The 112,402-nt window shown below is 72.4% G+C and carries 109 protein-coding genes and 3 tRNA genes (2 of these 112 only partly in view); 69 read left to right on the forward strand and 43 right to left on the reverse strand.

The annotated features are described in order from the left end of the window. Together MICAU_RS30620 and MICAU_RS30625 are read right to left on the reverse strand one after the other, a co-directional pair. Window positions 1-178, reverse strand: partial view of a hypothetical protein gene (locus MICAU_RS30620; protein ID WP_013289231.1) — the 5' end (the start) only. The gene continues 512 nt to the left of window position 1, outside the view; the window shows 178 of its 690 coding nt (coding positions 1-178); it begins with the start codon at window positions 176-178; its stop codon lies off the left edge, out of view. Beyond that, a complete protein-coding gene (locus tag MICAU_RS30625; protein ID WP_013289232.1) occupies window positions 175-1,380 on the reverse strand; it encodes an FAD-binding oxidoreductase in 1,206 nt (401 codons plus the stop codon). The genes MICAU_RS30620 and MICAU_RS30625 overlap by 4 nt, the downstream gene beginning before the upstream one ends. Before the next feature lie 409 nt (window positions 1,381-1,789). Here MICAU_RS30625 and MICAU_RS32195 point away from each other — a divergent pair, with 409 nt between their 5' ends. Beyond that, window positions 1,790-3,097, forward strand: a complete 1,308-nt coding sequence (locus tag MICAU_RS32195) for an NsdA family TPR-like regulatory protein (protein ID WP_235437674.1) — start codon at window positions 1,790-1,792, stop codon at window positions 3,095-3,097. After that, window positions 3,094-3,801: an SDR family oxidoreductase gene (locus MICAU_RS30635; protein WP_013289234.1), complete on the forward strand. Its 708-nt coding sequence runs from the start codon at window positions 3,094-3,096 to the stop codon at window positions 3,799-3,801. The genes MICAU_RS32195 and MICAU_RS30635 overlap by 4 nt, the downstream gene beginning before the upstream one ends. Window positions 3,802-3,976: 175 nt before the next feature. On the opposite strand, the gene MICAU_RS30640 is transcribed toward MICAU_RS30635, so the two are convergent. The 3 genes from MICAU_RS30640 to MICAU_RS30650 all read right to left on the reverse strand — a co-directional run bounded on the left by MICAU_RS30640 (window position 3,977) and on the right by MICAU_RS30650 (window position 8,185). Beyond that, complete coding sequence (locus MICAU_RS30640; protein ID WP_013289235.1) at window positions 3,977-4,159, reverse strand: hypothetical protein; 183 nt, start codon at window positions 4,157-4,159, stop codon at window positions 3,977-3,979. Window positions 4,160-4,679: 520 nt separating this feature from the next. After that, entirely contained in the window at window positions 4,680-7,127 is a 2,448-nt protein-coding gene (locus tag MICAU_RS30645) for a S8 family peptidase (RefSeq protein WP_167545748.1), read from the reverse strand. A 71-nt stretch (window positions 7,128-7,198) separates the two neighbouring features. Continuing rightward, window positions 7,199-8,185 (reverse strand): AAA family ATPase, encoded by a 987-nt coding sequence (locus MICAU_RS30650; protein ID WP_013289238.1) that lies wholly within the window; start codon window positions 8,183-8,185, stop codon window positions 7,199-7,201. 250 nt (window positions 8,186-8,435) lie between these two features. Between MICAU_RS30650 and MICAU_RS33740 the strand changes: the two genes are divergently transcribed. Continuing rightward, window positions 8,436-8,618 (forward strand): helix-turn-helix domain-containing protein, encoded by a 183-nt coding sequence (locus MICAU_RS33740; RefSeq protein ID WP_368665014.1) that lies wholly within the window; start codon window positions 8,436-8,438, stop codon window positions 8,616-8,618. 1,031 nt (window positions 8,619-9,649) lie between these two features. On the opposite strand, the gene MICAU_RS30660 is transcribed toward MICAU_RS33740, so the two are convergent. Together MICAU_RS30660 and MICAU_RS30665 are read right to left on the reverse strand one after the other, a co-directional pair. Further along, window positions 9,650-9,722: transfer RNA gene (locus MICAU_RS30660), tRNA-Arg, on the reverse strand. A 36-nt stretch (window positions 9,723-9,758) separates the two neighbouring features. Continuing rightward, window positions 9,759-9,849, reverse strand: a tRNA-Ser gene (locus MICAU_RS30665). An 881-nt stretch (window positions 9,850-10,730) separates the two neighbouring features. Here MICAU_RS30665 and MICAU_RS30670 point away from each other — a divergent pair. After that, window positions 10,731-11,483 (forward strand): hypothetical protein, encoded by a 753-nt coding sequence (locus MICAU_RS30670; protein ID WP_244879699.1) that lies wholly within the window; start codon window positions 10,731-10,733, stop codon window positions 11,481-11,483. Window positions 11,484-11,568: 85 nt separating this feature from the next. On the opposite strand, the gene MICAU_RS30675 is transcribed toward MICAU_RS30670, so the two are convergent. Beyond that, window positions 11,569-12,342 carry a CPBP family intramembrane glutamic endopeptidase gene (locus MICAU_RS30675; protein WP_013477452.1) on the reverse strand — a complete coding sequence of 258 codons (774 nt, stop codon included), beginning with the start codon at window positions 12,340-12,342 and terminating at the stop codon, window positions 11,569-11,571. Window positions 12,343-12,464: 122 nt separating this feature from the next. Here MICAU_RS30675 and MICAU_RS30680 point away from each other — a divergent pair, with 122 nt between their 5' ends. Further along, entirely contained in the window at window positions 12,465-13,586 is a 1,122-nt protein-coding gene (locus MICAU_RS30680; RefSeq protein ID WP_013289241.1) for a globin domain-containing protein, read from the forward strand. Between the two features lie 68 nt (window positions 13,587-13,654). On the opposite strand, the gene MICAU_RS30685 is transcribed toward MICAU_RS30680, so the two are convergent. Continuing rightward, window positions 13,655-15,187: a peptide deformylase gene (locus MICAU_RS30685; RefSeq protein ID WP_013289242.1), complete on the reverse strand. Its 1,533-nt coding sequence runs from the start codon at window positions 15,185-15,187 to the stop codon at window positions 13,655-13,657. 321 nt (window positions 15,188-15,508) lie between these two features. Here MICAU_RS30685 and MICAU_RS30690 point away from each other — a divergent pair, with 321 nt between their 5' ends. Beyond that, window positions 15,509-16,291, forward strand: a complete 783-nt coding sequence (locus tag MICAU_RS30690) for a hypothetical protein (RefSeq protein WP_013289243.1) — start codon at window positions 15,509-15,511, stop codon at window positions 16,289-16,291. 4 nt (window positions 16,292-16,295) lie between these two features. On the opposite strand, the gene MICAU_RS30695 is transcribed toward MICAU_RS30690, so the two are convergent. After that, complete coding sequence (locus MICAU_RS30695) at window positions 16,296-18,074, reverse strand: DUF6311 domain-containing protein (protein ID WP_013289244.1); 1,779 nt, start codon at window positions 18,072-18,074, stop codon at window positions 16,296-16,298. Between the two features lie 208 nt (window positions 18,075-18,282). Here MICAU_RS30695 and MICAU_RS30700 point away from each other — a divergent pair, with 208 nt between their 5' ends. After that, window positions 18,283-18,987, forward strand: a complete 705-nt coding sequence (locus MICAU_RS30700) for a class I SAM-dependent methyltransferase (protein ID WP_013289245.1) — start codon at window positions 18,283-18,285, stop codon at window positions 18,985-18,987. A 53-nt stretch (window positions 18,988-19,040) separates the two neighbouring features. On the opposite strand, the gene MICAU_RS30705 is transcribed toward MICAU_RS30700, so the two are convergent. From MICAU_RS30705 to MICAU_RS30715, 3 genes are all read right to left on the reverse strand, one after another. Beyond that, window positions 19,041-19,574, reverse strand: a complete 534-nt coding sequence (locus MICAU_RS30705; protein WP_013289246.1) for a YbhB/YbcL family Raf kinase inhibitor-like protein — start codon at window positions 19,572-19,574, stop codon at window positions 19,041-19,043. A gap of 40 nt (window positions 19,575-19,614) precedes the next feature. Next, window positions 19,615-20,304, reverse strand: a complete 690-nt coding sequence (locus MICAU_RS30710; protein WP_013289247.1) for a DNA alkylation repair protein — start codon at window positions 20,302-20,304, stop codon at window positions 19,615-19,617. Between the two features lie 247 nt (window positions 20,305-20,551). Then, window positions 20,552-20,641: transfer RNA gene (locus MICAU_RS30715), tRNA-Ser, on the reverse strand. Between the two features lie 247 nt (window positions 20,642-20,888). Here MICAU_RS30715 and MICAU_RS32965 point away from each other — a divergent pair. Both MICAU_RS32965 and MICAU_RS30725 read left to right on the forward strand, forming a co-directional pair. Then, a complete protein-coding gene (locus tag MICAU_RS32965) occupies window positions 20,889-21,092 on the forward strand; it encodes a hypothetical protein (RefSeq protein WP_049794856.1) in 204 nt (67 codons plus the stop codon). 53 nt (window positions 21,093-21,145) lie between these two features. Next, the gene (locus tag MICAU_RS30725; protein ID WP_013289248.1) at window positions 21,146-22,120 is read left to right on the forward strand and encodes an NAD(P)H-quinone oxidoreductase; all 975 of its coding nucleotides are present in this window, start codon (window positions 21,146-21,148) and stop codon (window positions 22,118-22,120) included. Between the two features lie 3 nt (window positions 22,121-22,123). Here MICAU_RS30725 and soxR read toward each other — a convergent pair whose 3' ends face one another. Then, complete coding sequence (soxR, locus tag MICAU_RS30730) at window positions 22,124-22,576, reverse strand: redox-sensitive transcriptional activator SoxR (RefSeq protein ID WP_013289249.1); 453 nt, start codon at window positions 22,574-22,576, stop codon at window positions 22,124-22,126. A 46-nt stretch (window positions 22,577-22,622) separates the two neighbouring features. On the opposite strand from soxR, the gene MICAU_RS30735 reads away from it, so the two are divergent. Continuing rightward, on the forward strand, window positions 22,623-23,306 hold the full coding sequence (locus MICAU_RS30735) for a thiamine pyrophosphate-binding protein (RefSeq protein WP_013289250.1): 684 nt from the start codon (window positions 22,623-22,625) through the stop codon (window positions 23,304-23,306). Between the two features lie 14 nt (window positions 23,307-23,320). Next, window positions 23,321-24,196 carry a transketolase family protein gene (locus MICAU_RS30740; RefSeq protein ID WP_041799427.1) on the forward strand — a complete coding sequence of 292 codons (876 nt, stop codon included), beginning with the start codon at window positions 23,321-23,323 and terminating at the stop codon, window positions 24,194-24,196. A 70-nt stretch (window positions 24,197-24,266) separates the two neighbouring features. Here MICAU_RS30740 and MICAU_RS30745 read toward each other — a convergent pair whose 3' ends face one another. From MICAU_RS30745 to MICAU_RS30770, 6 genes are all read right to left on the reverse strand, one after another. Beyond that, entirely contained in the window at window positions 24,267-24,977 is a 711-nt protein-coding gene (locus tag MICAU_RS30745) for a glycosyltransferase family 2 protein (protein WP_013289252.1), read from the reverse strand. A 79-nt stretch (window positions 24,978-25,056) separates the two neighbouring features. Then, the gene (locus tag MICAU_RS30750) at window positions 25,057-25,644 is read right to left on the reverse strand and encodes a hypothetical protein (protein WP_013289253.1); all 588 of its coding nucleotides are present in this window, start codon (window positions 25,642-25,644) and stop codon (window positions 25,057-25,059) included. Between the two features lie 58 nt (window positions 25,645-25,702). Then, the gene (locus tag MICAU_RS30755) at window positions 25,703-27,151 is read right to left on the reverse strand and encodes a sensor histidine kinase (RefSeq protein WP_013289254.1); all 1,449 of its coding nucleotides are present in this window, start codon (window positions 27,149-27,151) and stop codon (window positions 25,703-25,705) included. Then, window positions 27,144-27,827, reverse strand: coding sequence for a response regulator transcription factor (locus tag MICAU_RS30760; RefSeq protein WP_013289255.1), 684 nt, complete (start codon window positions 27,825-27,827; stop codon window positions 27,144-27,146). Before MICAU_RS30760 ends, MICAU_RS30755 begins: the two co-directional genes overlap by 8 nt. A 68-nt stretch (window positions 27,828-27,895) precedes the next feature. Next, complete coding sequence (locus MICAU_RS30765; protein ID WP_013289256.1) at window positions 27,896-28,408, reverse strand: hypothetical protein; 513 nt, start codon at window positions 28,406-28,408, stop codon at window positions 27,896-27,898. A 108-nt stretch (window positions 28,409-28,516) separates the two neighbouring features. Then, window positions 28,517-29,689: a thiolase family protein gene (locus MICAU_RS30770; RefSeq protein WP_013289257.1), complete on the reverse strand. Its 1,173-nt coding sequence runs from the start codon at window positions 29,687-29,689 to the stop codon at window positions 28,517-28,519. Window positions 29,690-29,788: 99 nt separating this feature from the next. Between MICAU_RS30770 and MICAU_RS30775 the strand changes: the two genes are divergently transcribed. Then, window positions 29,789-30,220: a PH domain-containing protein gene (locus MICAU_RS30775; RefSeq protein WP_049794857.1), complete on the forward strand. Its 432-nt coding sequence runs from the start codon at window positions 29,789-29,791 to the stop codon at window positions 30,218-30,220. Window positions 30,221-30,223: 3 nt separating this feature from the next. Here the strand turns inward: MICAU_RS30775 and MICAU_RS30780 are convergent, their stop codons facing one another. Together MICAU_RS30780 and MICAU_RS30785 are read right to left on the reverse strand one after the other, a co-directional pair. Continuing rightward, window positions 30,224-31,165, reverse strand: a complete 942-nt coding sequence (locus MICAU_RS30780; RefSeq protein WP_049794858.1) for a rhomboid family intramembrane serine protease — start codon at window positions 31,163-31,165, stop codon at window positions 30,224-30,226. A gap of 25 nt (window positions 31,166-31,190) precedes the next feature. After that, window positions 31,191-31,721: a peptidylprolyl isomerase gene (locus tag MICAU_RS30785; RefSeq protein WP_013289260.1), complete on the reverse strand. Its 531-nt coding sequence runs from the start codon at window positions 31,719-31,721 to the stop codon at window positions 31,191-31,193. An 84-nt stretch (window positions 31,722-31,805) separates the two neighbouring features. On the opposite strand from MICAU_RS30785, the gene MICAU_RS30790 reads away from it, so the two are divergent. Further along, entirely contained in the window at window positions 31,806-32,645 is an 840-nt protein-coding gene (locus MICAU_RS30790; RefSeq protein ID WP_013289261.1) for a hypothetical protein, read from the forward strand. Window positions 32,646-32,717: 72 nt separating this feature from the next. Here the strand turns inward: MICAU_RS30790 and corA are convergent, their stop codons facing one another. Then, window positions 32,718-33,866 carry a magnesium/cobalt transporter CorA gene (gene corA, locus MICAU_RS30795; RefSeq protein ID WP_013289262.1) on the reverse strand — a complete coding sequence of 383 codons (1,149 nt, stop codon included), beginning with the start codon at window positions 33,864-33,866 and terminating at the stop codon, window positions 32,718-32,720. Window positions 33,867-34,210: 344 nt separating this feature from the next. Beyond that, window positions 34,211-35,305, reverse strand: a complete 1,095-nt coding sequence (locus MICAU_RS30800; RefSeq protein ID WP_013289263.1) for an aminotransferase-like domain-containing protein — start codon at window positions 35,303-35,305, stop codon at window positions 34,211-34,213. Between the two features lie 198 nt (window positions 35,306-35,503). Here MICAU_RS30800 and MICAU_RS30805 point away from each other — a divergent pair, with 198 nt between their 5' ends. Both MICAU_RS30805 and MICAU_RS30810 read left to right on the forward strand, forming a co-directional pair. Beyond that, window positions 35,504-36,382, forward strand: a complete 879-nt coding sequence (locus tag MICAU_RS30805; RefSeq protein ID WP_013289264.1) for a 3'(2'),5'-bisphosphate nucleotidase CysQ — start codon at window positions 35,504-35,506, stop codon at window positions 36,380-36,382. A 101-nt stretch (window positions 36,383-36,483) separates the two neighbouring features. Further along, window positions 36,484-38,139, forward strand: a complete 1,656-nt coding sequence (locus MICAU_RS30810; RefSeq protein ID WP_013289265.1) for a glycoside hydrolase family 26 protein — start codon at window positions 36,484-36,486, stop codon at window positions 38,137-38,139. Window positions 38,140-38,197: 58 nt separating this feature from the next. Here the strand turns inward: MICAU_RS30810 and MICAU_RS30815 are convergent, their stop codons facing one another. Genes MICAU_RS30815 through MICAU_RS30830 form a run of 4 tightly spaced genes read right to left on the reverse strand, consistent with a single transcriptional unit; the run spans window position 38,198 to window position 41,164 of the window. Next, the gene (locus tag MICAU_RS30815; protein ID WP_013289266.1) at window positions 38,198-39,112 is read right to left on the reverse strand and encodes a glycosyltransferase family 2 protein; all 915 of its coding nucleotides are present in this window, start codon (window positions 39,110-39,112) and stop codon (window positions 38,198-38,200) included. Further along, complete coding sequence (locus MICAU_RS30820) at window positions 39,109-40,110, reverse strand: sulfotransferase family protein (RefSeq protein ID WP_013289267.1); 1,002 nt, start codon at window positions 40,108-40,110, stop codon at window positions 39,109-39,111. The genes MICAU_RS30815 and MICAU_RS30820 overlap by 4 nt, the downstream gene beginning before the upstream one ends. Then, window positions 40,107-40,688, reverse strand: coding sequence for a glycosyltransferase (locus MICAU_RS30825; protein ID WP_013289268.1), 582 nt, complete (start codon window positions 40,686-40,688; stop codon window positions 40,107-40,109). Before MICAU_RS30825 ends, MICAU_RS30820 begins: the two co-directional genes overlap by 4 nt. Then, window positions 40,688-41,164, reverse strand: a complete 477-nt coding sequence (locus MICAU_RS30830) for a glycosyltransferase family 28 protein (RefSeq protein ID WP_013289269.1) — start codon at window positions 41,162-41,164, stop codon at window positions 40,688-40,690. Before MICAU_RS30830 ends, MICAU_RS30825 begins: the two co-directional genes overlap by 1 nt. Before the next feature lie 500 nt (window positions 41,165-41,664). Between MICAU_RS30830 and MICAU_RS30835 the strand changes: the two genes are divergently transcribed. The 9 genes from MICAU_RS30835 (at window position 41,665) to MICAU_RS30875 (ending at window position 55,089) form a co-directional block, all read left to right on the forward strand. After that, window positions 41,665-43,518, forward strand: coding sequence for a Wzz/FepE/Etk N-terminal domain-containing protein (locus MICAU_RS30835; protein ID WP_013289270.1), 1,854 nt, complete (start codon window positions 41,665-41,667; stop codon window positions 43,516-43,518). Next, window positions 43,515-44,522, forward strand: coding sequence for a DUF3048 domain-containing protein (locus MICAU_RS30840; protein ID WP_013289271.1), 1,008 nt, complete (start codon window positions 43,515-43,517; stop codon window positions 44,520-44,522). Before MICAU_RS30835 ends, MICAU_RS30840 begins: the two co-directional genes overlap by 4 nt. Further along, window positions 44,519-46,003, forward strand: a complete 1,485-nt coding sequence (locus MICAU_RS30845) for an O-antigen ligase family protein (RefSeq protein ID WP_013289272.1) — start codon at window positions 44,519-44,521, stop codon at window positions 46,001-46,003. Before MICAU_RS30840 ends, MICAU_RS30845 begins: the two co-directional genes overlap by 4 nt. Continuing rightward, window positions 46,003-47,208, forward strand: coding sequence for a hypothetical protein (locus MICAU_RS33510; RefSeq protein ID WP_013289273.1), 1,206 nt, complete (start codon window positions 46,003-46,005; stop codon window positions 47,206-47,208). The genes MICAU_RS30845 and MICAU_RS33510 overlap by 1 nt, the downstream gene beginning before the upstream one ends. A 17-nt stretch (window positions 47,209-47,225) precedes the next feature. Next, complete coding sequence (locus MICAU_RS30855) at window positions 47,226-48,089, forward strand: sulfotransferase family protein (protein ID WP_013289274.1); 864 nt, start codon at window positions 47,226-47,228, stop codon at window positions 48,087-48,089. Next, window positions 48,056-49,669 (forward strand): oligosaccharide flippase family protein, encoded by a 1,614-nt coding sequence (locus MICAU_RS30860; RefSeq protein WP_013289275.1) that lies wholly within the window; start codon window positions 48,056-48,058, stop codon window positions 49,667-49,669. Before MICAU_RS30855 ends, MICAU_RS30860 begins: the two co-directional genes overlap by 34 nt. Window positions 49,670-49,697: 28 nt before the next feature. Further along, window positions 49,698-50,627, forward strand: coding sequence for a sulfotransferase family protein (locus MICAU_RS30865; RefSeq protein WP_013289276.1), 930 nt, complete (start codon window positions 49,698-49,700; stop codon window positions 50,625-50,627). Window positions 50,628-50,771: 144 nt separating this feature from the next. Beyond that, complete coding sequence (locus tag MICAU_RS30870; protein WP_013289277.1) at window positions 50,772-51,815, forward strand: glycoside hydrolase family 26 protein; 1,044 nt, start codon at window positions 50,772-50,774, stop codon at window positions 51,813-51,815. A 217-nt stretch (window positions 51,816-52,032) separates the two neighbouring features. Continuing rightward, on the forward strand, window positions 52,033-55,089 hold the full coding sequence (locus MICAU_RS30875; RefSeq protein ID WP_244879700.1) for a malectin domain-containing carbohydrate-binding protein: 3,057 nt from the start codon (window positions 52,033-52,035) through the stop codon (window positions 55,087-55,089). Between the two features lie 98 nt (window positions 55,090-55,187). Here the strand turns inward: MICAU_RS30875 and MICAU_RS30880 are convergent, their stop codons facing one another. Next, the gene (locus MICAU_RS30880) at window positions 55,188-55,580 is read right to left on the reverse strand and encodes a CBS domain-containing protein (protein ID WP_013289279.1); all 393 of its coding nucleotides are present in this window, start codon (window positions 55,578-55,580) and stop codon (window positions 55,188-55,190) included. A 112-nt stretch (window positions 55,581-55,692) separates the two neighbouring features. Here MICAU_RS30880 and MICAU_RS30885 point away from each other — a divergent pair, with 112 nt between their 5' ends. The 4 genes from MICAU_RS30885 to MICAU_RS30900 all read left to right on the forward strand — a co-directional run bounded on the left by MICAU_RS30885 (window position 55,693) and on the right by MICAU_RS30900 (window position 58,702). Next, entirely contained in the window at window positions 55,693-56,148 is a 456-nt protein-coding gene (locus MICAU_RS30885; protein ID WP_244879701.1) for an NUDIX domain-containing protein, read from the forward strand. A gap of 70 nt (window positions 56,149-56,218) precedes the next feature. After that, window positions 56,219-56,950, forward strand: coding sequence for a phosphocholine cytidylyltransferase family protein (locus tag MICAU_RS30890; protein ID WP_013289281.1), 732 nt, complete (start codon window positions 56,219-56,221; stop codon window positions 56,948-56,950). Further along, a complete protein-coding gene (locus MICAU_RS30895) occupies window positions 56,938-58,005 on the forward strand; it encodes an iron-containing alcohol dehydrogenase family protein (protein ID WP_013289282.1) in 1,068 nt (355 codons plus the stop codon). The genes MICAU_RS30890 and MICAU_RS30895 overlap by 13 nt, the downstream gene beginning before the upstream one ends. Continuing rightward, window positions 57,980-58,702 (forward strand): CDP-alcohol phosphatidyltransferase family protein, encoded by a 723-nt coding sequence (locus MICAU_RS30900; RefSeq protein WP_013289283.1) that lies wholly within the window; start codon window positions 57,980-57,982, stop codon window positions 58,700-58,702. The genes MICAU_RS30895 and MICAU_RS30900 overlap by 26 nt, the downstream gene beginning before the upstream one ends. A gap of 57 nt (window positions 58,703-58,759) precedes the next feature. Here the strand turns inward: MICAU_RS30900 and MICAU_RS30905 are convergent, their stop codons facing one another. After that, entirely contained in the window at window positions 58,760-60,028 is a 1,269-nt protein-coding gene (locus MICAU_RS30905) for a glycosyltransferase (protein ID WP_013289284.1), read from the reverse strand. 136 nt (window positions 60,029-60,164) lie between these two features. Between MICAU_RS30905 and MICAU_RS30910 the strand changes: the two genes are divergently transcribed. The 10 genes from MICAU_RS30910 to MICAU_RS30955 all read left to right on the forward strand — a co-directional run bounded on the left by MICAU_RS30910 (window position 60,165) and on the right by MICAU_RS30955 (window position 70,873). Next, the gene (locus MICAU_RS30910; RefSeq protein WP_013289285.1) at window positions 60,165-61,025 is read left to right on the forward strand and encodes an Fpg/Nei family DNA glycosylase; all 861 of its coding nucleotides are present in this window, start codon (window positions 60,165-60,167) and stop codon (window positions 61,023-61,025) included. A 325-nt stretch (window positions 61,026-61,350) separates the two neighbouring features. After that, complete coding sequence (locus MICAU_RS30915; RefSeq protein WP_013289286.1) at window positions 61,351-62,856, forward strand: sugar transferase; 1,506 nt, start codon at window positions 61,351-61,353, stop codon at window positions 62,854-62,856. 33 nt (window positions 62,857-62,889) lie between these two features. Further along, complete coding sequence (locus tag MICAU_RS30920) at window positions 62,890-64,113, forward strand: histidine kinase (RefSeq protein ID WP_013289287.1); 1,224 nt, start codon at window positions 62,890-62,892, stop codon at window positions 64,111-64,113. After that, window positions 64,110-64,877 (forward strand): LytR/AlgR family response regulator transcription factor, encoded by a 768-nt coding sequence (locus MICAU_RS30925; protein ID WP_013289288.1) that lies wholly within the window; start codon window positions 64,110-64,112, stop codon window positions 64,875-64,877. Before MICAU_RS30920 ends, MICAU_RS30925 begins: the two co-directional genes overlap by 4 nt. Before the next feature lie 67 nt (window positions 64,878-64,944). After that, on the forward strand, window positions 64,945-65,607 hold the full coding sequence (locus MICAU_RS30930; protein WP_030272666.1) for a DUF5701 family protein: 663 nt from the start codon (window positions 64,945-64,947) through the stop codon (window positions 65,605-65,607). A gap of 262 nt (window positions 65,608-65,869) precedes the next feature. Then, window positions 65,870-66,220 (forward strand): hypothetical protein, encoded by a 351-nt coding sequence (locus MICAU_RS30935; protein WP_174361831.1) that lies wholly within the window; start codon window positions 65,870-65,872, stop codon window positions 66,218-66,220. Beyond that, complete coding sequence (locus MICAU_RS30940; protein ID WP_013289291.1) at window positions 66,220-67,860, forward strand: sodium/solute symporter; 1,641 nt, start codon at window positions 66,220-66,222, stop codon at window positions 67,858-67,860. Before MICAU_RS30935 ends, MICAU_RS30940 begins: the two co-directional genes overlap by 1 nt. A 78-nt stretch (window positions 67,861-67,938) precedes the next feature. Further along, complete coding sequence (locus MICAU_RS30945; protein WP_013289292.1) at window positions 67,939-68,703, forward strand: ABC transporter ATP-binding protein; 765 nt, start codon at window positions 67,939-67,941, stop codon at window positions 68,701-68,703. Next, window positions 68,688-70,382 carry a hypothetical protein gene (locus MICAU_RS30950; protein ID WP_013289293.1) on the forward strand — a complete coding sequence of 565 codons (1,695 nt, stop codon included), beginning with the start codon at window positions 68,688-68,690 and terminating at the stop codon, window positions 70,380-70,382. The genes MICAU_RS30945 and MICAU_RS30950 overlap by 16 nt, the downstream gene beginning before the upstream one ends. After that, complete coding sequence (locus MICAU_RS30955; RefSeq protein ID WP_013289294.1) at window positions 70,382-70,873, forward strand: SRPBCC family protein; 492 nt, start codon at window positions 70,382-70,384, stop codon at window positions 70,871-70,873. The genes MICAU_RS30950 and MICAU_RS30955 overlap by 1 nt, the downstream gene beginning before the upstream one ends. Window positions 70,874-70,894: 21 nt before the next feature. Here the strand turns inward: MICAU_RS30955 and MICAU_RS30960 are convergent, their stop codons facing one another. After that, on the reverse strand, window positions 70,895-71,152 hold the full coding sequence (locus tag MICAU_RS30960) for a hypothetical protein (RefSeq protein ID WP_013289295.1): 258 nt from the start codon (window positions 71,150-71,152) through the stop codon (window positions 70,895-70,897). Between MICAU_RS30960 and MICAU_RS30965 the strand changes: the two genes are divergently transcribed. The 12 genes from MICAU_RS30965 to MICAU_RS31020 all read left to right on the forward strand — a co-directional run bounded on the left by MICAU_RS30965 (window position 71,151) and on the right by MICAU_RS31020 (window position 83,051). Beyond that, on the forward strand, window positions 71,151-71,738 hold the full coding sequence (locus MICAU_RS30965) for a flavin reductase family protein (protein WP_338105220.1): 588 nt from the start codon (window positions 71,151-71,153) through the stop codon (window positions 71,736-71,738). The two genes, MICAU_RS30960 and MICAU_RS30965, sit on opposite strands and share 2 nt — an antisense overlap. Before the next feature lie 239 nt (window positions 71,739-71,977). Further along, window positions 71,978-72,346 carry a DUF485 domain-containing protein gene (locus tag MICAU_RS30970; protein WP_013289297.1) on the forward strand — a complete coding sequence of 123 codons (369 nt, stop codon included), beginning with the start codon at window positions 71,978-71,980 and terminating at the stop codon, window positions 72,344-72,346. After that, a complete protein-coding gene (locus MICAU_RS30975; protein WP_013289298.1) occupies window positions 72,324-73,997 on the forward strand; it encodes a solute symporter family protein in 1,674 nt (557 codons plus the stop codon). Before MICAU_RS30970 ends, MICAU_RS30975 begins: the two co-directional genes overlap by 23 nt. Before the next feature lie 67 nt (window positions 73,998-74,064). Beyond that, entirely contained in the window at window positions 74,065-75,042 is a 978-nt protein-coding gene (locus MICAU_RS30980; protein ID WP_013289299.1) for an NAD-dependent epimerase/dehydratase family protein, read from the forward strand. 74 nt (window positions 75,043-75,116) lie between these two features. Continuing rightward, entirely contained in the window at window positions 75,117-76,364 is a 1,248-nt protein-coding gene (locus MICAU_RS30985) for an LCP family protein (protein ID WP_013289300.1), read from the forward strand. Between the two features lie 203 nt (window positions 76,365-76,567). Beyond that, window positions 76,568-77,782 (forward strand): LCP family protein, encoded by a 1,215-nt coding sequence (locus MICAU_RS30990; protein ID WP_013289301.1) that lies wholly within the window; start codon window positions 76,568-76,570, stop codon window positions 77,780-77,782. 239 nt (window positions 77,783-78,021) lie between these two features. Then, window positions 78,022-78,897 (forward strand): LCP family protein, encoded by an 876-nt coding sequence (locus MICAU_RS30995; RefSeq protein ID WP_013289302.1) that lies wholly within the window; start codon window positions 78,022-78,024, stop codon window positions 78,895-78,897. Between the two features lie 28 nt (window positions 78,898-78,925). Continuing rightward, the gene (locus MICAU_RS31000; protein ID WP_013289303.1) at window positions 78,926-79,261 is read left to right on the forward strand and encodes a rhodanese-like domain-containing protein; all 336 of its coding nucleotides are present in this window, start codon (window positions 78,926-78,928) and stop codon (window positions 79,259-79,261) included. A gap of 15 nt (window positions 79,262-79,276) precedes the next feature. Beyond that, window positions 79,277-80,068: a glycerophosphodiester phosphodiesterase gene (locus tag MICAU_RS31005; protein ID WP_013289304.1), complete on the forward strand. Its 792-nt coding sequence runs from the start codon at window positions 79,277-79,279 to the stop codon at window positions 80,066-80,068. A 76-nt stretch (window positions 80,069-80,144) separates the two neighbouring features. Next, complete coding sequence (locus tag MICAU_RS31010) at window positions 80,145-81,599, forward strand: sensor histidine kinase (RefSeq protein ID WP_013289305.1); 1,455 nt, start codon at window positions 80,145-80,147, stop codon at window positions 81,597-81,599. A gap of 64 nt (window positions 81,600-81,663) precedes the next feature. Beyond that, window positions 81,664-82,080, forward strand: coding sequence for an ATP-binding protein (locus MICAU_RS31015; protein WP_369752334.1), 417 nt, complete (start codon window positions 81,664-81,666; stop codon window positions 82,078-82,080). Window positions 82,081-82,166: 86 nt separating this feature from the next. Next, window positions 82,167-83,051 carry a DUF5926 family protein gene (locus MICAU_RS31020; RefSeq protein WP_013289307.1) on the forward strand — a complete coding sequence of 295 codons (885 nt, stop codon included), beginning with the start codon at window positions 82,167-82,169 and terminating at the stop codon, window positions 83,049-83,051. A gap of 10 nt (window positions 83,052-83,061) precedes the next feature. Here the strand turns inward: MICAU_RS31020 and MICAU_RS31025 are convergent, their stop codons facing one another. Next, complete coding sequence (locus MICAU_RS31025) at window positions 83,062-84,276, reverse strand: arginine deiminase (protein WP_013289308.1); 1,215 nt, start codon at window positions 84,274-84,276, stop codon at window positions 83,062-83,064. A 162-nt stretch (window positions 84,277-84,438) separates the two neighbouring features. On the opposite strand from MICAU_RS31025, the gene MICAU_RS31030 reads away from it, so the two are divergent. The 4 genes from MICAU_RS31030 to pheA all read left to right on the forward strand — a co-directional run bounded on the left by MICAU_RS31030 (window position 84,439) and on the right by pheA (window position 87,361). After that, the gene (locus MICAU_RS31030; RefSeq protein WP_013289309.1) at window positions 84,439-85,176 is read left to right on the forward strand and encodes a hypothetical protein; all 738 of its coding nucleotides are present in this window, start codon (window positions 84,439-84,441) and stop codon (window positions 85,174-85,176) included. 143 nt (window positions 85,177-85,319) lie between these two features. Continuing rightward, complete coding sequence (locus MICAU_RS31035) at window positions 85,320-85,769, forward strand: hypothetical protein (RefSeq protein WP_013289310.1); 450 nt, start codon at window positions 85,320-85,322, stop codon at window positions 85,767-85,769. 85 nt (window positions 85,770-85,854) lie between these two features. Beyond that, window positions 85,855-86,394: a hypothetical protein gene (locus tag MICAU_RS31040; RefSeq protein ID WP_013289311.1), complete on the forward strand. Its 540-nt coding sequence runs from the start codon at window positions 85,855-85,857 to the stop codon at window positions 86,392-86,394. A 10-nt stretch (window positions 86,395-86,404) separates the two neighbouring features. Continuing rightward, window positions 86,405-87,361: a prephenate dehydratase gene (gene pheA / locus MICAU_RS31045; RefSeq protein WP_013289312.1), complete on the forward strand. Its 957-nt coding sequence runs from the start codon at window positions 86,405-86,407 to the stop codon at window positions 87,359-87,361. A 42-nt stretch (window positions 87,362-87,403) separates the two neighbouring features. Here the strand turns inward: pheA and MICAU_RS31050 are convergent, their stop codons facing one another. From MICAU_RS31050 to MICAU_RS31060, 3 genes are all read right to left on the reverse strand, one after another. Then, on the reverse strand, window positions 87,404-88,123 hold the full coding sequence (locus tag MICAU_RS31050; protein ID WP_013289313.1) for an AIM24 family protein: 720 nt from the start codon (window positions 88,121-88,123) through the stop codon (window positions 87,404-87,406). 95 nt (window positions 88,124-88,218) lie between these two features. Further along, complete coding sequence (locus MICAU_RS31055; protein WP_026268384.1) at window positions 88,219-88,563, reverse strand: metallopeptidase family protein; 345 nt, start codon at window positions 88,561-88,563, stop codon at window positions 88,219-88,221. Window positions 88,564-88,652: 89 nt separating this feature from the next. After that, the gene (locus MICAU_RS31060; RefSeq protein ID WP_013289315.1) at window positions 88,653-89,081 is read right to left on the reverse strand and encodes an OsmC family protein; all 429 of its coding nucleotides are present in this window, start codon (window positions 89,079-89,081) and stop codon (window positions 88,653-88,655) included. Between the two features lie 118 nt (window positions 89,082-89,199). On the opposite strand from MICAU_RS31060, the gene MICAU_RS31065 reads away from it, so the two are divergent. From MICAU_RS31065 to MICAU_RS31075, 3 genes are all read left to right on the forward strand, one after another. Beyond that, the gene (locus tag MICAU_RS31065; protein WP_013289316.1) at window positions 89,200-89,934 is read left to right on the forward strand and encodes a hypothetical protein; all 735 of its coding nucleotides are present in this window, start codon (window positions 89,200-89,202) and stop codon (window positions 89,932-89,934) included. Between the two features lie 167 nt (window positions 89,935-90,101). Then, complete coding sequence (locus tag MICAU_RS31070; RefSeq protein WP_013289317.1) at window positions 90,102-90,923, forward strand: HAD family hydrolase; 822 nt, start codon at window positions 90,102-90,104, stop codon at window positions 90,921-90,923. Further along, complete coding sequence (locus tag MICAU_RS31075; protein WP_013289318.1) at window positions 90,923-91,735, forward strand: HAD family hydrolase; 813 nt, start codon at window positions 90,923-90,925, stop codon at window positions 91,733-91,735. The genes MICAU_RS31070 and MICAU_RS31075 overlap by 1 nt, the downstream gene beginning before the upstream one ends. 35 nt (window positions 91,736-91,770) lie before the next feature. Here MICAU_RS31075 and MICAU_RS31080 read toward each other — a convergent pair whose 3' ends face one another. Then, window positions 91,771-92,361 carry a bacterial proteasome activator family protein gene (locus MICAU_RS31080; RefSeq protein ID WP_013289319.1) on the reverse strand — a complete coding sequence of 197 codons (591 nt, stop codon included), beginning with the start codon at window positions 92,359-92,361 and terminating at the stop codon, window positions 91,771-91,773. Window positions 92,362-92,418: 57 nt separating this feature from the next. Here MICAU_RS31080 and MICAU_RS31085 point away from each other — a divergent pair, with 57 nt between their 5' ends. Together MICAU_RS31085 and MICAU_RS31090 are read left to right on the forward strand one after the other, a co-directional pair. Beyond that, window positions 92,419-93,246, forward strand: coding sequence for an alpha/beta hydrolase family protein (locus MICAU_RS31085; protein WP_013289320.1), 828 nt, complete (start codon window positions 92,419-92,421; stop codon window positions 93,244-93,246). A gap of 49 nt (window positions 93,247-93,295) precedes the next feature. Continuing rightward, the gene (locus tag MICAU_RS31090) at window positions 93,296-94,516 is read left to right on the forward strand and encodes an ABC transporter substrate-binding protein (RefSeq protein WP_013289321.1); all 1,221 of its coding nucleotides are present in this window, start codon (window positions 93,296-93,298) and stop codon (window positions 94,514-94,516) included. A gap of 92 nt (window positions 94,517-94,608) precedes the next feature. Here the strand turns inward: MICAU_RS31090 and ddaH are convergent, their stop codons facing one another. Further along, the gene (gene ddaH, locus MICAU_RS31095; RefSeq protein ID WP_013289322.1) at window positions 94,609-95,442 is read right to left on the reverse strand and encodes a dimethylargininase; all 834 of its coding nucleotides are present in this window, start codon (window positions 95,440-95,442) and stop codon (window positions 94,609-94,611) included. A 59-nt stretch (window positions 95,443-95,501) separates the two neighbouring features. Between ddaH and MICAU_RS31100 the strand changes: the two genes are divergently transcribed. Both MICAU_RS31100 and MICAU_RS31105 read left to right on the forward strand, forming a co-directional pair. Then, the gene (locus MICAU_RS31100) at window positions 95,502-95,960 is read left to right on the forward strand and encodes an Lrp/AsnC family transcriptional regulator (RefSeq protein ID WP_013289323.1); all 459 of its coding nucleotides are present in this window, start codon (window positions 95,502-95,504) and stop codon (window positions 95,958-95,960) included. A gap of 55 nt (window positions 95,961-96,015) precedes the next feature. Beyond that, window positions 96,016-96,972, forward strand: coding sequence for a zinc-binding dehydrogenase (locus tag MICAU_RS31105; RefSeq protein ID WP_013289324.1), 957 nt, complete (start codon window positions 96,016-96,018; stop codon window positions 96,970-96,972). A 7-nt stretch (window positions 96,973-96,979) separates the two neighbouring features. Here MICAU_RS31105 and MICAU_RS31110 read toward each other — a convergent pair whose 3' ends face one another. The 3 genes from MICAU_RS31110 to mobA form a co-directional block, all read right to left on the reverse strand. Continuing rightward, window positions 96,980-98,137, reverse strand: a complete 1,158-nt coding sequence (locus MICAU_RS31110; protein WP_013289325.1) for a T3SS (YopN, CesT) and YbjN peptide-binding chaperone 1 — start codon at window positions 98,135-98,137, stop codon at window positions 96,980-96,982. A gap of 65 nt (window positions 98,138-98,202) precedes the next feature. Continuing rightward, on the reverse strand, window positions 98,203-98,460 hold the full coding sequence (locus tag MICAU_RS31115) for a DUF6457 domain-containing protein (RefSeq protein WP_013289326.1): 258 nt from the start codon (window positions 98,458-98,460) through the stop codon (window positions 98,203-98,205). Beyond that, window positions 98,457-99,176: a molybdenum cofactor guanylyltransferase gene (gene mobA / locus MICAU_RS31120; protein ID WP_041799153.1), complete on the reverse strand. Its 720-nt coding sequence runs from the start codon at window positions 99,174-99,176 to the stop codon at window positions 98,457-98,459. Before mobA ends, MICAU_RS31115 begins: the two co-directional genes overlap by 4 nt. Before the next feature lie 252 nt (window positions 99,177-99,428). On the opposite strand from mobA, the gene fdhD reads away from it, so the two are divergent. After that, window positions 99,429-100,283, forward strand: coding sequence for a formate dehydrogenase accessory sulfurtransferase FdhD (fdhD, locus tag MICAU_RS31125; protein ID WP_013289328.1), 855 nt, complete (start codon window positions 99,429-99,431; stop codon window positions 100,281-100,283). Between the two features lie 65 nt (window positions 100,284-100,348). On the opposite strand, the gene MICAU_RS31130 is transcribed toward fdhD, so the two are convergent. Then, entirely contained in the window at window positions 100,349-101,551 is a 1,203-nt protein-coding gene (locus MICAU_RS31130) for a DUF4192 domain-containing protein (protein ID WP_013289329.1), read from the reverse strand. A gap of 152 nt (window positions 101,552-101,703) precedes the next feature. Here MICAU_RS31130 and MICAU_RS31135 point away from each other — a divergent pair, with 152 nt between their 5' ends. From MICAU_RS31135 to MICAU_RS31155, 5 genes are all read left to right on the forward strand, one after another. After that, entirely contained in the window at window positions 101,704-102,618 is a 915-nt protein-coding gene (locus MICAU_RS31135; protein WP_013289330.1) for a fructosamine kinase family protein, read from the forward strand. Continuing rightward, window positions 102,615-103,628 carry a GTP 3',8-cyclase MoaA gene (gene moaA, locus MICAU_RS31140; protein ID WP_013289331.1) on the forward strand — a complete coding sequence of 338 codons (1,014 nt, stop codon included), beginning with the start codon at window positions 102,615-102,617 and terminating at the stop codon, window positions 103,626-103,628. The genes MICAU_RS31135 and moaA overlap by 4 nt, the downstream gene beginning before the upstream one ends. A gap of 2 nt (window positions 103,629-103,630) precedes the next feature. Continuing rightward, on the forward strand, window positions 103,631-103,876 hold the full coding sequence (locus MICAU_RS31145; RefSeq protein ID WP_013289332.1) for a MoaD/ThiS family protein: 246 nt from the start codon (window positions 103,631-103,633) through the stop codon (window positions 103,874-103,876). 20 nt (window positions 103,877-103,896) lie between these two features. Next, on the forward strand, window positions 103,897-105,159 hold the full coding sequence (locus tag MICAU_RS31150; RefSeq protein WP_374536746.1) for a metallophosphoesterase: 1,263 nt from the start codon (window positions 103,897-103,899) through the stop codon (window positions 105,157-105,159). A 94-nt stretch (window positions 105,160-105,253) separates the two neighbouring features. Beyond that, window positions 105,254-108,439, forward strand: a complete 3,186-nt coding sequence (locus MICAU_RS31155) for a UvrD-helicase domain-containing protein (RefSeq protein WP_013289334.1) — start codon at window positions 105,254-105,256, stop codon at window positions 108,437-108,439. Window positions 108,440-108,470: 31 nt separating this feature from the next. Here MICAU_RS31155 and MICAU_RS31160 read toward each other — a convergent pair whose 3' ends face one another. Further along, on the reverse strand, window positions 108,471-109,106 hold the full coding sequence (locus tag MICAU_RS31160) for a prepilin peptidase (RefSeq protein ID WP_013289335.1): 636 nt from the start codon (window positions 109,104-109,106) through the stop codon (window positions 108,471-108,473). An 11-nt stretch (window positions 109,107-109,117) separates the two neighbouring features. After that, on the reverse strand, window positions 109,118-110,125 hold the full coding sequence (locus MICAU_RS31165) for an EamA family transporter (RefSeq protein ID WP_232236626.1): 1,008 nt from the start codon (window positions 110,123-110,125) through the stop codon (window positions 109,118-109,120). An 85-nt stretch (window positions 110,126-110,210) separates the two neighbouring features. On the opposite strand from MICAU_RS31165, the gene MICAU_RS31170 reads away from it, so the two are divergent. Together MICAU_RS31170 and MICAU_RS31175 are read left to right on the forward strand one after the other, a co-directional pair. Continuing rightward, window positions 110,211-111,044 (forward strand): LppU/SCO3897 family protein, encoded by an 834-nt coding sequence (locus MICAU_RS31170; RefSeq protein WP_013289337.1) that lies wholly within the window; start codon window positions 110,211-110,213, stop codon window positions 111,042-111,044. Window positions 111,045-111,187: 143 nt separating this feature from the next. Continuing rightward, a protein-coding gene (locus tag MICAU_RS31175; RefSeq protein ID WP_041784376.1) for an ATP-binding protein crosses the window boundary here: on the forward strand, window positions 111,188-112,402 show its 5' portion. It continues 21 nt past the right edge of the window; 1,215 of the gene's 1,236 nt are visible here — the first part of the coding sequence; its start codon is at window positions 111,188-111,190; the stop codon falls past the right edge of the window.

The following is a 112,402-nucleotide window of genomic DNA, read 5'->3' on the forward strand; positions in this document are numbered from 1 at the left end:
CCAACCCGCGCGTCAGCACAAGTCGTGCGTAGCGGCGCAGAACACCGGAACGCTGACCTGCATCCGGGACCAGCCAGGCGGCCGTCGGTTGGGCCAACAGCGCATCCATCACGACCCCCGACAGCGCCTCAACGTCCTCACTGGTCGCGCTGCGGACCGCCGTCCCCGAAGGCATCATGTCGCGTCCCTCGCGGATCGGCTCGGGCCGCTGTTTCCATCATCCGCGTCCGCCACCTCCGACTCGGCAGCGTGTGCCACCCGTTGCCGGGACATCCGCCGGGCCGAATCAAGCGCGCGCTGAAAGGTTGCGGCGACGTGCAGACTTTCCGACGGAACGCCCGCCGGGGGGAGACGTTGCTGCGCCGCCTCGATCAACCGCGATGAGCCGCAGACGTAGACCGCCTGCCCCGGCTGGTAGTGATACAGCGCCGCGCTGAGCAGATCCCCTTGCGCCGCCGGCTCAACATCACGGTCGTCAGAGAACGCCAACACCACCGTCAGCCAGTCACCATGCGCCTGCTGCAGCTTGTCCAACGCTACCGCGTCGTAGAGATCGGGCAGCGTCCGCGCACCCACCACCAAGGTCACCCGTCGCCTGATTGGTGATGCGGCGACCTGTTCAACCAGCGCGCGCAGCGGCGCAAGACCCGTGCCACCTGCCGCCAACAGAAGGTCAGCATCACCGGCCCGCTCCAGCGACAGCCCGACATCGAGCGCCGGCCCCAGCCACAGCACCTCCCCCGGAGTCACCCGCTCGACGAGCACCGAGGAGACCAAACCCTCCGGGACCGCACGCACGTGAAACTCCACCGTGCCGTCCGCACGAGCGGGATTCGCCGGCGAAAACCACCGCCACTGCCCCGCCACCCGAGGTGTGCATACGGGCATGGCCTGACCAGGCAAAGAACGAACGCGACGCGCTGGCCGAACAGTCAAGACCGCGACGCCGTCAGACGCGGCCTCGCACTCCAACACCTCGGCGACCGTCACGTGCGGCCCATCGCCCAACGCCCCCGCCGCCCGCTCAGCCAGACGAAGCACCCGGCGGCAACCCACCTCCCAGTAGCCGGCCAGATCCGGCTCCCAGCTCGCACCCCCGAACCGCCGCACCGTATCCACCATCGCCGCCGCAACCACCGTGCCGTGATACGGATACAGCCCGAGACGCCGGTACATCCGACCCAACACTGACAACGCAGCACGCCGAGCGGCTGGATCTCCGCGACCAGCCACCATCTGCCCAAGCGTCGAGAAAAACATCGGCGTGAGCTGCTGCGGAAGAAAACGTGCGCTCCTGTCCTCCATGAACGACCAGAAGTGATCACTGGCGCGACCGTGAGCGGCCAAGGCGACTGCCCACGACAACTCGAGGTCAGCCATCGCTCAAGCCACCTGCGAGGCGAAGACTGCCGAGCCGCTCGCCGGGTGGTGCAAACCTCAGACACCGGCGCATGTTTGACCTCGCCCTCCTCAGCCTTACCGCACGCTCTGGCTCAACCGGATCAGGTGCTACACCGCAAGCGGCTGACTGCGACCGATGAGCCAAAGGAGCGTGCGGCCGCCCACCACTTACAGCGACTGAACGACGCCGGAGCGGATTGCCTGTCCAGCAAAGCCGAACGACCCAAGCAAATCGATGTCTGACTTGTTGTCTCGCTGTTGTCTCATCACCAGGGCCAGGCAGTTTCCGCAGTTGGCAGCCCTTCTCACGGGTTGGTTCGGGCTACAGTGACGCGATGACCGGGGAGGTAGCATGACGCGAGCCCCATCGCCACGGGCCCAGCTTTTGGTGCATCCGTTGAGCTACGTTCGAGAGCAGCGGAACTGGACGCAGCAAGACCTTGTCAACGTCATCGCGCGTCGCCTGAACACCGCCGCTCGACGGGAGAAGGCGTGGCGCTGGGAGCGGTGGGGCGTAGTCCCGGATGAAGATTCACAGCTTGCACTGGCAGACGAACTCGGCATCGATCGGCAAACCGTCAAGGCACTCGGGTGGCCGCAATGGCTTCCGAGTGGACCAGCGATCAGCGCCTCGGCGCCATGGACTGTGCAAGGAGCAGTGGCTCTGCTCGACGACACCGCGGGACCGGCAGTGCTAGATCGCCGAGGCTTCTTGATCATGCAAGCCGGGCTCGCGGCGGCAATCGCTGAGCGTTGGCTTGCGGTCGAGCCACCAAGGGTCAATGCAGCGCTCCAGGGAGGCCGGGTCGACGCTGATTTGCTCGATTGCTTCGAACAACGACTCCCCGCGCTGCGGCGCATGGACGCAAGCCTCGGCGGCGGCAGCGTGCGGTCACTGGTTGACGCAGAACTCCGACTGGTTACGGATCTGCTGAACCAAGGTAGCTACTCCGAGACGGCGGGGAACCGCCTGCTTTCCATCGCCGCCGAGCTGGGCCGGATCGCAGGCTGGGCGAGTTTCGACGCCGGCTTCCATGCCGCCGCCGAACGCTACTGGTTCGCGGCCCTCCATGCTGCACATTCGGCATCCGACCGCGCAGCCGGGGCGAACATCTTGAAGTGCATGAGCTTGCAGCGAGTCGATACTGAACGACCCACTGAAGCTTTGCGCCTGGCCGACGCTGCGCGCGCTGGCGCGAGACACGCGCCAGCGCGCGTACGGGCCATGCTCACGACGCGACTAGCCCGTACCCACGCTGTACTTGGCGAGTCGCTGGCGTGCGAGAAACGGCTGGTGGAGGCCGATGCAGAGATGTCGCATGCCGATGAAGAGCCTAGCCCGGCCTGGGCCAGCTATTTTGATCACGCAGAGTACTCCGCTCAGGTCGCAGCGTGCTATCTCCTGCTTGAGCGCCATCGGGCGAGCGACCACTGGCTTCAGCAGACGCTCGCTCTTCAACCTGCTGAACGCAGCCGAGATCGCGCCACCTATCTCATTTGGCGCGCCGAGTCGGTCCTCAACCTCGGGGACGTCGACCACGCATGCGCGCTCGTATCTGAGGCAGCTCCGGACGTCACTGCAACTCGATCGGTGCGCAACCACCGCCGATTGCTGGACATCCACGGCCGCTTGACGGCGCATCGGCACCCTGCCGCGCGAGCGCTGGACGAGCGCGTGCGTAGTCTGCTCGCATGAGTAAGGTCGGGCGAGTTGCGGTGGTGACCGGCTCCAATCGCGGTCTGGGTAAGGCCATCGCCTACGGCTTAGCCCACAAGGGCGTGCACGTGGTCGTTACGGCTCGCACCGAGGATGCCGCTGAGCGGGCGGCTGACGAGCTACGCGCTGACGGCTTGTCCGCGTCCGGCCACCAGTTGGACGTTGTGGACCCCGCTAGCGTCGCTCGTGTCATGGCAGACGTCGGATATGAGCACGGGCGACTGGACATCCTCATCAACAACGCAGGCATTGCTATCGATCGCGGCCAAACAGCGTCCCGCGCCGATATGGAAAAGGTGCGAGCCACTCTTGACACCAACGTCATGGGAGCGTGGCGTTGCTGCACCGCAGCCATTCCCGAAATGAAGAAGAATGGTTACGGAAGAATTGTCAATGTCACGAGCCACATGGGCACCTTCGGCGAGATGGGGCCTGGCAGCGTCTCCTACCGGGTATCCAAGGCGGCCGTGAACGCCTTAACCTGCATTTTGGCAGCCGAACTGAAGGATGACGGGATCCTCGTCAACGCCGCTTCACCGGGGAAGGTCGACACCCGGCTGGCGTATGGCAAGGCCACCCACACGCCGAAGCAGGCAGCGGAGACCTTCGTCTGGCTCGCCACCCTTCCTCCTGACGGTCCTACCGGGGGCCTCTTCTTTCAGCGTGAGATCCTCGACTGGTAACTGCCGCACGCCGTCGGGGGACTGCCGAAGTGCTGCGCGAGGCATTCGATACCACCAACCAGCAGCGCATACGAGCCGACAAGATCGCGCGTGGTCAGCAGGGGGGGCCAGTAGTGCATGTGGATCGCCGCGGCGAGTGCCCGCATGTCGCCGTCGGCGAGGCTGGTGAGTCGGGCTACGCGTCGGAAAACGCCCCGTCGACCTGCGTCCAGTCGGGGATGGGCGCACCGAGATAGGTGTCCACCGCCCCGGCCAGCGGCAGCGCGAACAAATGCTCCTGCCCCTCGACCCTCGCCATGACCTCCGGAGCCACCTGGCAGCGACGGTCGGTCACCAAGGTCAGCAGGGCGCCGAACATCGCGCACGGCCGACCGTGTTGAACTGCTCCGACGGCGAACCCACACGCATGTAGTGCAGGACCGTCACCGACTGGATTTGCTCACCCGGAACTTCAGCAAGCCCTGCCCCTCCGCGGCGGGCAACCGTCTCCGTCCGCGGCACCATCCCCGAGTGGATCATCTACTGAATCTCGATGGTAGGTGGCGTGCTCTACGAGACGCGCAGCAGCAGGCCTTCATCGTAAGCCGGGAGAATCGCTGATATCGGAGTGGGCATTTGTGAAGAAGGCCGGGACGTGGTTCGCGAGAGCGTTCCCGGCCAGGCTCCGGGCGGTAAGCAGATCCCGTCCGCTGGAGGGAGCATCGGCATGAGGGACAGCCGCGACGGCAGGCTCGGAAGCTGTGGCAAGCCTATCGTCGCCTGTCACGGGTCGAGGCGGGCGGAGGATGCGCTGGCGGTGAAGCTCTCCGACCTAGTACTCCAGCCGCACTTCCGTTGACCGTGTTTGCGCAGCTAGGACCGCAGATGCGGATCAGGCGTCAGAGTACACGATCGTCCACCGTAGACTGCCGCACTTGTGGCGGTGGACGATCTTTCGGGGTGGGCGGCAGGTCTGGATGACCTAATGGCGCGGATCGCTGGCCGGTTTCGGCGGGTGGAGCCGCTACGGCGAGGGCACCGCGGTTGGCGAGGTCGGCGGCTGTGCCTTCCCATATGTCGGCGTGCAGGGAGCCCGGGGTGCGTAGTGTAGGTCCGAGGCACCAGCGGCCGGTGTCGTCCGCGCTCGCAGGACGGTTTTCCTCCTCGGCGAGGGCGCGCTGGTTGAGCCGTTTACGGAAGTCGTCTGTCGATTCCGTAGCGCGGCGCACGTCGAAGCGTAAATTGTGTGAGGCGTAGCTGTATCGGCGTTTCCAGCCGCGGCGGCCGGGGTTGGGTTCGATGAAGTAGGACAAGGTGACGCGCATGCGCACTGTGGCATGGCCGAGGTCGGCGAGGATGTCGGCGGGCCACGGCAGGTCGTGCAGATGCATCTCTCGCATGGTCCCGTTGTGGAACGGGTGGATGGTGTCCTGAGCGATGAGGGTGAGCGCGTCGTTGGCGCTACGAGTGGCCCGGTCAAGATCGGGTACGCCCATGCCGTAGCGGCGGTGAACGGCGCGCAGGTCGGCCTTGCTCGTGGCCTGGTCGACGTACTTGCGCATGGCGTCGGTCCATTCGGCGGAGTGCACGATCAAAGCACGCACTGTCTCGGGCCACAGCGAGGGATAGTCGGCCATGATCGAGGCGGCGAGGTGTGCGGCCTGTGCCGTTGCGGCACTGGTAGCGCAGGTGACGGTCAGTAGCCGACTATTTGTGAGTGGCGCCTTGGTAGTGAGCAGTTGCAGCTCTTCAGGGGTGTCGAAGCTAGTGCCGGCGGGAGAACGTGCGACGTTGCCGCCTTCGAACACGACGTCTGGCTTGACCGGCCACGCGGAGTGATACGCGACGGACGTGCGTGAGTGCGGTGACAACTCGCCTCGCGCGGCGAGGGGTGTCCAGCCGGCCCAGTGGGAGCTGGCGGTGGACAAGCTGTCCATCTGTGTGTAGGCGCCTACCGTGAGGGCGTTCCAAGCCTGTGCGGGGTTTTGGACGGCCTCGAGGTCACTGCGCTGCAGGTGGTCGTCCTGAAAGTTAGCGGGATTTACGTTTCCGGCGGAGACAAGGAACAGCCGGTGCGCGTCGCTGTCGGCGTCGTCGAGGAACACAAGCCCGTCATCGACCGTCGCGATGGAACGGCCAGCGGCAAGGGCATCGATGGCGGCGGACCAGGACGTCGGTTGGCCGACCATGATCGCCGAGCTTGTTCCAGGATTGGCGGTAGTGTCGTTCGCGGTGATCGCCAGGGAGAAGGCCCGGTGTCGTCGTGGTGCAGTGATTTCCGCCAGGCTGGTGGCCGTAGCGGTGACGGCGCCGTACAGTTCCGGCGGATTCGACGCTGGTGGGGGCGGGGCGAGTTTGACCGACTCGAGGCGATGGCGCAAGCGAACCTGACCGGTGGCGAGCAGAGCCTCGCCGAGATCGCCGTACAGGGCCAGCCCAGCCATCTCGGTACCGTGCCCACGATGATCATGAGAGCCCCAGGTCGGGTCGCAAGCCTGGCAGTCTGCCGGATCAAGCGAGCCGGCGAGTAGAGGGTGAGCTCGGTGGACACCGGTGTCGAGTACGCAGATGGCGGGCGCGTCCGCGCCGGCCGGCCGCGTGCGCCTCGCCAGCTGATCTACCCACTCCGCCTGCTCGACGGCGGATTCCAGCGCGATGATTTGTGCCAGCTCGTGCGGTCGCCGCAGTTCGGCGAGGTCGTCTAGCACGCCGAGCGCGCCGGCCAGCTGTTCTACTGTGGCTTGCGCGAGGACGACTATGCGCTCGCTGAAGCCAAGGGTGCGGGAGCCGAGTCGGACGCCGGCCTGTTGGGCGAATTCCTGGAACCGGCCCACCTCGTTGCCGTCGCGTCGTCGCAGCCACACTTCCCACCACACCGTCGCCGTCGGCTCGGGAAACGCGTCGGGTGGATCCGTCCAGAGCGACTCGATCGTTGCCAGACCGATTGCCTGGATTCGGTCGACGAGGTTGCGGTTCCTCGGCTTGTCCTGCTCGGCCGTCTCTGCGTACTGCTGGAGGCGGGACACGAAGTACCCGAGGGTGCCGTCGGGCACGAACACCGTCGCGTACTCCACCACCCCGCCGGTGGTAGTCACGTCTTGAACGGACACCAGTTCTGGATGCACTTGACCGGCGCGAGGGTCCAGCGACTCCACGGCCAAGTGCACGTCGGGGAAGCTCTCGAACGTGAGGTACACGCCGTCCACCGCGCCTGAGATTGCGTAGTCCCGCTCGGCGCGTTGCTCCGTGGCTGCGCTCTCTGCTCGATGGAGCTGCTCTTGTAGTTGGCTCGCGTGTCGCTGCCGGTCCGACGGTGCCGGTACCTGCTCGCCGCCACCGCCGCCCACTGGTCGACGGTAGGGTTCAGCAGCCGCGCCGGCGCGCAGGATGAGGTGGTGGCGGTTCCGAGCTGGCATGGTTACGAAGCGCTCGGGGCGGCGTTTCGTCGTTCCTGGAGAGCCGCAACCAACGTGGCGGTGGTGATGTGCTGCTGACCGGACAGGACGGCCTCCTTTGCCGCCAACTCGCAGGCGATCGTGACCTCGGCGTGGCTTAGCCCGGCGGCCGCTTGGTCGACGCGGTCCCAGGCCCACCGTCGTGGGCTCATCGTGGCGAGCCGGTTGCGGATCACCGCGCGTGCGACGTCGGGTGTTGGTAGAGGGTAGTCCACCACCAGGTCGAACCGGCGGAAGAAGGCGCGGTCGAGAAGCTGCGGGTGATTCGACGCTGCGACAAGCAGACTCGGCGAGTCAGGTTGGTCGAGGAACTGCAGGAACGAGTTGAGCACCCGGCGAATCTCGCCGACGTCGTTGCCGATCGCGCGCTCACCGGCGAGCGCATCGACCTCGTCGAAGAGATAGACGCCTCGGGTCTGGGCGAGGGCGTCGAAGATGAGACGCAGCTTCGCGGCCGTCTCGCCCATCATCTTTGTGATCAGGCCGTCGAGGCGGATGGTGAACAACGGTAGCCGAAGCTCGCCGGCGAGCACGTTAGCAGTCATCGTCTTGCCAGTACCGGGAGGGCCGATGAGTAGCAGTCGCCGCAGCGGGTGGAAACCCTTCTCCCGAAGACGGTCCTGCTGGCGTTGTTCGAGCAAGGCGCGGTCTAGCCGTTGGCGTACGCCCGCCTCCAGACAGAGGTCTGTTAACCGGCTGTCGGGGTAGGCGACGGTGAGTAGGTCAGCCAGTTCACCTCGTGGACGAGCCACTGGTACCGGTCGACCCAAATGGGCGGCGCCAGTGTGGGTGCGAAGGCCGTCTACAAGTTCGCGCATCTCTTGCGCGAACTTGCCCTGGCCGCTTCGTGCGGCGTGCGCGGCAACCTGCAACGCCACAGAGTAGAAGCGCGCGTCGTCGCCCTCACCATGGCTCCTGACCAGGGCTTTTACTTGATCTGCTGTTGCCACCCGACTGTCACCTCCCTTCCCCCGACGTGGTCTTCTCACGCTCTGCATACATCGTGCCCGGCCTGATGGGTAGCGGCTGACCGGGCGGCAACGCTGGCTGCCTTCTGTCGCCTCCCAGGCAATCATTCGCGCTGGGCCGTGAGTGGTAAATCTTGACTGGTAAAATTTTATCACTATCCTGAAACCTGTGCCAGTAGGGCGCGCCAAGAGAGACGAGAGCCGGTTCCGTGATCAAGCGAACCGGCTAGCGGTGCGGCTGCGGTCGCTACGCATCGAGCGAGGCCTGACTCAGGAGCAGTTGGCCGCTCGCGCACGGGTGGCCGTCTCGACTCTGAGAAAGATCGAATCAGGGCAGGTAGTCGAGCCCGGCTACTTCACCGTGCTATCGCTGGCGTCGGCATTGGGGCTCGGGCTAGGTGAGCTGCAGGACTGATCGCTCGGGTGCCCCTCATGCTTGAAGGTGGGTAAGACGGCGAGCGGGGGAAGTAGGAACCCAGCGAACCGCGCTACATCGAGCATCAAGCTCCCACATCGTGGGAGACCACGGCACTACCTGGGAGCTCCTGTCCGCTCCGCAGGCCCGCCCCCTGCTGAACTCCGTCCGGCCGCGTGACCTGGCCGGGCGCACCCGCCGCCGACTCGCCTCCGAGCTGATCACCGAGCTGGTCCAGGTCGACCAGGAGGGGCCGGTGCCGTTGAGGTCCTGCAGGGTGCTGCCGTGGTCTCGACGAGCTGGGTCAGTTCCTTGTTCGCCTTGATCGTGGAGCCCGCCTGATCGGCGACGTTGCGGACATCAGCCGCTTCGCCACCCGCGGGCACTTCGCCTCCTGGAACGGCACCTCACCCCTGGCGGCCGTGCGGGGCCGACCCCGGACCGTGCCGTTCGGTCGAGCCGTCCGACGTGGGCCGGGTCGGCGCACAGTTGCGCGGCGCCGGTTGCGCCGCCGGAACAGATCTTTGTCACCCCGGTCGGGGAGCCGCCAGGCAGCGGATGCCTGGCCGGCCCGGGTCGGCGCGCCGAGGTCGCGACCGCCCGCGGTCGGATCGCTGCCCTGGCGCACAGGGCAGATCAGCAGGGCGGAAGTCAGATGGCCGGACGGTGCAACTGTCACCACTGACCTCGCCCGGGGGCCGACGGTTCCGCCGCCATCCGTGCGGGGCGCCGACCCAGGTCAGCGGCGGCCGACCACCCCCGCCCCGACCCTGGGAGGGAAGATCGACAGAATTGGCCCACAGTAGACAGTGATCGACGACTGGCCAGCGGGCACCTCAACCATGATCCGGACCAGGCGACGCGAAACGCACTGGTCAGCACGCACCCGCACGAACCCCGCCCAGACGGCACGGCGACAACGGAGCACCATCGGAGCACCGTGGTCCCGCATCTTGGAAGATCGCAGCACATCGTGGGAAAGAATCAAGGCCGCGACCGACGTTTCCGCTGGTCACGGCCTTGATTGCTTGTGCGCCCGAAGGGACTCGAACCCCTAACCTTCTGATCCGTAGTCAGATGCTCTATCCGTTGAGCTACGGGCGCCTGGTGCTCGGCCAGTCTACACAACCGGCTTTCGCGCGGAGACTCCGGGATTCGAACCCGGGAGGGGCTTTAAGACCCCAACCGCATTAGCAGTGCGGCGCCATAGACCAGACTAGGCGAAGTCTCCCTGGTGACCCACGAGGTCACCGCGCCCGAGGATACAGGTCCGTACCCGCCCGGGGCAAAGCGACTATCGGACCGGCCGCCCCGACCGCGTTTTCGTCGTGTGCCAGATCACGCCCACGGCTACGCTCCATCGATATGCAGGAGCAGCCGCCGAGCGATCCGCCCCGTCGCGAGCCCGCCCCCAAGGCCCGGCGGAGCCGCTCCCCACGACCGACGTTCAACCCACCGACACCGGAGCCCGCCGCGGAGAACGCGACGAGCGACACACCGCCGCCCCGGCGTCCGCGCCGGGCGGCGCCCACTGTCGTCTTCCAGCCGCCGACGCCGGCCGCCGACGCACCGCCGGCGCCGCGCCCGCGCCCGGCCGCCGACCCTTCGCCGGCCGATCCGGGTACGCCCGGCGAGCACGCCGCTCCGAAGGCTTCTGTCGACGGCCCGGGTACGCCGCCGAAAGAGACGTCCACGACTCCCTCGGGCACGACTGCCGGAGAGCCGTCGCCGAGCGCCGGGGAGGGCACGCTCCCGGCCGATGAGAGGCCCGTCACAGCAAAGCAGCAGCAAGCCACCGAGCCTCCGGCCGGGCCGGTCTCCCCACCGGCCGGGGAGGAAACACCGAAACGGGCGCGCCGCGCTCCCGCCGCCAAGAAGGCCGCCCCAGTCGCGAAGAAAGCGGCCCCAGTTGTGAAGAAGGCTGCGCCGGCGGTCAAGAAGGCCACTCGGAAGGCGTCGCCTCCGAAGCAGGAGACGGCGATCAGCACGACGGAGCCCACACCCACCGAACGGCAGCCCGACGGCACCGAGCCGGTCACGGCGGAGCGTCCCGTCACCGCACCTTCGCCCGGACGGACCCGCCGGACCACGAAAGCCGCCCCGTCGGCGGCGATGGCGATCCCGGCAACGGCGAGTCCAGCCGCCGCCGACACCACGACACCCCGCGCCGAGCAGTCCGACGAGCCGACGCACGGCACGGTCGTCGAGCGGGCACCCGCACAACCCGACGTCACGCGTACCCCGATGGAGGGCTGGCGGGCGGTGGGGCCGCAGCTGCGCGACCACCCCGGGTTCGCGCCGGAGCTGCTGGCCCTGGCGGCGGTCGACGCGCTCGGGCCGCGGGCCGCGTCCTGGGTGGAGCAGGTACGGCGGGCCTACCCGGAGGCGGACGCCGACGGGGTGGCTCGGCTGGCGACGCGGCGGTTCGTGCGGATGGCCGGTACGGGTGGGGCGCTCGCGGCGGGCGCCGGGCTGTTCGCGCCGGTCGCGGAGCTGGCGACGGTGCTGTGGACGCAGGCGAACCTGGTGCTGCATCTGGCAGCGGCGTACGGGCGGGATCCGGCGCATCCGGATCGGGCCGCCGAGCTGCTGGTGCTCACGTTGGTGCACCCGGACGACGGCACCGCGCGGGCGGCGCTGGCGGCGGCTCGGGCGGCTGATGCTCCGGCGGAGGGTCCGTGGGGGCGCGTGGTGGAGGCGGCCTGGCGGCTGGCGACGCCGGTGGCCGCGCAGGCGGGTGGCTGGCTCGGGCTGCGGTTGGCCGCCCGGTTGCTGCCGGGCGCGGCGGCGCTGGCGGCCGCGACCGGCGGTACGGCGACGGCCGAGCGGGTGGCCGCGCGGGCGGTCGCCCGGTATCGGGCGTGATCGACACCAGTTCGGCGAGCCGGCGCGGTCAGGCGGGCCCGATGCCGCCACTTCCCCGACCTGGCGGCGGACGGAACGCGTGCGGTCAGAGCCAGTCGAACCAGGACTTCGGCAGCATCGCGTAGCCGACGAACGCGAAGATGTCGAGCAGCGTGTGCGCGACGATCAGCGGGGCGACCCGGCGGGTACGCAGGTAGAACAGCCCGAAGATCACGCCCATGACGGCGTTGCCGACGAACGCGCCGAAGCCCTGGTAGAGGTGGTACGAGCCGCGCAGCAGCGCGCTCGTGGCGAGCACCGCGCCGATCCGCCAGTTGAGCTGCCGCAGCCGGGTGATCAGGTAGCCGACCACGATCACCTCCTCCAGCACGGCGTTCTGCACGGCGGCGAGGATCAGCACCGGCACCGTCCACCAGAGGTCCGGCAGCGCGGCCGGGACCAGCGTGGCGTTGAGCCCGAGCTGCGCCGCCGCCCAGAACAGCGCCAGCCCGGGCAGGCCGATGAGCGCGGTCAGGCCCGCGCCCCGGGCCAGGTCGGAGGCGGGCCGGCGGAAGTCGACGCCGAGCGTCCGTGCCGGGTCGCCGGGGTCGCGCGCCAGCAGGTGTACGGCGAGCAGTACCGGCAGCAGCGCGAAGACGATCCCGAGCAGCTGGTACGTGAGGTCGAGGTACGGCCGGGCCGACGCGGAGGTGTTCAGCGCGGCGGTCTGCTTGGACAGTCCGCCGGTCGCGGTCAGCTTCGCGATCAGCGAGACGAGCGCGTACACGGCCGACTGGCCGAGGGACAGACCGAGCACGAGCAGCGTCTCGGTGCCCAGCATCCGGCGGGAGACCGGGCGGGCCAGCTCGTCAACCGTCACCGGACCATGAAAGCACTTCGGCGACCGGGCCGGACGGTCGCACAGCCTGTGCGACCGGCGTACACGCTCCGTGGACATTCTATGCGGGCCGATCCGCCCGTACGGAGAAGGAGCGTGCCCCTGTGGAGAACTTCGCGCGGCTGCTGAAGGAGAGCTGGACCCTGGTCGAGGAGCACCGGGAGCGGCTCAGCGGTCACTTCTACGCCCGGCTGTTCCTCCTCGACCCGGAGCTGCGCAAGCTCTTCCCGGTGCAGATGAACGGCCAGGGGGACCGCATCCTGGAAGCCATCGTCACGGCCACCCAGACGGTGGGCGACCCGGAGAGCTTCGACGAGTACCTGCGCGCGCTGGGCCGGGACCACCGCAAGTACCACGTGTCGGCCGAGCACTACGCGACGATGGGCGTCGCGCTGCTCGACGCGCTGCGCAGCACCGCCGGGGACGGCTGGAACCTGGAGTACGACCAGGCGTGGCGGGAGGCGTACGCCGGCATCAGCGAGCGGATGCTGGCCGGCGCGGAGGCGGACGAGAACCCGCCGTACTGGCACGCCGAGGTGCTGACGCACGAGCGGCACGGCCCGGACACGGCGGTGCTGACCGTCCGCGCGCTCCAGGATCCGCTGCCGTGGCGGGCCGGCCAGTACGTGAGCGTGGAGGTGCCGCGCTACCACCCGCGGGTGTGGCGGACGTACTCGGTGGCGAACGCGCCGAACGAGGAGAACGTGCTGGAGTTCCACGTCCGGACGCCACCGGGTGCGGCCGGCTGGGTGTCCGGCGCGCTGGTGCGCCGTACCAAGCCGGGTGACCTGCTGCGGGTGGCCGCGCCGATGGGTTCGATGACGCTGGACCCGGAGTCCACCCGGGACGTCCTCTGCGTGGCCGGCGGGGTCGGCCTGGCGCCGATCAAGGCGCTCGTGGAGGAGCTGACCCGGGTCAACCGGACCCGCTGGGTGCACGTCTTCTACGGCGCGCGCCGCCCGGACGAGCTGTACGGGCTGCCCGGCCTGGAGGACCTCGTCGCGTCCCACCCGTGGTTGTCGGTGACGCCGGCGTGCAGCGAGGACCCGGACTTCGGCGGCGAACTCGGTGACGTCTCCGAGGTGGTCACCCGGTACGGCCCGTGGACCACGCACGACTGCTACGTCTCCGGCTCGGCCGCCATGGTCCGGGCCACCCTGCGGGCGCTCGCCGCCGACGACGTCCCGCCCGACCACATCCGGTACGACACGTTCGGCAACCTCTGAACCTTGCTCCCCCCGAGCCGGGTCGCGTGCCCCCGCCCCCTGGGGCACGCGACCCGGCCCCCCGTTTCTCAGTAACGCCAGGGGGTGCCGGTCTCGCGGTACTCCTCCACGGGCACGAGCGGCACGCCGGGTGCCATCCGGTCGACGTAGAGCCGCCCCTCCAGGTGGTCGATCTCATGTGCGACCAGCCGCGCCATCGCGTACTCGTAGGACGTGATCACCCGGCTGCCGTCCCACAGGGCGTGTTCCACGTCGATGCGCAGCGGCCGGGGCACCAGGCCGCGGTGGTCGAAGAAGGACAGGCAGCCCTCGTACTGCTCGTCGGTCTCGGTGGCGGCGTCCACCACCCGGGGGTTGAGCAGCACCACCGGGTCGGCCGCCCGGTCGGCCGGGCGCACGAGCGCCGCTGACCAGCCGATGCCGAGCTGGGGCGCGGCGAGGCCGACGCCCTTGCTGAACGGGTGCAGCTCGTCCAGGCGGACCAGCATCGCGGCGAGCCGGTCGATCACCTGCCGGGCGTGCTGTTCGTCGGCCGGCAGGTCGAACTGGCGGGCCCGCTGCCGCAGCAGGTCGTCGCCGCGCTGCACGATGCCCACGGCCCGCATCCGGTCGCTGGCCCGTACCCGGGCGCCGCCGGTGGGCGCGCTGTCCGGTTCGGCGTCCGGCTCGGGGCTGCGGAACCGCCACTGCATCCGGTAGCGGGCGTTCAGCGGCGGGTCGTCGGTCCCCCAGTCGAAGACCACCCGGCCGCCGTCCGCCGAACGCTGGATCGGGGTACGCAGCGGCCCCTCCTCCGCCGACAGCGAGGTCTCCGCGCCCCACACCTTCGGGTCGAGGTCCGCGGGCAGGTCGAGCCGCACCGCCAGGTGCCGGGTGGGCAGGCGTACGGCCCGTTGGAACCAGGGGCCCCACTTGTCCCGGCCGACGCGGTACGCGTACTCGATGGTGACCCGGTCGCCGGGGTAGAGCGGGAAGCGTCCCTCGTCGTTCTCGAACAGCAGCCAGATCTCCTTGAACGCGTCCCGGTCGTGTTTGGCCCGCCAGTGCATCGGCTCGCGTCCGTTGCCGTCGTCCCGGTACGCGGTGAGCTGCAGCTCGGCGAAGGTCAGCGGGTGTTCCCGGTGGTGCCGGTTGGAGCGGCCCGGGTCGTTGGGGTAGCGGTCGACGGCGACCCGGACCAGGTAGCGGGTGACCGGTTCGGTGCCCGCGTTGTACAGCTCCCGCCGGATCGCGCAGTGGTAGCCGTCCCCGGTGTGGGTGAGCGTGGCCATCTCCCGTTCCACCACGAGGCCGGTCCCCGGGGGCAGCCACTGGCCGGGCACGGGTGGGTCGCGGTGCGCAGTGCCGGTCCGGCCGTGCCGCAGCTCGTCGTACTCCCGGAAGCGCTGCCAGATCGCGCCGCTGGCCTCCAGGACGGCCTCGGCCCGGCGGGCGAAGTCCTCGGTGGGCCGGTGCCGACGCCCTTCGACGTGGCTGACGTAGGACGGGTCGAAGCCCATCATCGTGGCCAGTTGCTTCTTGGACAGCCCTCGGCCGGTCCGGTGCCGGGCGAGTTCGGCCGCGAACGAGTCCGCGGCACGCTCGATCGGTGAGGTCGTCATCAGCTTCCTCGTACGCGGGAAGACCATTTTCACGTTGAGTGGCTGAACGTGTACGGAAACTGCCTCGTATTCGACACTCACCTTGACTTTTCAGCGGCGTACGTCGATCCTTACGCCGTCTGCCGCCGGTTCTCCGGCGGCGTTTTTCGTCTCCGAGGCCGGGTAGTACGCGACGGCCGTGGAGTGACGGGGACCTCCCCGCGACACCGCGGCACCACTTCCCCTCCCGCCGGGAGGGTGGTTAGGCTAGCCTTAGCTTGGGTCGACGGCACGCGCCGACCGCAGGGCGACAGGACAGGGGACGGCCAGGTGACTGCGGTGATGCCGGGGCGCGACGCCGCCACCCCGCTCGCCCCTGTGACAGCGACCCTGCGCGCCATGTTCGGCACCGACGACCTGCCCGGGCTCGCACCCGGCCTGCTGGTCCACGACGAGCTGGACCGCTGGTCCCCGGCCACCCGGCTGATCGACGGCACGCTGCTGTCCGAGTTCCTGACCGCCGCCGGCCGCCGCTGGGGCGGCACCCCGCACGCGTGCGCCGCGCTGGCCTGGAAGTCCTACAGCTACTGGACCGCGCTACCCGCGGTGCTCGGCTGGGCGTCCGCCCGCCGGGTGCCGCTGCTCGACCCGGCCGACGTGCTCGTGCACTTCGAGGACCACCACCAGCTCCTCACCTTGGGACTGCGTGCCTCCACCCCGGTGGCGGTGCTGCCGAGCGACCCGCTGGCCCTCGCCGGCGCTCCGGGCGTACTGGTGGTCCCGGACGAGACGGCGCTGCTCGGCGCGCTGCGCGCGTCCCTGCTCGACGCCCACTTCGCCCCGCTGATCGGCGCCATCCAGGGCGAGGTCCGGATCGGCACCCGTACGCTGCTCGGCTCGGTGGCCTCCGGCATCGCCCACGGCATCCTGCGCGCGTCGGACGCGCTGCCCGGCTCGGCCACGGCGGCCGTCGGCACGCTGCTCGACGCGCTCGACCTGAGCGACCTGGTCGAACTGGTGCCCAGCCCGGCCGGCGAGCCGACTGTGCAGCGGCGCACCTGCTGCCTGGCGTTCACGCTGCCCCGGCCCAAGGTGTGCCAGGGCTGCTGCGTCCGCCAGGGCTGACCGCTCACTCGACCAGCGGCCGGACGTCCCACAACCACACCCCGCCGGTACGCCTCGGCGTGATCCCGCTCAGCTCCGTCATCGCCCGGCGCAGCGCGTCGGCCTGCGGCAGCCGGGGGTCGAGGATCACCGCGCCGGCCCGCCAGTAGCGCAGGTCGTCCACGGCGGCCACCCGGTCCTGCGGCGTGATCGGCGGGACCGCGTCGGTGCGCCGTACCGTCTCGAAGAACGTGCTGGTGGGACGCGGCGGCGCGGTGAAGAGGGCGATCCGGTCCCCGCCCGGGCGGGTGTCCGGATAGAGGAAGTAGCCGCGGGCCAGCGGCATGTCCAGCCGGGTCTCGGCGGACCAGCGCAGCGGGACCGCGTACGTGGTGTCGGGCAGCGGCAGCGTGACGATGCTCCGCCCGCCGGCGACGTAGGGACGCCAGGCGCCGGAGGTGACGAACGTCGGAGTCGGGTCGAGGCGCTTCGCGGGCAGCGGGGTGGGCAGGATCGGCAGCAGCGCCATGGCGAGCACTGTGACGGTGGCGAACCGGATCTGGTCGCGCGCGTCCGGGTGCCGTACGGCGAGCCGCCGGGCCCGGTCGGCACCGAACGCGAGCAGCACGCCGATGATCGGGGTGAGCGCGAGCGACCAGCGGGTGGGCACCACCGAGTGCAGGACCGGCAGGTTCTCCAGCGCGGCCCAGGGGCCGGGGATGCCGGTGTCCCGCCCGTCGTAGCGGATCTCCCGGCCGAGCGAGAAGAGTACGAACACGAGCCCGACCGCTGCCAGCCCGAGCACCACGGCGTTGCGGCGCAGCCACCAGACCAGCGCGATCACCAGGATCACCAGCGGCCAGCCGAAGAACGCGTTCTCCTCGGTGGCGTTCTTCACGAGCGGTTCGCTGCCCCGGGCGTCGCCCGCCACCGACTCCCGCGACCAGGCCACGTACGCGGCGAGGTCGGTGGAGTAGCCCCGGATCAGCGTGGACAGCCCGCTGTACGCGCCGGGGCCGAAGAACTGCACCCAGAGCGGGTACGCGAGCAGCGCCCCGGCGACCGCCGCGGCGACCCCGAGCCCGGCGGCGAACGGGCGGGCCGCCGAGCGCAGCGCGGGACGGCCGAGCGCCAGCGCGAGCACCACCACGCCGAGCCCGATGGCGGTCATCAGCAGGATCTCCAGGTTGAGGAACGCCTGCCAGACGATCACCAGGCCGAGCAGGACGCCGTTGCGCAGCCACCGGCCGGGTTCGGCCAGGCGCAGCGTCCGCCAGATGATCAGCGGCACCACGTACTGGCTGACGATGTTGGGGTGCGAGTTGGCGTGCGAGATCATCGCCGGCGCGAACGCGCAGAAGGCGGCACCCAGCCAGGCCGGACCGCGGGACTTCACGACAACTCGGGAGAGCAGGAAATACCAGGACACGCCGGTGGCGGTGAGCCCGAGAGTGAGGAAAATCAGAAAGGACCAGCGCGGGCCTGCCCAGAGCGTTATCGGGGTCAGCGGCAGTGAAACGGATAATACGGACGTATTAGCCATGAGATTGACGACATCCGGCACATTCATCCGATCCGAGGTGAACGGATAGGCGAAGTCAGTGACGACGCGAGCACCATGCGCCATCATCCATTCGAATTGCGCCTGATCTGTCCGATTGTCCCGGACGCCATTGCGCGGATCGACCCAGAGCCGGGCGGTGACCCAGAACGCGAGCAGCACGAAGCTGAGCACGGCGAGCGCGTCGATCCGCCTACCCTGCCCCGATTTCGCCGCGCTCGCGCCGCTTTCCGGAGTAGTCATGACATTTCAGAGCGTAGTCAGGGCATGACGGGCACGTGCAATGTTCTGGGGAATCACGTACTATGTGCCGAGTTCGCCGACCGCCGAACAGGCACCCCTCCGGATCACAATTCGGCCCCCCTCCGTCCCCCGATTTCCCCCTCAGCCATCCAGATGGTTGACTCTGACGGTCCAGGCGCGGGTCAGTCATATCGTGAGGAATCGACGCATGGCAGAAATCACTGGGGATCAGCGCGTCCAGTCCGAGGTGCTCGAAGGCCTGGCGACGGCTGTCAACCACCGGCAGTGGTTCGTCGAGCTGGCGGTGCCCTACCTCGGTGACAACCCGATCGAGATCGGCAGCGGCCTCGGCGACTACGCCTCCGCCTGGGCCGCGTACGCACCCCGGATCACCGCCACCGAGGCCGACCCGGACCGGCTGATCCAGCTCAAGGAGCGGCTGTCCGACCACCCGGGCGTCGAGGTCCGGCAGATGCTGCTCCCGCACCACGAGCGCGGCGACTACAGCGCGGCCGTCTCCTACAACGTGCTGGAGCACATCGACGACCACGTGGGCGCGCTGCGCAGCATGCGGGACCTGGTCCGCCCCGGCGGCGCCGTGGTCATCATCGTGCCGGCGTTCCAGTTCGCCATGAGCCCCGCCGACATCGCCACCGGCCACGTCCGTCGCTACACGAAGAAGACGCTCGCCGCGGCGATGACCGAGGCGGGCCTCACCGTCGAGCGGATCCACTACGCCAACGCGCTCGGCCTGATCGGCTACTTCATGGCCACCAAGGTCTTCCGGCTGATGCCGAAGGAGGGCCCGATGGTGAAGGTCTACGACACCCTCGTGCTACCAGTCACCAAGGCCGCCGAGCAGCGCGTCCGGCCGCCGTTCGGCCAGTCCGTCTTCGCCGTCGCCCGCGTGTAAGGAAGGGCCCCTTGTTAACAGACGTCTGTTAACAAGGGGCCCTTCCTTACACCTCACTCCTTGATCTGGTACGTCGGGCGGATGACCGCCCGGGCCAGGGTGTGGAACGCCAGGTTGAAGCCGACGAAGGCCGGGCTGGCCCCGGCCGGGATGTCGAGGCGGTCCACGTCCACCGCGTGCACCGCGAACACGTACCGGTGCGGGCGGTCCCCGGCCGGCGGCGCCGCACCGCCGTAGCCGGTGTCGCCGTAGTCGTTGCGGACGCTGAACGCGCCATCCAGATCGGCCTCACGCACGCCGGTGGGCAGCTCGGTCACGGAGACCGGCACGTTCACCAGCACCCAGTGCCAGAAGCCGCTGCCGGTCGGGGCGTCCGGGTCGAAGCACGTGACCACGAAGCTCTTGGTCTCGGCCGGGAAGCCCGACCAGGACAACTGCGGTGAGACGTTCTCGCCGCCGGTGCTGCCGTGCGCGTACCGCGCGTCCATCGGCTCGCCGTTGTGCACGTCGTCGCTGGTCAGGTCGAACGACGGCACCGTCGGCAGCAGTTCGTACGGGTCCGGGGCGATCGGTCGTTCCAGGGTCATCGAAACGGTCCTTCCGGGTACGCGAATGTCCTGCGCCCCTTCATACCCCGTTGTCCGCGCCACCGTCCTGTCGGCGCACCATCTCGTTGATCCAGACCGGCGCGTACGGCGACGTGCATCCCGGCGGCGTCGGATAGTCCTTGAGCACCCCGAGCCGCTCGCCGATCCCGATCGCGCGCTCCCGGTACGCAGGGTGCTCGATCCCGATCTGCGCCAGGCAGTGGTTCATCGCCCACTGGAGGCGCTCCGGCGCGCCCGCCATCTCCGCCTCGATCACGTCGAGCAGGCCGGCCAGGTCCAGCCCGTCCGGATTCCGCGCCACCCGCCCGGTGGTCAGCGCCCAGCCGGCGCTCGCCACCACCGGATCCCTGTCGGCCGACCAGGCCAGGCGCAGTGGCTCGGCGTGCGGGCTCTTCTTCACCACGTAGTTCACGAGCCAGTCGTGCACCTTCGGCGTACGCGCCTCGCGCAGCATGGCGTCCAGCTCGTCCCGCCCGTACGCCTTCGGCCGGCAGATCAGCATCGCGAGCAGCCGGGCCGCGCTGTCGCCGGTCGCCCACAGCTCGCGGGCCAGCTCCTGCTGCGTCTTCAGCCGCTTCGCGACCGCCCGCAGCTTGCCCAGGTTGACCCCGTGATCGTCACCGTGGCGCTCGTTCACCGCACGGATCTTCGGATCGTCGAGCGCGGCCAGCTCGGCCGTCACCTCAGCCACAGTCGTCGTCTCCGCCACCAGGGCCTCCCGCCGTCGCCGCACTCCGCAGCCTACGACCGGCCCGACGCTCCCGCTGTTCCGCCGCCCCGCCGTTACTCCTCGGCCGCCCTGCCGTGCCGTTCGCGGTTGCAGATCGACGGTCTGGTGCTCGGCGCCCCAGGAGAAGGAGCATCTCCTGTTACGGCTTCTCCCCCCACGATGCCCCGCCAGCGGACAACGCCCGCCTTGGAGGATGGGCTGAGCTGCGTGAAGGGCGATCAGCTACTGGCGGAGGGTGTGGGATTCGAACCCACGAAGACATCGCTGCCTTACCGGTTTTCAAGACCAGCGCCATCGGCCACTAGGCGAACCCTCCCGGCACGCCCCCGAGGGGTGCGCGACCGGGGACCAGTCTGCCACGAACCCCGTACCGGGCAAGCCGCCGTCCCACCTCCCTTGTGCGAATGTGTGCGTGCGGGAGAGCCCGGCAGTGGTGCTGATCAGCGGAATCATGGTAGCCGACAGGTCCACAGTGGCCGAATGGCTGGCGCGGCGACTGCCCCGTGCGGTGCACCTGCGCGGCGACGTGTTCCGCCGCATGATCGTCAGCGGACCTGCCGGCCATGATCGGCCGGATCCGGCACCGGCCACTGGCCGTGGTGGTGCTCGCGCCGCGCCCCGAGGTGGTCGCCGCCCGCGAGCGGGACCGGTCGAAGAAGGGGTACGGCGACTGGCCGGTGGCGGACCTGGACGCCGGGTTCCGCGCCGACACCCCCGGATCGGGCTCTGGCTGGACACATCCGGCCAGACACCGGAGGAGACGGTGACGGAGATCCTCGCCCGCGCGTGGACCGACGGAAAGATCGGGTAAGACTGAGTCATGCGCGCAGTCACGATCACGGAACCCGGCGGACCCGAGGCGCTCGTCTGGACCCACGTGCCGGATCCGGAGCCCGGTCCCGGCGAGGTGATCGTGGAGGTGCGGGCCAGCGCTGTGAACCGGGCCGACCTGTTGCAGCGGCAGGGGCACTACCCGCCGCCGCCGGGCGCGTCCGCGTACCCCGGTCTGGAGTGTTCGGGGACGGTGCGTGCGCTCGGTCCCGGCGTGACCGGCTGGTCGGTGGGCCAGGAGGTCTGCGCGCTGCTCGCCGGCGGCGGCTACGCCGAGCAGGTCGCGGTGCCGGCCGGGCAGTTGCTGCCGGTGCCGGCCGGGGTGGACCTGGTCGACGCGGCTGCGCTGCCGGAGGTGGCGTGCACGGTCTGGTCGAACGTGGTGGACCTGGCCCGGCTGGCCGAGGGGGACACGCTGCTGGTGCACGGCGGCGGCAGCGGGATCGGGACGTTCGCGATCCAGCTCGGCGTGGCGCTCGGCGCGACTGTGGTGGTGACCGCCCGCCCGGCCAAGCACGACCGGCTGCGCGAGCTGGGCGCCGCGCACACGATCGACTACCGCGAGCAGGACTTCGTCGACGAGGTACGCCGGGTCACCGACGGCCGGGGCGCCGACGTGATCCTGGACATCATGGGCGCGTCCTACCTGCCCCGGAACGTGGCGGCGCTGGCGACCGGCGGGCGGCTCGTGGTGATCGGCATGCAGGGCGGGCGCAAGGGCGAACTCGACCTGGGGATGCTGCTGGCGAAGCGCGCAGCAGTGCACGCGACCGCGCTGCGGTCCCGCCCGGTGGAGGGGAAGGCGGCGATCGTCCGGGGCGTACGCGAGCAGGTGTGGCCCCTGGTGGAGGCGGGCCGGATCCGGCCCGTCGTGCACGCCCGGGTGGACATGGCCGACGCCGCCGCCGCGCACCGCCTGGTGGAGACCAACGACCACCTGGGCAAGGTGCTGCTGGTCCGGTAGGGGTCAGCCCTGGCCGGGGCGCGGGAGCATGAGGCGCGGGCCGGGGCCCTCGGCGGCGAGCGAGTCCTCCGGGTTGTAGAGCGTGCAGCGCTGCAAGGACAGGCAGCCGCAGCCGATGCAGCCGTCCAGGTCGTCGCGGAGCTTGCCGAGCAGCCGGATCCGCTCGTCCAGCCGGTCCCGCCAGGCGCGGGACAGCGCGGCCCAGTCGTCGGGCGTGGGGGTACGCCCCGACGGCAGCGAGTCGAGCGCCGCCCGGATCTCCTCCAGCGACACACCCACCTGCTGGGAGATCCGGATGAACGCGACCCGGCGCAGCTCGGTACGGGCGTAGCGGCGCTGGTTCCCGCCGGTGCGGGCGGCGTGGATCAGGCCGAGCCGCTCGTAGTAGCGCAGCGCCGAAGGGGCGACACCACTGCGGTCGGCGAGTTGCCCGATGGTCAGTGTTGCTTCGTGCATCACACGGCCTTGAGTTGAAGTTCGCTTCAAGTCCGAGGCTATCGGTATGACGACGACCACCGCCACCGACCTGGGCGCGCTCCTGGACCGGGTGCGCGCCGGCCGCGAGTTCGGCGCCAACGTGTACTCGACGCTCGACGTGCTCCAGGTGCTCTACGACCGGGTGCTCCGGATCACCCCGGCCACCGTTGCCGACCCGGGCCGGGACCGCTTCCTGCTCTCCAAGGGTCACGCGGTCGCCGGGTACTACGCGCTTCTCGCCGCCCGCGGTTTCCTGCCGGCCGAGTGGCTGGACGACCAGGGCGGCCCGGCGAGCCGGCTCGGCGACCACCCGGACCGCACGCTGGTGCCGGGCGTCGAGATCGGTTCCGGTTCGCTCGGCCACGGGCTCGGGCTGGGCGTCGGCACCGCGCTCGGGCTGCGGGCTCAGGGCCGCACCGGACCCCGGGTGTACGTGCTGCTCGGCGACGCCGAACTGGACGAGGGCTCCAACCACGAGGCGATCGCGTACGCGGGCGCGACCGGGCTGGGCAACCTGACAGCGATCGTGCTGGACAACCGCTCGGCCACATACGGCTGGCCGGGCGGCGCGGCGAGCCGGTTCACGGTGAACGGGTGGAGCGCCGCCACAGTCGACGGGCGCGACCACGACGCCCTGCACGCCGCCCTCACCGGGCACGACGATCACCGGCCGCACGTCGTCGTCGCGGTCGTCACGGACGGGGAGTGAGCATGACCAGCACCATGCGGGACGCGTTCGTCACCAGCACCGAGGAGGTGCTCGCCGATCCGCGGACGACAGTCGTGCTCGCCGACATCTCCGCTGCCGCGTTCGAGCCGGCCGCCGCCCGGTACCCGGACCGGGTGATCAACGTGGGCATCCGGGAACAGTTGATGATCGGGGTGGCCGGTGGGCTGGCGCTGACCGGGCAGCGGCCGGTCGTGCACAGCTACGCCCCGTTCCTGGTCGAGCGGGCGTACGAGCAGATCAAGCTGGACCTCGACCACCAGGACGTCGGCGCGGTGCTCGTCGGCATCGGCGGCTCGTACGACCGGGCGGCGGCGGGACGCACCCACCTCGGGCCGGCGGACGTGGCACTGCTGGACACGCTGGACGGCTGGACAGTGCACGTGCCGGGGCACCCGGACGAGGTCCGGCCGCTGCTGCGCGACGTGGTGTGCGGGCAGGACTCGGCGTACCTGCGGTTGTCCGTCCGGACCAACGCGCAGGCGTACCCGCAGGCGGGTGACCTGCACGTGGTGCGCGACGCCGGGCCGGGCGCTCCGCTGCTCGTCGCGGTCGGTCCGGTGCTGGACGCGGCGGTGGCGGCGACGGCCGGCCGGCCGGTCACTGTGGCCTACACCCACCGGCCGCGACCGTTCGACACGGCCGGGCTGCGGGCGCTCGCCGGGACCGAGGTGATCCTGGTCGAGCCGTACCTGGCGGGCACGTCGGCGTGGGTGGTGTCGGAGGCGCTGGCCGACCGGCCGCACCGGCTGCTCGCGCTCGGGGTGGGCCGCAAGGACCTGCGCCGCTACGGCAGCGCCGAGGACCACGAACGCTGGCACGGCCTGGACGCCGCGGGGCTGCGCCGCTCGGTCGACGCGTTCCTCACCTGAGCGGGCCGGACACGGCGGAACCCCGCGACCTCGGTTCGTGCCGGGGTCGCGGGGTTCCGTCGATTCAGGCTCAGTGCGCGGTGGCGGGACCGGCCGGGCGGCGGCGGGCGCGCTCGCGGGCCAGGATCCAGATCGCCTCGACGCCGTCCTTCCAGGTGATCTTCTTGCCCTCCTCGCGGCCCCGGGCGCGGTAGCTGATCGGCACCTCGTACGGGCGGATGCGGCGGCGCAGCAGCTTGCCGGTGACCTCCGCCTCCATGCCGAAGCCCCGGGAGCGGACCTGGAGCGAGCGGTACAGCTCCAGCGGCATCAGCTTGAAGCAGGTCTCCAGGTCGCCGATGTAGGAGTTGTAGAGCACGTTCGCGGCGAGCGTGACGCCCTTGTTGCCCATCACGTACCAGAAGCTGTACGAGCTGTGGCTCCCGAAGGTCCGATTGCCGTAGACGACAGTCGCCCGGCCGTCGAGCACCGGCTCCAGCAGGCGCGGGATGTCCTGCGGGTCGTACTCCAGGTCGGCGTCGAGGATGACCATGTACTCGCCCTCGGCACTGTCGACAGCCGTCTTGATGGCCGCGCCCTTACCGGCGTTGCGCTGGTGGGTGATCACCCGCAGTCGGGCGTCGTCCACGCGGCCGAGGATCTCACCGGTGCCGTCCCGGCTGCCGTCGTCCACGACGACGAGCTCGATCTCGCAGGGGTAGTCGACTGCCAATGCCTGCTTGAGGGCATCCGCGATACGTTCTTCCTCGTTGTAGACCGGCATGAGGATCGAGAGCTTCACGGAATCTCCACGGAGGCGATGGCAGGTCGGGGCATAGCGTAGCCTGGCACATTGCTCAGGTCACGACAGCCCAGGCACCCTATTCCTGGCGAAGTGGCACCACCACGAGCCGGGCCACGCTCTTGTCGCCGTCCTTCGCGCCGGCCACCCCGACCGTCGTACCGATCTTGATGTCGGTCGATCGGATCGTGGTCCGCCGCTCGACCACCCGCAGTTTCTCGCCGAACGTCCACGTCGCGGTGAAGCCGTCGGTGGACTTCACGGTCATCGACCTGCCGTCGATCGCGGTCACCTCGCCGCGCTGGACCGCGACGGTCTTCGTACCGCCGTCCCTGGTCCGCACCACCGCCTCGCCGTGCAGCGTGTTGCGCCGCAGCAGCACCCGGGCGCGGTGCCGCTTGTGCCCGTCCTTCGCCCGCTCGCCCTTGCCGTCCGGCCCGGCCTGCGGCGTGCCGGAGGGTGCCGGGGCGGCGACCGGATCCACGTCCAGTTCGTCGGCGTCGACGCCGAGCGCGGCGAGCGCCTGGCCGTCCACGCCCAGGGCGGCGCTCACCTCGACCGCGTCGTCCGGCGCCGCGCCGGGGCGGCTCACGCCGCACCCGGCGAGCCCGAGCGCCGCGGCGGCGAGCAGTGCGGTGGCGCCGGTGACGATTCGCTGACGTCTCATCTGTGGTCCTCTCCTCGCGGTGACGACCCGAGCGTTCCGCACCGACGCGAGGGGACGGTCAAGCCGATGTTCGAGCCGCGTAAGGATCCGCCGGCACCCGGACGGTGAAGGCGGCTCCGCCCTCCAGGGCGTGCCCCGCGGCGATGTCCCCGCCGAGCCGGCGGACCAGCCCGGCGGCGAGCGCCAGGCCCAGCCCGCTGCCCACCTTGCGCACCCCCCGGTACCGCTCGTGCAGCGCGCCCCGCTCGAACGCCACCCGCAGGTCGTCGTCGGTGAAGCCGGGTCCGCCGTCGCGGACCTCCAGCACCCCGCCGCCCGCCGGACCGTCCGTGCGGACCGCGAGCACGACCGGCGCCCCCGGAGGCACGACCCGCAGCGCGTTCTCCAGCAGCCCGTCCACCACCTGCCGGATCCGGCCCGGATCGGTGTACGCCGGCACCGGCACACCCGGCGTCTCCAGCTGGAACGGCACCCCGAGCGCCGCGCACCGGCCGGACCATGCGCGCTCCGCGTCGGCGGCGAGCCCGGCCAGGTCGACCGGCACCGGTTCCAGGGGGAAGTCGACCGCCTCCAACCGGGCCAGCGCCAGCAGGTCGCGGACCAGCCGGTCCAGGTGTTCGGCCTCGGCGAGCACGGTCCGGCCGGTCGCCGGCACGGCGTCGGCCTCGATCACGCCGTCGGCCAGCGCCTCGGCATAGCCGCGGATGGCGGTCAGCGGGGTCCGCAACTCGTGCGAGACGGAGAGCAGGAACTCGCGCTGCCGCCCCTCGCTCGTGGCGAGCGCGGCGGCCAGGCCGTTGAGCGCGTGCGCCAGGTCAGCCACCTCATCGGGCGGCTCGACCGGCACCCGGACCGCCCGGTCCCCGGCGCGCAGCCGGGCGGCGGCGGTGGCGGCGGTACGGATCGGCCGGGCCAGCCGGCGGGCGAGCAGCAGTCCGGCGGCCGCCCCGGCGGCGAGTCCGGCGAGCAGCGGCAGCCAGAGTCCGCGCAACACCTGCCGCCAGGGCGCGGCGCTCCGGGCCCGGGTCAGCACCACCCCGTCCCCGCCGGGCAGCGACCGCGCCTCGACCAGCCGGCGTTGCCCCTCGACGAGCCGGCGGCCGGAGACGTTCTCGCCGCCGGCCACCCGCGTCACCAGCGGCCGGGGCAGGCCCGGCCGGTCGGCCCGGCCGTCCCGGATCACGTACACGTCGATCTGCTGCTGGCGCAGTTGCCGGATGAGCCGGTCCCCGGCGCCGTCGCGCTGGCGTACCGGCCGCGCCCGGAGCACGTCGGCGGCGAGCCGGGCCTGGGCGGCGAGCGCCTCCTGGTCCCTGCGTTCCGCGCCGCGTACCGCGAGGGGCACCGCGACTAGCGCGGTGACGAGCACCGACACCAGCGCCACCGCGCAGGTGGCGAGCACGGCGCGCGCGGTGAGCGTCCGCCCGGGGCGGCGGCCGCTGCGGGGCGGACCGGTGGGCGGCATCGCCACGGTGGGCGGCATCGGCACTGTGGGCTGCTCAGGCATCGGCGGCGTACCCGACGCCCCGATGGGTGCGGATCACGCTGTCCGGGCCGAGTTTGGCCCGCACCTGCGCCACGTGCACGTCGACGGTCCGGGTGCCGGCGTGCGCCGCGTACCCCCACACGCCCGCCAGCAGCTCCTCCCGTGTGAACACCCGGCCGGGCCGCGCCATCAGGTGCGCGAGCAGGTCGAACTCGGTGGAGGTGAGCTGCACCGGCGTACCGCCGGCCGTCACGGTCCGCCGGGCCGGGTCGAGTGTGACGGCGCCGAGCGTGCGGGGCTGCTCGGCGGGCACGCCGGCGGTGCGGCGCAGCACCGCCCGCAGCCGGGCGAGCAGTTCGCGCGGGCTGAACGGCTTGGTGACGTAGTCGTCAGCGCCCAGTTCCAGCCCGACGACGCGGTCCACCTCGTCGTCGCGGGCGGTGAGGAAGATGACAGGCGTCCAGTCACCCGCCGCGCGCAGGCGGCGGCAGATCTCGGTGCCGGCCAGGCCGGGCAGCGCGATGTCGAGCACGCAGGCCACCGGGCGCAGGCGCCGCGCGGCGGCCAGCCCGGCCTCGCCGTCACGTTCCAGGTGTACGCCGAACCCGTCCCGGGTCAGGTAGAGCCGGACCAGGTCGGCGATGGCCGGCTCGTCCTCCACCACGAGGACGAGCCCGGGCGGGGCGGCGGTGGTCACCGGCTCATGATGACCGACCCGCGACCGCCCGGCCGGTCAGGGAATGTTCGGATCAGGTAAGGAGGACGTCAGCGGGCCGGGGCGGGCCGCAGCACCGTCGGCCGGGCGCCCGCCGGCGACTCGCCGATGGTCGCCACCACCCGCTCGGCGGGCGTACGCAGGCGGGTCCGGAAGGCGTGGTTGAGCAGCGCGTCGAGCTGCCACACCTGCTTCGGGTGGTGGGTACGCAGGACGAAACGCTCGCGTACCCCGTCGATCGCGGTGGCCGCCAGCTCCACGCTGTGCGCGCGGGCGTCGGGGCTCCACGTCACGTTGCTCAGCTCGCGCAGTTCGGTGTTGAGGTGCAGGCGCAGCCGGTGCAGCACCCGGGTCTGCCGGGTGACCACCAGCCGCCGGTGGGTGAGGAGCATCAGGTAGTCGCCGCCCACCGGGTCATCCGGGCGGCTGCACCGGGTGACCAGGATGGTCGCGTCGCCGGAGCCGACGCATCGGCGGAACACCGGCATGTGCCGGGTGACGGTCTGGGTCGCCAGGCCGGTCTCGGCGGCGGCCGGAAGGAACGTTCGCGAGAACACGTCCATGCCCGGTCCAACGAGCCGATGACCAGGGGTGATATGGGTCACGCCCGATTTCTGGAACTTCCACACGTGCAAGTCGCACCAGCGGTGCGACACCGGCGGCCGGTCGGATCAGAGCAGCTCGACGATCGTGGCGTTGGCCATGCCGCCGCCCTCGCACATGGTCTGGAGGCCGTAGCGGATGCCGTTGTCCCGCATGTGCTGGAGCATCGTGGTCATGATCCGCGCGCCGGAGCCGCCGAGCGGGTGACCGAGCGCGATCGCCCCGCCCCGGGGGTTGAGCCGCTCCGGGTCCGCCTCGGTCTCGGCCAGCCACGCCAGCGGCACCGGGGCGAACGCCTCGTTCACCTCGTACACCCCGATCTCCTCGATGCCCAGCCCCGCGCGGCGCAGCGCCTTCGCGGTGGCCGGGATCGGCGCGGTGAGCATGGTGACCGGGTCGTCGGCGGCGACCACGGCGGTGTGCACCCGGGCCAGCGGGCGCAGGCCGTGCCGGCTGGCCCACTCGGCGGTGGTGACCGCGAGCGCGGCGGCGCCGTCGGAGATCTGCGACGCGGACCCGGCGGTGACCACGCCGTCGGCGCGGAACGGGGTAGCCAGCTCGCCCAGCTTCGCCAGCGAGGTGTCGCGGCGGATGCCCTCGTCGGCGGAGAACTTGCCGCCGTCGGCGAGCGCCACCGGCGCCAGCTCGGCCTCGAACGCGCCCGCGTCCTGCGCGGCGGCGGCCTTCTCGTGGCTGGCGAGCGCGAACTCGTCGAGCTGGGTACGCGAGAAGCGCCACCGCTGCGCGATCAGCTCGGCCCCGACGCCCTGGTTGAACGGCAACGGGGAGTCCTCCGCGACGCCCTCGACGCCGCGGTAGCGCTCCAGGATCGCCGCGCTGAACGGCATGCCACCGGCGACGCTGGAACCCATCGGCACCCGGGTCATCGACTCGACGCCACCGGCCACGACCAGGTCGGCCTGGCCGGAGAGGACCGTCGCGGCGGCGAAGTGCAGCGCCTGCTGGCTGGAGCCGCACTGGCGGTCGAGCGTGGTGCCCGGTACCGACTCCGGCCAGCCGGCGGCGAGCACGGCGTTGCGGGCCACGTTCCAGGACTGCTCGCCGACCTGCGACACACAGCCCCACACGACGTCGTCGACCTGGCCCGGGTCGATGCCGGTGCGCTCGGCGAGCGCGCGCAGCACGTGCGCCGAGAGGTCGACCGGGTGCACTCCGGCGAGGCTGCCCTTGCGCCGCCCGACCGGGGTCCGTACCGCGCCGACGATGACCGCGTCACTCATGTCTACTCCCCGGTAACCTCGCTTGCCCCGATCCTACGTGCTGATCCGACCGGTCGTCCTCCCCCGGCGTCCGGCAGGTGCGGCTGGCATGCTGGGCGGATGGATCCACAGTCGCCGCCGATCAGGCAGTGGCGGGTGCCGCGCGAGGTGCCGGTGCTCAAGGCGGTGGGCGCGCTCGCGCTCGTCGCCCTGGGGCTGGTGTTCGCCGGCGGTGACCCGGTCCGTCCGGCGCTCGCCGGACTGGCCGCCGCCGGTCTGCTCGCCTGGGCGCTGCGCGACGTGGTCGCGCCGGTCCGCCTCGCCGTCGACCCGGACGGGCTCACCGTGCTGCGGGGATTCGCCGGGCGGCGCCGGCTGCCGTGGGACGCCGTGGAGGCGATCCGCCTGGACCGGCGCAGCCGGCGCGGGATCACCGCCGAGACGCTGGAGATCGACGCCGGGGAGTCGCTGCACCTGTTCGGCCGCCGTGACCTGGACGCCCCGCTGGACGAGGTGGCCGCGGCACTGGACGAGGTCCGCCCCGCGCGCTGAGGCTCAGCCGAGCAGCGCGGCGGACCGGACGAGCGTCAGGCCGATCAGCGCGACCAGCACGATCACGCAGCCCGCGACCTGGAACAGGGTGCGCCGCGACCGTGGGGCGTACGCCAGGACCAGCGCCACCAGCGCGCCGGCCACCAGACCGCCGAGGTGCCCGGCCACCGAGATGCTCGGCACGGTGAACGTGAAGATCAGGTTGATCACCAGGATCGGCACGATCGCCGAGGTGTCCCGGCCGAGCCGCCGCATGATCACGAAGACGGCGGCGAACAGGCCGAACACGGCGGTCGAGGCGCCGGCCGTGAACCGGTTCGGCTCGGTGAAGACGTACGCGGCGACGTTGCCGCCCAGCCCGGCGAGCAGGTAGAGCGCCAGGAAGCGCAGCGGCCCGAGCACCGCCTCCAGCGTCCGGCCGAGCACCCAGAGCGCCCACATGTTCAGCAGCAGGTGCAGCACGCCGTAGTGCAGGAACATGGCGGTGACCAGGCGGTACCACTCGCCGTCGGCCACCCCGCCGACGTGCCCGTCGGGGAAGCGCGCCAGGCCGAGCACCGCCCCCCACTCGGTGAGTGGCGTCCCGTTGCCCATCAGGCCGCCCAGGCCACCGCCGGCCACGGCGGTACCGCTGCGGGCCGAGAGGATGGACAGCAGCATCATCACCACGTTCAGCGCGATCAGCGCCTTCGTGACGTTGCCCTGGCGGCCGGCGGCACCGCCACCGAAGGCGGTACGCGCCGGCCGCACGCTGCGGCGGCCCTCGGCGACGCACTCCGGGCACTGGTGGCCGACGGAGGCGTCCCGCATGCACTCGGTGCAGATCGGCCGGTCGCACCGGGTGCACCGGATGTAAGTCTCCCGGCCGGGGTGCCGGTAGCAGACCGGAGTGGTCGGCACCGGACCCCCGGTGGCGTCGCCTGGCTGGCCGGAGCGCTCAGTCATGCGAGCAAAGGTACCCGCGTGCCGCTCAGGACTGCTTGTGCTCGATCTCGACGCGCTCGATCACCACGTCCTGGATCGGCCGGTCGCTCGGGCCGGTCGGGGTGTTGGCGATCGAGTCGACCACCTTCGCGGACTGCTCGTCGGCCACCTGACCGAAGATGGTGTGCCGGTTGTTCAGGTGTGGCGTGGGCGACACCGTGATGAAGAACTGCGAGCCGTTGGTGCCCGGCCCGGCGTTCGCCATCGCCAGCAGGTACGGCCGGTCGAAGCGCAGCTCGGGGTGGAACTCGTCGGCGAACTTGTAGCCCGGGCCACCGCGGCCGGTGCCGGTCGGGTCGCCCATCTGAATCATGAAACCGCTGATCACGCGGTGCGAGACGGTGCCGTCGTAGTACGGCCCGCTGCCCGGCTGACCGGTACGCGGGTCGATGTACTCCCGGGTGCCCTCGGCCAGCTCCACGAAGTTGCGGACGGTCTTCGGTGCGTGGTTCGGGAAGAGCTCCAGCCGGATCGGGCCGGCGTTGGTGTGCAAGGTGGCGTAGACAGCCTCGGCCACGGGTACTCCTCACTCGTAGTTCAGTTCCTTGCGGATCCTCCCATGTGCCCGATCTGGCCATGCGGAGGCATTCGAAGGTGGAGGATGACGAAGGAACAACTCCCAGGAGGTGGGACCGTGTTTGGAATCGGGCGGCGAAAGACCCAGGGCCAGCTCGCGAGGGTCGAGCTGAACCAGGGCATCGGTCACCTGAGGCAGGCCGCCACGCACGCGGCGAAGGGGGCCGGCGCCACTGTCGGCCCGCGGGTCCAGGCAGCCCGGGTCGCCGTCGCGCCCACCGCGGTCCTGGTCCGGGACCGCGCGTCCAGCGGGTTCGCGTCGACCGCCGCGGCGCTCGCGCCGGTGCTGCTGGCCGTGCGCAACGCCCGGGTCGAGGCCGCCGGCAAGGCGTCGAGTGGCCGCAAGGTGATGGCCGCGAAGCAGTCCGCGATGACGAAGAAGGCGAAGAACATGAAGGCCGGAAAGAAGAAGCAGCGCAGGTCGCGGGGCATGACCGCGGGCCTGCTGGTGGCCGGCACCGTCGCCGGCCTGGCCGGTGCGATGGCCATGCGCCGTCGCCGCGAGCAGCAGGAGTGGGCCGAGTACGACCCGACCGGCACGCTCGGCGCGACGGGCACGCTCGGCACGACCGGTCACGACAAGCTGGAGCCGATGCGGGAGGACGTGGACACGATCGTGGTGGAGACCCCGGACGCGAGCGCGAAGGTGACGCAGGCCGGCCCGACCGGCGCCGGTTCTTCGGCGGTGGCCAAGGGCAGCAGCGCGTCGACCGCCACCTCCGGCAGCCAGCCGGTGATCCACCCGAACGACCAGGTCCCCTCCGTCGCCGAGGGCGCCCGGGACGCCTCCGGCCGCCCGGCCGACGACATCACCAAGGCCGTGCAGGCCGGCAAGAACGCCGCGAAGGCCGGCGGTCGCCGCTGACCTCGTACCGTCGGATCAGCGCCGGCACGCGGGACACCCCGCGTGGCCGGCGCTTCCGCGTGTACGGGACGGCTACAGCCAGCCGTTGCGGCGGAACAGGCGGTACAGCGTGAAGGACGCCGCGAGCATCAGCGCCCAGACGCCCGGATAGCCGTACGTCCATTTCAGCTCGGGCATGTTGTCGAAGTTCATGCCGTAGATGCCGGCGATCGCCGTCCACACCGCACCGATCGCGGCCCAGGCGGCGATCTTGCGCATGTCGTTGTTCTGGTCGACGGTGACCTGGGCCAGCCGGGCCTGGAGGATCGAGTTGAGCAGGTCGTCGTAGGAGTTCACCTGCTCGACCGTGCGGCTGAGGTGGTCCTGCACGTCGCGGAAGTAGCGCCGCACCTCCTGCGGCACCGCGCGGTTGACCTGCGAGGTGAGCGTCATCAGCGGGCGCTGCAACGGCGCCACCGCCCGCTTGAACTCGACCAGCTCCCGCTTCATCTGGTAGATCCGCTGGATCCGGCCGCTGCTCTGCCGGTCGAAGACGTCCGCCTCCAGCACGTCGAGGTCGTCCTCCAGCCGGTCGGCCACCTCCAGGTAGAGGTCCACCACGCGGTCGGTGATCGCGTACGCGACCGCCCACGGGCCGTGCCGCAGCAGGTCCCGCTTCGCCTCCAGGTCGGCGCGCACCGGCGCCAGCCGGCAGGCGTCGCCGTGCCGCACGCTGATCACGAAGTGCGGCCCGATGAAGAGCATCACCTGACCGGTCTCCACCACCTCGGAGTTCTCGGTCAGCTCGGCGTGCTCGCAGTAGCGGGCGGTACGCAGCACCAGGAAGACGATCTCGCCGAAGTGTTCCAGCTTCGGGCGCTGCTGGGCCTTGACCGCGTCCTCCACCGCCAGCTCGTGCAGGCCGAAGGTGGCGGCGATCTCGGTCATCTCGGCCAGGTCCGGCTCGTGCAGACCGAGCCAGACGAAGCCGTCCCGCTCCTGCCGGGCGGCGGCCAGGGCCTCGGCGTACCGGGGGTGGCCGGGGCGGCGCTCGCCGTCGACGTACAGCCCGCAGTCGACGATGCCGCTGCGCTCCGGGCCGGCCGGCTGGGCCGTACGCGGGGAGCCGTCGGCGTTGAGGATGCGGGACATCGCGCGGACCGGGGCCGACCAGGCGCGGGGGCGCAGTGCCCGGCTGCCGTCGGTGCCGGCGGTTCGGTCGCGTGCCACCCGGTCCGTCATCTCTCGCCCCCTTCCCCTAGAGCTGCGGCTTGCAGGTTACGCCGACCGGCGGGAAGCGCAGCGCGGGCGCGGGTGCGGGGGACGGGCGGTTGCGACGGGCGTCACGCGGCGGCGCCGGGCGGGCCGGGCCGCGTCAGGGGGGTGAGGGGCGACACGGCCCACCCGGCACCCCTTGGGGGCGGGAGTGATGCTGGGCGTGCCGCCGGCCCGGCCGGTCGTCCGGCGTGCGGGCTGGTCACCGGCAGAAGGTGAGCGGCACTCGCAGCATTGTGGGGGTGCCGGCCGGTTCGGCGGGAGTGCCGAACCGGCCAGCGGGGCCTTTTTGTCAGAAACCCGACAGAAAATCAGCCGCGAACGGCGGCCATCGCCTCGGCGAGACGCCGCACACCCTCGTCGATCCGGTCCGCTGTGACCGCCGAGTACGCCAGGCGCAGCGCGTGCCGGCCGCCGTCGACCATGAAGTCGCTGCCCTTCACCACCGCCACGCCGCGCTCGGCGGCAGCCGGGGCGAGGCGGTCGACCTCGACGTCCTCGGGCAGCTCCACCCAGAGGAAGTAGCCGCCGTCCGGCTCCACGAACCGGGCCTCCGGGATGTGCCGGCGCAGCGACTCGGCCAGCACCGCCGACCGCTCACCGAGCGCCGAACGGACCGTCCGGATCGACTCCTCGATCGCGCCGGAGACGCAGAACTGGTGCACGATCGCCTGGGCCACCATGCCGGGCGAGATGTAGAGGTTGGTGGCCCGCTTGGCGATCGCCGCGATCAGCTCGGCCGGGCCGACCAGGTAGCCGACCCGTACGCCCGGGCAGACCGTCTTGGTGAAGCTGGAGGCGTGCACCACCACGCCCCGGGTGTCCATCGACAGCATCGAGGGCAGCGGCTCGCCCCGGAACCGGATGTCCGCGTACGGGTCGTCCTCGAAGATCGTGAAGTCGTACTCGGCGGCAAGGTCCAGCAGCTCACGGCGCTTCTCCAGGGAGAGGGTCACGCCGGCCGGGTTCTGGTAGTTGGGGATCACGTGCGCCAGCCGCGGCCGCACCCCGGACTCCAGCAGCTTGCGCAGCTCGGCGGTGTCCAGGCCGTCCGGCTGGATCGTCACGCCGTGCACCTCGCCGCCCATCTGCTTGAGGTTGAGCAGCGTGCGGTCGTACGTCGGACGCTCGACCACCACCGCGTCGCCCCGGCGGACCAGGTGGTCGAAGAGGAACGCGTCGGCCTGCAACGAGCCGTTGGTGATCAGCACCTGGTCGGCCTCGACACCGTGCTTCTCGGCGATCCACTTCCGCAAGGGCGGGTAGCCGACGGAGGTGCCGTACGCGGTGACCCCGGCGGGGTCGGCGTCGAAGGCGCGGACGGCGGCGGCCTTGAGCCCTTCGACATCGACGATGTCCAGCGAAGGCGCGCCACGGGCGAACGAGATCAGCTGCTCGGCGGTCATGCGCAGAGCCTAGGGCCTGGCCCGGCGGGTCCGACCGCGATACACGCGAAGTTCAACATGCGGGCGGCCGGCCGGACCACCGGTGCCTCCGGGGGATCCGAGACCGCCTCGCGACTGTCTACGATCCGACGGACGCTGGCGCCGGTCCGACCGGACGCCGAAGGATGACGGGTCGCGGCAGACCCGGGAGAACAAGGGATGGGGCTCGTGACCGAGGACGAGGCGGGACGGCTCGACGACCAGCGGTTCGCGCAGTGGCTGGCGACCGAGGCCGGCAGGGCGCTCACCGCGCTGCGGGACCGGCAGGGCTTCGCCGACCCGAAGGCGCTCAAGGACGCCGGCGACCGCGCGTCGCACGAGCTGATGACGGCGGCGCTGGCCCGGCTGCGGCCGGCCGACGCGGTGCTCTCCGAGGAGGAGGCCGACTCGCGCCGCGCGTGGGCGGACGGCGAGCGCGCGCCCCGGCACGAGGCGGACCGGGTCTGGATCATCGACCCGCTGGACGGCACGCGTGAGTTCTCCGAGGAGGGGCGGGACGACTGGGCGGTGCACGTGGCGCTCTGGCAGCGCTCCGCCGCCCCGGACGGCGCCCTGGTCGCCGGCGCGGTGGGCATGCCGGCCCGGACCACGGTGGACGGTACGCCGCTCGTGCTCGGCACCACCTGCCCGCAGCCGAAGGCGTCCGACGGGCCGATCCGGATCGCGGTGAGCCGCAGCCGCCCGCCGGCGTTCGTGGGCGAGCTGGTCGAGATGCTCGGCGCCACCGCCGTGCCGATGGGTTCGGCCGGTGTGAAGGTCTGCGCGGTGGTGACCGGCGAGGTCGACGCGTACGTCCACGCGGGCGGTCAGTACGAGTGGGACAGTGCCGCCCCGGTCGCCGTGGCGCTCGGTGCGGGCATGCACGCGTCCCGGATCGACGGTTCGCCGCTGCGCTACAACCGGGCCGACCCGCGGCTGCCCGATCTGCTGGTCTGCCGGCCCGAACTGGCCGACCAGTTGCTCGACGCGATCGCCCGGACCGGGGTCGAGATGCCCGCTTCGACCGTCACCGGTGACCAGGGTGAGGCGTTCGGCTGAGTGTCACGGTACGTACGGCCAGGTGGATGAGGGTTATCGTCGGGCAGGTATGCGTGGCGATCTGAGCCCCGACCACGGGCCGCCGACAGCCAGGGAGGGTCATGCCGGCCGACCGAGAGCCGCACAATGCCTTCGGGCAGCCGACCGGCCTGTGGCCGGGTCAGGACATTCCGCGTCAGGTGGGCGGCCCTTCGCTGCCCTGGCCGGAGGCCGAGAGCGCGCCACCGCCACCACCGGCGCGGCCGGGCGGTGACCTGCCCTGGCCCGAGCGTGACCGGCCCGACGCCGGTCACCACGACGGGCCCGGGCACGACCCGGCCGGCTGGGACGCCGCTCCCGGCACGACGAACGGCTGGGCGCCGCAGCAGGACGGCCCCTGGCCGCAGCACGGGCCCGCGGGCCACAACGACGCCGCCTGGCCGCAGGGTGAGCCGCACGACGACGCCTGGGCCACTCAGGCCGGTCCGGCGGACGGCCACACCGGCTGGGCGCCGCACGACGAGCCCGGCCGGGGACCGGCGGGCGACTTCGGGCCGGGCGGCCCGGCGGGCGAGGCGGGCTGGGGTGCGGGCACCACGGCGACCGCCACCCTGACCGGACCGCCCCCGGTGGACGTTCCGCACGGACCGGCCACCGGCGGGCCGGGCCGGCCGCCCGCGCCGCCGCTCGCCCCGGCCCCCGTGCCGTCGTCCGGCGGCTCCCGTCGTCGCTGGCGGGTCGCCCTCGCGGCGGCACTGGTCCTGGCCGTGGCCGGCAGCGGGGTCGCGGTGGCCACGCTGCGACCCGACGCGGCGGAACGGCAGGCCGGCGGGACGCCCGGCTCGGTCGGGCCGGCCACCTCGATGGGCCCCGGCACGCCCGGCACCCCGGGTGCGTCGCCGAGCGCCGACCAGGGTCTCGGCGGCAAGCCCTCGGCGCGTCCGTCGGCCTCCGCGGACGCCGGGCCGGCCTTCAGCGGTACGCGACTGACGCTGCCCGGCGCCTCGATCGGTGTGCAGAGCGGGGAGACGTTCGGCCAGGCGCTGGCCCGGTCCGACCAGACCTTCGGCAAGCTGCGGATGGCCCGGATCTTCTTCCCCGGCCTGCCGCCGGCGTGGTCCGGCAGCCGGGCCGACGTGGTGGACCGCACCGTCGTGGTGTCCTTCAAGGCGTCGCCGCAGGAGGTGAACACCGGCAAGTTCGACTCCCGCCTGACCTCCTGGTTCTCCTCGATCCCGCGCGAGCACAACGTCTACTGGTCGTACTTCCACGAGCCGGAGGACGACGTCGAGCGCGGCGCCTTCAGCACGACGGCGTACCGGACGGCGTGGAAGCGGATCGCCGGCCTGGCCGACCGGACGGGCAACCCGAAGCTGATCAACACGCTGATCCTGATGTGCTGGACGCTCGACTCGAAGTCCGGGCGCAGCTTCGACGCGTTCTACCCGGGTGGCGACGTGATCGAGGCGCTCGGCTGGGACTGCTACAACTGGGGCAAGAAGTGGAAGCGGTACGCCTCGCCGCAGGAGATCTACGGCCCCATGATCAGCAAGTCGAAGGCGCTGGGCAAGCCGTGGGGCGTCGCGGAGACCGGCAGCGACCTGGTTCCCGGTGACGGGGGCACCGGCCGGGCGGCCTGGATCCGGTCGATGACCAGCTTCCTCAACGGTCAGCGGCCGGAGTTCGTGGCGTACTACAACCAGACCGTCAGCCAGGGCGACTTCCGGCTGCTCGACCAGCCGAGCATCCAGGCGTGGAAGTCCTTCTGCACGGCCTGATCACAGCGGAACGGGAACGGGCGGGCGACCGAGGTCGCCCGCCCGTCTCGCGTACGGCTCAGATGCCCCGGCCGCGCTTGTGCAGCGTGCGCAGCACCCGGTCGGCCTGCACGGCCCGGCTCGCCACCGCCAGCGCCAGGTAGGCGCGCGGCTCCTTCGGGTTGCGGGCCAGCGTGCGCCGGGCCCAGCGGACCGCGTCGCGCCGGTTGCCCATCGCGGCCTGCGCGAAGGCGATCTGACCGGCCACCCGCGCCTCGCCGTGCGGCACCGTGGCGAACTCCGGGTAGCGGCGCAGCAGCCACTGCAACGCGGTCGAGATGGTCTCCCAGCGCTGCGCGAAGTAGGACCGCTTGTGCCAGCGGACCAGCACGTACGGGCTCTCCACGTTCACCAGCGGGGCGTAGCGGGCGGCGCGGAGCAGGAACTCGTAGTCCTCCGCGTAGCTGCCCGGGATCTGCTCGTCCACCAGGCCGATCGCGTCGAGCAGCGCGGCGCGGCGGATCAGGAACGTGGACGGGTGCAGCTCGGTGAGCCGGTCGCGCAGCAGCGCCTCCAGCGAGATCCGGGCGCGGTCCAGCGAACGGTCCACCGTACGGTCGTCGTAGCTGACCCGGATGCCGCAGCTCACCAGCGCGCCGTCCGGGTGCGCGTCGAGCGCCCCGAACTGGGCGGCCAGCTTGCCGGGCAGCCACTCGTCGTCGTCGTCGCAGAACGCCACCCAGTCGCCGGTGGCGGCCTCGATGCCGGTGTTGCGCGCGCCGGCCAGCCCGGCGGTACGGGTATTCGTGATCACCCGGATCCGGCGGTCACCCCGGTCGGTCTCCAGCGACCGGTCCGGCTCGGACTGGTCGTAGACCACGATCGCCTCGATCAGGCCCGGGTGGGCCTGGCTGAGGATGGCGTCGAGCGCCGCACGCAGCAGCTCCGGACGGTCCCGCGTCGGTACGACGACCGAGATGCTCGGCCCACTCATGCTCTCTCCACGGACTCGTCGGATCCCCGCTGGCCCAGATAGCCGTAGCGGACCCGCAGGGGAAGCGTGGCCAGGCTGACCACGGCACGGCTGCGGCGCGGCAGGCGGTCCCGCCACGCCTCGTCCCGGCGCACCGTCAACGGCCCGCCGCTGAACCGCAGCGGGTTGCCGGCGACGCTGTGCGCACGGAACGGCGCGGCCGGCTCGGGGGCCGCGCCGGTCTCGTCGGCTCCGGACAGGATGCGCAGCGCCGCCGGGTCGTCCGGCAGGCCGGCGAAGTCCCGCACCCGGCGTACGGTGCCGGCCGGTTCGGCGGTGAAGTCCTCGTAGCGCAGCCGCAGCACCTTCGCCCGGGAGGCGAGCAGATGGAACGCGGCGTTCTGCGCGGTCCACAGCTTGCTCACCTCGAACGGCGAGAAGGTCGGCATGAAGTCCTCGCCGTCGACGACCTCGGGGCGGCGCACCTGCTTGCCCCACGAGTACGCCACCGCCCGGCTGTCCCGGACCAGGTGCAGTACCCGCAGGTCCAGCCCTTCGGCCCAGCGCAGGGCGAAGGCGAGCGAGGCGTGCTTGCTGGAGTCCACCACCACCCGGGCGCCGGTCACCGACAGCGCGGCCCGGTAGATCCGGGTGTACAGGTCGGCGTAGCGGCGCACGTCGGCCAGCTGCTCCGGCGGGAGCGCCTCCTTGGCGAGCCGGGGGATGTGCCGGGTCCGGTCGACGCGGTCCTTGAGCGCCAGCACGTCGTCCCGGTCGACAGCGGCCCAGCCGCCGAACGCCTGGTCGCCGACCTGCCGCCAGAACGGGCAGGCGGTGAACCGCTCACCGCAGCCGCACCGCTCGTCGGCGCCGAGCGCCCGCTCCCACAGGTGCACCACCTCGCCGACGGCACACACGTCGGCGCTCTGCGCCAGCAGCAGCTCCAGCAGCGTGGAGCCGCTGCGGCCGAGGCCGCCGACGAAGAGGACCCGCGGCGTCGCCGGATCCGGGGCGCTCATCCGCGACGCCCGACGGCTCGTTGTCGTACCCGCCGGGCCACCAGCTCGTCGATCACCGCGCCGACCCGGGCGACCGCCTCGGCGCGCGGGTCCGGGCGGTTCGGGTCGGCGGCCAGCACGAACCGGTTCGGGTCGGCCAGGCCCTCGTCGAGCGCGGCGAGCAGCTCGGCCTCGGACTCGCACAGCCGCACCATGCCGGCCGCGCCGAGACGGCGGGAGAACAGCTGCTGGTGGTTGTCGACGTGCTCGTCGTGCGACGGGTCGCGGGGCACCACGATCGGCAGGTGGCCGTTGCGGCGCGCCTCGGTGATGGTGGCCGGGCCGCCGTGGCTGACCACGAGCGTCGCCTCGGCCATCGCCCGCTGGAGTTCCTCGTGGCCGAGGAACGGGGTGGCCTCGGGCAGGGCCGGGGTGCGGCTGTGGCCGTACTGGAGGACCAGCCGGACCTCGGGCCGCGCTGCGTGCCAGCGCTCCAGCCAGCCGACCAGCCGGTCGAAGCGGTGCACGTCGGTGCCGACCACGACCAGCACGTACGGTGCCGCGGAACGCCGGTCCCGCTGCTGCGGAATGTGCGCCATCAGAGCAGATTCCCCACGACGGTGGCCTCCGGGTACATCCGGCGCTGCTCGTCCCACTGCACGAGCATCGCGGAGAGGAAGGGGCGGCAGAGCCGGGCGGTGAGCGTCGCGCTGTCGATCCGGTCGTACACCTCGATGTAGACCGTCGGGATCTTGCGCATCCGGGCCGCCACCACGAACGGCAGGGCGACCCCGGCACCGGTGGTGACCACGGCGTCGACCTGGCGCCGCCGGATCACCTTCAGCGCGAGGAACGCGTTGCGTACCAGGTTCTTGACGTTGCGTGTGGTGGGGTGGTGCGCCCAGACCACGTCCTCACCGGCGAGCAGCGAGCGCGCGTCCGGGGTGTCGAAGGTTACCCATGCGCGGCGCCGATCCCGGTACCACGGTTCCAGGGCCAGGAGCTGGGCCAGGTGCCCGCCACTGGAACCCACCAGCAGGACCTGCCCCGAGTCCTCGGTTGACCCGCTCACCACAAAAGTCCTCCCGTACGCGGATGACGCGTCCGGATTTTTGTGAATGCCCCTCGGACGCGTCCTGACAACCTACTGGCGCGCCCATGGGCAACTGAAGGGGCCATTGGACGGATCCTGGCTCGCCGGTCGGCTCACCTCTCGATTCCCGTCACCGGGATGCCCACCGGCCGGCCACCGTCCAGGTCAGCCCGGTTCGCCCCGCGCCGCCGGGGCGGGCCACCGGAAGAAAGTGAGATGTGTCAGGATTCCGTCACCGCTCCGCACGAGAGCCGTCGGCGACGCCGGCTTATCCGGGGACAGGTCGGGCCCGACACCGGGAAACCCGCCGAATGGTCAGCGCCGATCGGCCATTTCTACGCGGGCTGCCCACACCCGGGCAGGCTTACCGGAACGTGAGCAGACTTTCCCTCGTCGTTCGGATCGGGGACACTCAAGGCCACGGTCAGGTCCAGCTGTGCCGTGGACTGCCCGGCTCGGTCGAAAGGGAGCGACAGACTCTGATGCCCTCACCCCGTTTGGCCGAGAGCGACGCCGACGGTCTTGCCCTGATGGCCTACCTGGGCTGGCTGCGCCGCCGCTGGTGGATCCTGCTGCTCGCCGCGGCCCTCGGTCTCGGTGGTGGGCTGGCGCTGAACCAGATCCAGGAGGCGCGCTACACCTCGACCACCTCGCTGCTGGTGCGCCCGCTCGGCTCGGGCGCGGAGAGCAACCCCAACGCCAAGGTCAACCTCGACACCGAGGCCCAGGTGGTCCGCTCGCTGGTGGTGGCCGAGCGGGCCAAGGCGCTGATGAAGGTCGACACCGGTGCCGACCAGCTGGTCAAGTCGGTGACCGTCAAGGTGCCGCCGAACAGCCAGATCCTCCAGGTGGCGTACGAGGCGAACAGCCCCGAGGGCGCCCAGTCGGGCTCGCACGCGTTCGCCCAGGCGTATCTGGACCTGCGCAAGGCCACCGCGCAGAAGGCGCTGGAGAACGAGACGACCGCGCTCAAGCAGCAGATCGCCGAGCTGCAGAAGCAGCTCAGTGCCGTCGCCGGGCGGATCGCGGCGTCGCCGTCGAACTCGCCCGAGCGGGAGCGGGCCGAGGCCGAACGGAGCCTTCTCACCAGCCAGATCACCGGCCTGAACAACCGGCTCAGCCCGCTGGTCTCGGCCGGCTCCGACCCCGGCGAGATCATCTCCGACGCCCGTCTCCCCGACTCGCCCAGCTCACCGAACCGCACGCTCAACCTCGCCAGCGGCATGGGCGCGGGCCTGCTGCTCGGCATCGTGCTGGCGCTCGTGCTGGACCGGCTCGACACCCGGATCCGGCGTGGTCGTGACATTTCCGACCGGGTCGGCCTGCCGCTGCTGCTGGAACTGCCGGTGCGCGCGCCCTCGCTGGCCGTCCTGCCGGCCACCCACCGGGTCTCCCGCGAGCTGGGCCGGCTGCGCAACGTGCTGCTGTCCGCCGTGCCCGAACCGGCGCAGGGCGGGCGCGGTCGCCAGTTGCTGATCTGCGACGCCTCGGCCGGCACCGCCGCCGGATTCGTCGCCGCCAACCTCGCCGCCGCGTACGCCCGTACCGGCCAGCAGGTCGCGCTGATCACCACCAAGCCCGACTCGACGGTGGGCGCCATCACCGGCGTGGCCGAGGGCCGGCACAACCTGGCATCGGTGCTGCGCCGCGACGTACCCCCGCTCAAGGCGCTCGCGCCGGTGCCGGGGCTGGGCCAGCTCCGGGTGCTGGTGCCGGGCGACCTGGACGCGGAGGTCGAGCTGCCGGTCGCCGGTCTGCTGGAGATCATGCACGAGCTGTCCGCGCGCTTCGACCACGTGATCATCGAGACCGCGCAGCCCACGTTCGCCGTAGAGGCCCAGGCCCTGGGCCGGTACGTCGACGCCGTGATCATGGTGGCCGAGGCGGGCAAGACCCGCAGCGGTGAGATCACCGCCGCCCTGCAGCAGTTCGAGCAGGTGAACGCGCCGGTGATCGGTGCCGTGCTGGCCCCACGCCTGCCCGCCCCGGTGGCCGGCGCCGCCCGGCCGGCGTCCTCGGGCGGTGCGAGCAGCACGTCGGGCACGTCGGGCACGCCGAGCACCCCGGTGGCACCGGCCAACCGGCCCAAGCCCCGGCCGAGCCCCGGCCCGTCCGCCGAGTCGACGATGGTGCTGCCGCGCATGCAGTCGTCCCGCCCCGCCCCGGCGAAGCCGGCACCGGGCAAGGCCACCCCACCGCCGAACCCCGGCAACCCAGGCAACCAGGGCATGCCGGGTAAGCCGGTGCCGCTCAACGGCACCGGCGGCACGTACCGCTCCCGGGGTGACGGCGACGGCCGCAGCTACGCGCTCGACTCCGGCGAGGACCTGGGGTGAACCGCCGGCAGATGCTCCGCGCCGCCATCGCCCCCGCCGTCGTCCTCGGCGTCGGGACCGGGTGCAGCGAGCCCGAGCCCAAGCCGGGCAAGGTCCAGGTGGTGGACCCGGGCGACGTCACCGCCTCGCCGTCATCGGCCAGTGCCTCGCCGACCCTGCCCACCGGCCCGCTGACCGGCGCGCCGGTGAGCACCCCGGCCGCCGCCACCCGCCAGGCGGTCGCTGTGCCGCTGCGGGTGAGCCCCGCGACCACCCCGGCCGGCCTGGACGCCGCCGACCTGGTCTACGCCGAGTTCGCCGAGTCCGACACGCTGCACCTGACCGCCGTGTTCCACTCCAAGGACGCCACCAAGATCGGCCCGGTCACCGAGATCCGGCCGGTCGACATCCGGTCGCTCGCGGTGCTGCGCCCGTTCGTCGGCTACGACGGCGGCCCCACCGGCTTCCTCACCCAGTTCGAGAACTCCGACCTCGACGGCGTGACGCCCGACGACGACAGCAAGGTCTTCTCCGGCGACTACACGTCGACCGCCGCGCTGCTCAAGGCCGCCCCGAAGGGCGGCCAGCCGCCCACCCCGCCGATCGACCACGCCGGCGAGGGCGACGCGCTCGCCGCCCGCGACCTCGCGCCGGCCACCGAACTCACCGTCACCGTCTCCGGCGGCCCGCCGATGGTCTGGCGGTACGACCAGGCCAAGTCCGTCTGGGTCGGCAAGGTCGGCAAGGTCACCGTGACCGCCGCCTCCGTCATCGTGCTGACGATGGAGTACCGCACGCTGGACGTCCGCAACCCGTCCCCGCGTTCGCTGCCCTCGGCGAACGTCTTCGGTGAGGGCGCGGTGCTGGCGGTGTCCGGGCCGAACAGCGCGAAGGGCCGGTGGCGCAAGCCCGGCCTGGGCATGGTCTGCACGCTCGCCGACACCGGCGGCGATCTCCTGCACCCCCAGCCCGGCAACGCGTGGGTGATCTACGCGCCGACCACCGCCAAGGTCACCGTGAAATGAGCACCGCCACCCCGCCCCGCACCGCGCGCGGGACGGTTCCGGTCGGAGCGGTGTCGCCGCCGGACGGGAACCGCCTGCGGCCGGTGACGGTACGGCCGGAGAGCTGGTCGTGGCGGCTGCCGACGGCGTGGCCGCTGATCTCGGTCTTCCTGCTGTACCCGCTGTGGTGGGTGCTCGGCGTGTCGAGCTTCGTCTTCGTCATCTTCGCGGTGCCGATGGTGGTGCAGATGCGCAAGCGGGGCCCGATCCGGGTGCCGCCCGGCTTCGGGATCTGGATGGTCCTGCTGCTCTGGGTGTTCCTGTCCGTGCTCACCCTCGACCTCACCGCGCCGAACACGCTGCCACCCGGCGGCAGCGGCAAGTACATCGGCTGGGGCATCCGGCTCGCCAACTACGTCGCCATGACCGTGACCATGCTCTACGTCTACAACCTGCGGGAGCGGGAGCTGTCCCAGCGCCGGATGGTCCGCCTGTTCGGGTTCATGGGCGTGGTCGTGGTGCTCGGCGGCTGGATCGGCTCGCTGTTCCCGAACCTCACGTTCGTCGCGCCGCTGCGATTCGTCCTGCCCCAGTCGATCGCCGGTCACCCGTACGTCACCTCGCTCATGGAGATCAAGTTCGCCCAGGTGCAGCAGGTGATCGAGGGGGAGGCCAGCTCGCCCCGCCCGTCCGCGCCGTTCACCTACACGAACTCGTGGGGCCAGAACACCGCGATCCTGCTGGTCTGGCTGATCGTCGGCTGGGTCGTGCTGGGCAAGCCGATGCGCCGTACCGCGGGCGTGGCGATCGCCCTGGCCGCGATCTTCCCGATCGTCTACTCGCTGAACCGGGGCCTCTGGATCGGTCTCGGCATCGCCGCCGCCTACGTCGCGCTGCGGCTCGCGCTGCGCGGCCGGATGGTGGTGCTCGGCGGGCTCGCCCTGGCGGTCGGGCTGATCGGGGTGCTGATCGTCGCCACACCGCTCGGCCGCACCTTCGACGAACGCCTCCAGAACGGCCACAGCGACGACATCCGGACCACGCTGTCCCAGGGCGCGGTCGCCGCGGCCAACCACTCGCCGATCCTCGGGTACGGCGGCAACCGGGCGCTGATCGGCAGCAACCGGTCCATCGCCATCGGCAAGTCCGAGGACTGCAAGCAGTGCGGCAACCGGGAACTGGGCAGCAACGGCCAGGTCTGGGCGCTGCTCGTCGGGCAGGGCTGGGTCGGCGCGATCTGCTACAACGCCTTCTTCATCTACTGCATCTGGCGCTACCGCCGCGACCACAGCGCGATCGGCATCGCCGGCACGCTCATCCTCATCCTCATGCTCTTCTTCCAGTTCACCTACGGTGCGATGGAAGCGACACTCGCCTACGCCCTGATCACTGTCGCCCTGCTGGCCCGCAACGACCGGATACGCCGGTCGCTCGCGCCGGCGCCACCCCAGGGCACGATCGCCGGGCTACGGGCCCGACTGGAAAAGACCGGTGACAGCTGATGGTGTTCCGCGTACCCCCGGACGGCGACGGCCGTGCCGCGTACCTCGGTGAACTGGCCGGGCTGATCTGGCCCGCGCCGGCCGAGCCCAGCCTGCGCCGCGGCGGCGCCGGCTGGGTGGTGGTGCCCTCGGCGTCCCGCCCCCGGCTGCTCGTGCCGACCGGCTCGGGCCGGGCGGCGGCGAGCGCGGTCCGGCACTCCACCGAGGCGGTCGGCCGCAAGGCCAAGCTGGTCCGGCAAGGGCTGTCCACGGCGTTCCGGCTCGGGCTGGGCCCGCTGGTGTTCCGCGACCGGCTGGTGGTCGACGGCGGCGGGCTGGACGCGCACCTGACCGAGGTGCTCGGCGAGCCGGCGCTGGTGAGCCTGCACATCGGGCCGGCCCGGGCGAACCGCAAGCCGGTGCTGCAACTGCTCGCCCCGGACGGCCGGGCCCTCGGGTACGCCAAGCTCGGCGTCGACCCGCTGACCCGCGCGCTGGTGCACGCCGAGGCGGACGCGCTGCGCCGCCTCGCCGAGGTGCCGCTCGGCCCGGTGGTCCTGGCCGGGGTACGCCATCACGGCGACTGGCACGGCCACGCGCTGCTGGTGCAGGAGGCGCTGCCGGTACGGCTGCCCCGGGCCACCCCGGCCGCCGCGGAGGCGGCCGAACGCGACGCGATGGTGGCGGTCGCCGGCTGTCTCGGCGTACGCCGGCAGTCGTGGGCGGCCAGCGGGCACGCGGCCCGGCTCACCGAGGCGGTGGACGCGCTCGGGCCCCGGCCGGAGGCCGGGCGGCTGCGCGCGGCGCTGAAGTCCGTCGCGGACGCCGACCCGGTGGTGGCCTTCGGCGCCTGGCACGGTGACTGGAACGGCGGCAACAGCGCCGTGCTGGCCGACGGCCGGGTGCTGGTCTGGGACTGGGAGCGGTTCGAGGCGGACGTGCCGGCCGGGTACGACGCGCTGCACCTGGCGGTGCAGGGCGCGATGAGCCACGACGGGGTGGAGCCGGTCGAGGCGGCCCGAGCGCTGATCGCCGGCGCCGGGGCCACCCTGGCGCCGTTCGACCAGACCGGCGGGGGCGCCGATCTGGTCGCCGTGCTCTACCTGGTGGAGCTCGCGGCGCGCTACCTGCGGGACCGGCAGGCGGAGGCGGGTGCGCGACTGGGGCACGTCGACACCTGGCTGCTGCCCGCCGTCGAGGAACACCTGGCCCGCCGGGCCGGGTGAGAGTGAGGAGTGGGGACGTGACGCTGGCCAAGGAGCAGGCGCTCCGCGCGGTGAAGTCGGTGAGCCGGACGGTCGGCCGGCTGACCGCCGGTTCGCGGATGGTGCCGGGATTCCTGATCGTGGGGGCGCAGCGCTGCGGCACCACCTCGCTGTTCAAGACGCTGTCGCAGCATCCCGGTGTGCTGCCGCCCGCCTACCACAAGGGCGTGCACTACTTCGACATGGACTACCACCGGGGGATGAGCTGGTACCTCGGGCACTTCCCCACCACCGGCAAGGCCGAGGCGGTGAAGGCCCAGATCGGGGTACGCGGGATCACCGGCGAGTCCAGCCCGTACTACATGTTCCACCCGCTGGCCGGGCAGCGGATCGCCCGTGACCTGCCCTCGGTGAAGCTGCTGGTGCTGCTGCGTGACCCGGTGGAGCGCGCCTACTCGGCGCACTCGCACGAGCTGGCCCGGGGCTACGAGACCGAGACGGACTTCGAGCGGGCGCTCGCGCTGGAGGAGTCCCGTACGGCGGGCGAGCGGGAGCGGATGATCAGCTCCGCGTCGTACGCCAGCGAGCACCTCCAGCACAACGCGTACCTGGCCCGCGGCCGCTACATCGAGCAGCTGGAGCGCCTGGAGGCGCTGGTCGGCCGGGACCGCATGCACGTCATCGACAGCGACGACTTCTTCGCCGACCCGCGCCCTTCCTTCGACGCGGTCTGTGACTTCCTCGGGCTGCCCCGCTGGGCGGACATCGCGTTCGGCAAGCACAACTCGCGCTCCCGTTCGCCCATGTCGGCGGAGCTGCGGACCCGGCTGGAGGACCACTTCGCGCCGTACGACGAGCGGCTGGCGACGTGGTGGGGACGCGTGCCGTCGTGGCGGCGGTGACGCGGGCGGACGCCGGCGGCACCCCGACGCTCACCGCACCGCCCCCCGGGCCGGGCGCGGGGCTGGGCGGCGCGGCCCGGCAGGGCTTCGCCAACCTGGTCGGGGTCGGGCTGGCCGCGGTCGCCGGCTTCGGCCTGAACATCGTCATCGCCCGCGGCTGGTCGGTCCGCGAGGCGGGCATGTTCTTCGCCGCCACCAGCGCGTTCATGATCGCCGCGTCGGCGGCCCGGCTCGGCACCGACGTCGGCACCGTCTACTTCGTCAGCCGCCAGCGCACGCTCGACCGCCGCGACCAGATCCGGGGCACCATCCTGGTCGGGTTGCTGCCGGTGCTCGTGGTCGGCACGCTGCTCGGGCTGGCCGGCTGGCTGGCCGCACCGGCGCTGGCCCGGGCCACCATGCCGGAGGCCGGGCCGGAGGCGGTGACCGCGCTGCGCATCCTGCTGGCGTTCGTGCCGCTGGCCGCGCTGAACGACTACGCGCTCGCCGCCTGCCGCGGCTTCGGCCAGATGCGCCCGCTGCTGACTGTTGAGCGGCTCGGCCGCACGCTGGTGCAGTTCCTGGGTGTGGCGGTGGCCGCCTGGCTCGGCATGTCCGCCACCGTCGCGCTGCCGCTGGCCTGGGTGGTGCCGTACCTGATCGCCGCGGTGGTCGCGCTGTTCTGGCTGAGCCGGCTGGTCGGCCGGGCCGGGAGGCAGGTGACCCGGCCGGTGCCGGCGCGCGAGCTGGCCGGGCCGTTCTGGCGGTTCACCGGGCCCCGCGCCGTCAGCAGCCTGGCCGCGATCGTGGTGCAGCGGCTGGACATCGTGCTGCTCAGCGCGCTGCGCGGCCCGGCGGACGCGGCGATCTACACGGCCGCGACCCGGTTCCTGGCGCTGGGTCAGCTCTCCAGCGTCGCGCTGTCCAGCTCGGTGCAGCACCGGCTGGCCGCCGCGTTCGCCCGCGACGACCGGGCCGAGGCGCGCCAGCTCTACCAGGCCGCCACCGGCTGGCTCGTGCTGCTCTCCTGGCCCGCGTACCTGATCTTCGCGGCGTTCGCCACGCCGATGCTGGCACTGTTCGGATCCGGGTACGGCGACGGCCGCCGGGTCGTGGTGCTGCTGGCGCTGACCATGCTGCTGGCCACCGGCTGCGGCATGGTCGACATGGTGCTCAACATGGCCGGGCGCACCGCGTGGACGTTCTACAACGCGATGACCGGCACCGTGCTCAACGTGGTCGGCAACCTGGTGCTCATCCCGCGGTACGGCATCCTCGGCGCGGCCCTGGCCTGGACCGTCTCCATCCTGGTCACCAACCTGGTGCCGCTGACCCAGCTCTGGTGGTCGATGCGGCTGCACCCGTTCGGCGCCGGTACCCGGGCCGCGATGGCGCTGGCGGTGGTCACGCTGGGTCTGCCGCTCGGCCTGGCGACGCTGCTCGGCGCCGGTCCGCTGGTACTCGCGCTGGTGACGGTCGCCGGGCTGGTCGCGTACGCGACGGGCGTCTGGCGCTGGCGGCGCACCCTGCACCTCGACGCGCTGCGCGCCCTCCGCCGCGGCCGTAACCGGGCCGGGGCGGACCCGGCCGCCCAGTCCTGACCGATCCTGCGCACCGATGGGACCTTCGATGACAAGCGACTCCCCCGCCCCGCACTCCGGCCTGTCCACCGTGAAGGCCGCGAAGCTCGCCGCGGTCGGTCTCCTGGCGGACCGCAAGGAACGCCGCGAGCTGGAACGGCCGGTCGAGGGGGGCGGCCGCCGGCTCACCCTGAAGGTGGAGCGTCCGATCTTCATCCTGGGCGCCCCGCGTTCCGGCACCACGTTCCTCGGCAGTTGCGTCGGCGCGCTGCCGGACGTGTCGTACCACTTCGAACCGCGCCTGACCAAGGCGGTCGCCCGCTGTGTCTACGAGGGAAGCTGGACGCCGCAGCGGGCCGCCCGCTACTTCCGCGGCTACTACGGCGCGCTGCTCGCCGCGTCCGGGCACGGCGGCCTGCGCTTCGCCGAGAAGGACCCGGAGAACTGTTTCATCGTGCCGTTCCTGACCGAGGTCTTCCCGGACGCGGTCTTCCTGCACGTCTACCGGGACGGGCGGGACGTGGCGGTGTCGCACGCCGAGCAGCCCTGGCTGAATGCCGCGTCCACCGGCACCGGCCGCAGCGGCCGGGGCGGTACGCCGTGGGGCGCCGCGCCCCGGTTCTGGGTGGAGCCGGAGCGGCGCGAGGAGTTCACGCAGGTCTCCGACCTGGGCCGGTCGGCCTGGATGTGGCGGCGGTTCACCAGCAGCGCGCTCACGCAGCTCGCCGAGCTGCCCGCGGAACGGGTGCGGCACCTGCGGTACGAGGACGTCGTCACCCGCCCGGCCGAGGCGGCCGAGGTCGTGGCCGACTTCCTGGAGGTCGGTGACCCGGCCGGGCGGGAGGCGCTGCACGCCCGCTTCGCCAAGGCGCGGCCGGGCTCGGTGGGCCGGTGGCGGCAGCGACTGACCGAAAAGGATCTGGCCGACGTGATGGCTCAGGCCGGGCCGCTGCTGACGCAACTCGGCTACCCCGCCTGAGCGCCGCGTCACAGGTAGAGTGCCAGGGGTCGCCCGCCCGGCCCGGCGTGCCTCTCCGCCCACGCGGATCCGTCAGGGCCCCCATACCGTGGCCGGCGACCGTCCTGGGGAGAGGTTGCGGTGGTACGACGGTTACGACTGACGATGGCTGCCGTGCTGGGCCTGGCATTCCTGGCCCCGGCCGTGGCGGCCTGTGACATCGGCTCGGAGCGATCCGACGAGACGGCGACGGCGGTGCCGCCCCCGCCGACTGTGACACCGCGGACCGCTCCGGTCCGCACCACCGGGTGGGGGCCGGAGCCGCCGGAGAAGGGGGCCTGGCTCGGCACCTGGGTCAAGCCGCAGTACCACAACGCCAGCGGGCGGGCCGCGGCGTTCGATGCGTTCAACCAGGCGGCCGGCGGCAACCTCGCCATCGCGCACATGTTCCACGAGTGGAACGAGCCGTTCCCGAGCGCCACCGAGAAGTTGTTCCAGTCCCGGGGCAAGCTCCAGATGATCTCGTGGCAGGGCACCGACACCCGGTCCACAGTCAGCGGCGTCTACGACGCGCTGATCCGGGAACGCGCGAAGGACGTCAAGGAGTTCGGCGTTCCGGTGCTGCTGCGTTACCGGTGGGAGATGGACCGGCCGAACCTGGCCGCGAGCATGCACTCGCCGGAGGACTACGTCGCCGCCTGGAAGCACGTCCGCGGCATCTTCGCCGAGATGGGCGTCACCAACGCCGGGTGGGTGTGGTGCCCGCACGCGGACGGGTTCGCCGAGCCGCAGCGCCGGGCCGCCGCCTACTACCCGGGCGACGACCAGGTCGACTGGCTCTGCGCGGACGTCTATCCCAGTCCGGAGTGGAACAGCTTCTCCAACCGGATGGACCACTTCATGGCGTTCGCCAAGAAGCACCCGCGACCGGTCATCATCGGCGAGTACGGCCTGACCCAGGACGGGCGGCCGGGCCAGCGGGCCGAATGGATGCGCGAGGTCGGGCCGTACCTGAAGAAGCACCCGCAGATCAAGGCGGCGGTCTACTTCGCGGCCCGGCAGACGGAGAAGCCCATCTACGACAGCACCTTCGGCAACGACCCGGAGAGCGAGCAGGTATTCCGGGAGATGGCGACCGATCCGTACTTCCAGCCGCCGATGCCCGACCTGAGTGTTTCCTCAGGAACACCCTCCGTGTCCACCAGGTGATCGTCGTTCGTCTTTTCGTGTGACCCGGTGCGTTTCCTCGGTCAAAAAGGCCCAACCCGGGTGGACGGGCGACGGCCGAATGCGAGAAGGTATTGCTCTCACGTCTGCGGTCGGTCGGGTGACGCCCCGCCTCATGTCGGCACCGACCACGATCGCAGCGCCTCCGACGTTTCCCCCGGAGTAGCCTGTGGCTTCCTCGATCCTGAGACACCGCTCGGTGTCCGCCTTCGGCGCTGCCGTGCTCGGCATCGCCACCTTGTTCACACCGGTACCGGCGCTCGCCGCGCCGGCCGCGGCGCCCGCGCCCGACCACAGCACGATGGTCGGCGAGGTGCCCTCGGAGAAGACGCCGAACATCAACGACGGCAACGTCGTGGCCATCCACGACGCCGGCAGCAAGGTGATCGTCGGCGGCTCGTTCACCAACGCGCAGAACCGGGGTTCCTCACCCACCCCGGTCGAACGCCGCGGACTGCTCGCCTTCGACAAGGCGACCGGCAAGATCGACAACGCGTTCGCGCCGGTGCTCGACGGTGACGTCACCGCCGTCATCGCCGGCCCGACCCCGGGCACGGTGTACGTCGCCGGCAAGTTCAACAAGGTCGGCGACAAGAACTTCCGCAAGCTGGCCCTGCTGAACGTCGCGGACGGCACCCCCGTCGACGGGTTCAAGGGCCCGGCGTTCAACGGCACCGTGAACGACATCGCGCTCGTCGACGGCCACCTGCTGGTGGGCGGCATCTTCACCACTGTGACCGCGACGACCAACCGCAACGGGCTGGCCTCGCTGAACCCGACCACCGGCGCGGTGGACGACTACCTCACCGTGTCGCTCACCGAGCACCACAACTGGACGCCGACCAACAACGGCGCCTCGGCCGGTGTCGGTACGGAGAAGCTCGCCGTCTCCCCCGACGGCAAGCACCTCGTGGTGATCGGCAACTTCAAGAAGGCCGACGACGTCGTGCACGACCAGATCGTGCGGATCAACCTGGGCGAGAGCTCGACGACCGTCGCCGACTGGAACACCGACGGCTACTCCGCGGCCTGCAAGTACGCCGCGTTCGACTCGTGGGTGCGCGACATCCAGTTCTCCCCGGACAGCAAGTACTTCGTCGTGGTCACCACCGGCGCGTCGTACCCGGGCACGCTCTGCGACTCCGCGGCCCGCTGGGAGACCGCCGCCAGCGGCGACGGCCAGAAGCCGACCTGGACGAACTTCAGCGGCGGCGACACCTTCCTCTCGGTCGGCATCAGCGAGAAGGCCGTCTACGTCGGCGGTCACTTCCGCTGGTCGAACAACCCGCTCGCCCGCGACAAGGCCGGACCGGGCGCGGTGCCGCGGGCCAGCATCGCGGCGCTCGACCCGGTGAGCGGCCTGCCGCTGTCCTGGAACCCGGGCCGCCACCCGCGCGGCTACGGCGTCACCGAGATGCTGGTGACCCAGGAGGGCCTCTGGCTCGGCAGCGACCAGGAGTACATCGGCAACTTCGACTACCAGCGCAAGCGGCTCGCCTTCTTCCCGCTGGACGGCGGCAACGCCCCGCACTCGACCAGCACCAAGGGTCTGCCGGGCAACGTCTACCAGGCCGGTCGCGCGGCGCAGACCGAGGTGCTCTACCGGGTCAACGCCGGTGGTCCCGCCATCCCGGCCACCGACGGCGGGCCGGACTGGGCCGCCGACAGCGCCACCGAGCCCAGCCCGTACCACAACACGGGCAACCAGGTCACCAGCTACACCACGAACGCGACGTTCGACCCCACCGTGCCGGCGAGCACGCCGGCCACGCTGTTCAACACCGAGCGGTGGGACGAGGCGACCGCGCCGGACATGCAGTGGGACATCCCGGTCGCGGCCGGCACCCGGGTCGACGTCCGGATCTACATGGCCAACCGCTGGTCCGGCACGAGCAAGCCGGGCGCCCGCAAGTTCGACGTCAGCATCGACGGCGTGCTCAAGCTGAACGACTTCGACCCGGTCGTCACCGCCGGCGGGACCGACCGCGGCACCATGCAGTCCATCTCGGTGGTCAGCGACGGCGTGGTCGACATCGACTTCGGCCGGGTGCTCCAGAACCCGCTGCTGCACGGCATCGAGATCGTCAAGACCGCGCCCACGCCGGACGCCTCCGACGTGCTCTACCGGATCAACGCGGGCGGCGACCAGCTGGCCGCGCCGAGCGGCCCGGCCTGGGCCGCGGACACCGCCGCCGCGCCGAGCACCTACCACAACGCCGGCAACCAGGTGACCAGCTACACCACGAACGCCTCCCTCGACGGCACGGTGCCGTCGGGCACCCCGGTGGAGCTGTTCAACGCGGAGCGGTGGGACGAGTCGCCCGCGCCGGACATGCAGTGGGACTTCCCGGTCCCGGCCGGCACGCCGGTGCAGGTGCGGCTCTACCTGGCGAACCGCTGGGCCGGCACCGCCACCGCCGGCAAGCGCAAGTTCAACGTGACGATCGACGGCGTGGTCAAGCTGAGCAACTTCGACCCGATCGCCGCGATCGGCGCCACCAACCGGGGCACCATGCGCGCGTTCCCGATCACCAGCGACGGCAACATCGACATCGACTTCGGTCGCGTCCTGGAGAACCCGCTGGTGCAGGGCATCGAGATCGTCAAGCTGCCCCCGGTGCCGCCGGCCACCACCGTCGACAGCATCACCAAGCGCACGTACGACGGTGCGACCTCGGTCGGCAACGCGATGTCGGTGCCGAACGCGGACAACACCGGCTGGTCGGGCGTCAAGGGCGCCTTCTGGGTCGGCGGTGACCTGTTCTACGGCGTCGGCGGCGACCTCTACAAGCGCTCGTTCGACGGCAGCGAGTTCGGCACCCCGAAGAAGCTGGACCCGTACCACGACGCCAAGTGGGACCTGGTCGTCACCGGCTCCGCGCCGGAGGGCTCCACGTACGCCGGCATGACCGGCAACTTCTCCGCCGAACTGCCGAACGTGACGGCCATGTTCTACAAGGGCGGCCGGATCTACTACTCGCTGGCCGGTCAGAGCACGCTGTTCTGGCGCGGGTTCGCGCCGGACACCGGCACCGTCGGCGCCGAGCGCAACACGGTCACCGGCACCACGGCCTTCGCCGACGCGGGCGGCCTGTTCCTGGACGGCGACACGCTCTACGTCGTCTCCCGGAGCACCGGCACCCTGTCCTCGATGGCGTGGTCCGACGGCGTGCCGACCGGCTCCGCCACGGTGCGCAGCGGTCCGAGCGTCGACGACGTGGACTGGCGCGGCACCTCGGTCTTCGTCGGCCCCTGACGGGCGGGCACGACCGGAACGGAACAGATACGACGATGGCCCGGCCGATATCGGCCGGGCCATCGCCCTTTCCCCGGCGCCGATCGCGCCGGGCCGGATCAGGTACGGGTCGGCGCGTGCTCGCCCGCCCAGACCCGCATCAGGTCCCGTACCGAGATCACTCCCGCCACCTCCCGCCCGTCGAGCACGACCAGGTGACGGAACCCGCCGCGGGCCATCGCCGCGGCTGCCTCCTCGACCGTCCAGTCCGGGCCGGCGTAGACGACGTCCCAGGTCAGGTGTGCCCCGGTGCGCTCGACATCCGGGTCGAGCCCGGCGCCGATCGCCTTCAGCACATCGCGTTCGGTCATGATCCCCACTCCCTCGGAGTCCGGGTCGATCACGACCGCCGACCCGACACCGCGGGCCGACATCATCCGGGCCGCCTGCCGGAGCGTGTGCTCCGGCCCGACCACCAGTACCTCGCTGGACATCGCTTCCCGTACCTGCATCACACATCACCCCTGTGGGACGGCGACTGAGTACGGACATGGTGGGCCATCGATGCGTACCGGGACAAGAACGGGCATCGCCGGAGACGGCCCGGATGGCTACTGTCGGAGGGTGCCCACCGAGCCCCTCCGCTGCGCCGGCGCGCTGATCGTCGACGACGACGGCCGCATCTTCATCCAACGCCGATCCCCCGAGCGACGCCTCTTCCCGAACTGCTGGGACATCGTCGGCGGCCACCTCGAACCGGGCGAGGAGATCGACGACGCGCTGCGCCGGGAGGTCACCGAGGAGACCGGCTGGACCCTGTCGCACGTGCTCGGCCTGGTCGGCGAATACCGGTACACCGCCGACGACGGGCTGACCCGGGTGGAGACCGACTTCCTGGTCCGGGTGGACGGCGACCTGAGCCGGCCCCGGCTGGAAGCCGGCAAGCACACCGAGTTCCGCTGGCTTGCGGAGTCGGAGATCGCGCTGCTCGACGAGCACCGGAACGTCAACGACGGAATGATCCGGCGGATCGCGGAGGACGGCTTCGCGGCGCTGCGCTCGATCGGGCTGACGGGCTGAACCACTGCCGGTCGGTGCCCGGCGATATCCTCGCCGGGTGGAATCGGGTCGAGAAGAGGAGCGTGTCGGCATGATCGGGATGGTGCTCGCCGCAGGTGCGGGGCGCCGGCTGCGGCCGTACACCGACACCCTGCCCAAGGCCCTGGTGCCGGTCGACGGGGAGACCACCATCCTCGACATCGCGCTGCGCAACCTCGCCGAGGTGGGGCTGAACGAAGTCGTGATCGTGGTCGGCTACGCGGCCGACGCGGTGCGGCAGCGCCAGGCCGCCCTGGAGGAGAAGTACGGCGTCACGATCACCCTGGTCCACAACGACAAGGCCGAGGAGTGGAACAACGCGTACTCGCTCTGGCTGGCGCGTGAGCACTTCTCCCGTGGGGTGCTGCTCGTAAACGGCGACACCGTGCACCCGGTGAGCGTGGAGAAGACGCTGCTGGCCGAGCGCGGCCCGGGCATCCTGCTCGCCGTGGACACGCTCAAGCCGCTGGCCGAGGAGGAGATGAAGACCACCTTCGACGCCGCCGGCCAGCTCACCCGGATCACCAAGCTGATGGACCCGGGCGAGGCGTACGGCGAGTACATCGGCGCGACGCTCATCGAGCCGCAGGTGGCCGAGCCGCTCGCGGACGCGCTGGAGGCGACCTGGCGGCGCGACCCGAACCTCTACTACGAGGACGGCTACCAGGAGTTCGCCGAGCGCGGCGGCGAGGTGCGGGCGGCCCCGATCGGCGACGTCTCCTGGGTCGAGGTCGACAACCACGCCGATCTGGCCCGGGCGCGGGAGATCGCGTGCCGCTACTAGCCCGCAGCGTCCTCACCCCGCTGCACATCGACGTGCGGCGGGGCGCGGTGGCCGATCTGGCGGCGATCCTCTCCGACGGGCGGATCTCGGCCGGTGGCGACGTCGCCGTGGTGGTCGGGCCGGGGCAGGGCGAACGGATCGCCGAGCTGATCCGGCCGTCGCTGCGCTCGGCCGACGTGTTCACGGTGGCCGGGGGGACGCTCGACGCCGCCGACGACCTGGGGGCGAAGCTGCGCACCCGGTCGTACGACGCGGTGGTCGGCATCGGCGGCGGCAAGACCATCGACGTGGCCAAGTACGCGGCGACCCGGCGCGGGCTGCCGATGGTGTCGGTGGCGACGAGCCTCGCCAACGACGGCATCGCCTCTCCGGTGGCGAGCCTGATCACGGAGGGCCTGAAGGGCTCCTACGGTGTGCACATCCCGATCGCGGTGATCGTGGACCTGGACTTCGTGGAGGCCGGGCCGGAGCGGCACAACCGGGCCGGCGTCGGCGACGTGGTAAGCAACATCAGCGCACTGGCGGACTGGGAACTGGCCCGGCGGGTACGCGGTGAGCGGGTCGACGGGCTGGCCGCCTCGCTGTCGCGCGCCGGCGCCGAGGCGGTGCTCAACCACCCGGGCGACATGAGCGACGACGGCTTCGTCACGGTGCTCGCCGACGCGCTGATCTCCAGTGGTCTGGCGATGGCGATCGAGGGCACCAGCCGGCCGTGCAGCGGCGGCTGCCACGAGATCATGCACGCGATCGACGCGCTGTTCCCCGGCACCGCCTCGCACGGCGAGCTGGCCGGGCTCGGCGCGCTGTTCTGCACGTTCCTGCGCGGCGACGAGCGCCGGTTCGCCGAGATGGCGGCCTGCCTGACCCGGCACGGGCTGCCCCGGCTGCCGGCCGAGGTCGAGCTGACCGACGACCAGTTCGTCGAGGCGGTGCAGTTCGCGCCGGCCACCCGGCCGGACCGCTACACCATCCTCGAACACCTCGCGATGTCCGCTACCGAGACGCGGGAGCGGCTGGCAGACTACGCCGGTGCCCTCCGCGACCACATTGGCTGAGCCCCGTCCCACCGTCGCCGACTTCCACCGGGTCAACCGGGGAGGCGGCCTGTTCAGCGAGTCGATCAGCCAGTGGATCGGGGCGGCCTTCGCGCTGGCCGCGCAGCGCCTCGGGTTGCGCCCGACCGCGCTGACGCTCGCCAACCTGGTGCTGGGGCTGGCCGCCTCGGTCACAGTGGTGGCGCTCGCCGACGACGTGGCCGCCGGCACCGTACCGGCCTGGGTGGTCGGGCTGGTCGCCCTGGTCGCCTGGCAGATCGCGTACGCGCTGGACTGCGCCGACGGGCAGCTCGCGCGGGTGACCGGTCAGGGCAGCGCGGCCGGCGCCCGGATCGACGTGCTCTGCGACGTGGCCGCCCAGATCGCGCTGGTGGCCGCCATCGGCGCGACAGCCGTGGCGCAGCGCCCGTCCACGCCGGTCTGGCTGGTGGCGGTGTTCGCGGGCACCTGGATGGTCAACCTGGTGACCTCGGTGATGCAGTCGGGGCCGAACGCGGCGAGCATGGTGACCTCGACCTCGCTCCCGGTACGCCTGGTCAAGCTGGTCCGCGACTACGGCGCGGTGATCTTCCTGGCCGGCCTGGTGCTGGCCTTCGCCCCCGCGCTGGCGCTCTGGCTGATGGTCGCGTTCACCGTGGTCAACGGCGGATTCCTGCTGGCAAGCATCGCCTTCTCCGCCCGCGCCTCCCTGCGGTAAGGAAGGGCCCCTTCTTAACGCCTCGTGCATTGAAAGGGGCCCCTCCTAACACCTCGGTCAGCGCGCGGGACGACCTCCGGCCAGGCCGGCGTAGATGTCGATCAGGCGCTTCGTGATCACGTCGGGGTGGAAGGTGCGCTCGTAGCGGGACCGGGCCGGGCCAGCGAGCATGCGTGCCTCGGCGGCGGCCAGCGGCAGCGCGGCGGCGAGCACGTCCACCTCGGGCGCCACCACCCAGCCGGCCTCGCCGCGCTGCACCCCTGACGGCAACGCGACCCGCCCGTCGCCCGGCGCCGCGGTGGCCACCTCGGCCGGGCCGGTGCCGGCGGGCTCACGCGGGCCGTCCGCGCCCACCAGGTACGGGATGCCGCCGAGCGCGGTGCCGAGCACCGGCCGCCCGGCCGCCAGCGCCTCGATGATCACGGTGGGCAGCACGTCGTGCCAGGTGGAGGTGGCCAGCACCACGGAGCTGTCGGCCAGCGCCGCGCGTACCCCGGAGCGGTCGAGCTGACCCAGGTAGAGCACGTCGGGCCGTTCGTCGGCGGCCGCCTCGGCGAGCGGACGCAGCTTGCCGTCACCGGCGATGCGCAGCGGGCCGAGCGCGCCCACCGGGTGCCGCCGCCACGCCGCGAGCAGCAGATCGAGGCCCTTCTCGGGGCTGAGCCGGCCCATGAAGAGGAAGCCGTTCCCGGACGGCGCCGGGGTGCCCGGGTCGGGCACGGCGTTCGGCTTGACCACGATCCGCTCGTCCGGGATGCCGTAGTCGCGCAGATGATCAGCGACCGCCGTGGTGAGCGCGATGTACCGGTCCACCGACTTCCAGGTGGGGCGGTGCACGGCGAGCGTGGTCGCCATCAGCGCGCTCTGCGCCCGGGAGTTGCGGTAGCAGCGGTGCACGATCGCCGGTACGCCCAGCGTCCGCCCCCGGCAGTCCTGGCAGATCACGCCGTCGCGGAAGTAGAGGCCCGAGGAGCAGACCTGCCGGTAGTTGTGCACCGTCTGCACCACCGGCACGCCGCGCTTGTGCGCGGTCCGCACCACCCAGGGCGAGAGCAGAGGGTACGGGTTGTGCAGGTGCAACACGTCCGGCCGATGCTCGGTGAGCAGGCGGTCGAGGTCGTGCTGGGCCTTCGGGGCCCAGATCGGCGAGATCGGCAGCAGCGCCTTGGCCGGCTTGGACATCGACGGGATCTCGTCCGAGCTGCGCAGGAACGGCAGCACCTCCACGCCGGCGGCGGTGAGCTGGGCGATCTCCGCGTCGACGATGGTGTTCTCGCCGGAGGGCTGGGCTTCCCGGTACCGGTTGTGCGCCACCACGATTCTCACAGAGCTCGCCTTTCGTTCGCGACTGTGCCGATCTCTGCTCGCGGCTGCGGGGCTCGCAAGCTCACTCCTCGCGCTCGCGCATGGGACTCGCCAGCTCATTCCTCGCGCTCACGGGAAAGAAGGCTACCGTTGTACCGTGCCCGAACTTCCGGAGGTGGAAGCGCTCGCCGGTTACCTGCGCGAGCGTGCGGTGGGCCGCCGCGTCGAGCGGTTCGAGGTCGCCGCGATCAGCGCCCTGAAGACGTACGATCCGCCGCCGAGCGCGGTCGCCGGCCGTGCGGTCACCGGCGCCGGCCGGTACGGCAAGTTCCTGGACGTCCGGTTCGACGAGGGACTGCACCTGGTGGTCCACCTGGCCCGGGCGGGCTGGCTGCACTACCGGGAGGCGTTCCCGGCGACGACCCCGCTGCGGCCCGGCAAGGGCCCGATCGCGGTGCGGGTACGCCTCGACGACGGCTCCGGCTTCGACCTGACCGAGGCCGGCACCCAGAAGAAGCTGGCCGCCTACCTGGTCACCGACCCGGCGCAGGTACCGGGCGTGGCGAAGCTCGGGCCGGACGCGCTGGAGGCGGACCTGCCGACCTTCGCCGAGCGGCTGCGCAGCCGCCGGGGTCAGGTGAAGGGCGTGCTGACCGACCAGTCGGTGCTCGCCGGGGTGGGGAACGCGTACTCGGACGAGATCCTGCACGCGGCGCGGCTCTCCCCGTTCGCGATCACCGACCGGCTCACCGACGACCAGCTCGCCGGTCTGCACGCGGCGACGCGGACGGTCCTCGGCGACGCGGTACGCCGGTCGATGGGGCAGCGGGCCGCGGAGCTGAAGGGCGAGAAGCGTTCGGGCCTCAAGGTGCACGCCCGCAAGGGGCTGCCGTGTCCGGTCTGTGGCGACACCGTACGGGAGGTCTCGTTCGCCGATTCGAGCCTCCAGTACTGCCCCACCTGTCAGACCGGTGGCAAGCCGCTGGCTGACCGAAGGTTGTCCCGCCTCGTACGGTGAGTAATGGCATTCGCCGGTTACCGAGTGGAATCGACCCGGGATCGCCGATGCTCCCGGTCCGCCCCTCTACCCGAGCCGTCATCCATCGGTATAGTGGCTCGGTCCCCGGCTTCACAACTGATTCGGAGCCGGCCAGATCTCACCGAGCACCAGCGGAACGGCTTCCTCGCGGGGGCCGGTCCGGGCCGGGCCCGCGTGGGAGACTGGGACGGTGAGCGACCCGGGCCCTCACGCCGAGTGAGGACGCGGGTCATGCGGGAGGACATGGGTTGAGGTGACGACAAGCCTCCAGCGCCCGGTAACCGACAGAGGCCGGAGCAAGAGCGTGCGGCACGTCGACAGCTTTGAGATCCAGCCGCCGACTCCGCCGTCGCACAACGGCGTACCCCGGTCGGCGTGGGCCCGAGCCCGGCGCCGGGTGTCCCGGTGGCACCGGCCCTACATCGCATTCCTGCTGCTGCTCGACTTCGGCGCGGCCGCCCTGGCCAGCTTCCTGGCCGTGCAGATCTTCGAGCAGGCCGCCTCCGGCTTCCGGAACGCGCCCGAGGCGTGGTTCTACACCGTGGCCTTCGCGCTCCTGCCGCTCGGCTGGGTGCTCATCCTCTGGGGCAACCGGGCCTACGACCGGCGCTACCTTGGCCTCGGCCCGGACGAGTTCAAGCGGGTGATCCGCGGCGGCGTCGCGGTCGCCGCGACGGTCTCGTTCCTCGCCTTCGCCACGAAGACCACCCTGTCCCGCTGGACGGTCGGCTTCGCGCTGCTCGGCGCCCTGCTGCTGATCCTGCTCGGCCGCATGATCGCCCGGGCCTGCCTGCACGCGCTGCGCCGCCGCGCCGGCCACGCCGGGCACCGGATGGTGCTCGTCGGCACGCTTCCGGAGTGCCTGGAGGTCTACACCACAGTCACCCGGAACCCGTCCGTCGGCCTCGTGCCGGTGGCCATCCACCTCACCGACGGGTACGCCGCCGCGCGCGGCCTGGAGACCCCGGTGCCGGTGTACGCGGGCCGGGACGTACTGGCCCTGGTGCGTGAGGTCGGCGGCGACACGATCGCGGTCTGCGGCTCGGCCAGCGCCGAGCCGGGCGAGCTGCGCCGGCTGGCCTGGCAGTTGGAGGGCTCCGGCGTCGATCTGGTGGTTGCGCCCCAGCTCACCGACATCGCCGGTCCCCGGGTGCACATCCGCCCGATCGAGGGCCTGCCGCTGCTGCACGTCGAGGAGCCGACCCTGTCCGGGCCGGCGCTGCTGGTCAAGAACCTGATGGACCGGGTCGCCGCCGGGCTGGGCCTGCTGCTGCTGGCCCCGCTCTTCCTCGCCATCGCCGTCGCCATCCGGATCTCCGACCCCGGGCCGGTCTTCTTCCGTCAGCCCCGGGTGGGGCACGAGGGGCGGACGTTCCGGGTCTGGAAGTTCCGGACGATGTACGTCGACGCCGAGGAGCGGCTGGCCGGCCTGGTCGACCAGAACGAGACCGACGGCATGCTGTTCAAGATGAAGCAGGACCCCCGGGTCTTCCCGGTGGGCCGCTTCCTGCGTGCCACGTCGCTGGACGAGCTGCCCCAGCTGATCAACGTGCTCTGGGGCGAGATGTCGCTCGTCGGCCCGCGCCCGCTGCCCGCCGACGACGGCGACTTCCTCGGCGACGTCCGGCGCCGGCTGCTGGTCCGGCCGGGCATGACCGGTCTGTGGCAGGTCTCCGGCCGCTCCGACCTGTCCTGGGACGAGGCGGTCCGGCTCGACCTCTACTACGTCGACAACTGGTCGCTGGCGTACGACCTGAGCATCCTGTGGCGGACCGTGGGCGTGGTGCTGGCCCGCAAGGGCGCGTACTAGCGCTACCGGGCCGGCACCCGGCAGGATCGCTGCGTGGGTGGCAACCTCTCCGCCGTCTTCGCCGTCGTCTCGCTGGTCACCGCGCTGGCCGCGGCGCTCTGGGCGGTGCTGCGGCTGCGCGGCCGGCGGGGCATCGCCACCGCCACGCAGCGGGCCACGTACGAGGTGCTGCACACCGCGGGGCTCGCCGCCGAGCCGCTGCGCGCCGGCCTGACCGCGGCGGACGCGGCGAAGGCCGTACGCCATCTGCGGGCACTCGTGGGCGCGGCCGGGCTGGCGCTGACGGACCGCGACGCGTTGCTCGCGGTCGACGGGCAGGGCGCGCACCACGGCGACCAGCTGGTCGCGGCGGCCCGGCGGGCGGCCGACAGCGGGCGCTCCACAGTGCTGGGCGAGTCGGAGCTGCGTTGCGACCTGGTCGACTGCCCGGTACGCGGCGCGGTGGTCGCGCCGCTGCGCGCGGACGGGCGGGTGGTCGGGGCGCTGGTGGCGGTGGCCGACGAGCGCCCGGCCCCGGGTCTGGTGCAGGCGACGCTGGAGACCGCGCACTGGGCGGGTGACCAGCTCGCGCTGGCCGAGCTGGAGTCGTCGCGGGAGCGGCTGGCGCGGGCCGAGGTACGCGCGCTGCGCGCTCAGATCAGCCCGCACTTCATCTACAACGCGCTCACCGCGATCGGCTCGTTCGTGCGCACCGACCCGGAGCGGGCGCGGGAGCTGATCCTGGAGTTCGCCGAGTTCACCCGCTACTCGTTCCGGGCGCACGGCGAGTTCACCACGCTGGCCGAGGAGCTGCGTTCGATCGACCGCTACCTGACCATCGAGCGGGCGCGTTTCGGCGAGCGGCTCCAGGTGCGCCTCCAGATCGCGCCGGAGGTGCTGCCGGTGACGCTGCCGTTCCTCTGCCTCCAGCCGCTCGTGGAGAACGCGGTCCGGCACGGGTTGTCCCGCAAGCCGGGCACCGGCATGGTGAGCATCGAGGCCCGGGACGCGGGCGCGGAGTGTCACATCACGGTGGAGGACGACGGGGTGGGGATGGATCCGACGACGCTTACCGCCGGCATCGCCGAGGTGTCGGGCGCGGCCGGCGACCCGGCCGACGACCCGGGGCAGCACGTCGGCCTCTCGAACGTCGACGAACGGCTCCGGTCGGTCTTCGGGGACGGCTTCGGCCTGGTGGTGGAGACCGGCCTGGGTTCGGGTACGAAGGTCAGCATGCGTGTGCCGAAGTTCCACCCCGGCGTCCGGGCGTCGTCGTGACCGTCACCGGCACCGGTTTCCTCCGGGTGCTGGCGGTGGACGACGAGCCGCCCGCGCTCGACGAGCTGGCGTACCACCTGCGCGCCGACCCCCGGGTGGCCCGGCTGCACACGGCCGGGGACGCGACCGAGGCGCTGCGCGTGCTGCGCGACGACGACGTGGACGTGGTGTTCCTCGACATCCGGATGCCGGGGCTGGACGGCATGGAGCTGGCCCGGGTGCTGCGCCGGTTCGCGCGGCCGCCGGCGATCGTGTTCGTCACCGCGTACGACGACGGCGCGGTGGACGCGTTCGACCTGGGCGCCACCGACTACGTGCGCAAGCCGGTACGCGCCGAGCGGCTGGCCGAGTCGCTGCGCCGGGTGATCGGCTCCCGGGTGGTGCCGTCGCATCCGGCCGCGCTGGCCCGGGCGGAGGAGGATCCGACCATCCCGATCGAGCTGGCCGGCACCACGCGGATGCTGCCCCGCTCGGCGGTGCGGTGGGTGGAGGCGCAGGGCGACTACGCGCGGCTGCACACGGCGGAGGGGTCGCACCTGGTCCGGGTGTCGCTGGCGACGCTGGCCGAGCGCTGGGCCGATGCCGGGTTCGTCCGGATCCACCGGTCGTATCTGGTGCAGCTGCGGCTCATCGCCGAGCTGCGGCTGGTCAACTCCGGCTACGTGGTGGTGATCGACGGATCCGAGCTGCCGGTGAGCCGCCGGCACACCCGGGAGCTGAAGGACAAGCTGGTACGCGCCGCGAAACAGGACTGGAGCCGCTGAGGGACGGGGGCGTCGGGAGCGCTGACGTACAATGTACGGCAGACCGTACGACAGGGTGGGGGACCGCATGTCCGACGACCGCTTCGACGCCGCTACCGAATTCGACCGCCAGCTCGACCGCCTCGTGCAGCTCGGCTACCCGGCGCTGGCCGGGCAGACCGAGAATGAGTTCCGGGCGCTGCTCACCCCGCTGCGCGACGCGGCGGTCACCGGTGCCGCCGGACTGGCCGGGCCCACCGACGCACGGGTGCCGTTCCTGCTGGTGACCACGCGGGAGCTGGTGCCGGTGCCGGAACGCATCGCGCTCACCACGCTGGCCGGCAAGCGCAAGGCCGGCGTCCTCGACCGCAACTTCCCCGCCGACGACCTGCCCACCTTCCACCCGATCAAGGAGCTGGAGGTGCCGTCCGGTCCCGCGTACCTGCTCTTCGACGTGGACCGGGGCGAGGAGTACCGCAACGTGCCGCCGTCGGCCGCGCTCGAGGACATGACCGCGAAGGACCGGCTGCCGATCACGATCGACGAAGGGCTGGCGTTCGTCACGTTGCACCCGCAGGCGCTGGCGAGCAACAGGTGCTTCTCGCTCGTGGGGTCGCGCTGCGGCGACCGGCGGGTGCCGGCGCTGTGGATCAGCCAGGGCGCGCCGAAGCTCGGGTGGTGCTGGTTCGGCAACCCGCACACCTGGCTCGGCTCGGCGACCGCGAACCCGGTACGGGTGGGGCTGAGCTGACGCTGTCCACAACGACTCCACGCCATCCACCGGGTTATCCACAACCGTGAAGCGTTATCCACAGGTTGTGCACAGGGCTCGGAACCGTGCTCTTGACATTCCCGCTGAGCGGGCGAGACTGCCGGGGGTGACCGGAGCCGCGGAACAGCATCCTTCGGGGCGGCCCGCCGAGGCCGCCCCGGTTCCCGGCCCGCGCGCGTCCACACCGCTCCGCGAGCCGGGCAGCGGGCCGGCGCCGGCCGCCGCGCCGAAGCGGACCCGGATCGTGCTGGCCGAGGTCTCCCGGACCGGCGACCCGGCCGACCGCACCCGTTCCGAGCTGACCCAGCAGACCCCTGTCGGCGAGACGCTCGTGCAGGGGCTGATGCGCGCCCAGCTCTCCCTCGCGCTGCGGCTCAGCCTGCTGGTGCTGGTCGGGCTCGGCGGCCTGCCCTGGCTGTTCGCCATCGCGCCCACTGTCGGCCGGGTCACGGTGCTCGGGGTCAACCTGCCGTGGCTGCTGCTCGGCGTCGTGTCCTTCCCGTTCCTGATCGTCGTCGGCTGGGCGTACGTGCGCCTGGCCGAACGCAACGAGCAGGACTTCGTCGACCTGATCCGACGGCCGGAACACTGATGTCCAACGGCTACGTGGTCCCGGCGATCGTCGCCGTCACCCTGGTCACCGTCGGCATCGGCTTCTACGGGCTGCGGCTGGCCCGCACCACCTCGGACTTCCTGGTCGCGTCCCGGTCGGTCAGCCCGACCTGGAACGCCGCCGCGATCGGCGGGGAGTACCTGTCGGCGGCGAGCTTCCTCGGCGTCGCCGGGCTGATCCTCAAGTACGGCGTGGACGTGCTCTGGTACCCGGTCGGCTTCGCCGCCGGATACCTGGCGCTGCTGCTGTTCGTGGCCGCGCCGCTGCGCCGCTCCGGCGCGTTCACGCTGCCCGACTTCTGCGAGGTGCGGCTCGGTTCCCGCCGGCTGCGGACGCTCGCCACCGTCTTCGTGATCTTCATCGGCTGGCTGTACCTGGTGCCGCAGTTGCAGGGCGCCGGGCTGACGCTCGCCACGCTCACCGGCTCGCCGTACCCGCTCGGCGCGCTGCTCGTCGCCGTGGTGGTGACCGCGAACGTGGCGCTGGGCGGCATGCGGGCGATCACCTTCGTGCAGGCGTTCCAGTACTGGCTCAAGCTCACCGCACTCGCCGTACCCGCCATCTTCCTGGCGTTGCAGTGGCAGGCCGACGCCCGCCCGGCGGTGACCCCGCCCGACGGACCGACGTTCCGGACCGCGACCACAGTCGTGGTCGAGCACCGCGCGACGCTCACCCTGCCCGACGGCGACATCCGGGAGGTACGCCCCGGCGACCGCCTGGAGTTCGCCGCCGGTGACCCGGTGCCGGAGGTGTCCGGCGCGGCGACCGGCGCCACCGAATGGCTGCTGCCGGACACCGCCGGCGAGGACGACCGAGGGCTGTTCGCCACGTACTCGCTGATCCTGGCCACGTTCCTCGGCACCATGGGCCTGCCGCACGTGCTGGTCCGCTTCTACACCAACCCCGACGGCGCCGCCGCCCGCCGCACCACGCTCGTGGTGCTGGCGCTCGTCGGCGTCTTCTACCTGCTACCCACCGTGTACGGCGTGCTGGGCCGCATCTACACCCCGCAACTGCTGGTGAGCGGCCAGACCGACGCGGTGGTGGTGCTGCTGCCCGGTGCCGCGCTCGGCGACGGCACCACCGGCCGGCTGCTCGCCGCGCTCGTCGCGGCCGGCGCGTTCGCTGCGTTCCTGTCCACCTCGTCCGGCCTGCTCACCAGCGTGGCCGGGGTGATCTCCACGGACGTGCTGGGGCGCGGCTCGGTACGCGGCTTCCGGCTCGCCACGGTGATCGCCGGCGGGGTGCCGGCGGTGCTCTCGCTGAACGTCTCCGGGCTGGACGTGTCACAGGTGGTGGGGCTGGCGTTCGCGGTGGCCGCGTCGAGCTTCTGCCCGCTGCTGGTGCTCGGCATCTGGTGGCGCGGCCTGACCGACCTGGGCGCCGCCGCCGGTGTGCTGGTCGGCGGCGGCGCGGCCGTCGGTGCGGTGCTGCTCACCGTGCTCGGCCCGCCGCTGACCGGGTGGCCGGCGACGCTCACCACCCAGCCGGCCGCGTGGACGGTGCCGCTGGCGTTCACCGTCATGGTGGTGGTGTCGATGGCGAGCCGGCGTCGGCTTCCCCGCGACGTCGGCGCCACCATGCTCCGCCTGCACACCCCGGAGTCGCTGCGCCTGTAGGCGCTACTCCCCAGGTAGGAGCAGAAGATCATCCTGCCGCCCGAGCAGCCGCTGGCCGGAGCCCGATACGGTCGGACCATGACCGATCAGCACCCCGCGCTCTCCCTTCGTGGTCTGGCCAAGCGCTTCGACACCAAGGTCGCGGTGGCGGGCGTCGACCTCGCCGTGCCGACCGGCTCGTTCTACGGCCTGCTCGGCCCGAACGGAGCGGGCAAGACCACCACCCTCTCCATGGCCGTCGGCCTGCTGCGGCCCGACGCCGGTGAGGCGAGGGTGCTCGGGTACGACGTCTGGGCCGACCCGGTCCGAGCCAAGAGCCTGCTCGGTGTGATGCCCGACGGCGTACGCCTCTTCGACCGGCTGAGCGGGGCGGAGCTGCTGGCGTACCACGGTCTGCTGCGCGGCATGGACCCGGCGGTGGTCGACCAGCGGGCGGCGGAGCTGCTCGACGTGCTGGCGCTCTCCGACGCCGGCCGCACGCTGGTGGTCGACTACTCGGCGGGCATGAAGAAGAAGATCGGGCTGGCCTGCGCGCTGCTGCACGGTCCGCGCCTGCTGGTACTGGACGAGCCGTTCGAGGCCGTCGACCCGGTCTCGGCGGCGCTGATCCGCGACATCCTGCACCGGTACGTCGGCGGCGGCGGAACGGTGATCTTCTCCAGCCACGTGATGGAGGTGGTCGAGCGGCTCTGCTCCCACGTGGCGATCCTGGCCGAGGGCCGGATCAAGCGGGTGGGCACGCTGGCCGAGGTGCGCGGCGACCGGTCGCTGGAGGACGTCTTCGTGGAGGTGGTCGGCGGCCGGACCGCGACCGGCGAGGAGCTGTCGTGGCTGTCCCGGTGACCGTCCCCGAGCGTCCGGCCCGGCGCGTGTCGCCCTGGCACTTCGTCCGGCTCAAGCTGCGGGTGCTCGGCAACAACTTCCGGGGTCAGACCTGGCGGGTCGCGCTGTTCGTCCTCGGCCTGCTGTTCGGGCTCTGGTTCGCCGCCGTCGGGTTCTTCCTGCTCGCCGCGCCGGGGCTGGCCGGCGAGTCCCGGTACGCGCTGATGATCGCCGCCTTCGGCGGTGGCGTTCTGACGCTCGGCTGGCTGCTCCTGCCGCTCGTCTTCTTCGGCGTGGACGAGACACTCGACCCGGCCCGGTTCGCGCTGCTGCCGCTGTCCCGCCGCACCCTGGTCACCGGTCTGCTCGCCGCCGCCCTGGTCAGCGTGCCGGCCCTGGCGACGGCGATCACGGCGGCCGGGCTGGTGGTCACCGCCGGCGCGCTCGGTGGATGGGCGGCCGCCCTGGTCGGCGCGCTCGGCGTGGTCGTCGGGCTGCTCGTCTGCCTGGCCGGTGCCCGCGCGCTGACCAGTGCGTTCGCGACGATGCTGCGCTCCCGCCGGGTACGCGACCTGGCCGCCGTGCTGCTCGCGGTGCTGGCCGCGCTGCTCGGGCCGTTGCAGTTGCTGGTGCTCGCGGCGGTACGGCAGACCGACTGGGACCGGCTGGACGGTGTGGCCCGGGTGGTCGGCTGGACGCCGTTCGGCGCACCGTGGACCGCCGGCGTGGACGTGGCCCAGGGGCGGGCCGGTGCGGCGGTGGTGAAGCTGCTGATCGCGGTCGCGACGCTCGGCGTACTCCTGTTCTGGTGGTCGCGGTCGCTGGAGTCGGCGATGGTGGGCACCGCGAGCAGCGGCCCCGCGCGGACGCCGCGCGCTGTTGCCGGCGGCGCGGTCGCGCAGCTCTTCCCCCGCGCGGTGGGCTGGGCCCGGCGGGACCGGTTCGGCGCGATCGTCGCCCGGGAGTGCCGCTACTGGTGGCGGGACGCCCGCCGCCGGGCCAACCTGATCACCGTCGCAGTGGTCGGCGTGTTCGTGCCGCTGATGGTCAACCTGGGCGGCCCCGCGTTCCTGTCCGAGGGCGGCGCCGCGTTCGACCAGGCGACAGCCGATTCCTCACCGGCGATGGTCAGCCTCACCATGGTCTTCGTGGGGGCGCTCGCGTCGTTGACGCTCGCCAACCAGTTCGGCTTCGACGGCAGCTCGTTCGCGGCGAACGTGGTCGCCGGTGTGCCGGGGCGGGTGGAGCTGCGGGCCCGGATGGCCGCGTTCTCGATCTACGTGGTGCCGATGCTCCTCGTGATCGCGGTCGCGCTGGCCGTCGTCCTCGGCCGGCCCGAATGGCTCGGCGTGATGGGTGGCGCGTTGTTCGCCGCGTACGGCTGCGGTCTCGCGATCAACGCGTTCGTCTCAGTGCTCGGCGCGTACTCGCTGCCCGAGTCGAGCAACCCGTTCGCCCTGAACAGCGGCGCGGGATTCACAAAGGGCCTGCTCACCCTGGTCTCCATGGTCGGCTCCGCGGTGGTGGCGGTGCCGTTCGTGGTGGCCGCCGCGCTGCTCGGCGACGTGTGGCTCTGGCTGGCACTGCCGGTCGGCCTGGCGTACGGCGGGGGCGCGGCACTGCTCGGCGCGTACATGGCCGGGGACACACTCGATCACCGGCAGCCGGAGCTGCTGGCGAATGTCACCCCGAGGCGCTGATGCCTGTCGTCGAAGCGGTCGTCACCGTCCCGGTCCCTCCGGAGCTGGCGTTCGCCGTCTCCCAGACCACCGCCCCGGTGCGGTACCGCTGGGATCCGTTCGTCCGCGAGCAGCACTTCGTCAACGGCGCGACGCGGCCCGGCCGGGGCGTGCGCACGTACACCCGCTCCCGGCACGGCCTGGTGATGGTCAGCGAGTACGTGTCCTGGTCACCGCCGACGAACGTCGGCATGAAGATGGTGCGCGGACCGTGGTTCTTCGAGCGGTTCGGCGGCGGCTGGCGCTTCGCGCCCGGCCCGGATCCCGGCACCACGATCGCGACGTGGCGGTACAACTTCCGCTGCCGGCCCGCGTTCCTGCGCCCAGTCGCCGAGCGGATCGGGGAGTGGTTGCTCGGGCGCGACATCCGGCGCCGGATCGCCGGGTACGCGGCTGGCTGCGCCGACCCGGAGGTGCTGGCCGCCGCCCGCCGGTTGCTCGGCGACGACTGATCCGCGCGTCTCGGGCTGCCGTCAGGCGGTGCGGCGCATCGCCGCGTAGACGTGGTGGCCGTCGCCGACGCTGAGCACGTTCACCAGGTCCCAGCCGTAGTTCGACAGGTGCTCGACCGCCGCCATGAGCGGCGGGAACCCGCTGCTGCCCCACTTGTGCCGGGCGATGACCATCAGGTGCCGGTACGGGTAGGCACGGAGATCGACCTGACCACCGAGAACGGCGTCGGCGCTGACCATCCGGTCCTGGGCGAGCTTCTGCGGTGGGACGAGAGCCATGCCCGGCAGGGTAGGGCGTTCCGTCGAGCCTCGCCCGGTGGCGGGCGGCACAATGTTTCACGTGAATCCAGAGCCGGGCGCGCAGATCCACTCCACCGATCCGTTCGCGGCGCCGGCCGCGCAACGCTCGCCGGTACGCCGGCTGCGCGGGCGGCTGGCCGCCCCGGTGACGCTCTGGACCGCGCCCGGTCCGGCCGGGCTGACCGTCTCATCCACGCTGGTGGCCGAGGGCGAACCGGACCGGCTGCTCGGCCTGGTCGACCCGGAGTCGGACCTGTGGGCGGCGATCGAGGAGGCGGGACGGTTCGCGGTGGCCCCGCTGGGTCCGCAGCACCGGCAGCTCGCCGACCGCTTCGCCGGGCTGTTCCCGTCGCCCGGCGGCCTGTTCGCGCTCGACGCCTGGACCGAGACGCCGTACGGCCCGGTGCCCGCCGACGCCGGCGGGTGGGCGGGCTGCCGCCTGGACACCGCCCGCGAGTACGGCTGGGGCCTGCTGGTCGAGGCCACTATCGAGTCGGTGGACCTGCCCCGGGCCACACCCCCGTTGCTGCACTACCGGGGCCGCTACCACGACCTCCCCGGCTGACCCCTCTCCTCCGTCGATCATGAGGTTGGCCGGGTTCCGCGTCCGATTTGTCGCCGTCAACCTCATGACCGACCGGGTGGGGGTGACCGGTTAGCGGAGTGACGTGGGTCACTGGGCGCAGTGGGGGTGCCGTTCGGCGCAGCCGTTCGCCGCCCGGCGGCGGAGCCTTCCCGGGCCGGGAGCGCGCTCTCTACCGTGCGCGAAACTCCCCCACGCCTTGCGAAGGTGGTGATCCACAGATGTCCACGGACACACCCGCGTCCGCACCCGCCGAGTCGGCGGCGGAACGGTACCTCGCCGTCCAGCGGTCGGACGAGTTCGCCGGGTTGCGGCGCACGCTGCGCGGCTTCGTCTTCCCGATGACCGTCGCGTTCTTCCTGTGGTACGCGCTCTACGTCATCCTCTCCGCGTACGCGCGGGGATTCATGGGCACGAAGCTGATCGGCAACATCAACGTCGCCCTGGTCTTCGGCCTGCTCCAGTTCGTCTCCACGTTCCTCATCGCCTGGTTCTACTCGCGGTTCGCCAGCCGCCGGATCGACCCGGTCGCCGACCGGATCCGCGACGAGATGGGGGAGGTGACCCATGAACACGGTCCTCGCGGCTGAGGCGGGCAGCACCACCGCCCGGAACCTCACCATCACGCTGTTCCTGGTCTTCGTGGCGATCACGCTGGCGATCACCGTCTGGGCCAGCCGGCAGACCAAGACCGCCACCGACTTCTACGCCGGCGGCCGGTCGTTCTCCGGCTTCCAGAACGGCATGGCGATCGGCGGCGACTACATGTCGGCGGCGTCCTTCCTGGGCATCGCCGGAATCATCGCGCTCTACGGCTACGACGGCTTCCTCTACTCGATCGGCTTCCTGGTCGCCTGGCTGGTGGCGCTGCTGCTCGTGGCCGAGCTGCTGCGCAACTCCGGCCGGTACACGATGGCGGACGTCCTGGCGTTCCGGATGCGGCAGCGGCCGGTCCGGACCGCCGCGGCGGTCTCCACCATCACGGTGTCGATCTTCTACCTGCTGGCCCAGATGGTCGGCGCCGGCGCGCTCGTCGCCCTGCTGCTCGGCATCAAGCCGGGCACCACGTTCCTCGGCATGGACGCCGACACCGCCAAGGCCGCCACCATCATCATGGTCGGCGCCCTGATGATCATCTACGTGACCGTCGGCGGCATGAAGGGCACCACGTACGTCCAGATCGTCAAGGCGTTCCTGCTGATGGGCGGCGCGCTGGCGATGACGCTGCTGGTGCTCGCCAAGTACAAGTTCAACCTGTCCTCGCTGCTCGGCGACGCGGCCAGCGCCTCGGGCAAGGGAGCGGCGTTCCTCGAACCCGGGTTGCGCTACGGCGTGGAGACACCCGGCGACGCGCTGAAGACGTTCTACAGCAAGATGGACCTGCTCTCGCTGGGCATCGCGCTGGTCCTCGGCACGGCCGGCCTGCCGCACATCCTGATCCGCTTCTACACCGTGCCGACCGCGCGGGCGGCACGGAAGAGCGTGCTCTGGGCGATCGGCATCATCGGCACGTTCTACCTGCTCACCCTGGCGCTCGGCTTCGGCGCGGCGGCGATCGTCGGCGGGTCGGAGATCACCGCACAGGACAAGGCGGGCAACACCGCGGCGCCACAGCTCGCCGAGAAGCTGGGGGAGCAGTTCCTCGGCGGGGACCTGGGCGGCGCGACACTGCTGGCGATCATCGCAGCGGTCGCGTTCGCCACGATCCTCGCGGTGGTCGCCGGGCTCACCCTGGCGTCGTCGTCCAGCCTGGCGCACGACTTCTACGCCAACGTGGTGAAGAACGGGCAGGCGTCGGAACGGCAGGAGGTGACCGTCGCCCGCATCTCCGCGCTGGTGATCGGCGCGGTCTCGATCGTCCTGTCGATCTACGCGCAGAACCTGAACGTGGCGTTCCTGGTCGCGCTGGCGTTCGCGGTCGCCGCGTCGGGCAACCTGCCGGCGATCCTCTACAGCCTGTTCTGGAAGCGGTTCAACACCTCGGGCGCGGTCTGGGCCATCTACGGCGGCCTGCTCGCCGCCGTGGTGCTCGTCTTCTTCTCGCCGGTCGTCTCCGGCGCGCCGACGGCGATGTTCCCCGACCACGACTGGCAGTGGTTCCCGCTGTCGAACCCGGGCATCATCTCGATCCCGTTCGGCTTCCTGTGCGGCTGGCTCGGCACGATCCTGTCCAAGGAGAGCGACGAGGAGAAGTACGCGGAGCTGGAGGTGCGCTCGCTCACCGGAGCCGGCGCGCACTGATCACCACGGTCGAGCGGGGCCCCTGCCTTACGCGGGGGCCCCGCCTCGCGTGTATAGGCTGACCGCCATGAAGGTCGCTCCCCGCTTCGGTACCGGACACCGCATCCTCGTCACCGGCGGCGCCGGTTTCGTACCGTCCCACCTGGTCGACCGGCTCGTCGAGCGCGGCTGCACCGTCGTGGTGCTGGACAACTTCGTCACCGGGTCCAAGGACAACGTGGCCCACCTGCTGGACAAGCCGACCTTCACGCTCGTCGAGGCGGACATCTCCGACGGCCTGCCGCAGCACCCGGCGATGGCCGAGCGGTTCGACGCGATCCTGCACATGGCGTCCCCGGCCAGCCCCACCGACTTCGAGAAGCTGCCGGTGGAGATCCTCCGGGTCGGCTCGGTGGCCACGCTGGCTCTGCTGGAGCGGGCCACCGACGACGGCGCGCGGTTCCTGATGGCCTCCACCTCCGAGGCGTACGGCGACCCGAAGGAGCACCCGCAGCGGGAGACGTACTGGGGCAACGTCAACCCGATCGGCATCCGGAGCGTCTACGACGAGGCGAAGCGCTTCTCCGAGGCGGCCACCATGGCCTACCACCGGAGCCGGGGCACCGACACCGCGATCGTGCGGATCTTCAACACGTACGGCCCGCGGATGCGCCCGGACGACGGCCGGGCCATCCCGACGTTCATCTCCCAGGCGCTGCGCGGCGAGCCGATCACTGTGCACGGCACCGGCAACCAGACCCGTTCGATCTGTTACGTCGACGACCTGGTGCGCGGCATCCTGCTGCTGCTCGACTCGACCGAGACCGGGCCGATCAACTGCGGCACCGAGCACGAGATGTCGATGCGGCAACTGGCCGAGACGATCGTGTCACTCACCGGAAGCACGTCCGAGGTGAGCTACATCACTCGCGCCTCCGACGACCCGGAGATGCGCCGCCCGGACCTGACCCTCGCCCGCGAACTGCTCGGATACGAGCCGAGCGTCACGCCCGAAGACGGCCTCCGACGCACGATCGAGTACTTCCGCGGGCGTCTCGGGTACTGAACCCGCCGGGGACGCGGCTGACATCGGGGCGCGTACGAGGGCGTCGGTGGCCGGGCCGACCTACCCTCGGTTACATGTCAGCGACCTCGTCTGCCGGCGCCCCGCTCCCCCGACACCTGAACCGGGGCGCGGGCCGCGCCGCGGTTCCCGGCTCCGGCCGCGGCGCCACCGGGCGCGCCCGCCCCTCGGAAGCCACGTGGTACCCCGCACACGACGAGGCGCCCCGCTCCGGCGGTCCCGGCGGCCCGGCCGGGCCGACCGGTCCCGGTGGTCCGGGCGGCGGCGGTCCGGGTGGGTCCGGCCGGCGTGGTCCCCGGCCGCGCTGGGGGCGCATCGGTCTGGTGGCGGGTGTCGCGGTGCTGGTGCTGGCGCTGCTCGGCGGCCTCGGCGCCTGGTTCTACGCCCGCAACCTGGACGACGACCTGGCGCGCACCGATCCGTTCGCCGGGATCACCGGCGGGCGACCGGCCAAGCAGGTCGAGGGCGCGTTCAACATCCTGCTCGTGGGCAGTGACTCGCGGGATCCGGACGCCCCGGTCGACGGCTCCGGCAAGTGGCGCGCGGACACCGTGATCGTCATGCACATCCCCGCCGACCACAAGAGCGCCTACCTGGTCTCGGTGCCGCGTGACCTGTACGTGCCGATCCCGGAGAGCGCCGGCGCGTCCTGCGACTCCGGCTCGCGCAACAAGATCAACGCGGCGTTCGCGTTCGGCGGCCTGCCGCTCGCGGTGAAGACCGTGGAGTGCTTCACCGACGTACGGATCGACCACGTGATGGCCATCGACTTCGGCGGTTTCAAGGAGGTCACCGACGCCCTGGGCGGGGTCGACCTCAAGGTGGAGCGGACCATCACCTCGATCCACAAGCCGTACCGGACGTTCACCAAGGGTGTGAACCACATGAACGGCGCCGAGGCGCTGGACTGGGTCCGGCAGCGCAAGCAGTTCCCGGACGGCGACTTCGCCCGGATGCGGCACCAGCAGGAGTTCCTGAAGGCGCTGATGGACAAGGCAGCCAGCACCGGGACGCTCACCAACCCGAAGAAGCTGAACGACTTCCTCAAGGCGGTGACCGCCGCCGTCACGGTCGACCAGGGATTCTCGTTGACCGACATGGCAGTGCAGTTCCGCAGCCTGCGGGGCGAGAACCTGACGTTCGTCACCAGCCCGCACCTGGGCGGCCAGACCATCGACGGCCAGTCGGTGGTGGTCTCCGACCGGGAGAAGGCGCTGGCGATGTACAAGGCCATCGCCGCGGACCGGATGGCCGAGTGGATGCAGGCCAACCAGAAGGGTTCGGGCGACAACGCGGGCGGCTGACGCCGGCACGACATGACCGGTCTCGCGCGTTACGACCTCGCCACCACGGAGGCCAACCGCCGACCGGCTCCTTACCCCTGCCCGTTCGGCCACAACCCGAAGATGTCGGCCGGTATTGACGGGAATTGCGACCCTACGAGGTCGCGAGAACGGGAACAGATACGTAAAGTGGTCCCGCCCCCGATCACCGAGCTGGAGCACGCATGTCGGTCCAGACCAGCCGTCGCCCGCAGTCACCGGCACCCGGATCATCCGGGCGGGTCCCTCCGGTCATCCCCACACAGCCCGGTTCCGGCGGTCGCGGTCCCGGCGGTGGCAAGAAGAAGCGCACCAAGCGCAAGGACCCGCTCTGGGCGAAGCTCACGCTGGTGCTGGGCGCGGTGCTGATGGTGACCAGCGGCGTCGCGATCGTCGGCAGCAAGGCGGTCATCGGTCAGGCCACCAACAACATCGCCCAGCGCAACCTGCTCGGTGAGGCCGGCAAGTCCGACGCCGAGGGCGGCAGCAGCCTCGAAGGCCCGATCGACATGCTGCTGCTCGGTGTGGACGCACGGGCCCGCTGGGCCGCCGACGACGTCCGGTCGGACACGATCATCATCCTGCACATCCCGGCCAGCCACGACCAGGCGTACCTGATCTCGATTCCCCGGGACACCGAGGCGCGTATCCCGGCCTTCGAGAAGAGCGGCTACAAGGGCGGCACCGACAAGATCAACGCGGCCTTCTTCCACGGCGCCCAGAACGGCGGCGGCTGGGAGGGCGGCGCCCAGTTGATGGCCAAGACGATCAAGTCGATGACCGGCATCGGCTTCGACGGCGCCGCGATCATCAACTTCGGCGGCTTCAAGAGCGTGATCGACGCGCTCGGCTCGGTGCGGATCTGCGTCAGCCACGAGGTCAAGTCGCACCACATGTCGTACGTCGACGGCAAGCCGATGTGGAACGCCGACGCGAAGAAGACCGGCAAGCCGTACAAGGCAGTGGTGCACAAGAAGGGCTGCCGGGAGATGGAGGGCTGGGAGGCGCTCGACTACTCCCGCCAGCGCTACGGCCTGCCGAACAGCGACTACGACCGGCAGCAGAACCAGCAGCAGCTGATCAAGGCGATGGCCAAGAAGGCCACCGAGGGCGGCATGCTCACCAACCCGATCAAGCTGAACTCGCTGATGAAGGCGGCCGGCAAGGCGTTCGTCCTGGACACCGGCGGCGTGCCGATCGCCGACTTCATCTTCACGCTCAAGAACCTCAACGGAAACGACCTGGTCACCCTGCGGACCAACGGCGGCACCTTCGCCGGCAACGGCAACGGCCGGGAGACGTTCAACGAGGCGACGATGGACATGTTCCAGGCGGTCAAGAACGACAAGCTGGCCGACTTCGTGGTGAACAACCCGGACGTCCTCTCCACCCGTAAATGACCCGCTGACCTGCGCGAAAGCGATACCGGTCGGCCGATCCCCCCGTAGCCTGACGTGAGCGGGTCTCATGTCGCGGCTACGGGGGGATCGTCACGTCCAGGCCAGCACGGAACCGACGCGGGCGGGGTGGACCCGCCCGCTGGGCCCGGTTCCTGCTCGGCACCGGGCTCGTCCTGGTCCTGCTCGCCACGCTCGGCGTCGCCGGACTGCACTGGCTCACCTCGCGCTACGACCGCACCGTGGCCAAGGAGCAACTGCTCGACCCGGCCGCCCGCAACAAGCGGACAGACCTGGACGGCGCGCTCAACTACCTGCTGATCGGCTCCGACCACCGGCCCGGCGCGAACCCGGAGGACCAGCGCTCCGACAGCATCCTGATCGTGCACGTACCGGCCGGGATGCGGCAGGCGTACCTGATCTCGGTGCCGCGCGACCTGCTGGTGGCGCTCCCCGCGGCACCAGGCTTCCCCGGCGGCCAGGACAAGGTCAACGCCGCGTACGAGCACGGCGGCGGCGGTGAGGGCGGCGCGCGGCTGCTCAGCACCACCCTGAGCCGGCTCACCGGGATCCGCTTCGACGGCGCCGCACTCGTCGACTTCTCCGGCTTCAAGCAGGTGATCGACCAGCTCGGCGGCATCCGGATGTGCGTGGACACGCCGGTGCGCTCGATCCACACCCGGCACCAGTTCGACGCCGGCTGCCAGCAGATGGACGGCGCGCGGACGCTCGACTACGTGCGGCAGCGCTACGACCTGCCCGGCGGCGACTACGACCGGCAGCGGCACCAGCAGCAGATGCTGCGGGCAGTGCTCGACCGGGCGGGCGAGACGCGGCTGCGCAGCGACCCGGTCAAGCTGGACCGCGTGCTGCGGGCGGCAGGCGGGACGCTGACCGTGGACACCAACGGCGTACCCCTGGACGAGCTGTTGTTCGCGCTGCGCGGCCTGCCCGCGGACGCCCTGCGCGGGGTCCAGGTGCCCTCCTACCCGCAGACCATCGACGGCGTCTCGTACGTGGTGCTGGACAACGGCGGCGGCGGGCTGTTCACCGCGCTGCGCGACACGCGCGTACCGGAATGGGCCGGCGCCAACCCGCGCTGGGTCAACCGGCTGTGAGCGCCGTGGGCGACTAGGCTTGGTTACCGTGTTCGGAGCCTCACTACCCAGCGTGCCCGCGTCGGCCGTGCCCGACGACGTCTACCTGCTCGACGTCCGCGAGGACGACGAGTGGGCCGCCGGCCACGCGCCGGCCGCCCACCACCTGCCGATGACCGAGCTGCCCGCCCGGATCGCCGAGATCCCGCAGGACCGCGACGTGGCGGTGATCTGCCGCTCGGGCGGCCGGTCCGCCCAGGTGGTCGGCTACCTCATGCGCAACGGCTGGGACCAGGTGCGCAACGTCGACGGCGGGATGGGCGACTGGGCCGCCGCCGGCCGTCCGGTGGTCACCGACGACGGGCAGCCGGGCCGGGTCGCCTGAGTCGGTGACGCGGCCATGACCGTCCCCCTGGTCTTCGCCCATCGCGGCGCCTCGTACGACCTGCCGGAACACACGCTCGCCGCCTACCTGCGCGCTCTCGACGAGGGCGCGGACGGGCTGGAGTGCGACGTCCGGCTGACCCGTGACGGGCATCTGGTCTGCGTGCACGACCGCCGGCTCGACCGCACCAGCAACGGCCGCGGGCTGGTCAGCGCGCGGACGCTCGCCGAACTGGAGGCGCTGGACTTCGGCTCCTGGCACCGGGCCGCGACGCTCGCCGAGGACGACGCGCCGCTGGACGAGTCGCACACCCGGCTGCTCACGCTGGAGCGGCTGCTCGACGCGGTGCTGGCCGCCGGGCGGCCGGTCCGGCTGCTGATCGAGACCAAGCATCCGTCCCGCTACCGGGGCGAGGTCGAGCGCCGCCTGGTCGAGATGCTGCGCCGGTACGGGCTGGCCGAGCCCCGCCCGGACCATCCCGTCCAGGTGACGGTGATGTCGTTCTCGCCGCTCGCCGTACGCCGGGTCCGGGAACTCGCCCCGGCGCTGCCCACCGTGCTGCTGCTGGAGATGCTGCCGCGCCTGCTGCCGCTGGGCCGGCTGCCGTTCGGCAGCCGGATCGCCGGCCCGGGTGTGGACCTCGTCCGGGCCCGCCCGCGGCTGGTGCCCGCGCTGCGCGCCGCCGGCAACTCGGTGTACGTCTGGACCGTCAACGAGCCGGAGGACCTGGAACTCGTGCTCGAAGCCGGCGTGGACGGGGTGATCACGGACCGGCCGGCCCACGCGCTGGCCCGGTTGGGCCGGTGAGTCCTGTCGATCGGTACCGGGGACGGTCGACCGGCCGGGGGTGTCACGGACGCGGGCGGCGCGGCACACTCGGGACATGCCGGAGCGAACCGACTACCCCGCCTTCATCGCCGGCCACACCGCAGTGATCAACATGATCAACTCGGGCGAGTCAGGTCTCGCCGTGCTCACCCGCCTGCTCCGCGAGGTCGAACCGGCGGTCGGCGCCGCCGGTCTGGTCTTCGTGGAGTTCACCCCGGCCGGGGGACGGGTGATCGCGGCGACCGGCAGCGCCGAGTTCGTCCTCGGCCGCCCGCTGCCCGCCACCGACCCCGCCACCGTCTGCCTGCTCGCCGGCCCGCCGGTGCGGGAGGTCCGGGTCGACGCGATCCCGGGCGCGCTCGCCGTCGAGGTCGCCGGCCGGGGCCTCTGCCGGATGATCGTGGCACGTGCCGAGGTCGGCGGGCTGACAGTCGGCAGCCTGCACGCGCTCTACCCGCTGGGCGAGCCGCTGCAACCCTCGCAACGTGCCGTCATCGGCTACATCGCCGCGTGCATCGCCCACATGTACGGCGACCAGACCGGCCTGCCCGTACACGGGGACGGCCCGGTCGTGGCGGCGCTCGCCGACGGCCTCGCGGTGGTGGACCGGGACGGACGTGTCCGGCTCTGGAACCCGGCCGCGGTCGAGGTGACGGGCCGGCCGGCGGACGAGGCGTTGAGCCGGCCGCTGCCGTTCCCGCTGCCGCCGCCCGGCCAGGTGCTCGACCACCGGCTGCCGGACGGCCGCTGGCTGCGGATCACCTCCGGCGAACTGCCCGGCCCGAACGCGCTGCGCGTGGTCAGCTTCCGCGACACCACCGACCAGCAGCGGCGCGACCACGACCGGGACCTGTTCGTCGCGGTGACCAGCCACGAGCTGCGGACGCCGGTCACCGTCATCAAGGGGTACGCGGACACGCTCACCGACCACTGGGACTCGCTGAGCGACGGCGACCGCAGGCAGGCCGCCCGGATCATCGGCCAGCGCGCCAACGAACTGGCCCGCCTGGTCGACCGGCTGCTGACCGCCGCCACCGAGAACCGTCCCGGTGGCGAACCGGCCGCGCCGTTCGACCTGGTCGACGCGTTGCGCGCGGCGGTGGTGGACCTGCCGGCGGACGTCCGGCACCGGGTCGTGCTCGACCTGCCCGGCGACCTGCCCAAGGCGCTCGGCGACCGGCACAGCCTCGCCACTGTGCTCACCGAACTGGGCACCAACGCCGGGAAGTACTCGCTGCCGGACACGCCGATCGAGATCACCGCGGAGGCGAACGAGCGGACCGTCTCGTTCCGGGTGGCCGACCGGGGCATCGGCATCCGGCCGGAACACGTGGAGCGGGCCTTCGACCGGTTCTGGCAGGGGGAGTCGGGCGACCGCCGCCGGTATCCCGGCGCCGGGCTCGGTCTCTATCTCGTCCGCCAGATCGTTGAACAGCAGAATGGATGGGTATCCCTCCGGCCCAGAGCCGGTGGCGGTACGGTCGCAGAGGTGCGGCTGCCCCGGGGTTGACCGGGGCGCTCACGGGCGGGGAAGGAACGACGTGTCGACTGGTCCGGCCGAACGGTCGTGGTGCGTGGTGGTGCCCCACGACCCCACCGGCGCGCGCCTGGCCCGGCACCGGCTCGCCGACGAGCTGACCGGTGTCGTACCCCCGGTCCTGGTGGCCGACCTGGTCGCGGTCCTCGCCGAACTGGTCGGCAACGCGGTCCGGCACGCCGACGCGCTGCCCGGCGGCGTCGTGCGGGTCGCCTGGCGGCTGCGCCCGACCGAGCAGGGGCCGAGCGTCGAACTCCGGGTCACCGACGGCGGATCAGGCGCCGGCCCGTGCATGCGTACCGCCTCGCCGGACGCGGCGGACGGGCGAGGGCTGCACATCGTCGCCGGGCTCGCCAGCGGCTGGGGCGTGGAGCGCGACGGCCTGGGCCAGAGCGTGTGGGCGCGGTTCGACCCGGTCCCGGCGCAGCGGACCGACCTGGTCGCGGCCGGCTGACCGACGCGGCGGGCGGGTCCGGCCCCCACCCCCGAGACCCGGCCTCTAGGCTGTCTCGCCATGAGCGAGCGGAGCGGAGCGGGCGCATGAGCAAGCGTCGGAAGAACCAGCGGGCCGGCGAGGCCACCCCGAAGCGGGAGAAGGTGCGCGACGTCTTCGTGCCCCGGCCGTTCGAGGGCCTGACGGACGAGCCGGAGTGGATCGCCCTGCGCGAGCTGGTCCCGGCCGCGTCCGCGCCGCTGCGGCTGACCCCGGAACTGATCGAGGAGTACGGCGACCGGCCGGTCACGCTGGCCACCGTACTGCCGATGGCCGCCCCGGCGATGACCAAGCCCGACGGGCGGGTCTTCATCGGCCTGCAACGGCACCAGCAGTCCGGCGACGTCTCCCGTGACCTGGCCGACGCGCTGATCTCCGCGCTGCGCACCGAGCCGGGCGGCCAGGTGAGCGTGCCGCCGCTGCCCGGGCCGGGCCCCCGCCTCCAGGACATCCTGGTGGACGGCCCGCTGGAGATCACCATGCACGACGGGTTCGACTTCTGGCTCGACCCGGGCGCCGCCGACGACCCGAACGTCCAGGCGTCCCTGGAGCGGGCCAACTCGGCGATCTACCCGACCGTCAAGCTGGCCGCCGCGCCGGCCGCGTACTGGTGTCAGGTGCCGGAGAAGGCCCACGTGCGCCTGGTCCTGCCGGAGGACGAGGACGCCGCGCTGGACGCGCTGTCCCGGCTCGCCGCGGCGGGCGCGCTGACGCTCGGCGACGACACGAAGTTCGCGGGCATGTTCCGGGCGCACGGGCGCCTCGCGCCGGTCTGGGACCTGCCGGAGGACACCCCGGCCGCCGAGTGGGAGGCGCCGGTGGCGGAGTTCGCCAAGCGCTACGCCGAGGCGGTCGCGGAGCGGGAGCCGCTCGACGCGGCCAGCCGCCGGGCCCGCCAGGGCCTGCTCGGCCGGCAGCTGACGCTGCGCTGACGTCTCCAGGTCAGGCGGCCCCGCCCTTCTCCCGCACCAGCGGGCAGGACATGCAGCGCGGGCCGCCCCGCCCGGAGCCCAGCTCCGACCCGGCGATGGCGATCACCTCGATGCCGGCCCGTTCCAGTTGCGCGTTGGTCTCCACGTTGCGCTCGTAGCCGACGCACAGCCGGGGCGCGATCGCGAGCGTGTTGTTGCCGTCGTCCCACTGCTCGCGTTCGGCGGTGACCGGGTCGAGGCCGGTGTCGATCACCCGGAGCTGGTCGAGGTCCATCGCGTCGGCGGCGGCCCGCAGGAACGGCGCCGGCCCGTCGACCCGCAGGTCGTCGCCGTCCGCGCCGGCGATGACCGTGTACGCGGACATCTGGTCGGCGACGTTCGCGTACATCAGCACGGCGTCGACGTCGACCATGGTGCAGATCGTGTCCAGGTGCATGGTGGCGCGTTCCTGCGCGATCGGCACCACCAGGATGGTGTGCGCCAGCCCGGCCGCGAACACCTGCCGGGCCAGCCGTTCCGCGCCGGCCGGGGTGGTGCGTTCGCCGACGCCGACGGCGAGCACGCCCGGCGCGAGCAGCAGCACGTCGCCGCCCTCCAGGTGCTCCAGCCGGGGGTGGTAGACGAACTCGGTGCCGACGAAGCGCGGGTGGTAGCGGTAGATCGCGTCGGTGAGCGTGGTCTCCCGCCGCCGGGCCGGCATGGCCAGGCTGGTCACACCGACCCGGTCGCCGATCCAGACCGACGAGTCGCGGGTGAACAGCAGGTTGGGCAGCGGATCGATGACGAAGTCGTGCCGGTCCATGAGCGTCCAGACCAGACCGCCGGGGCGGTCGGCGCCGATCCGCAGTTCCTCGTGGGCGAGCCCGGCGGTGAGGACGTCGGCCAGTCCGGCCGGGTCGAGGTACGCCAGATGGTCGGCGACCCGGCGTCGCAGCGTGTGGCCGAGCCGGCGGGACCGCAGCACCCGGTCGGTCAGCTCGGCCCGGGCGTCCGCCACGGCGAGCGTCTCGACCAGCAGGTCGGCCAGGTAGAGCACCTCGACCCCGCGGGACCGCAGCGCCGCCGCGAACGCGTCGTGCTCCTCCTGCGCGCGTCCCACCCATGGGATAGCGTCGAAGAGGAGACTGTCGTTGTTCCGCGGGGTGAGGCGGGCCAGTTCCGGTCCCGGGCGGTGCAGCAGCACCGTCCCGAGGCGGGCGACTTCGCTGTCCACATAGTGGGTCACTCCCGCAGCCTAGGGCAGGCTTGCGCACCATCCGGAAAAGAAGTGTGGATGAATATGGCATTCATCCACACTCACTCCGGCGGTCCAACTTGCCGAGCCCCCGGGTGCGCAACGTAGGGTAGTGGAGACATAACTTCGAGAGACCTTTTGCCGGAGGTCGCGATGACTGTCTTTCCCGCTCGTCGAGCCGTACCGAGCAGGGCACTGCCGCCCCGCACGGTGCCGCACTCCCGGGTCGAGCCCACCTCGGTGCTCGAGCCGGCCCGACCGACTCCATTGGAGTGGGCCCGGCGTCGCCGGGCGGAGCGGGGGGCCCGCCGGTTGGAAGCGGCAGGGGCCCGCGCCCTGGGCCAGCTCGACCATCTCGGTCCCGCGTGGCACGTCATCGAGTGGCCCCGGACGGACCCGGCGGACATGCTGCTCGACCGCGGTCGCGACGATCGGGCCGGGTTCCTGGCCATCGGTCCGAGCGGTCTGTTCGCTGTCACCATCGCCGACCACGGCCGGGCCCGCGTGCTCGTGGCCGGAGACGTGGTCCAGATCAACGGCAAGCGCCCGCCGTACGTGGCGGAGGCGCGCCGGGACGCCAAGCGGGCCAGCAAGGCCCTCTCCGACGCGGTCGGCCTGCCGATCCCGGTGACCCCGGTGCTGACGTTCGTCGGCTCCGGGGTGATCAGCGTCTACGGCCTGCCGAAGGACTGCCTCATGGCCACCCACCGCGAGCTGGACCGCCTGCTCGTGGCCGGTGGGAACCGGATCAGCCCGGCCACCGCCGAGAAGCTCTCCCGCGTCGCGCAGGCGCCGGCGACGTGGTTCAACGGCACGTACCGTCCAACCGCCGACTACCGGTGGTATGACGAGGGCCGAACGGCCGCTGACAAGCAGGCCGCCCGCCGGTAACGTCTCCGGCGACGCCACGCGGCCCACGGCACCGCCCCGACTGGTTCCGTCGGTCCGCGCCGTCGCCGGCCGCCCGGCAGCCGATGCTTCCGCCGCACCGACCGGCTAGCGTGGACAGACCGTCGGTGTACATAGGAGGCGCGGTGGCCCACGTCGAACTCTCACTCTCGGAAGTGTTCGCGCCCGCGGCATCCACCGAGCAGGAGTCCGACAACTTCGGGCAGTGGTCCGGCATGGTCTCCCGGGCCGCCGAGCCGTGCCTGCTGATCGACGCCGGCACCACTGTCGTGGCGATCTCCTCGTCCGGCTGCGACCTGCTCTGCCTGGGCGCCCCGGAGGACGTGATCGGTCTGCCGCTGCTGGAGGGCGGCCTGCGCCTGGTCGACTTCACGGCGAGCCCGAGCGAGCTGACCGAGCAGGAGACCGACAAGATCCCGCCGCTGCTCGCGCTGCACTCCGGGCGGCTCGCCCGCGGCCTGCTGCGGGTTCAGGGGCCCGGCTCCGACGCCGGCCGGACGGTCGACGCCATCTCCACGCCGGTGCTCACCGACGGCGCGGTGGCCGGCTCGCTCACCTTCCTCTCCGCGGTCTGACCCGCGACGACACCCGGCGCCCTTCACCCCGGGCCGGTCATCCTCCTACGATGGGCTCGGCCCCACCACACGACGACATCCCTCGATGCCCGAGGACGCCCCCGTGCCCCGCACCCCACGCCCCCGACGCCGCCACCGTCCGCTGGCGCTGCTGACGCTGCTCGCCCTCGCCGCCTGCGGCACCCCGCCCGAGCTGCGTGCGCCACCCGCCGCCGCCACGCCCGTCCCGGTCCCGTCGGCGTCCGCCACGCCCAGCCCGAGCGCGACATCGGCCCCACCGACGCCCGTCCTCCCGCCCACGCTCTCCCCGTCCGTACCGGCGTCCGCGGCGCCCTGCCGGGGGCGGCCCTCCGGCGACCGGATCGTCGCGCTGCTGCGCGGATCCGCCGGCGTACTGCCCCGCGACGTCCGGGTCACCGTGGCGACCGGTCCGCTCTGCGCCGAGGGCTGGCAGTACACCGTGCTGACGGTCACCGGGCACGAGGAGTTGCAGGTGGTCACGCGCGGCGAGAGCGGCACGCCGAGGCTGGTCACCGCCGGCACGGACGTGTGCGGCGTCGAGGTACGGACCGTGGCGCCGGTCGGCATCCGTACCCTGGCCTGCGACGGCACGCCGGGTGCGTAGGCTGGTCGGCATGCCGGGAACACCGCCGACCCGCTTCGTCTACCTGGGCCCCGAGGGCACCTTCGCCGAGCAGGCCCTGCGAACGGTGCCCGCCGCCGAGCGCGGGGACCGCACACCCGCCCGCAGCGTCGGCGAGGCGCTCGACGCGGTACGCGCCGGGGAGGCGGACGCGGCGCTGGTGCCGCTGGAGAACTCCATCGGCGGCGCGGTCGGGGTGACGCTCGACGAACTGGTCGAGGGCGACCCGCTGGTGATCACCCGCGAGGTGGTCCTGCCGGTGGAGTTCGTGCTGGCCGCCCGCACCGGCACCACGCTGTCCGACGTCCGCTCCGTCGCGGCCCACCCGCAGGCGTCCACCCAGTGCCGGGGGTGGCTGCGGGAGCACCTGCCCGACGCCACAGTGGTCGACGTGCTCTCCAACGGCGCCGCGGCGGCCGGTGCGGCGAGCGGCGAGTACGACGCCGCCATCTGCGCCCCGATCGGCGCGACCCGGCACCGGCTCGCGGTGCTGGCTGACAAGATCGCCGACCACCCGGACGCGGTCACCCGCTTCGCGCTGGTGTCCCGCCCCGGTCCGCCCCCGCCGCCCACCGGCGACGACCTGACCTCGCTCGCGGTGTGCCTCGCGCACGACCGGGTGGGTGCGCTGCTGGCGGTGCTGATGGAGCTGGCGGTGCGCGGCGTGAACATGACCCGGATCGAGTCCCGCCCGACCGGCGAGGCGCTCGGCCGCTACGTGTTCTTCCTGGACTGCGCCGGACACGTCGCCGACGTACGCCTCGGCGAGGCGTTGCAGGGGCTGCGCCGGGTCTGCGCCGACGTGCGGTTCCTGGGGTCGTACCCCCGGCACCGCTGGAGCACGGCGGCGGGTGACCAGCAGACGCCGGTGCCGGCCGGGCTCACCGACGCCGACTACGCCGACGCGGCGGCCTGGGTGTCCCGGCTGCGGGCCGGCGAGCTGAGCTGACCGGCCCGGGGCGACCTCGGCGGACGCCCCGGGCACCGGCCGTCACTGAAGCAGGCCGCCGAGCACGCCGCCCTGCTGCTGGGAGCCGCTGCCGGCCACCGGAGGTTCCTCCGAGGGCTGGACCACGACGAAGCCCTGGCCAGCGAAGCTCATCGTGAACGCCTCACCGGTGCTGCGGCCGAGCAACGTGCCCAGGCCGAGCTGCTCGGCGCGGTGGTAGCCGGTCTGGAGGTTCGCCGACCAGCAGACCGCCGCCTGCGGGTCGACGTACGTCGGCGCGTCCACGTTGAGCACCACCGGGGTGCCCTTGGTGGTGACGGCGATCCGGCCGTGGCCGGTGAAGACGCAGTTGAACAGGCCGGACGAGGACGCGAAACCGGCGCCGCCGACCATCTTGATATCGTACTGGAGCGTCGAGTCGAACGCCAGCACGCTGGAGCCGTTGATGGACAGCGCGTCGCCCGGCTCCAGGTCGATGACGTGCACGTCCTTGGCGAAGTCGGCGAGGAAGACGTCGCCGCGGCCGGAGAGCTTCATCAGCGGCACTCCCTCACCGGTGAGCCGCTGCTTGATGAACTTGCCGATGCCGCCGGAACCGAGGGCCTGGAACTGCACCTGCCCCTGGTAGGCGACCATCGACCCGACCCGGGCCATCGCCTCGCCGTTCAGCTCGATCTTCAGCATCTTGGAGTTCTGCAACCGCATGCCGGGCTGCTGGGACTCCTTCTCAAGGTTCTCCGCGGAGAACAGCGCGCTGCGCATGGGTTTTCCTCCTGCATCAGGATCTGCCTGACCCGCAGGTTAGGGGACCGGCGCAACCGCCGGAATCAGCCGGGCGGGGACGCGCCGGAGGCCGGTCAGCCCCAGCCCAGGGCGTGCAGGCGCTCGTCGTCGATGCCGAAGTGGTGGGCGATCTCGTGCACCACTGTCACCGCCACCTCGTCGACGACGTCGTCGTCGGTGTCGCAGATCGCCAGGATCGGGTTGCGGTAGATCAGGATGCGGTCGGGCAGCACGCCGGAGTAGTCCCAGCCGCGAGAGGTGAGCGCGTGCCCCTCGTACAGGCCGAGCAGGTCCTCACCCGGCGGCGGGTCGTCCTCCACCAGGATGACCACGTTGCTCATCAACCCGAGCAGTTCCTCGGGCACCTCGTCGAGCGCCTCACCGACCAGTTCCTCGAACCGGTCCCGGCTCATCTCCACGGCCACGCGGCCCGGTCACTCCCTCCGGATCGGGCACACCGCACGGCGAGGGCGTCCCGCAGGACACCCCCGCCGTGCCGTACGCGATGTCAGGCCAGACGGGCGTTCAGCGTGATCTGCGCGCCCGGCGACAGCAGCCGGGAGATCGGGCAGTTCTCCTTGGCCGCCTCGGCGAGCTTGGTGAACTCGGCCTGGTCGATGCCCGGAACCTGGCCCACGGTCTCCAGGTCGATGCGGGTCACGGTCATGCCGGCGTCGGTCTTGTCGAAGTGCACCTTGGCGGTGGTCTCCACCGCCGTCTCCTGGGCGCCGGCGTCGGCGAGCTGCTTGGAGAGAGCCATCGAGAAGCAGCCGGCGTGCGCGGCGCCGATCAGCTCCTCGGGGTTGGTGCCCTCGCCCTCCTCGAAGCGCGACTTGAAGGAGTAGTTGCCGGACAGGCCGCCCTTGCCGGTGCGGACGGTGCCGGACCCCTCGGTGAGGTTGCCCTGCCAGCGAGCGGATGCGGTACGGATAGGCATGGCACCGACGCTAACCGAAAGCGGGCCGCCCCGCACCGGACCCCGGGGTCGTGATCCCGGCCGGCGGAAGCGGGCTGTGCCATGATTCGACGCAGGCCCGCGCACGGGAAGGGTGGCCATGTCGCAGGATCTCCCCGTTCCCCGGCAGGACAAGCGAATCCCCATGCAGGACAACAGGTCCGACGACACCACGATCGTCGAGTGGGGCGACACCGAGCCGGAGTCGTCCGGCCGGGCCGCGCGCTCGCTCGCCGCGCTGGGCCGGGACCGCCGTCTGCCGCCCGTGCTCACCGGGCTCGGCGCGGTGGCCGCGATCGCCTCGCTGATCGGCGAGTGGCTGGCGATCACGGTGCCGGCCGAGACCCGGGGCGACGACGCACCCGCCCGGCTGACCAGCGGCATCTCCGAGATCGGCGGGTTCGGTACGGCGTACCTGGTGGGCCTGCTCGGGCTGTCGGTCGCGGTGGGGCTGGCGCTGCGCGGCGCCCCGGCGGTGCGGCAGCACGCCCGGCTGGCCGGGCTGGGTCTCGCGGCGGGCGTGCTCGGGGTGCTCGTCGCGACCGCCTCCTCCCTCGAACAGCTGGCCCGGCGCATCCTGTTCTTCGTCGGCGAGCAGCGCCTTCAGGTCGAGCACGGACGCGGCCTGGTCAGCGCGTTCGTCGCTGTCGCACTGCTGGCGGCCGCGCTGCACCTGGCCGGCCGGGCGGCCGGCGGGACGCCCACCGACGGGGAGCCGGACGACGACCGGCCCGAGCGCCGCCGCCGGGCGGACGAGGACGACGTGCCCCCGGCCCCGGCGGATCTGACGGTGCAGCCCACGGTGCCGTTCGCGGGCCCCGAACGGGCGTACTGAACCAGGTCCGGCAGCACCTCCGGCGGCCACCGGAGCTTCGCCGCCGATTCGCCGGAAAGCCGTGGTTGCCGCCCGTTCCGCGAGATACGGTTGCTGCCCGCCGTCCCATGGTCGCGGCACCGAGGACCTGGTCGGCCGGCGTGACGGCGGCGGGCGAAGGAGGAACCATGACCCGCCCGGGACTGCCCAAGCTGATCGCCACCGACCTCGACGGCACGCTCGTCCGCAGCGACGAGACCGTCTCCGCGTACACCCATCGGGTGCTGGACCGGGTGCGGTCCGCCGGGATCCCGGTGGTCGGCGCGACCGGCCGCGGACCGCGCCTGACCGAACTCACCCGTAACGACATCCGGGCCGCCGACTTCCTGGTGATGGCCGGCGGCGGCCGGGTGGTGGACCAGAGCGACCCGGAAGGGCCCCTGGTGCTGCGGGACGAGCGGCTGCCCGGCGAGGTGCTGGCCCGCATCCTCACCGACCTGGAAGCGGCGGTCGGCCCGCTCACCGTGATGGTCGAGGCGTCGGACGAGCACGACGCACCGCTGTGGGGCGACTACCACCCGAGCTGGCCCTACCCGGACCGGTTCGAGGCGCGCAGCCGGGTCGAATGCCTGTCCTGCGACGTGATCAAGGCGTTCGCCCGGACCGCCGACCACCACGTGGACGAGCTGCTGACGGCCGCGCGGGCGATCGTGCCGCCGGACGTGGCCACGCTCACCCAGGCCGGGCTCGGCTTCATCGAGATCTGCCCGCCCCGCACCGACAAGGCCAGCGGGCTCAGCGTCATCGCCGAGCGGCTCGGTGTGGACCCGGCCGACGTGCTGGTCTTCGGCGACCAGCCGAACGACCTGCCGATGTTCGACTGGGCGGGATGGGCACGGGTGGCGGTGGCGAACGCCCACCCGGAGGTGCGCGCCGCGGCGGACGAGATCACCCTGCGCAACGACGACGACGGGGTCGCGGTCTACCTGGACCGGCTACTCTCCCGGTGATGGAAGATCCACCTCGGCTCGTCGCCTCCGACATCGACGGCACGCTGCTGCGCGACGACCGGACGCTCAGCCCGCGTACCGCCGCGGTGCTGGCCCGCATCGCCGCCGCCGGCACCCCGGTGGTCCTGGTCACCGGCCGTCCGATCCGCTGGCTCCCGATGGTGTACGAGCAGCTCGCCGCGCCGCTGCCGGCCATCTGCGCCAACGGCGCGGTGGTGTACGACCCGGCCACCGACCAGGTGCTGCGGGCCGACCCGCTCGCCCCGGAACTGCTGGCCGAGGTGGCCCGGAGGCTGCGCGCCGAGGTGCCCGGCGTGAGCCTCGCCGTGGAGATCGTGGACAGCCGCCAGATGCGGCACGAGGTGCACTACCCGCTGCGCTGGGACGCCGACCTCGACGCCATCCGGGCCGTCGAGTCGCCGGAGGAACTGCTGGCCGCGCCCGCGGTGAAGTTGCTGGCCCGGGCCGGTGAGCAGGATCCGGACGTCTTCGTGCGGGTGGTGGCGGGCGCCCTGGAAGGGCTGGCCGAGGCGACCCACTCGTCGTACAGCGGGCTGATCGAGATCTCGGCCGCCGGTGTGACCAAGGCGGCGGGCCTGGCCTGGTACGCGGAGCGGCTGGGCGTCGACGAGCGGGACGTGGTGGCCTTCGGCGACATGCCCAACGACGTGCCGATGCTGGCCTGGGCCGGACGGGCGGTGGCCGTCGCCAACGCCCATCCGGCCGTACGGGAGATCGCACACGAGGTCACCGGGCCGAACACCGAGGACGGCGTGGCCGCGTACCTGGAGAAGGTCTTCGAGCTGGACTGACCGGCCGGGGCGCATGACACGCCCCGGCCGACGGGTCACAGGTACTGGCCGGGCGCGTGGCCCTCGCCGCCGCCGGGCATCCCGGGCATGCCCGGCATCACGCCGCCCGGGCCGCTGGGCAGCGCCTGGCGGCCGGAACGCATCTGCTCCAGCTGGACGCGGGCGGCCATCTGCTGGGCCACCAGTGCGGCCTGGATGCCGTGGAACAGCCCTTCCAGCCAGCCCACCAGCTGGGCGTGCGCGATCCGCAGCTCGCTCTCGCTCGGCGCCTGCTGCTCGGTGAACGGCAGCGAGATCCGCTCCAGCTCCTCGCGCAGCTCGGGGGCGAGGCCCTCCTTCAACTCGACGATCGAGCGCTCGTGGATCTCCCGCATCCGGTGCCGGCTCGCGTCGTCGAGCGGCGCCGCCTTCACCTCCTCCAGCAGCTGCTTGATCATGCTGCCGATCCGCATCACCTTGGCCGGCTGCTCGACCAGACGGGTCGGGTCCTCGCCCTTGCCCTCGTCGGTCTGCACCGTGCCGACCGGGCGGCCGTCCGGCCCGACCACCACCACGGTGCCGGGGATGCCATCGTTGCCCTGTTCGTCGTCGTGTCCGGCGGAGTGCGCTTCGGTCATGGCACCCATCTTTACCCACGCCGACCATGTGCACGCGGCCGGTCCGGGGGACGCTACGGTCGCCGCATGCTCTCCGACCCGCGCGAGGTGCTGACCCGCCCGTCCCCGCCCCCGGATGCCACGGTCTCCTACGGCGACCATCCGGACCAGTGCGCCGACCTGCGCCTCCCGGCCGGCGACGGGCCGCCCCGGCCGCTGGTGGTCGTGGTGCACGGCGGCTTCTGGCGGGCGGAGTACGACAGGGCCCACACCGGCCCGATGGCGGCGGCGCTCGCCGCGCTCGGCCACCCGGTCGCGCAGATCGAGTACCGCCGGACCGGCCGGCCGGACGGAGGCTGGCCGCACACGCTGACCGACGTCCGCGCCGGGATCGCCGCGCTGCCGGAACTCGCCGCCGCCGCGCTGCCCGGCCGGGTGGCGCCCGTGCCGCCGATCCTGGTCGGTCACTCCGCGGGCGGGCACCTGGCCCTGTACGTGGCCGCGCACGCCCCGGAGACGGTCGGCGGGGTGCTCGCGCTGGCGCCGGTGGCCGACCTCGCGCAGGCGTACCGGCTGGACCTGGACGAGGGTGCGGTGGCCGCGCTGCTCGGCGGCGGCCCGGACGACGTGCCGGACCGGTACGCCGCAGCGGATCCATCGGCATTGGTGCCCATCCGAACACGCACAGTAGTCATCCACGGTGATCAAGATGTCCAGGTCCCGATCGCGATCAGCCGATCCTGGGTGGCGGCAGATCGGGCCACCGGAGGCTCCGCCACGCTCGTTGAGCTGCCCGAATGCGAGCATTTCGGGCTGATCGCACCGGGCTCCACCGCATGGCCCCAGGTGGTGGAGGCGTTGCGGTCGCTTCACGATGATCTTCCGGGCATTGACGCAGCGTCGTCGACCAGGTAGAACGCCGAAGGGGTGTGCACCATGGCCGCCCCGTCGGGAAGGAAATTCGGTGGCACAGATGAACCGCAGGCGGGCGCTGCAACTGCTGGCCGCGCTGGGTACCACCGGACTGGCGGCGGGTTGCGGATCCGGGGACGACACCGGGGACGAGGCCGGATCCGGCAGCCCGATCAAAGTCGGGCTGATCGTGCCCGGCAGCGGGGCGAACAAGGCCATCGGTGACGAGATCACCAACGGTTTCCAGCTCTTCCTCAGCATGCGCGGCCAGCAGATCGCCGGTCACCCGGTCACGGTCGTGACCGCCGAGGAGGGCGACACCGCCGCCACCGGAAAGGCCGCCGTCGACCGGCTGCTCAAGGAGGGCGTGCTCGCGCTCACCGGCGTGGTCAGCCCCACCGTGATGACCGGCATCAAGGACGCGGTCGAGGAGGCCCGGGTGCCCCTGCTGGGCTCCAACGCCTCCCCGTCGACGCTCCAGGGCGTCGTCTACATCTGGCGCACGTCGTACGTGCTGACCGAGCCCGGTGAGGCGCTCGGCGAGTACCTGCGCCAGAAGCTGGACGCGTCGAGCCGGATCGCCATCTTCGGCACCCGCGGCCCGGGCAGCCAGGACGTCATCGAAGGGCTGCGGCGCGCGTACGAGCGGGGCCGCCGGCTCACCGAGGATCCGATCTTCACCGACGACGACCCCAACCCCTCCCGGTCGCTCTACTCCGGGCCGATCCGCAAGGCGCTCGGGCGCAACCCGGACGCGGTCTTCTGCCACTACTCCGGCGCGCAGGCCGTGCAGTTCGTCAAGCAGCTCTACGCCCAGGGCTACCGGGGACCGATCTACGCCCCCGGTTTCCTCACCGAGGGCACCGCGCTCGACCAGCTCGACGACGGGGAGAAGGGCCGCGAGCGCAAGCTGATCCAGACGTACGGCATCGAGACCGCGCTCAACTACTCGGCCGACCTCAACAACACCGCGAACCGGATCTTCGCCTCCGCGTACCGGAAGACGTTCAACTCGGCGCCCACCACGTACGCGATGGCCTCCTACGACGCCGCGCTGGTGCTGGACAAGGCGATCCGGCTGGCCGGGGGGAACCCCTCGCCGCAGCAGGTCAACCTGGCGCTCGGCAAGGTCGGCCAGGTGGACAGCCCGCGCGGCACCTGGCAGTTCAACCAGACGCGTACCCCGCAGCAGAAGTGGTACCTGCGCCGGGTGCAGACCGACGGCCGGCTGCTCTCCAACGTCGTGATCAACGAGCTGGCGACGCTGGGCTGACAAAGCCCTCGTACACACGCGAAGGGCGGTCTCCCCACCGGGAGGCCGCCCTTCGCGCCGAGGCGTGGCGTGGCGTGGCGTCGAGCCTCGGCTCAGTGCCGCAGCTCGGCGATGCAGCACTTCACGCTGCCACCGCCCTTCTTCAGCTCGGCCAGCTCCACCGGGACCGGGTGGTAGCCGGCCGCCTTCAGCTTGCCGGCGAGCCGGATCGCCTCGTTGTTCAGCACCACGTTGAGCCCGTCGCTGACCAGGTTCAGGCCGAACGCCAGCGCGTCCTCGTCGTCCGCGACGATCGCGTCCGGGAACAGCTGGGCCAGCACCTTCTGGCTCGCAGCCGAGAAGGCCCCCGGGTAGTAGACGACGTTCTCGTCGTCGATCGAGGCCAGCGCGACGTCCAGGTGGTAGAAGCGCGGGTCGACCAGGTGCAGCGAGACCACCGGCCGCCCGAGCGCCTCCTGCGCCTCGGCGTGCGCGGCCGGCTCCGTCCGGAAGCCGTACCCGGCCAGGATCAGGCCGCCGTGCGCCTCCGGCAGGTACGCGAAGTCGCCCTCACCCTCGTTCGTCTCGCTCGGCGCGATGAACCGCCAGCCCTGCTGCTCGTAGAACGCCCGGTGCGCGGCGGCCTCGGCGGACCGCTGCTCGTGCTTGAACCGGGCGCCGTAGACGCTGCCGTCGACCACGAAGGCACCGTTGGCCGCGTAGACCATGTCCGGCAGACCCGCCTCGGGGGTGAGCAGGTGCACCTCGTGGCCCAGCCCGACGAGCGTCTCGCGCAGCCGGTCCCACTGCTTGACCGCCAGGTCGGCGTCGACCGGCGTGGTCACGTCCATCCACGGGTTGATCGCGTACTCGACCGTGAAGTGCTCGGGCGAGCACATGAGATATGTCCGCTTTCGCGAGACTCGCTGCTGGTTCACGGTCACCAAGAGTAGGTACGGTACAACTTTGGTAACAGCCACAAGCATTGCTTCCCGGGAGCAGAACGTTGCAGATAGACGCGGTTGACCAGCGAATCATTGCGTTACTCGTCGCGGATGCTCGCGCCTCGTACGCGGACATCGGCAGCCGGGTGTCACTCTCCGCCCCCGCCGTCAAGCGACGCGTCGACCGCCTCCGATCCGCCGGGGTGATCCGGGGATTCACCGCCGTCGTCGACCCGGCCGCGGTCGGCTGGACCACCGAGGCGTTCGTCGAGCTGTTCTGCGCCGGCCGGACCACGCCGGCGCAGATCGGCGCCGCCGCCCGCCGGCACCCCGAGGTGGTCGGCGCGTACACCGTCTCCGGCGAGGCGGACGCGCTCGTGCACCTGCGCGCCGCGGACATCTCCCACCTGGAGGAGGCGCTGGAACGGCTGCGCGCCGAATCGTTCGTCACCTCGTCCCGCAGCACCATCGTGCTCTCCCGGCTGGTCGAGTCCCCCGGCGTCGGACCGTCCACGCCTTGACCTCAACCTCGCTTCATGTCGTGCACTGGTGACCGGCCTGAAGCGAGGGGGCGGTATGCGTGCGGTGTGGCTGCGGGAGTTCGGCGGACCGGAGGTGCTCGTGCCGGGGACGGCGCCCGACCCGGCACCCGGACCGGGCCAGGTGCTCGTCGACGTGGCACACGCGAACATCACGTTCGTCGAGACGATGTTCCGGGCCAGCGGCTTCGGGCCGTTCGGCACCGAACTGCCGGTGATCCCCGGTAACGGGGTCGGCGGCACGATCACCGCGCTGGGACCGGACGCCGACCCGGCGCTCGCCGGCCGCGTCGTGGTCACCACCACCGGCGGCACCGGCGGGTACGCCGAGCGCGTCGTGGTCGACCAGGGTGCGCCTGTCCCCGTACCCCCGGGGTTGCCGCTGGACGCGGCGGTGGCGCTGATGGCCGACGGCCGGACCGCCCTGATGCTGGCCCGGGCGGCCGGGCTGCGGCGCGGTGACCGCGTCCTGGTGGAGGCGGCGGCCGGCGGGGTCGGATCGCTGCTGGTCCAACTCGCCGCACGGGCCGGCGCCACGGTGGTGGCCGCCGTCGGCGGCTCCCGCAAGGTGGCCGTGCTCCGTGCCGCCGGGCTCGACGTCGTGGTCGACTACCGGCGGGCGGGCTGGACCGACCGGGTCCGGGACTCGGTGGGCGCCGTCGACGTGGTGTTCGACGGCGTCGGCGGGCCGCTCGCCCGGGAGGCGTTCGACCTGCTGGCCCCCGGGGGACGGATGCTCAGCTTCGGGCTGGCCGGCGGCACCTGGGCGGACATCCCGGCCGAGTCGGCAGCCGCACGCGGGGTGACGCTGCTGAGCCCCCGGCCCGGCCCGGACGAGCTGCGCGCCCTCACCGAGGCGGCACTCGCCGAGGGCGCGGCCGGGCGGCTGCGGCCGCTGATCGGGCAGCGCTTCCCGCTGGAACGGGCCGCCGCCGCGCACGCCGCGATCGAGGCCCGGGAAACCCTGGGCAAGACCCTGCTCGACGTACGCTGAGCAGCGCTCAGAGGTACATGCCGGTGCGGTGCTCCTCGGCCCGGGCCGGCTTGTCGCCCTCGCCGAAGAAGCGCTTGCCGCCGAACTCGCCGTGCAGGCGGTCGTCCAGCTCGTCGGCGAGACCGGTCATCACCTGCACCGCGAGCATCAGATGGGTGGGCTGGAAGTTGCGGCCGAACACCGGGATCGAGGCCCACACCGTGTCGTCGGCGCAGTAGAGCCGGCCGATCGGCATCCGGTTGGTCAGCTCGGAGAGCTTCACGTAGAGACGCTCGGTCGGCTCGACCTCGGTCAGCACCGGCGAGAAGACGTCCACGAGCGGCGGGTTGTCGCGCACCCGCACGAAGACCATGGCCGAGCCGGCCCGGATGTTGATGTCACCGTCGGAGTCGACCTGAAGCTGGTCGGACGCCGACTTCAGCATTGTCGACACGACGGTGCGGACCCGCTCCTCCAGGGCCAGCACGTCGTTCTCGCCGGACTGCGCGGCCGCCGCCGCGGCCAGCGCCTCGTCCAGGTCGGCCTCGACGTCGCGGTCCGGGCCGAACTCGCTGCGCGCGGTACCGAGCGGCTCCACGGGAAGCGCCTCGCCCTCGGCGTCGTGCACCAGGTAGACGAGGAAGGCCGGATGCGGGGCGCCGTAGACGTCCCGCAGCGTCCGGGACAGCACGGCGGCCAGCCGGGTCGCCTCGTCGGTGCCGCAGTCCAGCCCGAACTGCTCCCCGGAACCCGGCACCACACCCGGCGGCGACCAGCCGAGCGCCACCATGTCGGCCACCGCGGCCCGGTCCAGCCGGTAGCCCTGCGGCAGCGTGGCGTTTCCGACCGCGCGGGCCGAGAGACGGCCCGCCTCGCCCGCGTCCACGCTCACCGAGTAGACGGCGTCGCCGGTGCCCGAGGCGGTCGGGTCGAGCGTGACCTCCAGGTGCCCGCCGGAGGGCAGCCCGCGCAGCCGGTCGGCGAGCGACCGGGCGAACTCCCGCCAGGCCTCGGTGACCTTGGCCCGCAGATCAGCGGTGGTCGGCTCGTCGAGCAGGATCGACTCGTGGTGCTGCTCCGGCGCGCCGCCGGTGGCCTGATGCGCCGACGTGGCGCCGGTGGCGTGGTGCTCCGGCGCGCCGCCGGCAGGCTCGTCGACCGGCTCCGAGGGGTGGTCTGCCGTCATGATCGCCTCCGTCCGTTCCCGCCACCCTACCCAGGCGCGAAGGGGACCGAATCCCGCGCGAGGCGCTAATCCTCAGGCGTGGAACCACCCAGGTCCACCGGCCAGGAACCGGCCAGCGCACTGAGCCGCTCGGCCGCCGCGGCCGGGTCCGCGCCGCGCCCCACCGCCAGCCCCAGCAGGTACGCGGTGACCGGCGCACCCGGCCGGACCACCTGGTGGGCCACGTCCCGGGCTACGTCGAGCACTGTCGGCACGGGCACCCCCGCCGGGTCCAGGTCCAGTTCCGCGCAGACCGCCGTGACCCAGTCGTCCAGCACCGTCATCTCGTCCACTCCTCCGCCCGGCGTACGTCCTCGTCAGTGTCGCAGTCGAACCACGGCGGCGGCCCCGAGCCGGACCAGGACACCTCGCGTACGGCGACGTCGGCCAGCAGCCCGCGTACCGGCGCGCCGTCGAGCGAGCCGCCCCGCGTCGCGGCGAGCCGGTCGAGGGCGGACCGCAGGGCCGGTACCTGCCAGAGGGCGCACAGGTGCTGGCGGCGGCCGTTCCCGTCCACGTAGCAGGCGAGCGCGGCGGACCGACCGTCCAGCGTCTCCCGCCAGGCGGCGGGCGCGTCTTCCGGCCCGACGGCGGCAGGTGCGTCTTCCGGCCCGGCGGCTGCGGCGTCGAGCGCGGGCGGCGGGTCGTCGCGGAAGTGACAGGCGGCGAGCGCGCGTCGCAGCTCGGCCACCGCTGCGGTGGTGAGCAGCGGCAGGTCGGCGGCGAGCACTGCGACTGTCGTCGTACCGGGGTCGAGCAACGCCAACCCGGCTGCCGTAGCGGCCACCGGACCGCCCCCGGGCGGCTCTTCCCGGGCCGTCCGGACTCCCGTGGGCAGCGGGCCGGACGAGCCGACCACGATCCGCTGGTCCGCGTCGGCCACCGCGTCCAGCACCCGGTGCAGCATCGGCCGGCCGCCTACTGCCCGGGCCGGCTTGTCCACCCCGCCCATCCGTCGGGCCGCGCCACCGGCGAGCAGGATCGCCGCGTACCCCGTCACTGCCTCACAGTAGCCACAGCCACGACCGCCGGTCCGGCTCGGGCCGGCGCCCAGCGTTGTCGGCGGTTTTCCGACGTTGATCGACTGCTTTCCGCCGAAGTGGTGGCATCCAGGGCCCTCCGATACCGCCACTTCGCCGAACTGGTGTCGATCATCGGGCCTGGGGCCGGCCGGGCCGGCCGGGGTGGGTGGGTGGGGGCGGAAGACCTGGGGCGACGTGCGGGCGGCGGGGCGCCCGGGGAGGATGGCGGCATGGGACGGGCGACGGATCGGCGTGGTGTGCTGCGGATCGACCTCGACGCGGCCGGGGACGGCCGGGGGCGGATCGGCCGGCAGGACAACCTGGCCGTGGAGGAGCCGCTGGAGATCCGCGTCGGCGCGGCCGGTCCGGGACGACGCCGGCCGCTGGCGGTGACGATGCGTACGCCCGGCGACGATCTGGACCTGGCGATCGGCTTCCTGCTCACCGAAGGGCTGATCCGATCGGCGGAGGACGTGCACACCGCGCAGCTCTGCGCCGGCGCGGAGACCCCGAACACCTACAACGTGGTCGACGTGGTGCTCTCGCCCGGCGTGCCGGAGCCCGTCACCGACCCGTCGCGCAACTTCTACACCACCAGCTCGTGCGGCGTGTGCGGCAAGGCGAGCATCGAGTCGGTACGCACCCGCTCGCAGTTCGCGGTGCGGGACGACCCGCTGGTGGTCACCGCCGAACTGCTGGCCGGGCTGCCGGACCGGCTGCGCGCCGCGCAGCGCGCCTTCGACCGCACCGGCGGCCTGCACGCCGCCGGCCTCTTCACCCCCGACGGGGAGCTGGTCGTGCTGCGCGAGGACGTCGGGCGGCACAACGCGGTGGACAAGGTGCTCGGCTGGGCCACCCGGGAAGGGCGGCTGCCGCTGGCCGGGCACGTCCTGCTGGTCTCCGGACGGGCCAGCTTCGAACTCACCCAGAAGGCGTGGATGGCGGGCGTGCCGCTGCTCGCGGCGGTGTCCGCGCCGAGCACGCTCGCGGTCGAGCTGGCCGAGGAGGCCGGGATGACGCTGGTCGGCTTCCTGCGCGGGCCGACCATGAACGTCTACGCCGGGGCGGCGCGCATCGGCGAGTGACCGCTCACCGGCGTGGCGGCCGTCGGCGGCCCGGTAGGCGGGTGACCGCCCGGCAGGGTGACCGCTCATCGGCGTGGCCTGCGTCGGCGGCGCCGCAGCACCGCGCCGTCGTCGGAACCGGGCCACCCGTCCAGTGCCGACGGGGCGACTCCCCGCCGGAGCGCCTCGTCGAGCAGCACCGCGAGCGAGTAGCCGGGGTGGGCGGACAACACCCGTTCCAGGGCGACAGCGGCAAGTGCCCCGTGCCCCGATCGCCACGCGGCGAACGCCAGCAGACAGCCCGGCGCGGCGATCAGGTCCGGCTCGGCGCGTCGCAGCACGTCCGTCCAGAGGCTGATGTCCTCGTCCCGGCCGTCGGTGCGGGACCAGGCGCGATCGCGTACCGCGACGTGGCTGAGGAGCACTGTCAGCCAGGCCACCTCGTCGTCGTCCAGCCGCTCACCGCGCCGCTGCCGGCGGAAGGCGGCTCGCACCGCGGCCGTGCCCGCCGTCCGCACGGCCCGCGGCTCCCCACCTGATCCGGCACGACCTGCCGGCACCTGGGACTTGCCGCCCGACCCGGGCCCGCCAACCGGGACCGACGACTCCCCCTCCGGCCCAGCACCGTCCGCCGGAACCGGCGGCTCCGCACCCGCCCTCGAACTGTCGGCTGGCAAGCCTCCGGCCGGGCTCCCTGCCGACGGCGTGGACGGCCGTCCGGTGAGCGCGGCCAGGCGGAGGCGTGCCCGACCGGTGGCCCGGCGCATGGCGAGCCGGACCGGCCCGTCGAGCGGGGACACCTGCGCCGCGAGCGCGGCCCGGTCGGGCAGCGCGACCTGACCGGCGAACACAGCCGCCGCGCTGACCTGGCTGGCGGCCGGGTCGTACGGGGTGCCCTCGGGCGGGCAGCAGGACGGCTCGACGCAGAGGTACGAGAACCAGCGGCCCTCGGTGACCCGCAGCGCGTCGAGCACCACCAGCCCGGCGGCGGTCAGCGCGTCGCCGATCGCGTCGACGACGCCCGTCACCCGGGCGGCCGGACCGTAGCCGACGACTGTGGCGGCGTCGGCGTCCTGCCGGGCCACCACCTGCGCCAGGTGCCGGGCCGCCGGACCGGGGTCGGCGCCCGGTGCGGGCAGGTCGCCACGGGCGGCGAAGACGACGCGGCGGCCGCGTACCGCGACCACCACCACGCTGTCGGCGGGATGGAAGCCGAGCAGGTAGGGCACGGCCGCGACCATGTCGGCCGGCGAGCGGACGGAGAGGCGCGCTGGCTCGGTGGAGTTCATGCCGGGAGCGTGGGCGGTCGCGCGTCACCGCGTCCGCCCCTGTGGACGACACGCGGTCCGTCCACAGATACGGAGCGTATCGGTCCAGGTCAGCGGCGATCGGCGGTGCCGCCCGGCACACGGATGTCCGGGGTAACCGCTACCTTGCGCACATGGACCTGGCGTACCTGCGGGCACACCCGGAGCACCTGCCGACCTTCCTGACCCACCAGCGGATCCGGGAGACCCCGGTCTCCGGCGGTGACATCTGCGCCGCCTCCCGGCTGACGCTCGACGACGGGCACTCGGTGTTCGCCAAGACCTGGCCGGAACGGGCGGCGCGTCCGCTGCCGGAGGGCTTCTTCGCCGCCGAGGCGGCCGGGCTGCGCTGGCTGCGCGAGGCCGGCCCGGTGCCCGTACCGGATGTGCTCGTCGCGTTGCCCGACCTGCTGGCGCTCGACTGGGTGGAGCCCGGCGAACCGACGCCGGAGGCCGCGGAGGCGTTCGGCCGCGATCTCGCCGGGCTGCACCGCGCCGGGGCGCCCGCGTTCGGCGCGGACTGGCCGGGGTTCATCGGCGCGCTGCCGCAGGACAACACGCCCGACCCCGGTCCCTGGCCGGACTGGTTCGCCCGGCGCCGCCTGCTGCCCTACCTGCGCATGTCGGTCGACGGCGGCGCGCTCGACGGTGCCGGGGCGGCGCTCGTCGAGCAGGTCGTCGAGCGGATCGGCGAGTTCGGCGGTGACGAGCAGCCGGCCCGGCTGCACGGCGATCTCTGGCCCGGCAACCTGCTCTGGGGCGCCGACGGCCGGGTCTGGCTGGTCGACCCGGCCGCGCACGGCGGCCACCGCGAGACCGACCTGGCCCAGCTCGCGCTGTTCGGCGGTCCGCCGCACCTGGACCGGATCACGGCCGCCTACCGGGAGGCGTGGCCGCTCGCCGACGGGTGGCGGGAACGTGTACCGCTGCACCAGTTGCATCTGCTGCTCGTGCACACCGCGATCTTCGGCGCGGCGTACGCGGACGCGGTCCTCTCCACCGCCCGTGCCGCCCTCCGGGGGCCCGACCGCGCTACGGTCGAGGGATGAGCGCCCCCCGGACGGCCGACGGCGTCCTCGCCGACCGGTACGGCCGTGTCGCCCGGGACCTACGGGTCTCGCTCACCGACAAGTGCAACCTGCGCTGCACCTACTGCATGCCGGCGGAGGGCCTGCCCTGGCTGGCCAATCCGCAGCTGCTCACCGACGACGAGATCATCCGGCTGGTGGGTGTCGCGGTCTCCCGGCTCGGCATCACCGAGGTGCGCTTCACCGGCGGCGAGCCGCTGATCAGGCCGGGCCTGCCGGGCATCGTGGCCGCGGTCGCCGCGCTCACGCCCCGGCCGCGCATCTCGCTGACCACGAACGGCATCGGTCTGGCCCGCATGGCGCCGGCGCTGCGTGCCGCCGGGCTGGATCGCGTCAACGTCTCCCTCGACACGCTGGACCGGGACCGGTTCACCGCGCTGACCCGCCGCGACCGGCTCGCCGACGTGCTCGCCGGGCTGGCCGGGGCCGCGGAAGCCGGGCTGACCCCAGTGAAGATCAACTCGGTGCTCATGCGCGGCACGAACGACGACGAGGCGCCCGCGCTGCTCCGGTTCGCGCTCGCGCACGGCTACGAGCTGCGGTTCATCGAGCAGATGCCGCTCGACGCCCAGCACGGCTGGGACCGCTCGACCATGGTCACCGCCGACGAGATCCTGGCCTCCCTGCACGCCGCGTTCGCGCTGACGCCGGACCCGTCCGAGCGCGGTGCGGCACCGGCCGAGACGTGGCTGGTGGACGGCGGGCCGGCCCGGGTCGGGGTGATCGCCAGCGTGACCCGGCCGTTCTGCGGCGACTGCGACCGCACCCGGCTCACCGCCGACGGCCAGGTGCGCAACTGCCTGTTCGCCACCGAGGAGTCGGACCTGCGCGGCGCGTTGCGCGACGGCGCGGACGACGAGGAGCTGGCTCGCCGCTGGCGCGCCGCGATGTGGGTCAAGCGGGCCGGGCACGGCATCGACGATCCGACGTTCCTCCAGCCCGCGCGCTCGATGTCGGCGATCGGAGGCTGAGGGTGGAGCTCACAGTCCGCTACTTCGCCGGGGCCCGCGCGGCCGCGGGACGATCCGAGGAGACCGCATCCGCCGGCCGGTCCCTGGACGAACTCCTCGATGACCTGGCCGCCCGGCACGGCGAACGCCTCGCGGTGGTGCTGAAGGCGGCGAGTTTCCTGGTCGACGGCGTGGCCTGTCATGATCGACGGGCACTGTTGCCGGCCGGGGTGACGGTGGACGTGCTGCCGCCCTTCGCGGGCGGCTGAGGGGGGCACACGTGCTGGCCATGGCGACATTCCTGGGCTTCGTCGTGCTCGTGATCGGCCTGATCCACTTCTACCTGTGGAGGCGGCTGGTCCGGGACACCACGCGCCCCGGGCGGTGGCGCCGGGCCGGTGGCGTGACGATCGCGGCGCTGGCGGTGCTCGTGCCGGTGACCATGGCCGGCACGCGCAACGGCTGGTACTGGCTGGCCTGGCCCGGCTACCTCTGGGTCGCGCTCATGTTCTACCTGCTGGTGCTGCTGCTTGTGCTGGAGGTGCCGACCGCTGTGGTCCGGCTCGTGCTGCGTCGGCGGGCCCGCTCGGCGGTCGCCGCCGGCCCGGAGCCCGAGCCCGCGCTCGTGGGCGCGGCGACGGCGGACGGTCCGACGCCGCCGCCGGTCGACCCCACCGACGCGCCGCCGGCCGGCACCCACGCGCCGGACCACGACCCCTCCCGGCGGCTGCTGCTCGCGCGCGGGGCGGCGATCTTCGCCGGGCTCACCGCCGCCGGTGTCACCGGGTACGGCGTCCGCACCGCGATGGGTCCGCCGCAGCTCGACCGGGTGCAGATCCCGCTGGCCAAGCTGCCCCGCAGCATGGACGGACTGCGTATCGCCACCGTCTCCGACATCCACATCGGGCCGTTGCGCGGCCGGGCGCACACCGAGCGGATCGTCGCGATGATCAATCGGATGGACGCCGACCTGGTCGCCGTGGTCGGTGACCTGGTCGACGGCACGGTGGCCGAACTGGGCGAGGCCGCCGAGCCGCTGCGCGACCTGCGGTCCCGGTACGGGAGCTTCTTCGTCACCGGCAACCACGAGTACTACTCGGGCGTCGAGGAGTGGGTCCGCGAGGTCGACCGGCTCGGCCTGCGCGTGCTCCAGAACGAGCGGCAGGAGATCCAGGCCCGGGGCGGCGTGCTGGACCTCGCCGGGGTGAACGACGTGAGCGCCGCCGGCACCGGGGTGGCCGCGCCCGCCGACTACGCCGCCGCTCTCGGCGACCGCGACCCGAGCCGGCCGGTGGTGTTGCTGGCGCACCAGCCGGTGGCCGCGCAGGAGGCGGCGAAGTTCGGCGTCGACCTCCAGCTCTCCGGGCACACGCACGGCGGCCAGATGGTGCCGTTCAACCTGGCGGTGAAGCTCGAACAGCCGGTGGTCTCCGGTCTCGGCGAGGTCGACGGCACGAAGGTCTACGTCACGAACGGCGCCGGCTTCTGGGGCCCGCCGGTGCGGGTGGGCGCGCCTCCCCAGGTGACGCTCGTCGAGCTGCGCGCTCAATAGCGTGCATGGGCCGCCGAGTCCAGCACCGCATTGCTCAGGTCACCCGTACGCGTGGCGACGGGCGGGCGGGGGACCGGACGTGACAGGATGCGGCGTGCCTCCGTTCAGCGCCGCACCCCCCGGTGGCCTCCCGCCGTACGTCGCGGATCTGCACATCCACTCGAAGTACTCCCGCGCGTGCAGCCGCGACCTGACCCTGCCGAACCTGGCCTGGTGGGCCCGGCGCAAGGGCATCGGCGTGCTCGGCACCGGCGACTTCACCCATCCCGCCTGGTACGACCACCTGCGCGAGACGCTGCACCCGGCCGAGCAGGGCCTGTACCGGCTCTCACCCGAGGCGGAACGGGACGTCGCCCGGCGGCTGCCGCCCCGGCTGGCCAGTGAGGCGGAGGCCGACCCGGTCCGGTACATGCTGAGCGTGGAGATCTCCACGATCTACAAGCGCGACGACCGGACGCGCAAGGTGCACCACCTGATCTACCTGCCGGACCTGGACGCGGTGGCCCGGTTCAACACCGCGCTGGGCCGGATCGGCAACCTCGGCTCGGACGGCCGGCCGATCCTCGGGCTGGACTCCCGCGACCTGCTGGAGATCACGCTGGAGGCAAGCCCGGACGGCTACCTGGTGCCCGCGCACATCTGGACGCCCTGGTTCTCCGCGCTCGGCTCGAAGTCCGGCTTCGACGCGATCGCCGACTGCTACGCCGACCTGGCCGAGCACATCTTCGCGGTGGAAACCGGCCTGTCGTCCGACCCGGAGATGAACTGGCGGGTCGGCAGCCTGGACCGCTACCAGCTGGTGTCGAACTCGGACGCGCACTCGCCGCCCGCGCTGGCCCGGGAGGCCACGGTCCTCACCGCCGCCCGCGACTACTTCGCCATCCGCGAGGCGTTGCGGACCGGCGACGGGCTCGCGGGCACCGTCGAGTTCTTCCCGGAGGAGGGCAAGTACCACGCCGACGGGCACCGGCTGTGCGGCGTGAACTGGTCCCCGGAGCGGACCCGCGAGGCGGGCGGACGCTGCCCGGAGTGCGGCAAGCCGCTGACTGTGGGCGTACTCAGCCGGGTCGAGGAGCTGGCGGACCGCGCGGCGGGGCACCGGCCGGCGCACGCCCGCGAGGTGACCCATCTGGTGCCGCTGGCCGAGATCCTGGGCGAGCTGAACCGGGTCGGCGCGCGGTCGAAGAAGGTCGAGGGCAAGCTCAACGAGCTGATCGCCGCGCTCGGACCGGAGCTGGAGATCCTCACGCGTACCCCGATCGAGGAGATCGGCCGCGTCGGCGGCGAGCTGCTCGCGGAGGGCATCGGCCGGCTGCGCCGCGGCGACGTGCGCCGGGTGCCGGGCTACGACGGGGAGTACGGCGTGATCACGCTGTTCGACCCGGCGGAACTGGGCGCCGGGGGTGCCCGGGCCGGGCAGGAGACGCTGTTCGACGTACCGGTGCCCGCGCAGCGGCGGCCGGCGGAGTCGGCGCCGAAACCGAAGGCCAAGCGCCCGGCGGCGGCCCGGCCGGAACCGAAGCGGACGCCGACGCCAGCGCCCCCGATCGCGCCGCCGCCGTCTCCGCACGAGCCGTTCGAGCCGATGCTCGCCGGGATGGAGGAGGTCGGCACCGGCCTGCTGGACCGGCTGGACGCGATGCAGCGGGTGGCCGCGTCGGCGCCGGGTGGCCCGCTGCTGATCGTGGCCGGTCCGGGCACCGGCAAGACCCGCACGCTCACCCACCGGATCGCGTACCTGTGCGCGGAGCTGAACGTCTTCCCCGATCAGTGCCTGGCGATCACGTTCACCCGGCGGGCGGCCGAGGAGCTGCGGCACCGGCTGGACGGGCTGCTCGGCCCGGTCGCCGAGGACGTCACGGTGGGTACGTTCCACTCGCTCGGCCTGACCGTGCTGCGGGAGAACGCGACGGCGGCCGGGCTGCCGGCGGACTTCCGGATCGCCGACGAGGCGGACCGGGCGGCGGCGCGCGCCGAGGCCGGTGACGACGACGAGCGGTACGTGGCACTGCTGCGCAAGCGGGACCTGGTCGACCTGGACGAGCTGCTGACGCTGCCGGTGGCCCTGCTGAAGGGTGACCGGAAGCTGGTCCGCGAGTACCGCGAGCGGTGGAAGTGGATCTTCGTCGACGAGTACCAGGACGTCGACGCGGTGCAGTACGAGCTGCTGCGGCTGCTCAGCCCGCCGGACGGCAACCTGTGCGCGATCGGTGACCCGGACCAGGCGATCTACTCGTTCCGGGGCGCCGACGTGGGCTACTTCCTGCGGTTCTCGCAGGACTTCACCGACGCGCGGCTGGTCCGGCTGAACCGCAACTACCGCTCCTCCGCGCCGATCCTGGCCGCCGCGGTGCAGGCCATCGCGCCGTCGTCGCTGGTGCGCGGCCGGCGTCTCGACCCGGCCCGGCTCGACCCGGAGGCGCCGCTGGTCGGCCGGTACGCGGCGAGTTCCGCCTACGACGAGGCCGACTTCGTGGTCCGTACCGTGGACGAGCTGGTCGGCGGCCTGTCCCACCGCTCGCTCGACTCGGGTCGGATCGACGGGCGGACCACCTCGCTGTCCTTCTCCGACATCGCGGTGCTCTACCGGACCGACGCGCAGGCCGCACCGATCGTGGACGCGCTGGCCCGGGCGAACATCCCGGTGCAGAAGCGCTCGCACGACCGGCTGCGCGACCGTCCCGGCGTGCCCGCAATCGCCCGCGAGCTGCGCCACGCCGGTCTGGACGGTTCGCTCGCGGCCCGGGTACGGCAGGCCGGGCAGATCCTGGCCGAGCGCTTCGCCGTGCCCACGCTCGACGGTTCCGGCGCGGTACGCCCCGAGGACGTCCGCACGGCGGTGGACCTGCTCACCCCGCTGGCCCGGCGCTGCGGCGACGACCTCGACCTGTTCCTCAACCAGCTCGCCACCGGCGCGGAGGTGGACGCGCTCGACCCGCGCGCCGAGGCGGTCACGCTGCTCACGCTGCACGCCGCGAAGGGTCTGGAGTTCCCGGTGGTGTTCCTGGTCGGCGCCGAGGACGGGCTGCTGCCGCTGCGCTGGCCCGGATCCGAGCCGGACGACGACGCGGTGGCCGAGGAGCGCCGGCTGTTCTTCGTCGGGCTGACCCGGGCACAGGACCGGCTCTACGTGAGCCACGCGGGCCGCCGCGCCCGGCACGGCGCGGAACGCGACACCCGCCCGTCGCCGTTCCTCGACGTGATCGACCCGGCGCTGTTCGAGCGTCTGGACGCGACCGAGCCCCGCCGTCCGAAGGACCACCAGCTCCGTCTGATCTGACCGCCCGCGGCACCCGCGCCGAGCGCGCAGGTCAGCCGAGGACGGCGGCGAGCCACGCACCGCCGAGCAGCGCCGGGCCGAACGGCACCGGCGTGTCCCGGCGTACCCGGCCGGCGGCGAGCAGGACCAGCACCGTTACTCCGGCGAGCACGTGCGGCAGGAGCAGCCCGAGCCGCAGCGCCGGCCAGCCGAGCCAGCCCAGCGGCAGCCCGAGCGCGGCGGCGAGCTTCACGTCGCCGAAGCCGAGCCGGGCGCGGGGCAGCAGCGCCAGCAGCGCGTACCCGATGAAGGAGAGCGTGGCCCCGGCCACCGCGACGGCCAGGTGGCGCGGTTCGCCGGTCGCCGCTGTGGCAGCGGCCGGTCCGAGCCCGCCGCCGAGCGCGACCAGGCCGACGAGCGGGTCGGGCAGCCGCAGCGCGGTCAGGTCGGTGACCACGAGGACCAACCCGGTGGCGGCGACCGGCAGCAGCGCGGGCAGCGCCGGATCGGCGCCCCGAGCGGCGGCGAGCCCGCCGAACACCACGGCGCCGACGAGGGCGAGCACACTCCGGTTCGGAGTTCGGACCCGGCCGCCGGTGTCGGGAACGAAGGACCGCCCGACCGGGACCGCCGCCCACCCGGCCGCCGCACCCAGCAGCGCGACCCCCGTCACCAGCAGCGCCGACACGGGCCGGGACGCTACCGCCCGGCCGGCTCCCCGGCCGTCCCGTCGACGGCTGGTGGCGGGGACCGGCGGGGTCGCTCGGTGCTCACCACCACCGCCACGCCGACCACGATGACCGCACCGCCCATCAGCACCTGCGAGGTGATCGGTTCCGCGACGAACAACGCGCCGAGTGCCACCGCGACCACCGGGTTCACGTACGCGTACGTGGAGACCAGCGAGATCGGCGCGTGGGCGAGCAGCCAGACGTACGCGGTGAAGGCGACCAGCGAACCGGCCACCATCAGGTAGGCCATCGCCGCCCAGGACCGTCCGGTCACGTCCGCGAAGGAGAAGCCGCGCAGCTCACCTCGGGCCACGCCGACGAGCGCGAGCACCGCAGCGCCGGCGACCATCTCGTAGACGGTGGCCACGAACGGGTCGGCGGGCATCCGGATCTTCCCGGACAGGTACGAGCCGACCGACCAGCTCGCCGCCGCGGCGACCACTGTCAGCGCGCCTGCCACCGGCACGCCGTCCACCCCGTCGCGGGGCAGCACGAGCAGGACCAGACCGGCGAAGCCGAGTGCCACTCCGAGGAACGTCCACGGTCGCGGCCGGTCCCCACCTGCCGTCCGCAGCAGGACCACGAGCAGCGGCACGGTGGCGACGAGCAGCGCCGCCACCCCGGACGGTACGGCGGTCCCGGCCGGGCCGGACTCGGCGAGCACCACCAGGCCGTTGCCGCCGGCGAGCAGCAGCACACCGACGAGCGCGGCGGAGCCGACGCGGCGTGCGGGCACCCGCAACGCGCCGGGTCCACGTCGCAGGCGCAGCACGACGGCGAGCACCACCGCGGCGGCGGCGAACCGCATCGCCGCGGAGATCAGTGGCGGCAGGGACTCGACAGCGACCCGGATGCCCAGGTAGGTCGAGCCCCAGAGCAGGTAGACCAGCACGAGTGCGGTCCAGATCAGCGCGGTGCGGGCCGGCGGCGTCGCGGAATCGACAACGTTCGTCGCACTCGTAGGGCGTGAGCTCATCGTGGGACCACGCTACGGTGACCACGGCGTCGGCGTCCCCAGTTGGTGGCCGGCCTCTCAGCACTGGCGTACGCAGGAGGCGTTCATGTCGAACTTCGGTCCACCGGGCGGCGGCTCTCTCGAGCCCTGGGGACGGCCCGACGACGGCTACGCCCCGCAGCCCGATCCTCGCTACGCCCCGCCGGGCGACCCGCGTTACGCCCCGCAGCCCGACCCGCAGTACGGCCCGCCGACCCAGCAGTACGGCCCCGCCGACCGGTACGGCCCGCCCGCCCAGCAGTACGGTTCCGGCGACCGCTACGGCCCGCCGGCTGATCAGTACGGGCCGCCGACGCAGCGCTTCGAGCCGGGCCCGGCCTGGTCACCCGGGCCGCCGCAGCAGGGCCACCCGGGTGACCCCTATGCCGGGCCGCCGTACGGCGGCGGGCAGCCGCCGTACGCCGAGCCGACGCCGCCGAAGCGCGGGAAGGGCCCGCTGCTGGTGGTGGTGATCGTGCTGGCCGTGCTGCTGCTGGGCGGCGCCGGGGCGTACTGGATGCTGGGCCGGGACGAGCAGAGCCCGACCGGCGGCACGACCGCTGCCACCGCGCCGGCCGCGGATCCGACCGGCGAGGCCGCGCCGCCGAGCGAACCGGCCGACACGACGCCCACGACGGCGGCCCCGGCCTCGTCGACCGATCCGCGTTTCGTCAAGGCGGGCCAGTGCGTCGCCAACGAAGGTGGCGGCGGCCAGCCGAAGCTGGTGATCGCCGACTGCGCCCCGAAGACGTACGAGGTGCTGCGCCGCATCGACGGCGCGACGAGCGGCAAGAAGGACGCGGAGGCGAAGTGCGGGAAGGTGGCCGGTTACACCGACTGGTACTTCTTCGACAGTGAGCTGGACACGCTCGACTTCGTGCTCTGCCTGAAGCGCCGCTGACCCTGTCCGACTGTCGGTAACCAAAACTAGGGCTGTCTAGCGTGGATGCTAGACAGCCCTAGTTTTGTATCGAGGCCGACACGCGGTAGCCGCCTCTATGCGCATCTAGCCTGGTCGCTAGAGAACCCGATACTGTGCGATTCGTGGATCCGGTCCGCAACCCGTACGCACCGGGCGCCGGCCAGCGCCCGCCCGAACTCGCCGGGCGGGGGCGGGAACTGGACGTCTTCGACGTGGTGCTGGAACGGATCGCCCGCGGTCGCCCCGAACGCAGCCTGATGCTCACCGGTCTGCGGGGAGTCGGCAAGACGGTCCTGCTCAACACGCTGCGCTCCGAGGCGATCAACCACCTCTGGGGCACCGGCAAGATCGAGGCCCGGCCGGACCAGTCGCTGCGCCGCCCGATCGCCGCCGCGCTGCACATGGCCGTCCGCGAGCTGGCGCCCCGGCACCGTGCCCCGGACCGGATCGACGCGTTCCTCGGCGTCCTCAAGGCGTTCGCGCAACGCTCCACCCCCACCGGGCGGGGCGGCGCGGCACCCAAGCTGCGCGACCGCTGGCAGCCCGGCATCGACGTACCCGCGAGCAGCGGGCGCGCCGACTCCGGCGACATCGAGATCGACCTGGTCGAACTGCTCAGCGACGCGGCGGCGGTCGCCACCGACGTCGGCACCGGCATCGCGATCTTCATCGACGAGATGCAGGACGTCGGCGCCGAGGACGTCTCCGCGCTCTGCGCCGCCTGCCACGAGCTGTCCCAGCTCGGCGCGCCGCTCATCGTCGTGGGCGCGGGCCTGCCGCACCTGCCGGCCGTGCTCAGCGCCGCCAAGTCGTACTCCGAGCGGCTCTACCGCTACCAGCGCATCGACCGGCTCGACCGGATCGCCGCCGACCAGGCGCTCTGCGCGCCGGCCGAGCGGGAGGAGGTCGAGTACGAGCAGAAAGCCCTCGACCTGCTCTACGAGAAGTCGGGTGGCTATCCCTACTTCGTCCAGGCGTACGGCAAGGCCACCTGGGACCACGCACCCCGCTCCCCGATCACCGCGGCGGACGTCCGGGTCGCCGCGCCCGAGGCGGAGGCCGAACTGGCGGTGGGGTTCTTCGGCTCCCGGTTCGAGCGGGCCACGCCTGCCGAACGCGAGTACATGCGCGCGATGGCCACGCTGGCGCTGGTGGACGGCGAGGAGGGCGGCCGGGACGACATGGACGCGGCGGTGCCGACCGCCGAGATCGCCCGCGCGCTCGGCCGCAAACCGGCCAGCCTCTCCCCGGCGCGTGATGCGCTGATCAAGAAGGGGCTGATCTACTCCGGCGAGCGGGGGACTGTGGCGTTCACAGTGCCGCACTTCGGCCGCTAC

This window comes from Micromonospora aurantiaca ATCC 27029 (assembly GCF_000145235.1).
GTDB lineage: Bacteria > Actinomycetota > Actinomycetes > Mycobacteriales > Micromonosporaceae > Micromonospora > Micromonospora aurantiaca.

Coding starts and splice junctions, on each gene's coding strand:
- MICAU_RS30800 (WP_013289263.1), bottom strand. CDS start 35,305: ATGACCGCCGAGCAGCTGATCTCGTTCGCCCGTGGCGCGCCTTCGCTG.
- MICAU_RS31005 (WP_013289304.1), top strand. CDS start 79,277: ATGACCGTCCCCCTGGTCTTCGCCCATCGCGGCGCCTCGTACGACCTG.
- MICAU_RS30945 (WP_013289292.1), top strand. CDS start 67,939: ATGACCGATCAGCACCCCGCGCTCTCCCTTCGTGGTCTGGCCAAGCGC.
- MICAU_RS30765 (WP_013289256.1), bottom strand. CDS start 28,408: ATGGACGTGTTCTCGCGAACGTTCCTTCCGGCCGCCGCCGAGACCGGC.
- MICAU_RS30780 (WP_049794858.1), bottom strand. CDS start 31,165: ATGACTGAGCGCTCCGGCCAGCCAGGCGACGCCACCGGGGGTCCGGTG.
- MICAU_RS31070 (WP_013289317.1), top strand. CDS start 90,102: ATGACCCGCCCGGGACTGCCCAAGCTGATCGCCACCGACCTCGACGGC.
- MICAU_RS30640 (WP_013289235.1), bottom strand. CDS start 4,159: ATGTTCGGCGCCCTGCTGACCTTGGTGACCGACCGTCGCTGCCAGGTG.
- MICAU_RS30980 (WP_013289299.1), top strand. CDS start 74,065: ATGAAGGTCGCTCCCCGCTTCGGTACCGGACACCGCATCCTCGTCACC.
- MICAU_RS31075 (WP_013289318.1), top strand. CDS start 90,923: ATGGAAGATCCACCTCGGCTCGTCGCCTCCGACATCGACGGCACGCTG.
- soxR (WP_013289249.1), bottom strand. CDS start 22,576: ATGCACGAAGCAACACTGACCATCGGGCAACTCGCCGACCGCAGTGGT.
- MICAU_RS30790 (WP_013289261.1), top strand. CDS start 31,806: ATGACGAAGGAACAACTCCCAGGAGGTGGGACCGTGTTTGGAATCGGG.
- MICAU_RS31115 (WP_013289326.1), bottom strand. CDS start 98,460: ATGACGGTGCTGGACGACTGGGTCACGGCGGTCTGCGCGGAACTGGAC.
- MICAU_RS30685 (WP_013289242.1), bottom strand. CDS start 15,187: ATGACGACCTCACCGATCGAGCGTGCCGCGGACTCGTTCGCGGCCGAA.
- MICAU_RS30965 (WP_338105220.1), top strand. CDS start 71,151: ATGCCCGGCAGGGTAGGGCGTTCCGTCGAGCCTCGCCCGGTGGCGGGC.
- MICAU_RS31040 (WP_013289311.1), top strand. CDS start 85,855: ATGCCCGAGGACGCCCCCGTGCCCCGCACCCCACGCCCCCGACGCCGC.
- MICAU_RS31050 (WP_013289313.1), bottom strand. CDS start 88,123: ATGCGCAGCGCGCTGTTCTCCGCGGAGAACCTTGAGAAGGAGTCCCAG.
- MICAU_RS31135 (WP_013289330.1), top strand. CDS start 101,704: ATGGACCTGGCGTACCTGCGGGCACACCCGGAGCACCTGCCGACCTTC.
- MICAU_RS30725 (WP_013289248.1), top strand. CDS start 21,146: ATGCGCGCAGTCACGATCACGGAACCCGGCGGACCCGAGGCGCTCGTC.
- MICAU_RS30890 (WP_013289281.1), top strand. CDS start 56,219: ATGATCGGGATGGTGCTCGCCGCAGGTGCGGGGCGCCGGCTGCGGCCG.
- MICAU_RS31060 (WP_013289315.1), bottom strand. CDS start 89,081: ATGCCTATCCGTACCGCATCCGCTCGCTGGCAGGGCAACCTCACCGAG.
- MICAU_RS30700 (WP_013289245.1), top strand. CDS start 18,283: ATGGCAGAAATCACTGGGGATCAGCGCGTCCAGTCCGAGGTGCTCGAA.
- MICAU_RS30870 (WP_013289277.1), top strand. CDS start 50,772: ATGGCTGCCGTGCTGGGCCTGGCATTCCTGGCCCCGGCCGTGGCGGCC.
- MICAU_RS31020 (WP_013289307.1), top strand. CDS start 82,167: ATGAGCAAGCGTCGGAAGAACCAGCGGGCCGGCGAGGCCACCCCGAAG.
- MICAU_RS30975 (WP_013289298.1), top strand. CDS start 72,324: ATGAACACGGTCCTCGCGGCTGAGGCGGGCAGCACCACCGCCCGGAAC.
- moaA (WP_013289331.1), top strand. CDS start 102,615: ATGAGCGCCCCCCGGACGGCCGACGGCGTCCTCGCCGACCGGTACGGC.
- MICAU_RS30750 (WP_013289253.1), bottom strand. CDS start 25,644: ATGAGACGTCAGCGAATCGTCACCGGCGCCACCGCACTGCTCGCCGCC.
- MICAU_RS30775 (WP_049794857.1), top strand. CDS start 29,789: ATGGATCCACAGTCGCCGCCGATCAGGCAGTGGCGGGTGCCGCGCGAG.
- fdhD (WP_013289328.1), top strand. CDS start 99,429: ATGGGACGGGCGACGGATCGGCGTGGTGTGCTGCGGATCGACCTCGAC.
- MICAU_RS30740 (WP_041799427.1), top strand. CDS start 23,321: ATGCGGGACGCGTTCGTCACCAGCACCGAGGAGGTGCTCGCCGATCCG.
- MICAU_RS30880 (WP_013289279.1), bottom strand. CDS start 55,580: ATGCAGGTACGGGAAGCGATGTCCAGCGAGGTACTGGTGGTCGGGCCG.
- MICAU_RS30845 (WP_013289272.1), top strand. CDS start 44,519: ATGAGCACCGCCACCCCGCCCCGCACCGCGCGCGGGACGGTTCCGGTC.
- MICAU_RS30705 (WP_013289246.1), bottom strand. CDS start 19,574: ATGACCCTGGAACGACCGATCGCCCCGGACCCGTACGAACTGCTGCCG.
- MICAU_RS30990 (WP_013289301.1), top strand. CDS start 76,568: ATGTCGGTCCAGACCAGCCGTCGCCCGCAGTCACCGGCACCCGGATCA.
- MICAU_RS31165 (WP_232236626.1), bottom strand. CDS start 110,125: ATGAGCTCACGCCCTACGAGTGCGACGAACGTTGTCGATTCCGCGACG.
- MICAU_RS31010 (WP_013289305.1), top strand. CDS start 80,145: ATGCCGGAGCGAACCGACTACCCCGCCTTCATCGCCGGCCACACCGCA.
- corA (WP_013289262.1), bottom strand. CDS start 33,866: ATGACGGACCGGGTGGCACGCGACCGAACCGCCGGCACCGACGGCAGC.
- MICAU_RS30770 (WP_013289257.1), bottom strand. CDS start 29,689: ATGAGTGACGCGGTCATCGTCGGCGCGGTACGGACCCCGGTCGGGCGG.
- MICAU_RS30815 (WP_013289266.1), bottom strand. CDS start 39,112: ATGAGTGGGCCGAGCATCTCGGTCGTCGTACCGACGCGGGACCGTCCG.
- MICAU_RS30805 (WP_013289264.1), top strand. CDS start 35,504: ATGGGGCTCGTGACCGAGGACGAGGCGGGACGGCTCGACGACCAGCGG.
- MICAU_RS30820 (WP_013289267.1), bottom strand. CDS start 40,110: ATGAGCGCCCCGGATCCGGCGACGCCGCGGGTCCTCTTCGTCGGCGGC.
- MICAU_RS30755 (WP_013289254.1), bottom strand. CDS start 27,151: ATGCCTGAGCAGCCCACAGTGCCGATGCCGCCCACCGTGGCGATGCCG.
- MICAU_RS31080 (WP_013289319.1), bottom strand. CDS start 92,361: ATGGGTGCCATGACCGAAGCGCACTCCGCCGGACACGACGACGAACAG.
- MICAU_RS30635 (WP_013289234.1), top strand. CDS start 3,094: ATGAGTAAGGTCGGGCGAGTTGCGGTGGTGACCGGCTCCAATCGCGGT.
- MICAU_RS31085 (WP_013289320.1), top strand. CDS start 92,419: ATGCTCTCCGACCCGCGCGAGGTGCTGACCCGCCCGTCCCCGCCCCCG.
- MICAU_RS30955 (WP_013289294.1), top strand. CDS start 70,382: ATGCCTGTCGTCGAAGCGGTCGTCACCGTCCCGGTCCCTCCGGAGCTG.
- MICAU_RS31065 (WP_013289316.1), top strand. CDS start 89,200: ATGTCGCAGGATCTCCCCGTTCCCCGGCAGGACAAGCGAATCCCCATG.
- MICAU_RS30930 (WP_030272666.1), top strand. CDS start 64,945: ATGTCCGACGACCGCTTCGACGCCGCTACCGAATTCGACCGCCAGCTC.
- MICAU_RS33510 (WP_013289273.1), top strand. CDS start 46,003: ATGGTGTTCCGCGTACCCCCGGACGGCGACGGCCGTGCCGCGTACCTC.
- MICAU_RS31105 (WP_013289324.1), top strand. CDS start 96,016: ATGCGTGCGGTGTGGCTGCGGGAGTTCGGCGGACCGGAGGTGCTCGTG.
- MICAU_RS30810 (WP_013289265.1), top strand. CDS start 36,484: ATGCCGGCCGACCGAGAGCCGCACAATGCCTTCGGGCAGCCGACCGGC.
- MICAU_RS32965 (WP_049794856.1), top strand. CDS start 20,889: ATGATCGGCCGGATCCGGCACCGGCCACTGGCCGTGGTGGTGCTCGCG.
- MICAU_RS30985 (WP_013289300.1), top strand. CDS start 75,117: ATGTCAGCGACCTCGTCTGCCGGCGCCCCGCTCCCCCGACACCTGAAC.
- MICAU_RS30670 (WP_244879699.1), top strand. CDS start 10,731: ATGGCGATCCCGGCAACGGCGAGTCCAGCCGCCGCCGACACCACGACA.
- MICAU_RS30625 (WP_013289232.1), bottom strand. CDS start 1,380: ATGGCTGACCTCGAGTTGTCGTGGGCAGTCGCCTTGGCCGCTCACGGT.
- MICAU_RS31150 (WP_374536746.1), top strand. CDS start 103,897: ATGGCGACATTCCTGGGCTTCGTCGTGCTCGTGATCGGCCTGATCCAC.
- MICAU_RS30865 (WP_013289276.1), top strand. CDS start 49,698: ATGACAAGCGACTCCCCCGCCCCGCACTCCGGCCTGTCCACCGTGAAG.
- MICAU_RS30970 (WP_013289297.1), top strand. CDS start 71,978: ATGTCCACGGACACACCCGCGTCCGCACCCGCCGAGTCGGCGGCGGAA.
- MICAU_RS30960 (WP_013289295.1), bottom strand. CDS start 71,152: ATGGCTCTCGTCCCACCGCAGAAGCTCGCCCAGGACCGGATGGTCAGC.
- MICAU_RS31030 (WP_013289309.1), top strand. CDS start 84,439: ATGACTGTCTTTCCCGCTCGTCGAGCCGTACCGAGCAGGGCACTGCCG.
- MICAU_RS30690 (WP_013289243.1), top strand. CDS start 15,509: ATGCCGGGGCGCGACGCCGCCACCCCGCTCGCCCCTGTGACAGCGACC.
- MICAU_RS31130 (WP_013289329.1), bottom strand. CDS start 101,551: ATGAACTCCACCGAGCCAGCGCGCCTCTCCGTCCGCTCGCCGGCCGAC.
- MICAU_RS31170 (WP_013289337.1), top strand. CDS start 110,211: ATGTCGAACTTCGGTCCACCGGGCGGCGGCTCTCTCGAGCCCTGGGGA.
- MICAU_RS30735 (WP_013289250.1), top strand. CDS start 22,623: ATGACGACGACCACCGCCACCGACCTGGGCGCGCTCCTGGACCGGGTG.
- pheA (WP_013289312.1), top strand. CDS start 86,405: ATGCCGGGAACACCGCCGACCCGCTTCGTCTACCTGGGCCCCGAGGGC.
- MICAU_RS30825 (WP_013289268.1), bottom strand. CDS start 40,688: ATGGCGCACATTCCGCAGCAGCGGGACCGGCGTTCCGCGGCACCGTAC.
- MICAU_RS30835 (WP_013289270.1), top strand. CDS start 41,665: ATGCCCTCACCCCGTTTGGCCGAGAGCGACGCCGACGGTCTTGCCCTG.
- MICAU_RS30940 (WP_013289291.1), top strand. CDS start 66,220: ATGTCCAACGGCTACGTGGTCCCGGCGATCGTCGCCGTCACCCTGGTC.
- MICAU_RS31110 (WP_013289325.1), bottom strand. CDS start 98,137: ATGACGGCAGACCACCCCTCGGAGCCGGTCGACGAGCCTGCCGGCGGC.
- MICAU_RS30695 (WP_013289244.1), bottom strand. CDS start 18,074: ATGACTACTCCGGAAAGCGGCGCGAGCGCGGCGAAATCGGGGCAGGGT.